General features: G+C 73.9%; 111 protein-coding genes, 1 pseudogene and 1 riboswitch (2 of these 113 running past the window's edge). Of the genes and pseudogenes, 51 read left to right on the top strand and 61 right to left on the bottom strand.

The features are described 5' to 3' along the window. Both AC1C2W_RS08065 and AC1C2W_RS08060 read right to left on the bottom strand, forming a co-directional pair. On the bottom strand, window positions 1–552 hold the 5' portion of the coding sequence (locus AC1C2W_RS08065; RefSeq protein ID WP_495412834.1) for a sugar phosphate isomerase/epimerase family protein. The gene continues 450 nt to the left of window position 1, outside the view; the window shows 552 of its 1,002 coding nt (coding positions 1–552); it begins with the start codon at window positions 550–552; its stop codon lies off the left edge, out of view. 75 nt (window positions 553–627) lie between these two features. Next, window positions 628–2,763, bottom strand: a complete 2,136-nt coding sequence (locus AC1C2W_RS08060; RefSeq protein ID WP_495412833.1) for a PQQ-dependent sugar dehydrogenase — start codon at window positions 2,761–2,763, stop codon at window positions 628–630. Between the two features lie 553 nt (window positions 2,764–3,316). Here AC1C2W_RS08060 and arfB point away from each other — a divergent pair. Further along, on the top strand, window positions 3,317–3,754 hold the full coding sequence (gene arfB / locus AC1C2W_RS08055) for an alternative ribosome rescue aminoacyl-tRNA hydrolase ArfB (RefSeq protein WP_495412832.1): 438 nt from the start codon (window positions 3,317–3,319) through the stop codon (window positions 3,752–3,754). A 53-nt stretch (window positions 3,755–3,807) separates the two neighbouring features. Here arfB and AC1C2W_RS08050 read toward each other — a convergent pair whose 3' ends face one another. Then, a complete protein-coding gene (locus AC1C2W_RS08050; RefSeq protein WP_495412831.1) occupies window positions 3,808–4,419 on the bottom strand; it encodes a dihydrofolate reductase family protein in 612 nt (203 codons plus the stop codon). A 403-nt stretch (window positions 4,420–4,822) separates the two neighbouring features. Between AC1C2W_RS08050 and AC1C2W_RS08045 the strand changes: the two genes are divergently transcribed. Together AC1C2W_RS08045 and AC1C2W_RS08040 are read left to right on the top strand one after the other, a co-directional pair. After that, complete coding sequence (locus AC1C2W_RS08045; RefSeq protein WP_495389248.1) at window positions 4,823–5,623, top strand: sugar phosphate isomerase/epimerase family protein; 801 nt, start codon at window positions 4,823–4,825, stop codon at window positions 5,621–5,623. Beyond that, entirely contained in the window at window positions 5,620–6,717 is a 1,098-nt protein-coding gene (locus AC1C2W_RS08040) for a Gfo/Idh/MocA family protein (protein WP_495412830.1), read from the top strand. The genes AC1C2W_RS08045 and AC1C2W_RS08040 overlap by 4 nt, the downstream gene beginning before the upstream one ends. A gap of 104 nt (window positions 6,718–6,821) precedes the next feature. Here the strand turns inward: AC1C2W_RS08040 and AC1C2W_RS08035 are convergent, their stop codons facing one another. From AC1C2W_RS08035 to AC1C2W_RS08010, 6 genes are all read right to left on the bottom strand, one after another. Beyond that, entirely contained in the window at window positions 6,822–7,448 is a 627-nt protein-coding gene (locus AC1C2W_RS08035; protein ID WP_495412829.1) for a TetR/AcrR family transcriptional regulator, read from the bottom strand. A gap of 21 nt (window positions 7,449–7,469) precedes the next feature. After that, complete coding sequence (rhaS, locus tag AC1C2W_RS08030; protein WP_495412828.1) at window positions 7,470–8,510, bottom strand: rhamnose ABC transporter substrate-binding protein; 1,041 nt, start codon at window positions 8,508–8,510, stop codon at window positions 7,470–7,472. A 2-nt stretch (window positions 8,511–8,512) separates the two neighbouring features. Beyond that, complete coding sequence (locus AC1C2W_RS08025; protein ID WP_495412827.1) at window positions 8,513–9,553, bottom strand: ABC transporter permease; 1,041 nt, start codon at window positions 9,551–9,553, stop codon at window positions 8,513–8,515. Further along, a complete protein-coding gene (locus tag AC1C2W_RS08020; protein WP_495389253.1) occupies window positions 9,550–10,581 on the bottom strand; it encodes an ABC transporter permease in 1,032 nt (343 codons plus the stop codon). Before AC1C2W_RS08020 ends, AC1C2W_RS08025 begins: the two co-directional genes overlap by 4 nt. Then, window positions 10,578–12,092: a sugar ABC transporter ATP-binding protein gene (locus AC1C2W_RS08015; RefSeq protein ID WP_495412826.1), complete on the bottom strand. Its 1,515-nt coding sequence runs from the start codon at window positions 12,090–12,092 to the stop codon at window positions 10,578–10,580. The genes AC1C2W_RS08020 and AC1C2W_RS08015 overlap by 4 nt, the downstream gene beginning before the upstream one ends. 209 nt (window positions 12,093–12,301) lie before the next feature. Next, on the bottom strand, window positions 12,302–14,185 hold the full coding sequence (locus tag AC1C2W_RS08010; RefSeq protein ID WP_495412825.1) for a hypothetical protein: 1,884 nt from the start codon (window positions 14,183–14,185) through the stop codon (window positions 12,302–12,304). A gap of 75 nt (window positions 14,186–14,260) precedes the next feature. Here AC1C2W_RS08010 and AC1C2W_RS08005 point away from each other — a divergent pair, with 75 nt between their 5' ends. Further along, window positions 14,261–15,757: an MFS transporter gene (locus tag AC1C2W_RS08005; RefSeq protein ID WP_495412824.1), complete on the top strand. Its 1,497-nt coding sequence runs from the start codon at window positions 14,261–14,263 to the stop codon at window positions 15,755–15,757. On the opposite strand, the gene AC1C2W_RS08000 is transcribed toward AC1C2W_RS08005, so the two are convergent. After that, window positions 15,736–16,083: a hypothetical protein gene (locus AC1C2W_RS08000; protein ID WP_495412823.1), complete on the bottom strand. Its 348-nt coding sequence runs from the start codon at window positions 16,081–16,083 to the stop codon at window positions 15,736–15,738. The two genes, AC1C2W_RS08005 and AC1C2W_RS08000, sit on opposite strands and share 22 nt — an antisense overlap. A gap of 58 nt (window positions 16,084–16,141) precedes the next feature. Continuing rightward, the gene (locus AC1C2W_RS07995) at window positions 16,142–17,398 is read right to left on the bottom strand and encodes an amidohydrolase (RefSeq protein ID WP_495389258.1); all 1,257 of its coding nucleotides are present in this window, start codon (window positions 17,396–17,398) and stop codon (window positions 16,142–16,144) included. Between the two features lie 202 nt (window positions 17,399–17,600). Between AC1C2W_RS07995 and AC1C2W_RS07990 the strand changes: the two genes are divergently transcribed. Both AC1C2W_RS07990 and AC1C2W_RS07985 read left to right on the top strand, forming a co-directional pair. After that, a complete protein-coding gene (locus AC1C2W_RS07990; RefSeq protein WP_495389259.1) occupies window positions 17,601–18,014 on the top strand; it encodes a YciI family protein in 414 nt (137 codons plus the stop codon). 65 nt (window positions 18,015–18,079) lie between these two features. Next, window positions 18,080–19,333, top strand: a complete 1,254-nt coding sequence (locus tag AC1C2W_RS07985; protein ID WP_495412822.1) for an RNA polymerase sigma factor — start codon at window positions 18,080–18,082, stop codon at window positions 19,331–19,333. Window positions 19,334–19,343: 10 nt separating this feature from the next. On the opposite strand, the gene AC1C2W_RS07980 is transcribed toward AC1C2W_RS07985, so the two are convergent. The 4 genes from AC1C2W_RS07980 to AC1C2W_RS07965 all read right to left on the bottom strand — a co-directional run bounded on the left by AC1C2W_RS07980 (window position 19,344) and on the right by AC1C2W_RS07965 (window position 21,683). Beyond that, complete coding sequence (locus tag AC1C2W_RS07980) at window positions 19,344–19,766, bottom strand: ScoMcrA-related endonuclease (protein WP_495412821.1); 423 nt, start codon at window positions 19,764–19,766, stop codon at window positions 19,344–19,346. Between the two features lie 101 nt (window positions 19,767–19,867). Next, complete coding sequence (locus AC1C2W_RS07975; protein ID WP_495389262.1) at window positions 19,868–20,788, bottom strand: D-isomer specific 2-hydroxyacid dehydrogenase family protein; 921 nt, start codon at window positions 20,786–20,788, stop codon at window positions 19,868–19,870. Beyond that, on the bottom strand, window positions 20,785–21,387 hold the full coding sequence (locus tag AC1C2W_RS07970; RefSeq protein WP_495389263.1) for a class I SAM-dependent methyltransferase: 603 nt from the start codon (window positions 21,385–21,387) through the stop codon (window positions 20,785–20,787). Before AC1C2W_RS07970 ends, AC1C2W_RS07975 begins: the two co-directional genes overlap by 4 nt. After that, window positions 21,384–21,683 (bottom strand): TetR-like C-terminal domain-containing protein, encoded by a 300-nt coding sequence (locus AC1C2W_RS07965; protein WP_495412820.1) that lies wholly within the window; start codon window positions 21,681–21,683, stop codon window positions 21,384–21,386. Before AC1C2W_RS07965 ends, AC1C2W_RS07970 begins: the two co-directional genes overlap by 4 nt. Window positions 21,684–21,768: 85 nt before the next feature. Between AC1C2W_RS07965 and AC1C2W_RS07960 the strand changes: the two are divergent. Together AC1C2W_RS07960 and AC1C2W_RS07955 are read left to right on the top strand one after the other, a co-directional pair. Beyond that, window positions 21,769–22,508 (top strand): annotated as a pseudogene (locus AC1C2W_RS07960) (ATP-binding cassette domain-containing protein); the annotation flags it as partial. Between the two features lie 111 nt (window positions 22,509–22,619). Further along, window positions 22,620–22,817 carry a hypothetical protein gene (locus tag AC1C2W_RS07955; protein WP_495412881.1) on the top strand — a complete coding sequence of 66 codons (198 nt, stop codon included), beginning with the start codon at window positions 22,620–22,622 and terminating at the stop codon, window positions 22,815–22,817. A 32-nt stretch (window positions 22,818–22,849) separates the two neighbouring features. Here AC1C2W_RS07955 and AC1C2W_RS07950 read toward each other — a convergent pair whose 3' ends face one another. Then, window positions 22,850–23,758: an LLM class F420-dependent oxidoreductase gene (locus AC1C2W_RS07950; RefSeq protein ID WP_495412819.1), complete on the bottom strand. Its 909-nt coding sequence runs from the start codon at window positions 23,756–23,758 to the stop codon at window positions 22,850–22,852. 62 nt (window positions 23,759–23,820) lie between these two features. On the opposite strand from AC1C2W_RS07950, the gene AC1C2W_RS07945 reads away from it, so the two are divergent. Continuing rightward, a complete protein-coding gene (locus AC1C2W_RS07945; protein ID WP_495389266.1) occupies window positions 23,821–24,813 on the top strand; it encodes a LacI family DNA-binding transcriptional regulator in 993 nt (330 codons plus the stop codon). Between the two features lie 75 nt (window positions 24,814–24,888). On the opposite strand, the gene AC1C2W_RS07940 is transcribed toward AC1C2W_RS07945, so the two are convergent. Continuing rightward, window positions 24,889–25,050: a hypothetical protein gene (locus AC1C2W_RS07940; RefSeq protein WP_495389267.1), complete on the bottom strand. Its 162-nt coding sequence runs from the start codon at window positions 25,048–25,050 to the stop codon at window positions 24,889–24,891. Beyond that, window positions 25,050–25,802 carry a class E sortase gene (locus tag AC1C2W_RS07935; RefSeq protein ID WP_495389268.1) on the bottom strand — a complete coding sequence of 251 codons (753 nt, stop codon included), beginning with the start codon at window positions 25,800–25,802 and terminating at the stop codon, window positions 25,050–25,052. The genes AC1C2W_RS07940 and AC1C2W_RS07935 overlap by 1 nt, the downstream gene beginning before the upstream one ends. A 98-nt stretch (window positions 25,803–25,900) precedes the next feature. Here AC1C2W_RS07935 and AC1C2W_RS07930 point away from each other — a divergent pair, with 98 nt between their 5' ends. Continuing rightward, the gene (locus tag AC1C2W_RS07930) at window positions 25,901–26,560 is read left to right on the top strand and encodes a class I SAM-dependent methyltransferase (protein WP_495389269.1); all 660 of its coding nucleotides are present in this window, start codon (window positions 25,901–25,903) and stop codon (window positions 26,558–26,560) included. Between the two features lie 71 nt (window positions 26,561–26,631). Here AC1C2W_RS07930 and AC1C2W_RS07925 read toward each other — a convergent pair whose 3' ends face one another. From AC1C2W_RS07925 to AC1C2W_RS07905, 5 genes are all read right to left on the bottom strand, one after another. After that, complete coding sequence (locus AC1C2W_RS07925; RefSeq protein ID WP_495389270.1) at window positions 26,632–26,910, bottom strand: acylphosphatase; 279 nt, start codon at window positions 26,908–26,910, stop codon at window positions 26,632–26,634. Between the two features lie 32 nt (window positions 26,911–26,942). Next, window positions 26,943–28,409: a hypothetical protein gene (locus AC1C2W_RS07920; protein WP_495412818.1), complete on the bottom strand. Its 1,467-nt coding sequence runs from the start codon at window positions 28,407–28,409 to the stop codon at window positions 26,943–26,945. A 125-nt stretch (window positions 28,410–28,534) separates the two neighbouring features. Further along, on the bottom strand, window positions 28,535–29,233 hold the full coding sequence (locus AC1C2W_RS07915) for a copper resistance CopC family protein (RefSeq protein ID WP_495412817.1): 699 nt from the start codon (window positions 29,231–29,233) through the stop codon (window positions 28,535–28,537). After that, a complete protein-coding gene (locus AC1C2W_RS07910) occupies window positions 29,230–30,093 on the bottom strand; it encodes a YcnI family copper-binding membrane protein (protein ID WP_495412816.1) in 864 nt (287 codons plus the stop codon). The genes AC1C2W_RS07915 and AC1C2W_RS07910 overlap by 4 nt, the downstream gene beginning before the upstream one ends. A gap of 88 nt (window positions 30,094–30,181) precedes the next feature. Beyond that, window positions 30,182–30,868 carry a hypothetical protein gene (locus AC1C2W_RS07905; protein WP_495412815.1) on the bottom strand — a complete coding sequence of 229 codons (687 nt, stop codon included), beginning with the start codon at window positions 30,866–30,868 and terminating at the stop codon, window positions 30,182–30,184. 83 nt (window positions 30,869–30,951) lie between these two features. Further along, a riboswitch (TPP riboswitch) is annotated at window positions 30,952–31,066 on the top strand. A gap of 234 nt (window positions 31,067–31,300) precedes the next feature. Here AC1C2W_RS07905 and AC1C2W_RS07900 point away from each other — a divergent pair. From AC1C2W_RS07900 to AC1C2W_RS07890, 3 genes are all read left to right on the top strand, one after another. Beyond that, the gene (locus AC1C2W_RS07900; RefSeq protein ID WP_495412814.1) at window positions 31,301–31,528 is read left to right on the top strand and encodes a thiaminase II/PqqC family protein; all 228 of its coding nucleotides are present in this window, start codon (window positions 31,301–31,303) and stop codon (window positions 31,526–31,528) included. Window positions 31,529–31,673: 145 nt separating this feature from the next. Then, window positions 31,674–33,659, top strand: coding sequence for an ABC transporter ATP-binding protein (locus AC1C2W_RS07895; RefSeq protein WP_495412813.1), 1,986 nt, complete (start codon window positions 31,674–31,676; stop codon window positions 33,657–33,659). Further along, window positions 33,656–35,536, top strand: a complete 1,881-nt coding sequence (locus AC1C2W_RS07890) for an ABC transporter ATP-binding protein (RefSeq protein ID WP_495412812.1) — start codon at window positions 33,656–33,658, stop codon at window positions 35,534–35,536. The genes AC1C2W_RS07895 and AC1C2W_RS07890 overlap by 4 nt, the downstream gene beginning before the upstream one ends. 31 nt (window positions 35,537–35,567) lie before the next feature. Here AC1C2W_RS07890 and AC1C2W_RS07885 read toward each other — a convergent pair whose 3' ends face one another. Then, the gene (locus AC1C2W_RS07885) at window positions 35,568–36,149 is read right to left on the bottom strand and encodes a TetR/AcrR family transcriptional regulator (RefSeq protein ID WP_495412811.1); all 582 of its coding nucleotides are present in this window, start codon (window positions 36,147–36,149) and stop codon (window positions 35,568–35,570) included. Between the two features lie 125 nt (window positions 36,150–36,274). Between AC1C2W_RS07885 and AC1C2W_RS07880 the strand changes: the two genes are divergently transcribed. Together AC1C2W_RS07880 and AC1C2W_RS07875 are read left to right on the top strand one after the other, a co-directional pair. Next, a complete protein-coding gene (locus AC1C2W_RS07880) occupies window positions 36,275–37,045 on the top strand; it encodes an ABC transporter ATP-binding protein (RefSeq protein WP_495412810.1) in 771 nt (256 codons plus the stop codon). Further along, window positions 37,042–38,976, top strand: coding sequence for a hypothetical protein (locus tag AC1C2W_RS07875; protein WP_495412809.1), 1,935 nt, complete (start codon window positions 37,042–37,044; stop codon window positions 38,974–38,976). The genes AC1C2W_RS07880 and AC1C2W_RS07875 overlap by 4 nt, the downstream gene beginning before the upstream one ends. Window positions 38,977–38,995: 19 nt before the next feature. Here AC1C2W_RS07875 and AC1C2W_RS07870 read toward each other — a convergent pair whose 3' ends face one another. Both AC1C2W_RS07870 and AC1C2W_RS07865 read right to left on the bottom strand, forming a co-directional pair. Beyond that, entirely contained in the window at window positions 38,996–40,534 is a 1,539-nt protein-coding gene (locus AC1C2W_RS07870) for a lipase maturation factor family protein (RefSeq protein ID WP_495412808.1), read from the bottom strand. Window positions 40,535–40,543: 9 nt separating this feature from the next. Next, a complete protein-coding gene (locus AC1C2W_RS07865) occupies window positions 40,544–41,566 on the bottom strand; it encodes a LysR family transcriptional regulator (protein WP_495389281.1) in 1,023 nt (340 codons plus the stop codon). Window positions 41,567–41,660: 94 nt separating this feature from the next. On the opposite strand from AC1C2W_RS07865, the gene AC1C2W_RS07860 reads away from it, so the two are divergent. The 3 genes from AC1C2W_RS07860 (at window position 41,661) to AC1C2W_RS07850 (ending at window position 44,841) form a co-directional block, all read left to right on the top strand. Further along, window positions 41,661–42,665, top strand: coding sequence for a threonine ammonia-lyase (locus tag AC1C2W_RS07860; RefSeq protein ID WP_495412807.1), 1,005 nt, complete (start codon window positions 41,661–41,663; stop codon window positions 42,663–42,665). A 58-nt stretch (window positions 42,666–42,723) separates the two neighbouring features. Further along, window positions 42,724–43,344, top strand: coding sequence for an L-threonylcarbamoyladenylate synthase (locus tag AC1C2W_RS07855; protein ID WP_495389283.1), 621 nt, complete (start codon window positions 42,724–42,726; stop codon window positions 43,342–43,344). A 63-nt stretch (window positions 43,345–43,407) separates the two neighbouring features. Further along, window positions 43,408–44,841 carry a UTP--glucose-1-phosphate uridylyltransferase gene (locus tag AC1C2W_RS07850; protein WP_495412806.1) on the top strand — a complete coding sequence of 478 codons (1,434 nt, stop codon included), beginning with the start codon at window positions 43,408–43,410 and terminating at the stop codon, window positions 44,839–44,841. Between the two features lie 123 nt (window positions 44,842–44,964). On the opposite strand, the gene AC1C2W_RS07845 is transcribed toward AC1C2W_RS07850, so the two are convergent. After that, window positions 44,965–45,660 (bottom strand): IMPACT family protein, encoded by a 696-nt coding sequence (locus tag AC1C2W_RS07845; RefSeq protein ID WP_495412805.1) that lies wholly within the window; start codon window positions 45,658–45,660, stop codon window positions 44,965–44,967. Window positions 45,661–45,735: 75 nt separating this feature from the next. Between AC1C2W_RS07845 and AC1C2W_RS07840 the strand changes: the two genes are divergently transcribed. Then, window positions 45,736–46,479: a site-specific integrase gene (locus AC1C2W_RS07840; RefSeq protein ID WP_495412804.1), complete on the top strand. Its 744-nt coding sequence runs from the start codon at window positions 45,736–45,738 to the stop codon at window positions 46,477–46,479. Window positions 46,480–46,698: 219 nt separating this feature from the next. Here the strand turns inward: AC1C2W_RS07840 and AC1C2W_RS07835 are convergent, their stop codons facing one another. From AC1C2W_RS07835 to AC1C2W_RS07805, 7 genes are read right to left on the bottom strand one after another with little or no spacing between them, the layout of a single operon-like run. Further along, the gene (locus tag AC1C2W_RS07835) at window positions 46,699–47,304 is read right to left on the bottom strand and encodes a Dps family protein (RefSeq protein ID WP_495389287.1); all 606 of its coding nucleotides are present in this window, start codon (window positions 47,302–47,304) and stop codon (window positions 46,699–46,701) included. A gap of 46 nt (window positions 47,305–47,350) precedes the next feature. Further along, a complete protein-coding gene (locus AC1C2W_RS07830; protein ID WP_495389288.1) occupies window positions 47,351–47,938 on the bottom strand; it encodes a hypothetical protein in 588 nt (195 codons plus the stop codon). Beyond that, window positions 47,935–49,251, bottom strand: coding sequence for a DUF58 domain-containing protein (locus AC1C2W_RS07825; protein WP_495412803.1), 1,317 nt, complete (start codon window positions 49,249–49,251; stop codon window positions 47,935–47,937). Before AC1C2W_RS07825 ends, AC1C2W_RS07830 begins: the two co-directional genes overlap by 4 nt. Beyond that, window positions 49,248–50,261 (bottom strand): AAA family ATPase, encoded by a 1,014-nt coding sequence (locus tag AC1C2W_RS07820; RefSeq protein ID WP_495412802.1) that lies wholly within the window; start codon window positions 50,259–50,261, stop codon window positions 49,248–49,250. The genes AC1C2W_RS07825 and AC1C2W_RS07820 overlap by 4 nt, the downstream gene beginning before the upstream one ends. Continuing rightward, window positions 50,258–50,872: a hypothetical protein gene (locus AC1C2W_RS07815; RefSeq protein ID WP_495389291.1), complete on the bottom strand. Its 615-nt coding sequence runs from the start codon at window positions 50,870–50,872 to the stop codon at window positions 50,258–50,260. Before AC1C2W_RS07815 ends, AC1C2W_RS07820 begins: the two co-directional genes overlap by 4 nt. Next, window positions 50,869–51,648, bottom strand: a complete 780-nt coding sequence (locus tag AC1C2W_RS07810; protein ID WP_495412801.1) for a DUF4129 domain-containing protein — start codon at window positions 51,646–51,648, stop codon at window positions 50,869–50,871. The genes AC1C2W_RS07815 and AC1C2W_RS07810 overlap by 4 nt, the downstream gene beginning before the upstream one ends. A 9-nt stretch (window positions 51,649–51,657) precedes the next feature. Continuing rightward, entirely contained in the window at window positions 51,658–52,761 is a 1,104-nt protein-coding gene (locus AC1C2W_RS07805) for a DUF3866 family protein (RefSeq protein WP_495412877.1), read from the bottom strand. 196 nt (window positions 52,762–52,957) lie between these two features. Here AC1C2W_RS07805 and AC1C2W_RS07800 point away from each other — a divergent pair, with 196 nt between their 5' ends. The 9 genes from AC1C2W_RS07800 (at window position 52,958) to lnt (ending at window position 64,544) form a co-directional block, all read left to right on the top strand. After that, a complete protein-coding gene (locus AC1C2W_RS07800) occupies window positions 52,958–54,064 on the top strand; it encodes a helix-turn-helix transcriptional regulator (RefSeq protein ID WP_495412800.1) in 1,107 nt (368 codons plus the stop codon). Continuing rightward, complete coding sequence (locus AC1C2W_RS07795; RefSeq protein ID WP_495389294.1) at window positions 54,057–55,097, top strand: helix-turn-helix transcriptional regulator; 1,041 nt, start codon at window positions 54,057–54,059, stop codon at window positions 55,095–55,097. The genes AC1C2W_RS07800 and AC1C2W_RS07795 overlap by 8 nt, the downstream gene beginning before the upstream one ends. 5 nt (window positions 55,098–55,102) lie before the next feature. Next, window positions 55,103–55,483, top strand: coding sequence for a hypothetical protein (locus AC1C2W_RS07790; RefSeq protein ID WP_495412799.1), 381 nt, complete (start codon window positions 55,103–55,105; stop codon window positions 55,481–55,483). Between the two features lie 145 nt (window positions 55,484–55,628). Next, a complete protein-coding gene (gene tatA, locus AC1C2W_RS07785) occupies window positions 55,629–55,979 on the top strand; it encodes a Sec-independent protein translocase subunit TatA (RefSeq protein ID WP_495389296.1) in 351 nt (116 codons plus the stop codon). A gap of 36 nt (window positions 55,980–56,015) precedes the next feature. Next, window positions 56,016–56,756 carry a twin-arginine translocase subunit TatC gene (gene tatC / locus AC1C2W_RS07780; RefSeq protein ID WP_495389297.1) on the top strand — a complete coding sequence of 247 codons (741 nt, stop codon included), beginning with the start codon at window positions 56,016–56,018 and terminating at the stop codon, window positions 56,754–56,756. After that, a complete protein-coding gene (locus AC1C2W_RS07775) occupies window positions 56,749–57,912 on the top strand; it encodes a diacylglycerol/lipid kinase family protein (RefSeq protein ID WP_495412876.1) in 1,164 nt (387 codons plus the stop codon). Before tatC ends, AC1C2W_RS07775 begins: the two co-directional genes overlap by 8 nt. A gap of 9 nt (window positions 57,913–57,921) precedes the next feature. Further along, on the top strand, window positions 57,922–60,939 hold the full coding sequence (locus AC1C2W_RS07770) for a DEAD/DEAH box helicase (protein WP_495412798.1): 3,018 nt from the start codon (window positions 57,922–57,924) through the stop codon (window positions 60,937–60,939). A gap of 81 nt (window positions 60,940–61,020) precedes the next feature. Further along, the gene (locus AC1C2W_RS07765) at window positions 61,021–62,685 is read left to right on the top strand and encodes an amidohydrolase (RefSeq protein WP_495389299.1); all 1,665 of its coding nucleotides are present in this window, start codon (window positions 61,021–61,023) and stop codon (window positions 62,683–62,685) included. Window positions 62,686–62,747: 62 nt separating this feature from the next. Next, entirely contained in the window at window positions 62,748–64,544 is a 1,797-nt protein-coding gene (gene lnt / locus AC1C2W_RS07760) for an apolipoprotein N-acyltransferase (RefSeq protein ID WP_495412797.1), read from the top strand. A gap of 103 nt (window positions 64,545–64,647) precedes the next feature. Here the strand turns inward: lnt and AC1C2W_RS07755 are convergent, their stop codons facing one another. Continuing rightward, a complete protein-coding gene (locus AC1C2W_RS07755) occupies window positions 64,648–64,992 on the bottom strand; it encodes an RNA polymerase-binding protein RbpA (protein ID WP_225566476.1) in 345 nt (114 codons plus the stop codon). A 354-nt stretch (window positions 64,993–65,346) separates the two neighbouring features. Here AC1C2W_RS07755 and AC1C2W_RS07750 point away from each other — a divergent pair, with 354 nt between their 5' ends. From AC1C2W_RS07750 to AC1C2W_RS07730, 5 genes are all read left to right on the top strand, one after another. Beyond that, a complete protein-coding gene (locus tag AC1C2W_RS07750) occupies window positions 65,347–66,552 on the top strand; it encodes an LLM class flavin-dependent oxidoreductase (protein WP_495389301.1) in 1,206 nt (401 codons plus the stop codon). Further along, a complete protein-coding gene (locus AC1C2W_RS07745; RefSeq protein ID WP_495389302.1) occupies window positions 66,549–67,220 on the top strand; it encodes an FMN reductase in 672 nt (223 codons plus the stop codon). The genes AC1C2W_RS07750 and AC1C2W_RS07745 overlap by 4 nt, the downstream gene beginning before the upstream one ends. Before the next feature lie 93 nt (window positions 67,221–67,313). Beyond that, window positions 67,314–68,336: a UDP-glucose 4-epimerase GalE gene (galE, locus tag AC1C2W_RS07740; RefSeq protein WP_495412796.1), complete on the top strand. Its 1,023-nt coding sequence runs from the start codon at window positions 67,314–67,316 to the stop codon at window positions 68,334–68,336. A 44-nt stretch (window positions 68,337–68,380) separates the two neighbouring features. Continuing rightward, window positions 68,381–68,641, top strand: coding sequence for a hypothetical protein (locus AC1C2W_RS07735; RefSeq protein WP_495389304.1), 261 nt, complete (start codon window positions 68,381–68,383; stop codon window positions 68,639–68,641). 13 nt (window positions 68,642–68,654) lie between these two features. Continuing rightward, the gene (locus AC1C2W_RS07730) at window positions 68,655–69,647 is read left to right on the top strand and encodes a ribonuclease Z (protein WP_495412795.1); all 993 of its coding nucleotides are present in this window, start codon (window positions 68,655–68,657) and stop codon (window positions 69,645–69,647) included. 52 nt (window positions 69,648–69,699) lie between these two features. Here the strand turns inward: AC1C2W_RS07730 and ald are convergent, their stop codons facing one another. Beyond that, entirely contained in the window at window positions 69,700–70,812 is a 1,113-nt protein-coding gene (gene ald, locus AC1C2W_RS07725; protein WP_495389306.1) for an alanine dehydrogenase, read from the bottom strand. 179 nt (window positions 70,813–70,991) lie between these two features. Here ald and AC1C2W_RS07720 point away from each other — a divergent pair, with 179 nt between their 5' ends. Then, the gene (locus tag AC1C2W_RS07720) at window positions 70,992–71,543 is read left to right on the top strand and encodes an Lrp/AsnC family transcriptional regulator (protein WP_495389307.1); all 552 of its coding nucleotides are present in this window, start codon (window positions 70,992–70,994) and stop codon (window positions 71,541–71,543) included. Between the two features lie 45 nt (window positions 71,544–71,588). Here the strand turns inward: AC1C2W_RS07720 and AC1C2W_RS07715 are convergent, their stop codons facing one another. Continuing rightward, window positions 71,589–72,500 carry an alpha/beta fold hydrolase gene (locus AC1C2W_RS07715; RefSeq protein WP_495412794.1) on the bottom strand — a complete coding sequence of 304 codons (912 nt, stop codon included), beginning with the start codon at window positions 72,498–72,500 and terminating at the stop codon, window positions 71,589–71,591. Window positions 72,501–72,557: 57 nt separating this feature from the next. Next, window positions 72,558–73,583, bottom strand: a complete 1,026-nt coding sequence (locus AC1C2W_RS07710; RefSeq protein ID WP_495389309.1) for an ArsR/SmtB family transcription factor — start codon at window positions 73,581–73,583, stop codon at window positions 72,558–72,560. Window positions 73,584–73,757: 174 nt separating this feature from the next. On the opposite strand from AC1C2W_RS07710, the gene AC1C2W_RS07705 reads away from it, so the two are divergent. Then, window positions 73,758–74,579 (top strand): TSUP family transporter, encoded by an 822-nt coding sequence (locus AC1C2W_RS07705; RefSeq protein WP_495389310.1) that lies wholly within the window; start codon window positions 73,758–73,760, stop codon window positions 74,577–74,579. A 27-nt stretch (window positions 74,580–74,606) separates the two neighbouring features. Here the strand turns inward: AC1C2W_RS07705 and AC1C2W_RS07700 are convergent, their stop codons facing one another. Continuing rightward, the gene (locus AC1C2W_RS07700; RefSeq protein ID WP_495389311.1) at window positions 74,607–75,431 is read right to left on the bottom strand and encodes an alpha/beta fold hydrolase; all 825 of its coding nucleotides are present in this window, start codon (window positions 75,429–75,431) and stop codon (window positions 74,607–74,609) included. A 119-nt stretch (window positions 75,432–75,550) separates the two neighbouring features. On the opposite strand from AC1C2W_RS07700, the gene AC1C2W_RS07695 reads away from it, so the two are divergent. The 5 genes from AC1C2W_RS07695 (at window position 75,551) to AC1C2W_RS07675 (ending at window position 80,464) form a co-directional block, all read left to right on the top strand. Beyond that, on the top strand, window positions 75,551–76,297 hold the full coding sequence (locus AC1C2W_RS07695; RefSeq protein ID WP_495412793.1) for an AraC family transcriptional regulator: 747 nt from the start codon (window positions 75,551–75,553) through the stop codon (window positions 76,295–76,297). Between the two features lie 224 nt (window positions 76,298–76,521). Then, a complete protein-coding gene (locus AC1C2W_RS07690; RefSeq protein WP_495412792.1) occupies window positions 76,522–77,214 on the top strand; it encodes an alpha/beta fold hydrolase in 693 nt (230 codons plus the stop codon). A gap of 1 nt (window position 77,215) precedes the next feature. Continuing rightward, complete coding sequence (locus AC1C2W_RS07685; protein WP_495412791.1) at window positions 77,216–77,779, top strand: dihydrofolate reductase family protein; 564 nt, start codon at window positions 77,216–77,218, stop codon at window positions 77,777–77,779. After that, window positions 77,779–79,440: a carboxylesterase/lipase family protein gene (locus AC1C2W_RS07680; RefSeq protein WP_495412790.1), complete on the top strand. Its 1,662-nt coding sequence runs from the start codon at window positions 77,779–77,781 to the stop codon at window positions 79,438–79,440. Before AC1C2W_RS07685 ends, AC1C2W_RS07680 begins: the two co-directional genes overlap by 1 nt. A gap of 4 nt (window positions 79,441–79,444) precedes the next feature. After that, on the top strand, window positions 79,445–80,464 hold the full coding sequence (locus AC1C2W_RS07675) for an LLM class flavin-dependent oxidoreductase (protein WP_495412789.1): 1,020 nt from the start codon (window positions 79,445–79,447) through the stop codon (window positions 80,462–80,464). A gap of 6 nt (window positions 80,465–80,470) precedes the next feature. Here the strand turns inward: AC1C2W_RS07675 and AC1C2W_RS07670 are convergent, their stop codons facing one another. From AC1C2W_RS07670 to AC1C2W_RS07660, 3 genes are all read right to left on the bottom strand, one after another. Further along, a complete protein-coding gene (locus AC1C2W_RS07670; protein WP_495389317.1) occupies window positions 80,471–80,947 on the bottom strand; it encodes a pyridoxamine 5'-phosphate oxidase family protein in 477 nt (158 codons plus the stop codon). A gap of 9 nt (window positions 80,948–80,956) precedes the next feature. Next, on the bottom strand, window positions 80,957–81,139 hold the full coding sequence (locus AC1C2W_RS07665; RefSeq protein WP_495412788.1) for a hypothetical protein: 183 nt from the start codon (window positions 81,137–81,139) through the stop codon (window positions 80,957–80,959). 71 nt (window positions 81,140–81,210) lie between these two features. Continuing rightward, window positions 81,211–81,576, bottom strand: a complete 366-nt coding sequence (locus tag AC1C2W_RS07660) for a P-loop nucleotide/nucleoside kinase family protein (RefSeq protein WP_495412787.1) — start codon at window positions 81,574–81,576, stop codon at window positions 81,211–81,213. Between the two features lie 112 nt (window positions 81,577–81,688). Here AC1C2W_RS07660 and AC1C2W_RS07655 point away from each other — a divergent pair, with 112 nt between their 5' ends. From AC1C2W_RS07655 to AC1C2W_RS07640, 4 genes are all read left to right on the top strand, one after another. Continuing rightward, on the top strand, window positions 81,689–82,723 hold the full coding sequence (locus AC1C2W_RS07655; protein WP_495412786.1) for a nitronate monooxygenase: 1,035 nt from the start codon (window positions 81,689–81,691) through the stop codon (window positions 82,721–82,723). A 112-nt stretch (window positions 82,724–82,835) separates the two neighbouring features. After that, window positions 82,836–83,663: an SDR family NAD(P)-dependent oxidoreductase gene (locus tag AC1C2W_RS07650; protein WP_495412785.1), complete on the top strand. Its 828-nt coding sequence runs from the start codon at window positions 82,836–82,838 to the stop codon at window positions 83,661–83,663. A 112-nt stretch (window positions 83,664–83,775) separates the two neighbouring features. Continuing rightward, window positions 83,776–84,030, top strand: a complete 255-nt coding sequence (locus tag AC1C2W_RS07645) for a helix-turn-helix transcriptional regulator (protein WP_495412784.1) — start codon at window positions 83,776–83,778, stop codon at window positions 84,028–84,030. Beyond that, entirely contained in the window at window positions 84,023–85,444 is a 1,422-nt protein-coding gene (locus AC1C2W_RS07640; RefSeq protein WP_495412783.1) for a type II toxin-antitoxin system HipA family toxin, read from the top strand. The genes AC1C2W_RS07645 and AC1C2W_RS07640 overlap by 8 nt, the downstream gene beginning before the upstream one ends. An 11-nt stretch (window positions 85,445–85,455) precedes the next feature. On the opposite strand, the gene AC1C2W_RS07635 is transcribed toward AC1C2W_RS07640, so the two are convergent. Then, window positions 85,456–85,884: an SRPBCC family protein gene (locus AC1C2W_RS07635; RefSeq protein ID WP_495412782.1), complete on the bottom strand. Its 429-nt coding sequence runs from the start codon at window positions 85,882–85,884 to the stop codon at window positions 85,456–85,458. A gap of 53 nt (window positions 85,885–85,937) precedes the next feature. Then, window positions 85,938–86,579, bottom strand: coding sequence for an HAD family hydrolase (locus AC1C2W_RS07630; protein ID WP_495412781.1), 642 nt, complete (start codon window positions 86,577–86,579; stop codon window positions 85,938–85,940). Window positions 86,580–86,991: 412 nt separating this feature from the next. On the opposite strand from AC1C2W_RS07630, the gene AC1C2W_RS07625 reads away from it, so the two are divergent. Continuing rightward, window positions 86,992–88,190 (top strand): IS3 family transposase gene (locus AC1C2W_RS07625; protein ID WP_495412780.1). Its coding sequence is split into 2 segments (ribosomal slippage): window positions 86,992–87,270 and window positions 87,273–88,190, totalling 1,197 coding nucleotides; the frame shifts between segments, so codons are not numbered across the junction. Window positions 88,191–88,209: 19 nt separating this feature from the next. Here AC1C2W_RS07625 and AC1C2W_RS07620 read toward each other — a convergent pair. Continuing rightward, the gene (locus AC1C2W_RS07620; RefSeq protein WP_495412779.1) at window positions 88,210–89,454 is read right to left on the bottom strand and encodes a hypothetical protein; all 1,245 of its coding nucleotides are present in this window, start codon (window positions 89,452–89,454) and stop codon (window positions 88,210–88,212) included. Window positions 89,455–89,521: 67 nt separating this feature from the next. After that, complete coding sequence (locus tag AC1C2W_RS07615; protein ID WP_495412778.1) at window positions 89,522–91,960, bottom strand: site-specific integrase; 2,439 nt, start codon at window positions 91,958–91,960, stop codon at window positions 89,522–89,524. Window positions 91,961–92,643: 683 nt separating this feature from the next. On the opposite strand from AC1C2W_RS07615, the gene AC1C2W_RS07610 reads away from it, so the two are divergent. Then, on the top strand, window positions 92,644–93,201 hold the full coding sequence (locus tag AC1C2W_RS07610; RefSeq protein WP_495412777.1) for a methylated-DNA--[protein]-cysteine S-methyltransferase: 558 nt from the start codon (window positions 92,644–92,646) through the stop codon (window positions 93,199–93,201). Window positions 93,202–93,327: 126 nt separating this feature from the next. Further along, window positions 93,328–94,425, top strand: coding sequence for a tyrosine-type recombinase/integrase (locus AC1C2W_RS07605; protein ID WP_495412776.1), 1,098 nt, complete (start codon window positions 93,328–93,330; stop codon window positions 94,423–94,425). Window positions 94,426–94,428: 3 nt separating this feature from the next. On the opposite strand, the gene AC1C2W_RS07600 is transcribed toward AC1C2W_RS07605, so the two are convergent. Then, window positions 94,429–95,559, bottom strand: a complete 1,131-nt coding sequence (locus AC1C2W_RS07600; RefSeq protein WP_495412775.1) for a methyltransferase — start codon at window positions 95,557–95,559, stop codon at window positions 94,429–94,431. A 137-nt stretch (window positions 95,560–95,696) separates the two neighbouring features. Between AC1C2W_RS07600 and AC1C2W_RS07595 the strand changes: the two genes are divergently transcribed. After that, window positions 95,697–96,977: a phospholipase D-like domain-containing protein gene (locus AC1C2W_RS07595; RefSeq protein ID WP_495389330.1), complete on the top strand. Its 1,281-nt coding sequence runs from the start codon at window positions 95,697–95,699 to the stop codon at window positions 96,975–96,977. A gap of 18 nt (window positions 96,978–96,995) precedes the next feature. Here AC1C2W_RS07595 and AC1C2W_RS07590 read toward each other — a convergent pair whose 3' ends face one another. From AC1C2W_RS07590 to clsA, 8 genes are all read right to left on the bottom strand, one after another. Beyond that, window positions 96,996–97,583 (bottom strand): MerR family transcriptional regulator, encoded by a 588-nt coding sequence (locus AC1C2W_RS07590; protein ID WP_495389331.1) that lies wholly within the window; start codon window positions 97,581–97,583, stop codon window positions 96,996–96,998. 239 nt (window positions 97,584–97,822) lie between these two features. Next, window positions 97,823–98,353 carry a bifunctional nuclease family protein gene (locus AC1C2W_RS07585; protein ID WP_495389502.1) on the bottom strand — a complete coding sequence of 177 codons (531 nt, stop codon included), beginning with the start codon at window positions 98,351–98,353 and terminating at the stop codon, window positions 97,823–97,825. 84 nt (window positions 98,354–98,437) lie between these two features. Then, on the bottom strand, window positions 98,438–99,187 hold the full coding sequence (ftsR, locus tag AC1C2W_RS07580; protein ID WP_495389332.1) for a transcriptional regulator FtsR: 750 nt from the start codon (window positions 99,185–99,187) through the stop codon (window positions 98,438–98,440). Next, window positions 99,184–99,660, bottom strand: coding sequence for an FHA domain-containing protein (locus tag AC1C2W_RS07575; protein WP_495389333.1), 477 nt, complete (start codon window positions 99,658–99,660; stop codon window positions 99,184–99,186). The genes ftsR and AC1C2W_RS07575 overlap by 4 nt, the downstream gene beginning before the upstream one ends. Window positions 99,661–99,841: 181 nt before the next feature. Next, window positions 99,842–101,080, bottom strand: coding sequence for a DUF881 domain-containing protein (locus tag AC1C2W_RS07570; protein WP_495412774.1), 1,239 nt, complete (start codon window positions 101,078–101,080; stop codon window positions 99,842–99,844). 7 nt (window positions 101,081–101,087) lie between these two features. Next, window positions 101,088–101,420 (bottom strand): small basic family protein, encoded by a 333-nt coding sequence (locus AC1C2W_RS07565; RefSeq protein ID WP_495389335.1) that lies wholly within the window; start codon window positions 101,418–101,420, stop codon window positions 101,088–101,090. Continuing rightward, window positions 101,417–102,355, bottom strand: coding sequence for a DUF881 domain-containing protein (locus tag AC1C2W_RS07560; protein WP_495412773.1), 939 nt, complete (start codon window positions 102,353–102,355; stop codon window positions 101,417–101,419). Before AC1C2W_RS07560 ends, AC1C2W_RS07565 begins: the two co-directional genes overlap by 4 nt. Then, complete coding sequence (gene clsA, locus AC1C2W_RS07555) at window positions 102,352–102,966, bottom strand: cardiolipin synthase ClsA (protein WP_495389337.1); 615 nt, start codon at window positions 102,964–102,966, stop codon at window positions 102,352–102,354. The genes AC1C2W_RS07560 and clsA overlap by 4 nt, the downstream gene beginning before the upstream one ends. Before the next feature lie 219 nt (window positions 102,967–103,185). Between clsA and AC1C2W_RS07550 the strand changes: the two genes are divergently transcribed. Beyond that, the gene (locus AC1C2W_RS07550; protein ID WP_495412772.1) at window positions 103,186–105,126 is read left to right on the top strand and encodes a DEAD/DEAH box helicase; all 1,941 of its coding nucleotides are present in this window, start codon (window positions 103,186–103,188) and stop codon (window positions 105,124–105,126) included. Between the two features lie 67 nt (window positions 105,127–105,193). Here the strand turns inward: AC1C2W_RS07550 and AC1C2W_RS07545 are convergent, their stop codons facing one another. The 4 genes from AC1C2W_RS07545 to rpe form a co-directional block, all read right to left on the bottom strand. Continuing rightward, window positions 105,194–105,667, bottom strand: a complete 474-nt coding sequence (locus AC1C2W_RS07545) for a PH domain-containing protein (RefSeq protein WP_495389339.1) — start codon at window positions 105,665–105,667, stop codon at window positions 105,194–105,196. Between the two features lie 69 nt (window positions 105,668–105,736). Next, window positions 105,737–106,585 carry an ATP phosphoribosyltransferase gene (hisG, locus tag AC1C2W_RS07540; RefSeq protein ID WP_495389340.1) on the bottom strand — a complete coding sequence of 283 codons (849 nt, stop codon included), beginning with the start codon at window positions 106,583–106,585 and terminating at the stop codon, window positions 105,737–105,739. A 104-nt stretch (window positions 106,586–106,689) separates the two neighbouring features. Then, window positions 106,690–106,953, bottom strand: coding sequence for a phosphoribosyl-ATP diphosphatase (locus AC1C2W_RS07535; protein ID WP_495389341.1), 264 nt, complete (start codon window positions 106,951–106,953; stop codon window positions 106,690–106,692). A 169-nt stretch (window positions 106,954–107,122) separates the two neighbouring features. After that, window positions 107,123–107,785, bottom strand: coding sequence for a ribulose-phosphate 3-epimerase (gene rpe, locus AC1C2W_RS07530; RefSeq protein WP_495389342.1), 663 nt, complete (start codon window positions 107,783–107,785; stop codon window positions 107,123–107,125). 39 nt (window positions 107,786–107,824) lie between these two features. On the opposite strand from rpe, the gene AC1C2W_RS07525 reads away from it, so the two are divergent. Continuing rightward, on the top strand, window positions 107,825–108,376 hold the full coding sequence (locus AC1C2W_RS07525; RefSeq protein ID WP_495412771.1) for a GNAT family N-acetyltransferase: 552 nt from the start codon (window positions 107,825–107,827) through the stop codon (window positions 108,374–108,376). A gap of 7 nt (window positions 108,377–108,383) precedes the next feature. On the opposite strand, the gene AC1C2W_RS07520 is transcribed toward AC1C2W_RS07525, so the two are convergent. Beyond that, the gene (locus AC1C2W_RS07520; RefSeq protein ID WP_495412770.1) at window positions 108,384–109,928 is read right to left on the bottom strand and encodes an RsmB/NOP family class I SAM-dependent RNA methyltransferase; all 1,545 of its coding nucleotides are present in this window, start codon (window positions 109,926–109,928) and stop codon (window positions 108,384–108,386) included. Continuing rightward, window positions 109,925–110,899, bottom strand: a complete 975-nt coding sequence (gene fmt / locus AC1C2W_RS07515; RefSeq protein ID WP_495412769.1) for a methionyl-tRNA formyltransferase — start codon at window positions 110,897–110,899, stop codon at window positions 109,925–109,927. The genes AC1C2W_RS07520 and fmt overlap by 4 nt, the downstream gene beginning before the upstream one ends. A 65-nt stretch (window positions 110,900–110,964) precedes the next feature. Between fmt and AC1C2W_RS07510 the strand changes: the two genes are divergently transcribed. After that, window positions 110,965–111,045 carry the start of a GNAT family N-acetyltransferase gene (locus AC1C2W_RS07510; RefSeq protein WP_495389346.1) on the top strand. It continues 534 nt past the right edge of the window, so 81 of the gene's 615 nt are visible here — the first part of the coding sequence; its start codon is at window positions 110,965–110,967; the stop codon falls past the right edge of the window.

The following is a 111,045-nucleotide window of genomic DNA, read 5'->3' as shown; positions in this document are numbered from 1 at the left end:
CCGGTTCATCTGGTCGGCCCACTGCGTCCAGTCCGACAGGGACGCCGAGTCCAGGAACGGCACCACGACGTAGCGCTGGCCGAGGGTGACGGCGTTCTGGAACTTCTCATGCATGGCCGCCCGGGATTCGGAGATGCCGTCGTGCGACGACGTCGCTCGCAGACCGATGTCGTCGTAGAAGGCGCGGAGCTCTCTCGCCGTCCTGCCGAAGTAGCCGAGCGCCTGCTCCACCCGTGGATAGCCGGTCCGGGCGGCGGCGGTGAGGGTTTCGTCGTAGACGCCGGGTCCCCACGGCTCGCCGAGGCCCTCGCGCACCGTCCACAGCTGGAGGCTGATGCGCCCGGGCGGAACCCGGCGGCCCCTGGAGGGCCACCGGTGCTGGTGCGGGTGTGCGGCCGCGGTCCCCGCGGCGGCGCCCGTCAGGGCGAGCCCGGCGGCTCCGGTGGCGGCGACCCGCAGCAACGCGCGACGGGAAGGGCCAGCGGGCGCGGGCGCGCCCGGGGTGTCGAGCGAACGGCGCAACGCTTCGTCGCCGTCGTAGCCGTAACACATGATTCGACTCCTCTTCGTTGAGGCATCAGGAAAGGGGGGTGCCCGGCCATCGCCGGCCGGGCACCCGTCGTGCCGTCACTCGGTGGGCACGAGCACCACCTCGTCGCTGCCGGTGAGGCCGGGGAGGCCATCGGTCCCGGGATCGGTGTATTCGGCGACGAAGACGCCGCGGAGGGTGTCGTTCCCGGGGTCGTGGCCCGACGGCACCGTGGTGACGATCGAACCCGTGCAACCGGACGCGGTGGTCTGCGGGTGGCCGTGGTCGTCGTGCCCGACGACGAAGGTCACCTCGACCAGGGCGCAGTCCACCGGCTGGTCGTCCGTGACCGCGACCTCGTAGGTCACCGTGTCCCCGAAGGAGAACTCCTGGCCCTCGACCGGGGTCACGAAGCTCACCTGCGGGGTCTCGTTGCCCACGACGATGTCGACGTCGGCCGAGGCGTGCCGTCCGCGGTCCCGCCCGCCGACGTCGGTGACGGTCAGGGTGGCGCGGAACACGCCGGGCTCGTCGTAGGTGTGGGTCGCGTCGGGTCCACGCGCGTCGACGTCGCCGTCACCGTCGAAGTCCCACGCGTAACGGAGCCGGTCGCCGTCCGGGTCGGTCGTCCCCGCGCTGGAGAAGGTCACCGTCAGCGGGTCGAGGCCGGAGGTGACGTCGGCACCGATGACCGGGACCGGGCTGTGGTTCCCGCCGCGGCCGATGTGGTCGTACCGCGCGAGCTGTGCGTCGGGGTTCTCTGCGAAGTACCCGTCGCCGTACTCGAGGACGTAGAGCGCGCCGTCCGGCCCGAACTCCATGTCCATCGGGTTGTCGAACACGAACGAGGGCAGCACCGGCTCGATCTCTGCCAGCCCGCCGCGCCTGTCGAGGTGCATGGCCTTGACGTAGTCGCGCGTCCACTCGTAGAACAGCGGGACGCCGTCGTAGTAGGACGGCCATGCGACCGCCCGCGGCCGCTGGGCGTCCTTCCGGTCGAACTGGTACACCGGGCCGGCCATCGGTCCGATGCCGTCGTCCTCGCCGACGCTGAGCTCGGGGAACTCGGCGGACACGCCGTAGGAGTACCAGACATCCGGTTGCAGGACCGGTGGGAGCACTGTCCTCCCGGTGTTGTGCGAGGAGTCGTTGACCGGGCGGGTGCAGTCGAACGGCTCGCCGGACTGCCCCGTCGCGAAGTCGTAGTCGACATAGGGCAGCTCCGCCGTCGCGCAGAGCGGCCAGCCGTAGTTGGCCGGCCTGTCGACGATCGTCCACTTGCCGTGCCCTGCCGGACCGCGCGCGGGGTCGGCCTCGCCGGCGTCGGGGGAGTAGTCCCCCACGTAGACGGCGTCCGTGTCCGGGTCGATCTCGATGCGGAACGGGTTGCGCAGCCCCATCGCGTAGATCTCCGGACGGGTGTCCGGAGCGCCGGGCCTGAACAGGTTGCCCTTCGGGATCGTGTAGCCCCCGCCGCGCTTCGGCGTGATCCGCAGGAGCTTGCCGCGCAGGTCGTCGGTGTTGCCCGCCGTGCGGCGCGCGTCGAACGCGGGGTTGGTGCCGGGGGAGTCGTCGATCGGGGTGTACCCGTCCGAGGAGAACGGGTTGGTGTCGTCCCCGGTCGAGAGGATCAGGTTGCCGTCGGAGTCGAACACGATGTCGCCGCCGACGTGGCAGCACATGCCGCGGTCGACCGGGACGTCGATGATCTGCTGCTCCGAGCCGAGGTCGATCTCGCCGCGGTGGTACTGGAACCGCGACAACCGGATGAGTCCCTCGAACGGCGCGAAGTCCTCCGGCGTCCCCGTCGCGGGCGCGTCGCCCTCGTTGACGTCGGGGGTCGAGGGGTCGTCGACCGGGGTGTCCAACGGCGGCGAGTAGTACATGTAGATCCAGCGGTTGGTCTTGCCGTCGAAGTTCGGGTCGAGGGCGATGCTCTGCAGTCCCTCCTCGTCGTGCTGGTAGACGTCGAGCTCGGCGATCATGCGGTTGACCCCGGTGGCCGCTTCGTTGAGCCAGACCTCGCCGGCCCGAGTGACGTGCAGGACGTCGTTGTTGGGGAGCACGGCGAGGTCCATCGGCTCGCCGGGCCGGTCGTTGAGCGTGACCTTCTGAAATCTGTCGTCCGGAGGTGGGCCGTCCGTGGTGGACGCCTGTCCGGTGGTGACGAACGCGACTGTCAACAGCGCGGCCGCTGCGCCGGTCGCGACGTTGCGACGAGCATTTGTGCGCACAGTGCCTTCTCCCGTCTGGCGACGACTCACCTGTGGTGCGGGTGGTTGTCACCGTGGTCGAGTCAGCAAGACGAAACGATCATGCCGCGCGCAGGAGCCGGTCGCGACCCCTCGGACGAATCGCTCCAGGTGGTTGCCCGGAGCTCCGCGAGCGGGTCCGGGCCTTCGTCGTGCTCGAGGATGGAACGGGTGGGTGGCGTCAGGCACGCGTCAGCACGGTCGCGGCGATGACGACGTTGCTGACGATCGTGGCGGTGACGGTCCGCGCCACGGCCTCGGCCGCGGCGCGGGGCTCCCCAGTGGACTCGCTCGAGCTCCTGGGCCCGCGCGATGACGGGGCTGCTCCAGGGAATCTCGCGGTGGAACTGCGGGAGCGTCCCGCTGCCCGAGATCACCGCGGTCGACGAGCCGGTCCAGCAGTGGGGACGCCGAAGCGGAGATGCCGTTGTGGGCGTAGATCGTGTTGTCCTGCGAGAGGCTGGGGAGGCGGCCTCTGAGCCGTGCTGCCGGGTGCGGCGCGCGATCGTTGCCGCGCGCCGGGCATGATGGTCGCGTGCCTGACGACGCCCGCCCCGGTCTGTGTGTGACGCCCACGCTGGCCATCCCGGAGTCGGAGCTCTCCTGGCGGTTCTCCCGCTCGTCGGGTCCCGGCGGCCAGGGGGTCAACACGGCCGACTCGCGCGTCGAGCTGTCGTGGGACGTCGCGGCCTCGAGGGTCCTGAGCGACGCACAGCGCGCCCGGATCCTCGAGCGACTCGAGCGCCGCCTGGTCGGGGGAGTGCTGACCGTCGTGGCGTCGGAGCATCGCGCGCAGCTGCGGAACCGGGAGGCCGCGCGGGATCGGCTGACCGCCCTCGTCGGCGACGCGCTCGCCCCGCCCGGTCCGCGCCGCCGTGCGACGCGGCCGAGCCGCGGGTCCGTCCAGCGGCGGATCGAGGGGAAGAAGCGCCGTGCGGGGGTCAAGCGGATGCGGCGTCCGCCGCAGGACTGACCCGCCGCCGGGCGCACGGCGGCGGTGACGGCCCTCGTCGTGGGGCCCGGGCCTCAGCCTTGGGCCATGTCGCCCGTGGCGGGAACGCCGTCGGCGAGGCCGTAGTGCAGGAACACGACGCCCAGGGGGCTGGCGGCCGGTGGCTCCAGGAGCGTGAGGTTCGTGGGCACGCCGCCGCCGTCGAAGAGTTTCTTGCCCTCGCCGAGCACGATCGGGTGCACCCAGAGGTTGAGGCGGTCGAAGAGCTTCTCCCGCAGGAGGGTCTGCACCAGGTCGAGGCTGCCGACGACGCGTACGTGCTCGTGCCGGTCGCGGATCTCGCGCACGGCGGCGGGCAGGTCGGGCCCCAGCCGGGAGGACCCGGCCCAGGTGAGGTCGGGGGTGCCGCGGGAGGCGACGTACTTCGGGATGCGGTTGAAGAGGGTGCCGAAGTCGTCCTCCTGGTGCGGCCAGTAGGCGGCGAAGATGTCGTAGGTCCGCCGTCCGAGCAGAAGGGCGTCCGTCCCCTCCGCGTACGCGGCGGCGATCTGCGCCCCCGCGACCTCGTCGAGCAGCGGTGCCTGCCAGCCGCCGAAGGCGAACCCTTGCGGGTCCTCCTCGGGGCCGCCGGGCGCCTGCGCGACGAGATCGAGGGTGGCGAACACCTCGAGATGGATGAGGCCCATGATTCCTCCTGACGGGTGGCTCCGGTCACGAGGGGAGACCCGTGACCGGAGCCGAACTCATCGGGAGGGCTCAGACCTTGGGCGCGAACGGGTTGTCCAGCCGCGGGCCCGTCGATCACTGACCAGGTCGGGCGCCACGGCCAGCGCGGCCGCGGCGCTCATACAGCCGACGGCCGCCAGCACGGCGCGGCGGGGTGAACGTGTCGGTGCTCGAGGAGTGATGCAACGTGGCGTCTTCAGTCCGGTCATGGACGGGCGTCGACGTCGGGGGCGGGCTCCCAGAGAAACCTTCCACTGTGAGGTTTTGGGAGTAGGCTCTGCGAAGGCTTCCGGCGCACCGCGGCGTACTTCTGCATGCGGGGCGACGGAAGTCGCCCCAACGACCACGCCAAAGGAGCTCCAGATGTCCACCACGTCCGTGCAGCTGTACTCGCTGCGCGATGCCATTGCCGCCGACCTCGACGGCGCCGTGGCCCGTGTCCGCGAGATCGGGTACGAGCAGGTCGAGCCGTACGCGTTCGTCGAGCGCGTCGCCGACTTCGAGCGCGCGTTCGCTGCGAACGGCCTGACCGCGCCGTCCGGTCACGCCGCCGTCATCGACGCCGTCGACCCGGACGTCGTGTTCGACGCCGCCGCCCGGCTCGGGATCGGGATCGTCATCGACCCGTTCGTCCCGACCGACCGCTGGCAGACCGCCGACGACGCGAAGAAGATCGCGGACCGCGTCAACGAGCTGACCGCCCGTGCCGCCACCCACGGCCTGCGCTTCGGTTACCACAACCACCAGTGGGAGTTCGCCAACAAGGTCGACGGCCGGCCCGTCTACGAGCTCTTCGTCGCGCAGCTCGCCCCCGAGGCGGTACTCGAGGTCGACACGTTCTGGGCGACCGTCGGCGGCGCCGACGCCGCGGCCGTGCTGAAGACCCTGGGGGACCGGGTCGTCGCGATCCACGTCAAGGACGGCACCGTGTCCGGCGACATCGCCACGGTGCTGCCGTCCAGCGAGAGCGCCCTGGTGGTGCCGGAGGCCCTCAAGGCCGCCTTCGACAACCAGGTGCCGGCCGGTCAGGGCGACGTCGACGTGCCGGCGATCCTCGCCGCCGCGCCGCAGGCGATCCGCGTGGTCGAGTTCGACTCCTACGCGGGCGACATCTTCGAGGGCATCGCCTCTTCCTTCGTCTGGCTGCGGGAGAACGACAAGTGAGCGGGGTGGGCGTCGGCATCATCGGTGCCGGGAACATCTCGACGCAGTACCTCGGCAACCTCACGAAGTTCGCCGACGTCGAGGTCCGCATGGTCGCCGACCTGCGGCTCGACCGGGCCCAGGCGCAGGCGGAGGCGTACGGGGTACCGTCCGCCGGCACCGTCGACGAGCTGCTCGCCCGCGACGACATCGAGATCGTGCTGAACCTGACGGTCCCGGCCGTGCACGCCGAGGTCGGGCAGCAGATCGTCGCGGCCGGCAAGCACGTGTGGAGCGAGAAGCCGATCGCGACCGACCACGCGTCGGCCGCCGAGCTGCTCGCCGCCGCCGAGACCAAGGGCCTCCGCGTCGCGTGCGCGCCGGACACCGTGCTCGGCGCGGGCATCCAGACGGCTCTGCGGGCCATCGCCCGCGGGGACATCGGCGAGCCGCTCACCGCAACGACGATGTTCCACGTGCCCGGGCCCGAGGCTTGGCACCCGGACCCCGACTTCCTGTACGCCACGGGCGCCGGCCCGCTGTTCGACATGGGGCCGTACTACGTCACGACCCTGGTGCACGCGCTCGGCGGCGCGTCCCGGGTGCAGGCCGTGTCGTCCAAGTCCGTCGAGCAGCGGACGATCGCGTCGGGCCCGCGCGCCGGGGCCACGTTCCCGGTCGAGGTGCCGACCCACCACGCCGCGCTCATCACGTTCCGCGGCGGCCAGTCGGCGCAGTCCACGTTCTCGTTCCAGCACGCCCTGCCGCGGGCCGGCTTCGTCGAGATCAACGGCACGCTGGGCACCATCGTGCTGCCGGACCCGAACAACTTCGACGGCGACTCGACCCTCTGGCGCTACGGGAGCGACGAGCCCACGACGCTCGAGGCCACCGGCTCCACCTCGGGCCGCGGTACCGGCGTCGTCGAGCTGGCCCGCGCGATCCGCGACGGCCGCCCCGAGCGCGCCTCCGGCGCCGTCGCGCTGCACGTCCTCGACGTGCTCCTCGGGATCCGCGACGCGGCCGAGTCCGGGACGGCCGTCGAGATCGCCTCGAGGGTCGACCCGATCCCGCCGCTGCCGGAGGACTTCGACCCGGCGTCGGCGTCCGTCTGAGCGCCCGCCGGTTGAGCCTGTCGAAACCACGAACCGGGTTTCGACGGGCTCAACCGGCGGGCGGGTTTCGACGGGCTCAACCGGCGGGGCGGGTTTCGAGAGGCTCAATCAGCGGGCGTGGCCGGGGGCGGCACCAGCCGCTCGAGCAGCTGCAGCACCCGCGCGCCGTCGACGGCCTCCGGGTCGAGCAGCCACTGCACCTGGATGCCGTCCGACGCGGCGATGGCGAGCGCGGCGAGCTCGCCGGCGTCGACGTCGGGGTCGATCCGCCCGGCCTCCTGGTCGGCCCGGACGCGCTCCGCGAGGTCCGCGCGCAGGCGCGCGAAACGGGCCCGGAAGAACTCCCGCGTGACCGGGTGGCTCTCCTGCACCGCGTTCCCGGCGAGGGTCGTGTAGAGCTGCACCAGCCCGGGGACCTCCCGGTTCAGCACCGCGCTCTCGCGCATGCCCCCGACCGCCGACGCGGGCGACGTGCCGGAGCCACCGCGCTGCGCCTCGTGCTCGTGGTAGACGGCGACGAGGAGGTCGTCGCGGGTGGGGAAGTAGTGCCGCAGCGCGGCGTGCGAGATCCCCAGCGCCTCGGCGATCGACCGGAGCGAGGACGCGTCGACGCCCTGTTCTGCGACCATCCGGATCACCTGGTCGAGGATCTGCGCTCGGCGGGCGGCCCCCTTGGCGTAGCCGCGCCGGGGAGCCGCCTCGTCGTGCCGTGCGTCTTCCGGTGCGCTCACCCCGCCAACCTACCGACCTCCTCAGAAGTCGAAGTCGCCGATGTTGTCCTTGGTGAACCGGAACGGGTCGCCGAGCAGGACGGTCGTGTCGGCGTCGACGGTGAAGTCGCCGAGGTCGCCGGCGGTGAACGTGTCGCCCTCCTCTCCGGTGATGGTGCCCTCGACCAGGGCGTCGGCCGCGAACGCTGCGAGGTAGCCGAGGTCCTCCGGGTTCCACAGCGCGAACTCGGTGACGGTGCCGTCGTCGATGTACTCCCGCATCTGGTTCGGCGTCCCGAGGCCGGTGATGGCGACCTCGCCCTTGGCGTCGGAGGTCGAGACGTAGCGGGCCGCCGCGGCGATGCCCACGGTGGTCGGCGAGACGATGCCCTTGAGGTCCGGGTGGGACTGCAGGAGGGCGGCGGTCTTGTCGAACGACGTCTGGTCGTCGTCGTTGCCGTAGACCGTGTCCACCAGGGTGATGTCCGGGTGGTTGTCGGCCAGGTCCTGCTCCATGAGCTCGATCCAGGCGTTCTGGTTGGTGGCGTTGGCGCTCGCGGACAGGATCGCGATCTCGCCGGCGTCGCCGATCTGCTCGGCGATCATGTCGACCTGGACCTTGGCGATGCCCTCGGGGGACGCCTGGTTGATGAACAGGTCGCGGCACGCCGGGTCGGTGTCGGAGTCGAAGGTGACGACCTTCGTCCCGGCCTGCCGGGCCTCGTCGAGCGCGTCGCAGATCGCCTGCGGGTCGTTCGCCGAGACGATGAGCGCCTTGGTGCCCTGCTGCGCCGCGGTGTTGATGAACGACACCTGGGCGTCGGGCGACGCGGTGTCGGGGCCGACCTCGGAGAAGGTGCCCCCGAACTCCTCGGTGGCGGACTTCGCGCCCTTGGTGCTGGTGTCGAAGTAGGGGTTGCCGAGGTTCTTCGGCAGCATGACCACCGAGACGTCGCCGCCCCCGCCCCCGGTCTCGTCGCCTCCGGATCCGCCGTCGTCTTCCGAGGAGCATCCTGCGAGTGCCAGTGCTGCGGTCATCGCGAGGGCTGCCAGGGCAGCCGACCGCCGGGTCGTGAACTTCATCTTCATCGTTCTTCCTTTCGGACGCGCGCGGGTGGGTCGGGCACGGTGGTGCGCCGGCGTCGGACGAACCAGCCGAAAACGCTCGGGGAGATCACCGACAGCACGAGGAGCGCGCCGATGATGATGTTGATGACGTTGACCGTGACGCTCTCCAGGCGCAGCGCGCTGGAGACGACGCCGATGAGCAGGACGCCGGCCAGCACCCCGGGCAGGGCGCCGCGGCCGCCGAAGATCGACACCCCGCCGAGGAGCACGGCGGCGACGACCTGGAGCTCCAACCCGCTGGCGTTGTCGCCGCGCGCGCTGCCGTACCGGAGCGTGAAGTAGACCCCGGCGAACGCGGACACGGTGCCCGTGAGGACGAAGAGGAGCAGCTTGGTGCGTGCGACGCCCACCCCGCTGAAGTGCGCGGTGTCCTTGCTGAGGCCGATGTCGTAGACGCCGCGGCCGAACGGCGTGAAGTGCAGCAGCACGACGAACGCGGCGGCGAGCACGACGATGGGGACCAGGACCAGGGGGAGCTGGGTCTCCCCGAGGCGTGCGGTGGCGAGGTCGGTCCAGCGGTCGGGGAAGTCGGTCACGGCCTTCGTGCCGAGCAATCCCACCGCGACGCCGCGGAACAGGGCGAGCGTGCCGATGGTGACGGCGAGCGACGGCAGCCCGACCCGGGCGACGAGGAAGCCGTTGAGCAGCCCGCACACCACGCCGACGAGCAGCGCGACCCCCGCGGCGGCCGGCACCGACCAGCCCCCCTCCACGAGCACGCCGAGGGTGACGCTGCTGAGTCCGACGACGCTGGCGACCGACAGGTCGATCTCCCCGGTGATGATCACGAGCGTCATCGGCAGCGCGATGAGCAGGATCGGCGTGGTGTCGAGCACCAGGTAGGGCAGCGTGAGCGGGCTGCGGAAGTTGTCGACGTACTGCAGCGACGCCACGACCACCACGACGAGGAGGGCGATGATGCCCGCCTCGCGGGTGAGCAGGACGCGCCGCCACCACGGCCGGGCGTGGGCGGCGTACGTGCGGGCGGAGCTCGTCATCGGGCATCCCTCGCTTCGACGAGCCTGCGGGCGTTGCGTGCGGCGAGCACGCGGTCGAGGACGATCGCGCCGATGATGAGGACGCCGACCACGGCCTGCTGCCAGAAGTCGGGGATGCCGAGGATCGGCAGGGCGCGGTTGATGGTGATCAGCAGGACGGCGCCGAGGGCGGCGCCCCACACGGTGCCGCTGCCGCCGAAGATGGCGACCCCGCCGATGACGGCGGCCGCGACCGCCTGCAGCTCTACGCCGAGCCCGGCGCCGGAGCTGATGGTGCCGTAGCGCGCGGCGAACATGATGCCGGCCATCCCCGCCAGGGCGCCCGAGAGGGCGAAGGCGCCGAGCACGCGGCGGCGCACGGGCAGGCCGAAGAGGACCGCGGCGTCGGGGTCGGAGCCGATCGCGTACAGCTCGCGACCCCCTCGGGCGGTGTGGAGGTAGTAGCCGACGACGGCGAGCACGGCGACGGCGAGGATCGTCAGCACCGGGATCGTGAGCACGGTCCTCGTGCCGAGCGCCAGGAACTCGCCCGGCAGGTCGGAGGCGTTCACGCGGTTGCTGCCGGCCCACGACAGGACGACGCCGCGGTAGATGTACAGGGTGCCGAGGGTGATGACGAGGGCGGGCACCCTGCCGAACCCGACGAGGACGCCGTTGAGCAGGCCGAGCGCGGCGCCCGCGGCGACGGCGACGAGGAACACGACCGGGATCGGGAGGCCGGGGTTCGCGATGAACAGCCGCCCGCTGAGGTACGCGGTCAGGGCGAGGATCGAGCCGACGGACAGGTCGACGTTCCGCGTGACGATCACGACGGCCTGGCCGACGGCCAGCACGACGAGCACCGACGGCGTCAGGAGCAGGTCGCGCCAGCTGTTCGGGCTGAACAGGAAGCTCTCGGTCGCGACGGTGGCGGCGGCAATGACGACGAGCAGCACCAGCGCGACGGCGAGCTCGCGCGAGCGCAGCACCGTGCGCCAGGCGCGCCGCGCGGGGGAGAGCCGGCTGGGCTCGACGAGCTGTTCGGTCACGGGTGGTGCTCCAGGGACGCGGTCGCGGCGTGCATGACGGCCTCGGCGGTGGCCTCGTCGCGCGGCAGGTCGGCGGTGATGCGGCCCTCCGCGACGACGAGGACGCGGTCGGCCATCCCGAGCACCTCGGGCAGCTCGGAGGAGATCATGAGGATCGCCATGCCCTGGCCGGCGAGCTCCGACAGCAGGCGGTGCACCTCGGCCTTCGTGCCGACGTCGATGCCGCGCGTGGGCTCGTCGATGATCAGCAGTGTCGGGGTCGTGGCGAGCCACTTGGCGATGACCACCTTCTGCTGGTTGCCGCCGCTCATCGTGGCGCCGGTCATGTCGAGGGCGTTGGTCTTCACCTCGAGGCGCGAGGCCCAGGGCGCGGCGACGTCGCTCTCGCGCCGCGTGGTGAGCAGGCCGAGCCGGGAGATCCGGGACCGGATGACGGCGGTGACGTTGCGGGCGACCGAGGCGTCGGTGACCAGGCCCTGCTGGCGCCGGTCCTCGGGGATCAGGGCCATCCCCGCTCGGACCGCAGCCCGCGGGCTGTGCGGCGGCACCGGCCGCCCGTCGAGGTGCACGCCGCCGGCGTCGTACGGGTCGACGCCGAAGACGGCTCGGGCGATCTCGCTGCGGCCGGCCCCGACGAGCCCGGCGAGCGCGACGATCTCCCCGGACCGCACGCGGAACGACACGTCGTGGAACACCCCGGCACGCTGCAGGCCCCGGACCTCGAGCCGGACGTCGCCGACGGCGGCCGGCGTCTTGGGGAACAGGTCGTCGACGGCCCGCCCGACCATGTCGGTGACGATCTGTGAGATCGAGGTGTGGGAGACGGCGGCGGTGGACACGTACTCGCCGTCGCGCAGGACGGTGACGTTGTCGCACAGCTCGACGACCTCGTCGAGCCGGTGCGAGATGAACACCAGGGCCTTGCCCTCGTCGCGCAGGCTCCGCGCGACCTGGAACAGCCGGCGCACCTCGTGCCCGGACAGCGCCGCGGTGGGCTCGTCCATGACGAGCACGCTCGCGTCCAGCGAGATGGCCTTGGCGATCTCGATGATCTGCTGGTCGGCGATCGACAGGCCCTCCGCGGGCCGCAGCGGGTCGATCCCCACGCCCAGCCGGGCGAACAGCCGTGCCGACTCCTCGCGCATCACCCGGCGGTCGACGCGGCGCCCGGGCTTCAGCGGGTGGCGGCCCATGAAGATGTTCTCCATGACGCTGAGGTCCGGGAACAGGGTGGGTTCCTGATAGATGACCGCGACGCCCGCAGCCTTCGCCTCGGACGTCGTCGTGAAGTCGACGTCCTGGCCGTGCAGCCGGAACGTCCCGCCGTCGCGGCGATACAGGCCCGAGAGGATCTTCACCAGGGTCGACTTTCCGGCCCCGTTCTCGCCGACGAGCGCGTGGATCGACCCGGCGTCGACGCGTAGCGCGCCGGAGCGCAGCGCGACCACGGGGCCGAACGCCTTGCGGACGTCCAGCAGCTCGAGAACGGGGGCCAGGGGCGGGCTCGCCACAGGCTCTCTCCCTCCGACGTCGTTGTCGTGAGCGATTCCTAAAACGATTCAAGATCGATGCCACTGCACGCTATTCGCCCCGTCGGCGCAGCGTCAACGGACCACACGGATCGTGTCGATGTCGTGACCATGCGGGTTCGGTGCAGGCACGAGGACGGCGGGACCCCGCACGGGCTCCGCCGTCCTGCGCCGTCACCTCAGCCTTCAACTCATCGGAGCGCGACGGCCGTGCGGCTGATCGTGTCCTCGATGCCGGCGAGGCCCTGCATCCGGTCGTACAACGCTGGCCGCATCGCGATGTGGTCGTCGTCGGCGGTGCCGGCGACCTGGTCCGGGCCGATCGCGTAGGTGTGCAGCCGGTTGCCGGTGTTCATCACGCTTGTGGGGTCGTCGAGGTCGTCGGTGTGGAAGCTGCCCAGGAAGTGCCCGATCTCGTGGGCGGTGGTGTTGCCCAGCGCCTGCCCGACCGCCTGCAACCGGTCGCTGTCGTCGGTGAGGAACCGGCTGAGCGAAATCGGGTTGTCGTCGCCGATCATGAGCTCCGGCATGACGACTGCCGTCTCCTCGCGGGCGAAGTTCCCCGGGTCGACGGACTCCGACAGCCCGAACGCGGGCAGGAGGCCGGTCTCTGCGATCGTGCCGCCCACGATCACGCGGCTGACCCCCGGCTCACCGAAGAGGTCGGGGTCCTCGAGGTCGTTCGTCACGCGCACCTCGGACCCGGGGATCTCGTCGTGCAACGTCTCGCGGACGCGCTCGGTCGTGGCCTCGATGACGGCGCGCTCGTCGGACGCCGTGAGTCCCCAGTGCGGCAGGAAGTCGCGCAGGGGGCTGATCTCCCGCACCCCGGGCTCGAGGGCCAAGGACTTGAAGATCCGGTTGTCGAACGACGGGCCGCTGAAGTCGAGCAGTACCGTGTGCGTGGTCTCGCCCTGGGTCGACGGCGCGCGGTGCGACCCCACGGTGAGCTCGTAGTCGCCGGCGCCGTCGGCGACCGAGACGAGGTACAGCCCGGTCTTGTCGACGACATGGTTGGCGGTGGCGTTGCCGCCACGGGGCAGCGGCGAGTCGTCGGGGTAGACGACGCCGGAGTCGAAGGCGGAGGCCTGCACCAGGTCGCCGTCCAGCTCGTGGATCGCGACCTGCCGGGCGGCGCCGGACACCGAGGCGCCCAGCACGTCGCCCTGGCGCAGCGGGACGGCGTACACGTCCGTGTCGGCGGTGCCCCGCGCGTGCAGCGTGACGTCGAGCTCGTACGGGCCCTCGGTGAAGACGGCCAGGCCGGACGCCGGGTCGAAGGGGTCCTCGGGGAAGAGGTTGCCGACCGCCACGTAGTAGGTGCCGCGCTGCTCGATCCGCTGGGAGAGATGCACGGCGCCGTCGCCGGTCATGTCCTGGGTGCCGACCAGGAGGTTCCCGTCGGCGTCGTACAGGAGCGCGTTCGGCGTCAGCTCGCCCTCCGGGGCGAGGTCCACGGTGAGGGTCTCGCCCTTCGCGGCGTCGACGCGGTAGAAGTCGTAGTCGCCGGTCTGGCCGCCGTCCGACCCGTGCGGCCCGTCGCCGATGACGCCGGTGGTCGTGACCCCGCGGCGCTCCGCGCCGAGGTCCAGGTCGCGAGCCAGCGGGATGGCACCGTCGTCCTCCTCGTTCGGCGCGACCTTCTCCCCGGTGATGGTCGTCGTGCTCAGACTGCCCTCGACGCGCAGGTCCCAGCCGCTCGCCGCCCGAGGTGCGGGGAGGCGCTGGGCTCCCTCGCCGCCGTCGTCGACACTGTCGCCGGAGCCCTTCTCCTGCACGCGCGGGGTGTCGTCTGCGGCGCGGAGCCTCGGTGCGTCCGGGTCCGGCCCCTCGTGCACCAGCCGGTGCCGCATGGCCTCGCCGTCGATGCCACCCGTGGCGTCGGGGCCATGGATGTGCGACGCCGTGGCGGGGGAGGCGCGCGGCGCGAGGCCGGAGGGGGTGCTGGCCTCCGCGGCGGACGCCGCGGCACCCGCCAGGGCGAGCGGGGCGGCGAGCGCCGCGGCGCTGACCAGGTATGCCGCCCGGTGCGGGGTCCGGGCGCGGTCGTCCGGACTGTTCCTGTGATCAACCATGTGACCGAATGTACAAGCCCCCGAGCGGAGCGCCGTCAGGCTGCGCTCCGGGCGCGCCGGGCGTACAACCGGAAGATGTCCTCGACGGGGAGCGAAGCGGCGACGCTGCGGACCATCACCACCGACATCCCGGCCCGGCTGGACCGGCTGCCGTGGGCGCGCTGGCACTGGCTGATCGTGATCGGCCTTGGCACGGTGTGGATCCTCGACGGCCTCGAGGTGACGATCGTCGGCAACCTGTCCGACGCGCTGAAGGGGGAGACGGGTCTCGGCCTCACCAGCGCGGACATCGGCCTCGCGGGTGCGGTATACGTGACGGGCTCGTGCCTCGGGGCGCTCGTGTTCGGGCAGCTCACCGACAGGTTCGGGCGCAGGAAGCTGTTCATCCTCACGCTGCTCGTGTACCTCACGGGCACCGTGCTGACGGCCTTCTCGATGAACCCGCTGTACTACTTCGCGATGCGGTTCGTCACCGGCCTCGGGATCGGCGGCGAGTACGCGGCCGTGAACTCCGCGATCGACGAGCTGATCCCGGCGAAGTTCCGCGGCCGCATCGACATCGCGATCAACGGCTCGTACTGGATCGGCGCCGCGGGCGGCGCGCTGCTGACCATCCCGCTGCTGAACCCGGAGCTCGTCCCCGCGTGGCTGGGCTGGCGGCTGTGCTTCGCGCTCGGCGCGGTGCTCGGGCTCGCCGTGCTGTTCGTACGCCGGAACGTGCCGGAGAGCCCGCGCTGGCTCTTCATCCACGGCAGGGAGAAGGAAAGCGAGCGGATCGTCTCCGGCATCGAGCAGCGCGTGACGCAGGAGGACGGCGTCGAGCTCCCCGAGCCCGAGGGCACCCTCACCGTGAAGCAGCGCCACACCGTGAGCCTCGCCCGGGTGGCGCGCACCGTCTTCGCGGACTACCCACGCCGCACCGTGCTGTGCCTCTCGCTGTTCGTGGGCCAGGCGTTCCTCTACAACGCGTTTTTCTTCACGTTCGGCGACACGCTGCAGACGTTCCTCGGCGTCGGCCAGACCGGTGCATACATCGCCCTGTTCGCGGTGAGCAACTTCCTCGGGGCGCTCGCGCTGGGGCCGCTGTTCGACAAGGTCGGCCGCGTGCGCATGATCTCCAGCACGTACATCGTCTCGGGCGTCCTGCTCGCCGTCGCGGGTCTCCTGCTCGGCGGGCTCACCGCGTGGACGCTGACGTTCCTCGGGATGGCGATCTTCTTCATCGCGTCGGCCGGAGCGAGCTCGGCGTACCTCACCGCGAGCGAGGTGTTCCCGATGGAGACCCGGGCGCTGTGCATCGCGTTCTTCTACGCGATCGGCACGGCGGTGGGCGGCATCACCGGTCCGCTGCTCTTCGGGCGCCTCATCGAGTCCGCGGGCCAGGCCGGCGACATCACGGGCATCGCGGTGGGCTACTACCTCGGCGCGGCGCTGATGATCGGCGGGGGAGTGGTGGCGATGTTCCTCGGCGTCGGGGCCGAGCAGAAGTCGCTGGAGGACATCGCGACGCCGCTGTCGGCCACGGACGCTGCCACCGACGCCGAGGATGCTCAGGGCCCCGACGGCGGCTGACGGGCGGCCGCCGTGAACCGCACGCCGAGGCGGCCTAAGGCCGCGGCGAGCTCGGGCGGCCCGATCACCTCGACGTCGGCGTCGAACCGGCCGATCGCCGCGGCCAGGCAGTCACCCGCTACTGGGCTCCTCGAAGGGCCACCTCCTGGACCGGCCAGTCGAAATCCTCGGCCCAGCTCACGGAGATAGCCCGCGTCGGCCCCCAGCGACCAGCCGGCGCCCGCCGGGGCGTCCGGCCAGCGCGTCGCCCGCAGCCGGGCACGCAGGTCGTCGACCACCGCCGGGTCGGTGCGCGGGGTGAAGGGCTCGTACGAGTCGGTCGTCACGTCTGCACGCTACGACCGATCTGCCGCCGCCCTCCGCCCGGCGTCGGTTCGGCGTCCGTCACGCGGGCGGCAGCCAGGTGCGGGCCGCCGTGACGAGGGCCGTGACGCCGTTCGTGAGGGTCGGCTCGATGATCGGGGCGTAGTGGGGCGAGTGGTTGGACGGCACCTTCAGCAGCGCGGGGTCGGTCATGTCGCCGGTGGTGAACAGCGACGGGTCGGTGCCGCCGAGCAGCCAGTAGGACAGGGGCGCCCCGGCCGCGGTGGCGAGGATCCCCACGTCTTCGCTGCCGGCGCCGGCGCCCGGGTCCATGATCTTGTCGGGCCCCAGCCAGGCGGCGAAGGCGTCGAGCGTGCGCGAGAGCGCGGCCTGGTCGTTGACGACGACGGGGAACCGCTCGATCGGCGTGACGGTGGGCTCCTCGGGGGCGCCCGCCGTCGCCGCCTCGCCCTTGACGATGCGGTCGACCGCGGCGAGGATCTGCTGCCGGGTCGCCTCGTCGTAGCTGCGGATGTTGAGCTGCACCTCGGCCTCGCCGGGGATGACGTTCGCGGCGTCGCCGGCGTGGATCGAGCCCACGGTGAGGACGGCCGTCGCGGTGCTCGGGATCTCCCGGGAGATGACGGTCTGCAGGCGCAGTACGGTCGCCGCCGACATGACGATCGGGTCGATCGACGCCTGCGGCGTGGAGCCGTGGGCCCCGCGACCGACGAGCCGGACACGGAGCGAGTCCGAGCCTGCGTAGGACGCACCGGCATGCCCGGCGATCTTCCCGGCGGGCAGGGGCGCCACGTGCTGGCCGAGGACGACGTCGGGCCTCGGGAAGCGCTCGTAGAGGCCGTCGTCGACCATCGCCTGCGCGCCCGCCCCGAGCTCCTCGGCGGGCTGGAAGACCGCCAGCAGCGTGCCGGACCAGCTGGCCGTGTCCTTCGCCAGCACGTCGGCGGCGCCCAGGAGGCACGTCGTGTGTAGGTCGTGGCCGCACGCGTGGTCGACGGGGACGGTCTTGCCGGCGGCGTCGGTGGTCGTCTCCGTGCTGGCGTAGTCCAGCCCGGTGTCCTCCTTGACGGGCAGGGCGTCCATGTCGGCGCGCAGCAGGGCGACCGGGCCGGGCCCGTTCTTCAGCACGCCGACCACGCCGGTAGTCCCGATCCCGGTCGTCACGTCGAAGCCCGACGCGCGGAGCCGGTCCGCGACGATCCCCGCGGTGCGGTGCTCGGCGAACCCGAGCTCTGGATGGCGGTGCAGGTCCTTGTACAGGTCGGCGAGCGTGGGATCGACGTGGACGTCCGCGTGTGCGGGCTGGTGCGTGGGCATGTCGCCCCTTTCGCAGGTGGGTTTCAGCGTAGGTCGGCATGCCGGATCCGGCAGGGCGGGCGGTCGAGGGCGAGGTCTTCGGAGTTCGACGTCGAGATTCGTGTCGAGATTCATGTCGAGAACGTGTCGAGAACCGCGGGTCGGCTCCGTCCCCGGGGCGAGAGGCGGTGACACGCATCGCCCCGCATTGGAGGATGGACCCATGGCCAAGTACCTGCTGCTCAAGCACTACCGCGGGATCCCGGAGCCGGTGCCGGGCACCGACGTGCCGATGGACCGGTGGACGCCCGCCGAGGTGAGCGACCACATCGCCTTCATGGACTCGGTGATCGACGACCTGCGCGAGCGGGGCGAGTTCGTCGATGCCCAGGCGCTCTCCCCGCGCGGCGAGTTCGTGCGGTACGGGGGCGAAGGGAAGCCCCCGGTCACGGACGGCCCGTTCGCGGAGACGAAGGACCTCATCGCCGGGTGGATGGTGATCGACGTGGACTCGCAGGAGCGGGCGCACGAGGCTGCCGCGTACCTGTCCTCGGCGCCCGGCCCGGGCGGACGCCCGCTCCACGAGTGGATCGAGGTGCGCCCGTTCCTCACCGACGCGGCCGAGGTCACGGGGTGAACGACCCCCGGCGGGACGAGGCGTCGAGAGGCCCGGTACTGAGAGGCCCGGTACTGAGAGACCAGGTGCTCAGAGACCAGGTGCTGCGGGACGTGGCACCCCAGGTCCTCGGCGTCCTCGTCCGCCGCGGGGCGGCCTTCGGCGACGCCGAGGACGCCGTCCAGGAGGCGCTCCTGGAGGCGGTGCGCCGGTGGCAGGGGTCAGACGGCCCGAGCGACGCGGTGAACGGCGGGATGCCGGACGACCCAAAGGGTTGGCTCGTCACGGTGGCGTGGCGCAAGTTCCTGGACGCCCGGCGCTCCGCGTCCTCCCGCGCCCTGCGCGAGGTCAAGGTGAGCCTCGAACCGGCGTCCGGACCTACGGAACAGGCCGACGACACCCTGCTGCTCCTGAGCCGCTGCTGCCACCCGGCCCTCACGCCGGCGTCGTCCGTGGCGCTCACGCTGCGCGCCGTGGGCGGCCTGACGACGGCGCAGATCGCCCGGGCGTTCCTCGTGCCGGAGGCGACGATGGCCCAGCGCATCTCGCGGGCCAAGCGCACGGTGACGGGGGAGCGCTTCCGGGAGCCGGGCGACGTGTACGCGGTGCTGCGCGTGCTGTACCTGATGTTCAACGAGGGCTTCACCGACCACGCGACCGACCGCGCGAACGACCGCGCGAACGCCCGCGCGACCGACGGCGCGACCGACGGCGCGACCGACGGCGTGGACCTCGTGGACGAGGCGATCCGCCTCGCCCGGCAGCTGGTCGCCGCCGTGCCCGACGACGCCGAGGCCGCGGGCCTGCTGGCCCTCATGCTGCTGCACGACGCCCGCCGTCCCGCCCGCACGTCGCCGTCGGGGGAGCTCGTGCCGCTCGCGGAGCAGGACCGTGCGCTGTGGGACACCGCGACGATCGCCGAGGGCGTCGCCCTGCTACAGGGCGCGCTCGCCCGCGACCGGCTCGGCGCCTACCAGGCGCAGGCCGCGATCGCCGCACTGCACGACGACGCCGCGTCGGCCGAGGAGACGGACTGGCCGCAGATCCTCGGGTGGTACGACGAGCTCGCGACGCTCGACCCACGCAACCCCGTGGTGGCGCTCAACCGCGCGGTCGCCGTGGGGCACGTGGACGGTCCGCTCGCCGGCCTGCGTGTGGTGGAGGGCCTGGCTCCCGACCTTCCGCGGCGCGACGCTGCGGCCGCCTACCTGCACGAGCGCGCCGGCGACCTCGCGGAGGCGGCCCGGCTCTACGCCGCCGCGGCCGAGGCGTCGCTCAGCTCCCCGGAGCGGACGCACCTGGTGAAGCAGGCGGCGCGGCTGCACCACGCGGGAGGGTGACGCGGGACACTCAGCCGCACTCGTCGCAGACGCCGGTGGCGGGGAGCGCGGTGTTGCACGTCGGGCAGATGGCGAGGACGGGCTCGGGTGCGACGGGCTTGCGGACGGGGGCGGCGCTCGCGGCCTTGCGGCGTGCGGCGGGCTTCTTCGTGGCCGCCGGGGCGGCGGCGGAGGCCGGCGCGGTGGCCTCGAAGCCGTGCTTGGTCAGGATGGCGGCGTCGTCGCACTTGGCATCGACAAGGTCATCCGTCGTGGCGAGCTGGCCGGTCGCGTACTTGTGCGCGACCCCCAGCACGGCCTTGGAGTCGTAGGTCTGGCCGGAGTGCACGAACGTGTGCCCGGGGTTGGGGGTGAAGCCGTACACGCCGACGAAGGCGTCGACCCCTCGGTCGTCGGCCTCCTCGATCGCCTTAAGGATGTGCTGACGGGTCACGCTCGAGAAGGTAGCCACGGTCTCAGGTTAGTCGCGTCCGGAGGGCCTCCCCGACGCCCGGGCCCCGACTGCGGCGAGGACCACACGACGGGGGCCGGGTCTCAGTACCCCGCGTGCCGGTCCACGACCCCCGTGAGCTCCCGTCCCGAGGCGAACCGGGAGAGGTTCTCCTCGATCCGCGCGCGCAGCAGCGGCGCCACCATCTCGGCCGTGTCGGCGGTGTGGGGGGTGATCAGAGCCCGCGGGGCGTCCCACAGCGGGTGGCCGTCGGGCAGGGGTTCCGGGTCGGTGACGTCGAGCGCGGCGGCGCCCAGGTGCCCCGAGGACAGGGCGTCCACGAGGGCGTCCGTGTCGACGAGCCCGCCGCGCGCGATGTTCACCAGCACGGCGCCGGGCTTTACCGCGGCGAGCTCGGCCGTGCCGATCAGGGCCCGCGTCCGCGAGGTGAGCGCGGCGGCGATCATGACGACGTCCGCCTCGGCCAGCTCCGCGGTCAGGTCGTCCGCGGTGACGGTCCGGTCGGCGCCCGGCACCGGCTCGGGGCGCCGGCGCACCACGACGTTGCGCGTGCCGAACGGAGCGAGCAGGTCGAGGTACGTCCGGGCGATGCCGCCGGCGCCGAGGACGAGCACGTTCGCTCCGAACAGTGTGGTGCCGGCCGGCTCGCCCCACGACCGGGCGCGGGCCCGCTCGGGCAGGTGGCGCAGCGACGCCAGCGTGAGGGCGAGCGCGTGCTCGGCCACGGGGCGGGAGAACGACCCCTTGGCCGACGTCCAGGTGATGCCGTCGCCGGCGAACAGACCGGCGTCCGCGTACGCGTCGACCCCCGCCGAGGGGAGCTGCACCCACCGGGTGCGCGGGGCGGCCGCGAGGGCCTCCCGGAGGTCGGTCACGGCGCCGCCGAACCACAGCAGGCCCTCGGTCTCCGGCCCGGGTGGCACCTGTCGGGCGCCGGCGTCCGCGGCCGCGTCGCGCACCCAGGCCGGAGCCTGCGGCGCGGCGGTGATCCCCGGGGCGCTCATGCGTCCACCCGCAGCCGGTACCACTGCGGGCGGGTGCGGTTCATCGGCCAGCCCAGTCCGGCGGTCTCGGCGGCCCGGACGTCGAGCAGCTCCCAGCCCTCGAAGGCCGCCACGACCTCCTCGGGCGCGACGCCCTCCACGAGCCGGCGCAGCCGCGTGGGCTGGAACGCCAGCACGAGCAGCGTGGCGCCGGGGTTGGCGAGGGCGGTGACCCCGCGGCCCTCGGCGCGGCGTTGCTCGGTGTCGAGACCCTGGAGGCAGCCGACGTCGAGGAAGAGGTCGAAGGCGCCGAGCTCGTCGGATCCGGCCTCCAGGTCGGTGACGTCGCCGACCACATAGGTGACCCCGTCCCGGTCGCGCCGGCGCGCCTCTTCGATCGCCTGCGGTACGACGTCGACGCCCACGGCGTCCCAGCCTCGCCGCGCGAGGGTCGGGGTGAATTGGCCGCGGCCGCAGCCGAGGTCGAGCACCCGCCCGGGGGGATGCGGCCGGTCGGCCTCCTCGCGATCGAGCAGGGCGGCGATGCTCGGTGCCGCGGCCTCCGCGTACCCCTCCCAGGGACGGACGCCGAGCCGATACAGGCGGGCATAGTTGGTCATGGCCCGAGCCTGCACCAAAATCCGTGCAAGGACGCCCAGAACACCGCGGTGAACGTCTCCGGGTCGATGCCGTCGCCGGCGACCTCGCCGAGACGCTCCAGCAGCGCGGCGAAGGCATCCTTGAGGGGTTCCGGCGTGCCCTCCTGTGCGTACGCGAGGCCGCCGTCGAGCTGGAACATGGCGTCGAACACCGCCGTGCTGCGTTCGGCGAAGTCGAGGGAGGCGCGCGCGAGAGCCGCGACCCCCTCGTGCGGGCCATCCACGGCGGCGGTCGCGGCCCGCGCCGCCGAGGCCATCTCGGTGGCGCCCTGGAGTGCGACGGCGCCGATGATCTCGCGCTTACCGCGGAAATGGCTGTAGAAGACGGGCTGGCTGTACTCGATGCGCCGGCACGGTGACCTCCGTGCTGATGTGGTTCGCCCTCGCCGTGGTGCTCCTGGCGCCGCACTACCCGAACCACATCGTGTACACCCGCAACTTCATGACCGTGGTGCGCGGCGCGGCGCCACGCTGCGCAACGCGCTGGTGGAGCGGCTGCAGGCGCTGTCCATCGGGTACTACTCGCGCGCCAGCTCGGGGGTGGTGCAGAGCAAGGTGGTGCGCGACGTCGAGAACGTCGAGCTGATGCTGCAGCAGGTCACCCATCCGCTGCTCAACCTCGTGCCCGTCACCGCGCGCGGGATCGAATCGGTGCGCTCGATCGCGGAGGTGCTCGCCGAGCTCGACCTCGAGCAGAACGAGGGACGCCGCCACGTGGACCACGTACAGGGCAGCCTGCGCCTCGCGCATGTCTCGCACCGCTACGCCGACGCGTCCGAGGACTCGCTGCACGACGTCGACCTCGAGGTGCGCGAGGGCGAGACCGTCGCCTTCGTGGGGCCGTCCGGCTCCGGCAAGTCCACCCTGCTCAACCTCGTGCTCGGCTTCGTGCGGCCCACGGCGGGCCGGATCCTGCTCGACGGCGCGGACATGGCCGAGCTCGACCTCCGTACGGTGCGGCGCTCGGTCTCGGTGGTGCCGCAGGAGTCGGTGCTCTTCGAGGGCTCGATCAGGGAGAACGTGGCCTACGGGCTCGACGACGCGTCCGACGAGCAGGTGCGGGCGGCCAGCGGCAGCGCCTGGCGATCGCCCGGGCGCTGGTGTGCGACCCGCGCATCCTCTTCCTCGACGAGGCCACCAGCGCGCTCGACCCCGAGGCTGAGGCGACCGTACGCGAGGCGCTCGACCGGCTCATGGCGTCGCGGACCACCCTGATGGTCGCCCACCGGCTGTCCACCGTCCGCGCGGCCGACCGCATCGTCGCGCTCGAGCACGGGCGCGTCATCGAGGTCGGCAGCCACGACGAGCTGCTCGCGCGCGGCGCCCGGTACGCGGCGCTGCACGCCGCGCAGGCGGGGGCGGCGTGGTGCCCGGAGCAGTGCCCGGAGTAGTGCCCGGATCAGCCGCCGTGTCAGCGCCCGGGTCAGGCTGCGGCGCGCAACCGGGGGAGGGCGCGCACGACCTCGTCGAGCTCGGGCAGCGCGGCGTCCCCGGAGCTCAGCACCACCACGAACTCCGTGACGCCCACGGCCGCGTAGCGCCCGACCAGCCCCGGCAGGTCCGCGACGTCGTGCTCGCGCAGGCGCAGCTGCACGGTGCGGCGGATCTCGGCCGGGTCCCGGCCGACGTCCGCGCAGTGCCGCTCGAGCACCTCGCTGAGGGCGGCGACCCGCTCCGGGGTGCTCGAGGTGTCGTTCCACGCGTCGGCGTACTGCGCCACGAGGCGCAGGGTGCGCCGCGGCCCGGAGCCGCCCACCCAGATCGGCGGGTGCGGGCGCTGCACCGGCGCGGGCTCGGCCACGGCGTCCGTGAGCCGGTAGTGCTCCCCGGCGAACGTGGTGCGGGGCCGCGTCCAGAGCGACGTGAGCACCTGCAGCGACTCCTCGAGCCGGTCCATGCGGGACCGGACCGTGCCGAGGTCCAACCCGTACATCGCGTGCTCGTGCTCGTTCCACCCGGCGCCGATGCCGAGCTCGAGGCGGCCGCCCGAGAGGTGGTCGACCGTGGTGGCGAGCTTCGCGAGCATCACCGGGTGGCGGTAGGTGTTGCCGGTGACCATGCAGCCGATCCGCACGCGCGACGTGGCCACCGCCATCGCCGCCTGCATGGCCCACGCGTCGAAGATCGGACGCGAGTCGTCCGCTCCGAGGGAGGCGAGATGATCCATCACCCAGACGTGGTCGAACCCCGACTCGTCGGCGGCCTGCCACACCTGGCGGAACGTCCCGATCGGCGCGTCCTGCGTGAGCTTGATCCCGAAGCGGAGCGTCGGTCCAGATGTCGGTCCAGATGTCGGTCCAGATGTCGGTCCAGATGTCGGTCCAGATGTCATGGGACCATCCTGGCGGCAGGCGGCCACGCCGACGAGACCGGGGCCGACACGGGGGAGCGCACATGGTGACCATCCACGACGTCGCACGGCACGTCGGGGTGTCCGCGGCCACGGTGTCGAACTACCTCAACCGCCCCGAGAAGGTGGCGCCCGCGACGACGGCGCGCATCCGGGACGCCGTCGAGCAGCTCGGCTTCGTCCCGAGCCTGTCCGCCCGCCAGCTGCGATGGCGCAGGTCGGGGATCGTCGGCGTCTCGGTGATCAACGCATCCAACCCGTTCTTCGCCGACGTGGTCAACGCCGTCGAGCAGGTGCTGGCCGCGGCGGACCTGACGCTCGTGACGGGCAGCACCCACGAGTCGGGCGACCAGCAGGAGCGGCTCGTCGCGCTGTTCGAGCAGCTGCGCTTCGACGGCATGGTGGTCGCGCCGTCCGACGCGCAGATGGCGGCGCTCGCGGCCCGCAAGGAGCGCGGCACCCCCGTGGTCGTGGTGGACCAGCAGGACCCCACCCGCCGCCTGTCGACCGTGTCGTTGCGGCACCACGAGGGCGGGCGCGTCGCCGCGCAGCACCTGGTGGACCGCGGCCGGCGCCGCCTGCTCGTGGCCACGGGTGCGCCCCGGGTGCAGCAGATCAGGCGCCGCCTCGACGGAGTCCGGGAGGTGGTCGGCCGGACGCCGGGCGCGACGCTGCGGGTGGCGCACGCGGACGACCTCGGGCTCGCCGAGGGCGCGGAGGTCGGGCGGCGGATCGCCGCCGCCGCGCCCGACGAGCGGCCGGACGCCGTGCTGGCGGGCAACGACATGCACGCGCTCGGCCTCGTGCGTGCCCTGCTCGACGGCGGGGTGCGGGTGCCCGAGGACGTCGCGCTCGTGGGGTACGACGACATCCCGTTCGCGACCACGGGCGCCGTGCCGCTCACCACCGTGCGCCAGCCCAGCCGGGCGATCGGCACCGCGGCGGCCGAGATCCTGCTGCGCGAGATCGCCCAGCCGGACGCGCCGAGCGAGGAGGTCCTCTTCGACCCGGAGCTGGTGGTGCGGTCCAGCAGCTGAACCGGTGCTCGGGAGTGTCAGCGCGGGGGCAGCGCGACGGGTGGGGGCAGTGAGGGTGGGTGCAGTGAGGCGGCGTCATCCGACGGCCGGGTCGCCCTCGAGCAGCGTCAGGTACGGCGCGATCGCGGGGAACACCCACAGGAACAGCACCGCCACGACGGCCGTGACGAGCACGAGCGACACCAGGATGCGCCAGAACAGGTTGCCGGGCAGGTGCCGGAAGATCCACGCGTACATCAGTCGCCCTCCTCGCGGACCTGGTCGGGGGTGCCGTCCGCGCGGTCCATCCACCCGACGAACTTCGCGTAGGTGATCCAGCGGTGGTCGTTGCCGTACTCGCCCAGGGTCAGCGAGTGGCAGGTCGTGAGCGTCAGCAGCCGCTCGGTGGGCTCCTGGTCCGGATGGTGCGGCACAGGGGCCACCACGTCCACCTGGTCGGGCGTCACGAGCTCGTCGCTCGTGACCTCGTAGACGTACCAGGTCTTCGCCGTCTCGACGATGATCTGGTCGCCCTTCTCCAGGACGTCGACGTGGCGGAAGGAGTTGCCGTGCGTGCGCCGGTGCCCGGCGAGGGCGAAGTTCCCCACCTCGCCCACCTGCTGCGACGTCTCGTAGCGCCCGGCCATCGCCTGGTCGAGCACGTCCATGCCGGTGCCCTCCGCGATGGGCATCGCGTTGGTCGTCAGGCCGTACCAGGCCGGCACGATGAGCGTGCCGATCGTCTCGCCGTAGGGCGTCTGATCCGGCACCGGGGGTTCGTCGGTGCGCAGCTCGGCGGGCGCAGGGTTGGGAGCCGGGAGTGTGTCGTAGAACTCCGACATGACCTTGTCCGCCTGGGCGGTTGCCTCCACCGACGTCCAGAACAGCTGCCAGACGACGAACAGGCCGAGCACCACCCCGAGCGTGATGAGCACCTCGCCGACGCCGCCCACGACGCCGCTGCCGGTGCCTCGGCGTCGGACGGGGCGAGCGTGGGCAGGACTGGTCACGTGCGCGATGCTACGTGGTCTCCGCAGGCCCCGCGGCACGCGGGCGCGGTCGCGTCCGGCGCGGGCGCCCCACGGCCGGGACGTGGGACGCTGGAGCGGTGACCAGCGACGACGGAGTGGGATCGGGGCGCGCCGCGCGGCTGCGCCGGCGGTGGGACCGCGAGGCGTCGGGGTACGACCGTGCGTTCGCGGCGGCCGAACGGCGGATGTTCCCCGACGTGCGGCAGCGGCTGTGCGCCCGCGCCGAGGGCCGCACGCTCGAGGTCGCCGTCGGGACCGGGCTCAACCTCGAGCACTACCCGCGCGAGGTGGTGAGCGGCGGCTTCACGGGCGTCGAGTGGAGCCCGGGCATGCTCGACGTGGCACGGCGGAGGGCCGCCCGCCTGGGGCTAGGCCTGGACCCGGACACGGACCTACGGCTCGGCGACGCGCAGGCCCTGGACCTGCCGGACGACGCCTTCGACACCGTGGTGTGCACCTTCTCCCTGTGCGCCATCCCCGACGACCGCGCGGCGCTCGCCGAGATGGTGCGGGTGCTGCGCCCCGGCGGGCGCCTGCTGCTGGCCGACCACGTGGTGTCGAGCTCGTGGCCGCTGCGGGTGCTGCAGGCGGTCGCGGACCTGGTGAGCGTGCCGCTGGCGGGCGAGCACTTCCGCCGCCGCCCGCTGGTGTGGGTGCGCGAGCACGGCCTCGTCGTCGAGGAGCACGAGCGCACCCGGGCGGGCGTCGTCGAGCGGGTGGTGGCGCGGGCGGGCTGACCGCTCGGTCCGACGTCGGGGGTCGGGCGGTCAAGGGGCCCGGCGCTTCAGGGGTCGGACGGTTCAGGGGGTCAGCGGGTCACGAAGCTGTCGGTGTCCCCGCGCGGGGACACCTCCTCGACGTCGATCCCGCTGACCACCGCCGCCGCGGGCCCTTCGCGCAGGAACGCGAGCATCGCGTCCACCGCGGCCGGGGTGCCTTCGACCTCGGCCTCCACGGTGCCGTCCGCCAGGTTCCGCACCTGGCCCCCGACGCCGAGCCGCGCGGCCGCGTCGGCGGCCGCCCAGCGGAACCCCACGCCCTGGACGCGGCCGTGCACCACGACCCGCCGCCGCACCGTCCCGCTCATCCGCCCTCCCACACAGCCGTGAACCCGTCGCGTCAGTCGAACAGGTCGCCGATGTCACCCATGTCGTCGAGGAGCCCGCCCAGCACCATGCCGCCGAGCACGGCGCCGAAGACGTCCGAGCCGGAACCACCACCGCGACCGGGCCGACGCCCGCGGCCGCCCTGCCAGCCGCCGTCGTAGCCACCGTCGTTGTAGCCACCGTCGTTGTAGCCACCGTCCCAGCGCTGGCCGTGGCCCCCGCGGGCGAGGTCGCGGTGGGCGAGCGTCGCGGCTTCGGCGGCGAGGGCGGCGCCCCGTCGCGCGGCGGCGACCCCGCGCTCGGGGTCCTCGGCGGCCCGCGCCAGCGCCACCTCGCGCTCCGCCTCGGCCAGCCGCGTGCGGGCGTCCGGGCCCACGGGGGCGCGGTAGTCGTCCACCACCGACCGGGCGGCCGCGAGCTGACGCTCGGCGTCGTCGAGGGCCGGGCCGAGGCGAGAGGTGGCCCTGCGGGTGCGCTCGTCCTGCTCCGCGCGCTCCGCGACCGCGTCGTCCAGCGCCGTGTTCGCCTCCCGCACCCGGGTCAGGGCGTTCACCGGGTCGCCCGGCTCGCCCGCGGCGGGCAGGGCGGCGAGGGCCTCCTCGAGCGAGGTGACCGCGCCGTCCACGGCACCCGAGCGCTGGGCGGCGGGCAGGGCCCGCGCCGCGGCCAGCTCGGTGCGCGACTCCGCGACGATCGCGCCGAGGGCGGCCTCGGCGCGCAGCGCCTCCGCCTCGTAGTCGTCGACGGCGCGCAGCAGCCCCTCGGCGCGGCGCACCGCCTCCTCCGCGGCCCGTGCGGCGGCGCCGGCCTCGGCGACCTGCTGCGTCGTGAGCCGCTTGCGCGCGGCGGCGGCGCTGCGCCCCGCGAACTCGAGCAGCCGCTCCGCCTGGTCGGGGTTGTCTGCCACCGAGAGCAGCGCCCGCTCGGCGTACTGGCTGCGCAGGCGGTCCAGGTCGGCGCGCGCCCCGGGAATGGCGGCGCGCACCCGCCCGAGCTCGTCGTCGACCCGGGCGACGGCGTCCGGCGTGGCGCGCACGGTCCGGCGCAGGGCGGCGAGGCCGCTGTCGAGCTCGTCGAGGGATCCGCCGGCCGAGCGGCACAGGTCGACGATGCGGGCCGACCACTCGCGCCGCTGCTGGTCCGTGTCCGGCACGTGATCGTAGAGGAGCTGGTTGAGGTGGAAGGCCTCGGCGAGACGCTCGCGCGCCCGGCGCAGCGTCGGCGCGAGGTCCTGCGTCTCGCGGTCGCCCAGCTCCGCCACGGCGAATGCGAGCTCGTCCTCGGCGAGCCGTGCGCGCTCGTCGGCGCGCACCAACGCCGAGCCGGCCTCGATCCCGAGCCGCTCCAGCTCCGCCGCGTGCGTCCGCGTGTGCTCCCGGGCGGCGCGACGGCGGCGCGTCACCCAGACGGCGACCGCCGCCACCAGCACCAGCACGACGACCAGGCCCGTCACGATCCCGACGATCTGCCCCGCATCCATGGTGGGCATCGTAGGCGGCGCCGGCGCTGTTCCGGGCATCTGCCGGTGACGCACCGGCCGGCGCGGCGATGCTGCGGGGCGGTGTCGCCGGGCCCGCGGCCCGACGACACCGCCCGTGCACCCGCTCAGCCCCGGCGGCGCGCCACGCGCAGGGCGATCAGCACGGACGCCCCGGCGAGGACGACCACGCCGCCGGCGATGCCGAGCACGACGAGCAGGTCGTCACCCCCGGCTTCGGTGCCGGACGCCGCACCGGCGTGAGATTCCGACCCAGCTTCCGACCCAGCCTCCGACCCCGCGTACCCGTCGGACGTGCTCGAGGCCGCCTCGCAGCCGGCGGCCTCCGCGGGCGGTGCCGACTCGCTCGGCGCGCCTGCCGCGGGGGAGTACGTGAACGAGTACCGGCCGCTGGTGGGGTGCCCGTCGGCGGAGACGATCCGCCAGTCGACGGTGTATACGCCGGCCGCGCCCAGCGCCACCGGCACGGACGCGGTGCGGTCCTGCGTGGTGGCGCAGCCGGTGGCGTGCTCCGCCCCGTCCGCGTCCGTCACCGTGACCACGGTGCTCGTGCCGTCGGCCGACAGGTTCAGCACCACGTCGTCGAACGTGATGTCGACGGTCTCGGGCGCCTCGGACACGGACGAGTCTGCCGCCGGGGAGGTGTCCACGACGACGTTGTGCGCGCTCGCGGGGGCAGCGGCGACCATGGTGCCGGCCGTCCCCGCGAGGCCGGCCAGGCCGGCCATCCCGGCGATCCCGGCGACGAGCACGCCCGCCCCCGCGCGCCGCGTCCTCGCGCGGCGGCGGCCCGGCCGGCGCGTCACGCCTGCCCCGAACGGGCGCGGACGAGCGCGACGACGCCCGTCACGGCCCCGACCAGCCCGAGGCCCAGGCCGGCGGCGCCGAGCGCGAGCGGCAGGGTGTCGCTGCCGTCGGAACCGGTGGCCTCGGTCGTGCCGCCGGCCGGCCCGTCGCCGGAGCCGCCGAAGCCGCCGGACGCGGCCGCGTCGTGCCCGTCCGCGTCGTGCCCGTCCGTCTCGGCGGGGGTCACCTGCAGCACGGGGGCCGGGTGCTCCGGCTCCGCGCCGTCGGTGGCCTCCTCGTCCCACGCGACGACCTCGCCGTCGGAGTAGGTCTGGGTGGCGGGCAGGGCGAGCTGCTCGGCACCCTCGGGCACGGCGCCTGCGGAGACGGTGAAGCGGAGGAACTCGCCGGGGGCGATCGCGGCGTCGGGGTCGTCGGCCGTCCACTCGACGGTGGCCGGAGCCTCGGTCACCTGGGTGCCGTGCACGTCGACCGGCTCGGGCAGGGGCGCGTCGGTGACCTCGGCCGTCCACCCGGGCACCGGCTCGACGGACACGCTGGTGAACGGCGTGTCCGCGGGCAGGGTGACCTTGACGCCGGTCGTGGACGCCGTGTCCGACTCGTTGGGAACCTTGACGATCAGGGTGGCGTAGCTGCCGGCCGCGGCGGACTCCGGCGTCACGGTGACGTGTGCCGATGCGGCGCCCGCGCCGAGCACGAGGGCGGGGATGGCGAGCGCCGCGGCGCCGGCGAGGGCGCGCGCCCGGCGGGAGCCGCGGGCGGGGCGGTTCGTCGGAGTCGGGTCGTGGTCGGTCGGGTCGTGGTGGGTCGGGTCGTGGTGGGTCGGGTCGTGGTGGGTCGGGTCGTGGGTCGTAGGCATGGCTGTCTGCTCCTGCTGGTTCGCGTCGTGGTTCGACTGTCGTGGACGTCGAGGGACCCGCCCTCGTCCGACGTCGGACCGGGCAGGCTCAGGCGGGGCGCACGATGGCGCCCGGGAGCAGCGGCGGGCCGCGCGGCCGGGGGCGACCCAGCCCGTGCCAGGGGTGTGGCCGCCAGGCGCGGCCGGTGACGACGTGCCCGCGCCGCCGGACCACGGGCAGCGGGGGCGGGCCCTGGACCAGCACCCCCACGCCTCGCAGGTGCTCCACGACGTCGGTCGCCGCCCGGTCGCCCGCCGCGAGCAGGAGCGCCGTGGCGAGGACGGCGGCGGCGTGCGCGGCGAGCATCCATGCCGAGGTGCCCGCCCCGTCGCCGTGCAGGTGCGTCAGGCCCGCCTGGGCCGGGGGCAGAGCACCGGGGCCCAGCTCGTGCAGCGTGTGCCCGACCTGGCCAGCCTGGCCGACCTGGCCGACCTGGCCGACCTGGCCGACCTGGCCGGCAGCGGAGAGCGAGCGGCCGGAGTCCGCGGCGGCCATGAACGACAGGGTGGAGTGCTGCACCACCTGCATCGCGACCATGGCGGGCAGGAGGCGGCGGAGGGTCAGCCGGCGGCGTGACGTCCACACGGCGAACGGCGCCGTGAGCGCCGCGACGACCAGCCAGCCGAGGGGTGCCCCGGGAAGCGCGCCGCCGGCCAGGAGGTGCGCGGCGGCCGCGATGCTGAGCGTCGTGCCGGCGACGAGGAGCTCGCGCACACGACGGACGACCACGGGCACCCGGCCACCTTATCGCCCGGGTTCAGCAGTCGGGTCACGGCCCGGATCGTCGCTCCGCCGCGGCGGGGCCTGATCTACGGTGGCGCCGAGACACGGGGTGCGTCCCGGCCCGGCTACCGCCGGTACCGGGACGCTGAGATCACACCCGTCGAACCTGATCTAGCTCGCACTAGCGAAGGGATGTCGACATGAGCGTGCGCGCACGGCTCGACGACGACGCGAACCACACCGCCGTCCACACCGCCGACGTCGCCCCGGGCGCTGGCCCGCGCGAGCCAGCTCGCACCCACGCGGGCGGAGCAGGCGTTCTGGGCCGGCGGCGCGCACGGCGCCCTGGTCACCGAGCTCGACCTGCACGCGCGGTGGCTCGGGGGCGGTTGCCCGGAGGCGGGCGGCCCGGCGACGAGCCGCCCGGCGACGAGCCGCCCGGACGTGGCGGCGAGCCCGGCCACGACGGCCTACCTCGACCACCTGCGCGCGGCCGGGGGCGACTACGCGACCCTCGTGGCCGCCGTCCTGCCCTGCTACTGGATCTACCAGGACGTGGGGGAGCCGCTCGCGGCCCGCGACCGGCCGGGACACCCGTACTCCGCATGGCTGGGCACCACGCCGACGACGCGTTCGCCGGTTGAGCCGGTCGAAACCAGTTCCGCCGGTTGAGCCGGTCGAAACCAGTTCCGCCGGTTGAGCCGGTCGAAACCAGTTCCGTCGGTTGAGCCGGTCGAAACCCGGGTCTCGGTGAGCGCTTGCCCACATGTCGATGACCAAGGCAAGTGTGTCGGTGGTCGGTGACAGAATGGGTGTGATGCCCGACACGACCAGCGCCACGCGCAGCAGCAAAGGCGCCAACAGCGCCGAACCCTCCGACAGCCCCCGGAGGAGCTCCGGCTCCTCCGAGTCCCCACCGACACACGCCCCCGGCACGCCCCCGGGCGACGCCGCCGGGCACCCACCCCCGGCGGGCTCGGAGCTCTCGACGATCGCGTCCGTGCGCAGGCTGTACCCGTACGTTCGTCCCGCGGTGCCCCGCCTGATCGGTGGCCTGCTGTCCGCGCTGGGCGCGAGCCTCGCGGCGCTGGCGATCCCGCGCGTTCTCCAGGCACTGGTGGAGGGCCCGCTCGCGGACGGCGCGGCGGCCCACGACATGGGCTCCCTCGTCGTCCCGCTGGTCGCCGTCCTGCTGCTGGGCGTCGCGGAGGCCGGCTTCGTCCTGCTGCGCCGCAACCTCGTGATGTACCCGGGCACGAGGATCGAGGCGGAGATGCGGATGGCGCTGTTCCGTCACCTGCAGGACCTGCCCGTCGCGTTCCACGACCGGTGGCCGGGCGGCCAGCTCCTCAGCCGCATCATGGGCGACCTCGGGCTGCTGCGGCGCTGGCTGATCTTCGGCCTGCTGCAGCTCGTCGTGAGCGCAGTGACGATCGTGGTCGGCGTCGGGATACTGCTCAGCACGGCGGGCTGGCTCGGCCTCGTCTACCTCGCGGGCGCGATCCCCGTCACGGTGATCGCCTTCCGCTTCTCGCGCCGCTACCGCGTGATCGCGCGGCTCTCGCAGGACCAGTCGGGCGACCTCGCCACCACCGTCGAGGAGTCCGTGCACGGGATCCGCGTCCTCAAGGCGTTCGGCCGGGGGCGCGACGCCCTCGCCTCGTTCACCGGGCAGGCCGAGGAGCTGCGCCAGACCGAGATCCGCAAGGCGGGCAACCAGGCGACCGTCACGACGTCGCTGCAGCTCATCCCCGAGGTCACGCTGGCAGTGTGCCTCGTGCTCGGCTCCGTCCTGGCCGCCCGCGGCGACATCTCCCTCGGCGACCTCGTCGCCTTCTTCCTCACGGCCGCGGTGATCAACGGCCCGGTGGTCGACCTCGGCATGACCCTGTCGATGACGCTCAACGCCCGCACCGCCGTCGACCGCTTCTGCGAGGTCATGGAGACGCCCAACCCGCTCGCCGACCCCGCGGATCCCGTCGAGGTGGGCGAGCCCCGCGGCGAGGTCGAGCTGCGCGACGTGAGCTTCCGGTACGAGGATTCCGCGAACCCGGTGCTGGAGCACGTGAACCTCGAGCTGCCGGTCGGCACCACGACGGCGCTGGTCGGCCTGACCGGCTCCGGCAAGTCCACCCTGGCGATGATCGTGCCGAGGATCTTCGACGTCACGGGCGGCGAGATGCTCCTGGACGGCGTGGACGTGCGCCGCATGCGCCGCCACGACGTGCGGCGCGCCGTCGCGGTCGCGTTCGAGGACCCGACCCTCTTCTCGGCCTCGGTGCGCGACAACGTCCTGCTCGGGGTCCCCGAGTCCGGGCCCGACGCCGTGCCGGAGGCCGAGCGGGAGCGCCGGCTGCACGAGGCGATCGAGGTCGCGCAGGCCGGGTTCGTCGCCGACCTGCCCGACGGCATCGAGACCCGGATCGGCGAGGAAGGCCTGTCCCTGTCCGGCGGGCAGCGCCAGCGCCTCGCCCTCGCCCGGGCGATCGCCGCCCGGCCCGCGGTGCTCGTGCTCGACGACCCGCTCTCCGCGCTCGACGTCACCACCGAGGAGGCCGTGACCACGCGCCTGCGCTCCGTGCTCTCCGGCACCACCAGCCTCGTCATCGCGCACCGCCCCTCCACGGTGGCCCTCGCGGACCGGGTCGCCGTGCTGCAGGACGGGCGGATCACCGCCATCGGCACGCACCGCGACCTGCTCGCGACCGATGCGCACTACCGGCACGTCATCTCCAGCCTCGAGCAGGACTGGGAGAACGCCGACCGTCCCGAGCAGGTCGAGACCGAGGAGGTCGAGCGGTGAGCCGCCCGAACACGTCCACCCCGTCCACCCCGTCCACCCCGTCACCTGCGTCGTCGGCCGACGGCGAGCGCCGGCGCCCCACCGACGCGAACTCCGACGACGCCACCCGCCTCGACAAGGCGACGTCGCGCGCCGTCCGGTCGCGGTCGATGCGTCTGCTCGGCGAGATGCTGCGGCCACGCCGGCGCGCGCTCGCCGTCGCGGGCGTGCTGGTCGTCCTCTCCACGCTCGGCCAGGTCGCCGGCCCGTGGCTGGTGTCCGTCGCCATCGACTCCGCGGTGCCCGACCTCATGGACGGGGACGTCACGACACTCGTGGTCGTCGGCTCCGCATACCTGGTCGCCGCCATCATCGGCGGCGTGTGCGCCGGGGCCTACGTGCGCCAGGCCGCGCGCATCGCGCAGGGGGTGCTGCTCGACCTGCGCAGGCGCGTCTTCCGGCACACCCAGCTGCTCTCGCTCGAGTTCCACGAGTCGTACACGTCCGGACGCATCATCAGCCGCCAGACGTCGGACCTCGAGGCGCTGCGCGAGCTGCTCGACGGCGGTCTCACCGGCGTCGTCTCGTCCCTGATGCTCATGATCTTCACCGGGCTGGTCCTGTTCCTGCTCGACTGGCAGTCGGGTCTGGTGCTCACCGCCGCCCTGATCCCGGCCTGGCTCCTCACGCGCTGGTTCCAGAAGCACTCGCAGCTGTTCTACCGCCAGCAGCGCACCACCTCCGCGCGGCTGATCGTGAAGTTCGTCGAGACGATGACGGGCATGCGCGCGGTGCAGGCGTTCCGCCGCGAGTCCACGACCGAGGCGGAGTACGAGAAGCTCGGCGAGGAGTACCGGGACGCGAACCTGAGCATCTTCAGCGTCAACGGCAAGTACCAGCCTGGCCTGGTGCTGATCGGCAACGTCGCGGTCGCGGTGGCGCTCGCGGTCGGCGGGTGGCGCGTGGTGCAGGGGTCGCTCGACGTCGGCGTGCTCGTGGCCGCGCTGCTGTACGTGAAGCGGTTCTTCCAGCCGATCCAGCAGCTGGGCATGTTCTACAACTCGCTCCAGTCCGCCACGGCGGCGCTGGAGAAGGTGTCCGGGCTGCTGTCCGAGGAACCCACCGTCACCGAGCCGCGGCGGCCGGTCGAGCTGCCGCACGCGCGCGGCGCCCTGCGGCTGCAGGACGTGACGTTCCGCTACGGGGACGGCCCCGTGGTGCTGCCCGACCTGGACCTGTCGGTCCCGGCGGGGCAGACGATCGCGCTGGTCGGCACCACGGGCGCGGGCAAGTCCACCCTGGCCAAGCTCGTCACCCGCTTCTACGACGCGAGCGAGGGGAGGGTCCTGCTCGACGGCGTCGACGTGCGCGACCTGTCGACGACCGACCTGCGCCGGGCCGTGGTGATGGTGACGCAGGAGGCGTACCTGTTCAGCGGGTCGGTGCGGGAGAACATCGCCCTCGGGCGGCCCGGGGCCCCGCAGGAGGACATCGAAGCCGCGGCCCGCGCTGTCGGTGCCCACGAGTTCATCATGGACATGCCCGAGGGGTATGGCACCGAAGTCAACAAGCGCGGAGGGCGGGTGTCGTCCGGCCAGCGGCAGCTGCTGTCGTTCGCACGGGCGTTCCTCGCGAACCCGGCGGTGCTGGTGCTCGACGAGGCCACGTCGTCCCTCGACATCCCGGGGGAGCGGCTCGTGCAGCACGGGCTCCAGACGCTGCTGGCCGACCGGACGGCGATCATCATCGCGCACCGCCTGTCGACCGTCGCGATCGCGGACCGGGTGCTCGTCATGGAGCACGGCCGGGTGATCGAGGACGGGACGCCCGCGGACCTGGCCGCTGGGGACGGGCACTACGCCGCCCTCAACGACGCCTGGCAGAAGTCGCTCGTCTGACGTCCGCGGTCGCTCGTCCGTCCCGTGCGTGTCACGACCGCGGACGCAGGCCCTCGAACAAGGCGTCGACGATGCGATCGACGACGTCGTGAGTCACCGACTCCTGCGTCACGAGGAAGCGGTAGTAGAGCGGTCCGGAGAGGGTGGCCATCGCGAGCTCGAGGTCCGCGCCGCCGGCGACCTGCCCGGCGTCCCGGGCCGTCGCGAGCCGGTCCATCGTCTTGCGCTTCTGCGGTTCGACGAAGCGCGTGTGCAGCGCCGCGGCGACGTCCTGGTCGCGCTGGGCCTCGGCGACCAGGCCGCGGAACAGGGGCGCGACCGCGGGGTCGCCGAGCAGGTCGACGGCGTCGTGGATCTGCCGCTTGAGGTCGGCGACGACGTCTCCCGTGTCGGGGTAGTCGAGGTCGCCGGTGTGCAGCGTCAGCACTGAGTCCAGGAAGAGTGCCCCCTTGGACGACCACCGGCGGTACACGGTGTGCTTGCCGACGCCCGCGCGTGCGGCGACGGCCTCCATGCTGAGGCTGGCGTAGCCGACCTCCTGAGCGAGCTCCAGGGTCGCGCGCATGATGCGCTCGGTGCGGTCGTCGGACGCCGGCGTACGGGGGATGGCCATGACGACGACGGTAGCGGAACGGCACGTGCCGTACTTGACCTGCATGTACGCACCCGCAAGACTTCGTCCAGCGGCACGGAACGTGCCGTTCTATATGCGTGCGGGGCCGGTATGGAGGAGCAGAGATGAACAGAGGGAGCGGAGCCCCGGCGCTCCGGCTGACGGGCCTCTCGAGGTCCTTCGGCCGGAAGGTCGCGGTCGAGAGCGTCGACCTCGACGTGCCGCAGGGGTCCTGGTTCGGCCTGGTCGGCCCCAACGGCGCAGGGAAGTCGACCACCCTCGCGATGGCGACCGGGCTGCTGCGGCCCGACGCCGGGCGGGCCGAGGTGTTCGGCGTCGACGTCTGGTCCCGACGGTCGTCCGCCCTGGGTCTGCTCGGAGTCCTCCCGGACGGGCTCGCGCTGCCCGAGAGGCTCACCGGCCGTGAGATGCTGCGGTTCACCGGGCTGCTGCGCGGCATGGCGCCCGCCGAGGTGGAGCGGCGCGCCGGCGACCTGCTCGGCGTGCTCGGCCTGGACGACGCGCCCCGCACCCTCGTCGCCGAGTACTCCACCGGCATGCGCAAGAAGATCGGCCTCGCCGCGGCACTGCTGCACGCGCCGCGACTGCTCGTGCTCGACGAGCCGCTGGAGGCCGTGGACCCGGTCTCGGCCACGACCGTCAAGCAGATCCTTCGCCGGTACGTCGACGACGGTGGCACGGTCGTGTTCTCCAGCCACGTCATGGCCGTCGTCGAGCAGGTCTGCGACCGGGTCGCGGCGATCGCGGGCGGGCGGGTCGTGGCCGCCGGTCCGACGGCGGAGGTCGCGGCCGGGGCGAGCCTCGAGGAACGGTTCGTCAGCCTCGTCGGCGGCCCTGGGCTGCAGGAGGAGGGGCTGGCGTGGTTGGCACGGTGATCCGCACGAAGCTGGCAGTGCTGCGGCACTCCGCCACTGGTGGCGGCGCGGCCCGCACGATGACCGGCGGCCTGGTCGGGCTCGCCCTCGCCGCGGGGGTGCTCGCCCTCGCCGCGGGCGGCCCACCCCTGGTGCCGGCGCTGCCGGCCCGCGCCGCGTCCGACCTCCTGGCCGGTGCGCTGGCACTGTGGACCCTCGGCTGGTTCGTCGGGCCCGTCCTGTTCGGCGGCGGGGACGAGTCCCTGCGCCCCGAGCACTTCGCGCTGCTGCCGCTCGGGCGCCGCACGATCACCACGGCGCTCGCCGGGGCGGCGCTCGTGGGGGTCGCTCCGGCCGTCACGCTCGTCGCCCTCGCGGGGCTCGTCGTCGTGGCCGTGCGCACGGGCGCGGGCGCACCCGGCGTGGGCGTCGCCGTGCTCGCGGCGGGCGCGCAGCTCGTCGCCACGGTCGTCACCGCACGCCTGGTGACCGCAGCGGCCAACCACGCGATGGGCTCGCGCGCGGGGGCCGGGCTCGCCGGCGTGGTCAGCGCCGTCCTGCTGGCCGGTTCGCACAGCGCGTGGGTGCTCGCGCCGGCATTAGGCGCCGTCACCCGCGACGGGCTCCCGGAGGCCGTGGCCGCCGGCCTGCGCGCGGCGCCGTCCGGCTGGGGGCTCGCCGCGGTCGAGGCGGCGGGTCGCGGCGACCTGCTCGGCGCCGCTGCGGCGGTCGGCGGGCTCGGGGCACTCGCGGTCGGGTCCTGGTGGGGATGGTCGTTCCTGGTGGGACGGCGGCTGACCGCGCCGCCGGCCCGTCGCGCGTCGGGGCGGGTCGGGGGCGCGGGGCGGCGCGCACGCGGCCCCGTGACTGCGGTCGTGGCGCGCGAGCTGCGCACCTGGTCGCGCGACCTGCTGCGCGTGCACCTCGCCTGCTTCGCCGTGTGCTACGCCCTGGTGCTGTGCCTCCTGCCGGTAACGGTGGGAGCGTGGGTGTTCGTCCCGTGGGCGGGGCTGGTGCTGGCGACCTGGCTCGCCGCCGTGTCGGCCAACCTGTACGGGGACGACGGCACGGAGCTGTGGCTCAAGCTGGTCGTGCCAGGTGGGCTCGCGCACGACGTGCGGGGTCGCCAGCTCGCGTGGCTGGTGGTCGCCGCGCCGCCGACCCTGGTGCTGAGCGTCGCCGGGGCGGCGGCGTCCGGCCAGGCCGGGGTGTGGCCGTGGCTGGCCGCGCTCATGCCCGCGGTGCTGGGCGGCGGAGCCGGCGTCGTCGTGCTGGTCTCGGTGCTGCGGCCCGTGCGCCTGCCGGACCCGCACCGCCGCGGCGGCAACCTGCTTCAGAACGGGGTCGACTTCACGCAGGTGCTCGCCGTCCTCGTCCTGACGGCCGCGACGGCGGTCCCCGCGGCGCTGGTCGTGGCGTACGGCCCTTCGTGGGCCGGGGCCGTGGCGGGCGTCGCGAGCGGGACGTTCCTCGCGTGGGCGCTCGGCGGCCTCGCTGCGACACGTCTCGAGGCCACCGGGAGCCGCATCCTGCTCGCGCTGCGCACCGGGGCACGCGAGCCCCGGCCGCGACCCGGGATGGCGCCGCCGTCTCGTCCCGCGGGGAGCGCCCTGCTCTCCCCGCGGGCGGCGCCGCGGCATCCGGCGCAGGCCGCCGCGGACCAGCTCGTCCGCCTCGGGCTCGACCGTGCGCCGGCGCGGTGGCGCGCCTACGTGCTCGTGAGCCTCACGGTGTGCTGGGTACCTCTGGCCGCCCAGGGCGTCGTCCCGGCGATCCTGCTCACGGCCGGCGTGGGGCCGCACGAGGTCTCGCCGTCGTGGTTCCTCGCCCTGCACGTGCCACCCGGCCTCGGGTGGCCGACCGTCGCCGTGATGGTCGCGATCGGCGGCACCCTGCTCGTCAGCGGCCTCGCCGTCGGCCTGCGATACCTGCGGCTGGCACGCCGGGCCTGATCGGCGCCGGGCCCCGGCCCTACCGCGGGAGGACCGGGCCGGCGGGAAGGTCGGTGAGCCGGACGGGGTCCACGATCGTCTCGAGCTCGCGGCGCACCCACCAGTCGCCGGAGCGTCGCCGCTCGTCGCGCGTGGTGAACCGGTAGCGGAACAGCCGCACGCGCACCCAGCGGGGCCGTGCGCCGTCGAACGGGTCGAGCCGTAGCAGCCGCAGGGTGGCGGGGTCGGCCTCCAGCAGCCGCAGGCAGAGCCGCGGGATCCACGGGCCCGAGGCGCCGAGCGGGATGAACCACAGCACCCAGTCGAGCCGCAGGTGGTACGGCGCCACCTGCGGCGGGCGGCGACGCACGTCGCCCGGCTTGCCGCGGAACCCGTACTCGCGCCAGTCACCGGGGCCGGGGCGGGTGGCGGCGGTGCCCTCGACGATCACCTCGTCCCGGCGCCGTGTGACGCTGCCGAAGGCCCCGTAGGCGTTGACCAGCCGCAGCGGCTCGAAGCTCGCGTTCATCCGCTGGTGGCGCGACGCCAGGTTGAGCGCCGGGCGCACGGACAGCACGGCCAGGACCAGCGCGACGGCGGACGCGGCCACGAGATAGCCCGTCGGCACGGCGCCGGGCGCCGCTGCGGCACCGGCGTCGGCGCCGGACGGGACGCCGGGGACCCACCCCAGGAGGGCGCGCCACACGCCGTCGGAGACCATCGCCGCGCCGAGCACGATCGTGGCCCAGTTGAGCCAGGCGAAGTTGCCGGTGAGCACGAGCCAGCCCTGCGTGAGCACGACGACGCCCCCCGCGACGCTGGGCAACGGCTGCGGGAGCCACAGCAGCCACGGCACCAGGAGCTGTGTGACGTGGTTGCCCACCACCTCGGTGCGGTGCCACCACCGCGGCAGGTGGTGGGCGTGCCAGCTGAACGGCCCGGGCATCGGCTGCGTCTCGTGGTGGTAGTCGAGGGCGGTGAGGTGGCGCCACGCCGGGTCGCCGCGCCACTTGATGAGCCCCGCGCCCAGCTCCAGCCGGAACAGCAGCCACCGCGCGGCGAGGACGAGCAGGAACGGCACGGGCACGGCGGGGGAGCCGAACCAGGCGGCGAGGAACGCCAGCTCGCACAGCAGCGTCTCCCAGCCGAAGGCGTAGAACCGCTGGCCCACGGTCACGATCGACAGGTACGCGGCCCACAGCACCAGCAGGACGAGCGTCGTGACCCACCAGGGGCCCGCCTGCGGGAGCCCCGCGACCACCGCGGCGGCGCCGACGGCCCCGGTGCCCGCGACGGCCGCGAGGAATCGGTCGGAGTAGTGCACGTGGAAGACCGACGGCGCGTCGCGGAAGGCCACACGTGCGATGTAGCGCGGCACGGGCAGCAGCCCGCGCTCCCCGAGGAGCGGGCGGAACTGGCCCAGCGCCTGGACGAACGCGAGGCAGAGCAGTGCACCGACGCCGCGCTGCAGCACCTCGCGCGCGACGTCGTAGTCGCCTGTGGCCCACCACCCGTCGAGCCATCCGTCGAGCCACCCGTCGAGCCATGGTGGCAGCCAGGCCCGCAGCTGGAGAGGCACGACCTCACGCTAGCCGCGGGGCGAACCGCCCGCCGCGCCGTCGGGCGTGCCCTCGGGACCCGCGTCGGGCCCTTCGTCCGCGGTGCCCGTCAGCGTGTGGTGCCCGCCGGCCTCGACGAGCCGCTCGACGAGCGCGCGCGCCGGCGGGGTGGGGGCGCCCACCGTGAGGGCCAGCACCTGGCGGGTGGCGCCCGGCAGGTCCTGGACGACGACGTCGGGGTGCCGGTGGGCGCGCAGCGCGAGGGAGGGCAGCAGGCTGACGCCCGCGCCGGAGGCGACCAGGGCCTGCACGGCCACGTAGTCGTCGGTCTCGAACGCGATGCGGGGCGCGAAGCCCGCGGCCGCGCACCGTGCGACGAGGTCGGCCCGGCACCGCTCGCACCCCGCGATCCACGCGGCGTCCCGGAGCTCGGCCAGGTCCGGAGGCCCGTCGCCCGGCGCGTCGCCCTCGAGAGCCTGCTCCGCCCGGCGTACCAGTGCGATCGGCTCCTCGTGCACGAGGGTGACCTCGAAGCGCGACAGGTCCGTGCCGGGGCGGGCATGGCGGGAGTCGGCGTGCTGGAAGACCAGCGCCACGTCCACGTCCCCGGCCCGCAGGGCCGTGATCGCCTCGGGCGGCTCGGCCTCGACGAGGCCGACGCGGACGCCGGGGTGGTCGGTGCGGAGGCTGGCCACCGCAGCGGGCACGAGGGTCGCCAGCGCGGAGGGGAACGCGGCCAGCCGGGCACGCCCGGCCCGCAGGCCCGCCAGGGCGTCCAGCTCGCGCTGCGCGCCCTCGACGCGCCCGAGGATCTCCTCCGCCCGGGCGGCCAGCAGGCGGCCGGCCTCCGTGAGGCGCACCCCGCGGCCCGCGCGCTGCAGCAGCGCGATGCCGGCCTCGGCCTCCAGTCGGGCGAGGTGATGGCTCACGGACGGCTGTGCGTAGTGCAGCTCGCGGGCGGCCGCCGTCACCGATCCGGTGCGGGCGACGGCGGCGAGCACGCGCAGCCGGGTGAGGTCCAGGTGGGGCGGGGGAGCGGGCTCGACGGACATGCCGCCAGCCTACGGCCACTCATCGACGCGATCGATGCTCGGCGGCGGGAACTGGCATTGGACCTATCGATCCTGCGGCGGTCATCCTGCTGAGATGACGAACTCCCCCCGTGCGAGCGACGTGGCGGCGGCCCCGACCATGCGCGACGTGCTCGCCGCGGCGCGCCGGATCGACGGCCTGGTGGTGCGCACTCCCGCCGAGCGCCATCCCGAGCTCGACCGCGCCGTCGCGGACGCCGGGGCGCGGGGGACGACCCTCGTCGTCAAGCACGAGAACCTCCAGCACACGGGGGCCTTCAAGGTGCGCGGCGCCCTCAACCTGCTCCTCGGGTTCGACGACGACGAACGGCGCCGCGGCATCGTCGCGTACTCGACGGGGAACCACGCGCAGGCCCTCGCCCACGCGGCCCGGCGCACGGGCACCGGCTGCACCATCGTCATGCCCTACCACCCGAACCCCCTCAAGGAGCGCGCGGTGCGCGAGCTCGGGGCCGACGTCGTGCTGCGGGGCGAGACCTTCGACGACGCCCGCACGCACGCCGCACAGGTCGCCGAGGACACCGGTGCCCGGCTCGTGGGCGCCGCCAACGAGCCCCTGCTCGTCGCGGGCGTCGCGACGGCCACCCTCGAGCTGCTGCAGCAGGCTCCGGACCTCGACGTCCTCGTCGTGCCCGTGGGCGGCGGCTCCGGCGCCGCCGCCGCCTGTCTGGTCGCCTCGGCGCTCGCCCCCGGCCTGCGGGTGGTCGCCGTGCAGGCCGGCGCCTCCCCGGCGGCCCACGACTCCTGGCGTGCGGGCGACCTGCGCACCGCGGCCAACACCACCCGCGCGGAGGGGCTTGCCGTCGGGTGCGGCTTCGCGCTCACCCAGGCCGTGCTGCGCGAGCACCTCGCCGACTTCCTCCTCGTGGACGACGACGCCATCGCGGCCGCGCAGCGCGCCTATCTCACCGGCGCCCGCACCGTGGCCGAGGGCGCCGGCGCCGCGGCCCTCGCGGCGGTGCTCACCTGTCCCGAGGCGTTCGCCGGCGCACGCGTCGGAGTCGTGTGCTCGGGGGGCAACGCGAGCGAGGCCGAGCTGCGCAGGGCGCTCGCCGGCTGAGGCGTCGGCGGGCCCGTCGGCGGGTGCGGGGGTGGCGCCCGGGGATACGCTGCCGGGCATGGCCCGCTACTTCGACGTGCACCCGGTCGACCCCCAGCCCCGGCTGATCGGGCAGATCGTCGGGATGCTCACCGACGGCGCTCTCATCGCCTACCCGACGGACTCCGGCTACGCGCTCGGGTGTCGGGCCGGGCAGCACGACGGCACCGAGCGGATCCGCCAGATCCGCCACCTCGACGCGCACCACCACTTCACGCTCGTGTGCGCGGACTTCGCTCAGCTCGGCCAGCTGGTGCGGCTCGACAACAGCGCGTTTCGGGCCATCAAGGCGTCCACGCCCGGCCCGTACACCTTCATCTTGCCCGCCACCGCCGAGGTGCCGCGTCGCCTGGCCCACCCGAAGAAGAAGACGATCGGGGTGCGCATCCCCGACTCGCGGGTGGTGCAGGCGATCCTGCGCGAGCTCGGCGAGCCGCTGCTGTCCTCCACGCTGATCCTGCCCGGGTCGGAGCAGCCGCTCACGGACGGCTGGCAGGTCAAGGAGGAGCTCGACCACGCGGTCGACGCCGTCGTCGACGGCGGCGAGGTCCTGGCGTCGCCCACCACCGTCGTCGACTGGTCCGAGGGCTACCCCGACGTCGTCCGCGTCGGGGCGGGCGACCCGTCCCGCTTCGAGTGAGCCACACGCCTGCTCGGGCCGCGGGCGGGCCACCGCGAGTCCGGCGCGGTTAGGGTGCTGGTCATGAGCGACCGCGGACTGGCCCTGGCCCGAGAGAAGATGTCGGCGGAGGGCGTAGCCCCCGCCGCGATCGAGACCTTCACCCGCTTCTACCACCTGCTGGAGTCCGGCGAGTCGGGCTTCGTGCGCGAGGCCGACGTCGAGCCCCTCACCGACCTCCTGCGGCATGCCGACCTCGACGTCTCCGCCGAGGACGCGCAGACCGCCCTCGCGCAGACCGCGATCATCAAGCTCAACGGCGGCCTCGGCACGTCGATGGGCATGGACAAGGCCAAGTCCCTGCTCACGGTGCGCGACGACGCCCCCGAGGGCGGTGCCGGCCCCGACGGTGCCGGCACCGCGCTGACGTTCCTCGACGTCATCGTCCGCCAGGTTCGGGCGGCCCGCGCCGCCACGGGTGCGCGCCTGCCGCTGGTGCTGATGGACTCGTTCCGCACCCGCGCCGACACCCTCGAGGCCCTCGCGCCCTACGACGACCTGGCCGTGGACGACCTTCCGGTCGACTTCCTGCAGAACCGCGAGCCCAAGCTGCGCGCCGACGACCTCGAACCCGTCGAGTGGCCCGCGGACCCGTCCCTCGAGTGGTGCCCGCCCGGCCACGGCGACCTCTACCCCGCGCTGCACGCCTCCGGGGTCGTGCGCGCCCTGCTCGATGCCGGCTTCCGCTACGCCAGCGTCTCCAACTCCGACAACCTCGGCGCCGCGCCCGACGGCGCCATCGCCGCCTGGTTCGCCGCGTCCGGCGCCCCGTACGCCGCGGAGATGTGCCGCAAGACCCCCGCCGACGTCAAGGGCGGACAGCTCGTGGTCCGTCAGAGCGACGGACGCATCGTGCAGCGTGAGACGGCCCAGACGCACCCGGACGACGTGGACGTGTCCCTCGACCCGTCGGTGCACCCGTACTTCCACACCAACAACCTCTGGTTCGACCTCGAGGCGCTGGCGGCCGAGCTCGACCGCACCGGGGGAGTGCTGGAGCTGCCCCTGATCCGCAACGAGAAGACGGTGGACCCGACGGACCCGTCGTCGACGCCGGTCGTGCAGATCGAGTCGGCGATGGGCGCGGCGGTGGCGGTCTTCGAGGGCGCCACGGCGATCGAGGTGGGGCGCGAGCGCTTCCTCCCGGTGAAGACCACCGGCGACCTGCTGCTCATGCGCTCCGACGTCTACGAGCTCACGGCGGACTACCGGCTCGTCGCGCAGGTCGAGGCCCCGTTGGTGAAGCTCTCGAAGACCTATAAGGCGATCTCGGCGTTCGACGAGCGCTTCGCCGCCGGCGCCCCGTCCCTGCGTGGCGCGTCGTCGCTGACCGTCGAGGGCGACTGGGCCTTCGGCGCTGGCGTCCGTGCCCAGGGCGAGGCCGCGCTGCCCGACGCCGGCGAGCCCGCGACCGTGCCCGACGGCGCCACGATCACCGCGGCCGGCGTCCAGCCCTGATCCGCTGGTTGAGCTCGTCGAAACCCGGCAACCCGCTGGTTGAGCTCGTCGAAACCCGGCAACCCGCTGGTTGAGCTCGTCGAAACCCGGCAGCGGCTTCGACCAGCTCAACCAGCGAATGTGTCAACCGGGGAGGTCGACGACGCGGTCGGCGCCCAGCACGGGCGTGAGGGTGCCCGCCGACGCGGCGGCCAGGTCGGCGCGGAGCCGGGGGAGCTCGGCGGGAGGCACCAGCAGGGCCAGCCGCGCGGCGGCGGCGTACGACGGCTCCTCGAGCACCGCGCCGTAGGTGGCGGACCAGTCGCGCAGCAGGTGGTCGACGCGGCCCGCGTCGGCGTGCGGGACGTCGACGGTGACCTCCGTGAGCGTCTCGCGGCGGCGCAGGAGCCCCGCGTCGGCCGCCACGTCGAGGGCCTGGGCGATGGCGCCGGAGTAGGCGCGCACCAGGCCGCCCGCGCCGAGCAGCACCCCGCCGAAGTACCGGCTCACCACCGCCACGACGTCCGTCAGCCCGCGCCGGCGCAGCACCTCCAGCATGGGCACGCCCGCCGTGCCGGAGGGCTCGCCGTCGTCGGAGGAGCGCTGTTGGTCGGCGTGCGTGCCGACCACGAGGGCGACGCAGTGGTGACGGGCGTCCCAGAGCTCTTTGCGCACCCGGGCGACGACGGCCTCGGCCTCCGCGACGCTGCGGGCCGGCGCGACGTGCGCCAGGAAGCGCGACTTCCTGATCACCAGCTCGTGGTCGACCCGGGAGGCGAGCGTCCCCGGCAGCAGGGGCGGCCCGGGGCGACCGGCGGCGGGTCTGTCTGAGCGGCTCACCGGACGAGGCTACGTCGTCGGGCGACACGCCGATCTCCTCCCCGAAAAAAGTGTGCCAAGCACCAGGATGGACCCATGGCAGCCGACGTCGAGGGCATCCCAGCACCCGAAACCCGCAACGATCCCTCCGGCGAGGGGAGCCCGCCGGGCGGGACGCCGGGCCGCTACCCACGCCCGCCGGTGACGCTGGAGGAGGCCGAGTGGGTCTGGCGGGAGCTATCGGTGGAGGCCCTGCGGCCGGGCGGCAAGCCGGAGGTGGTGCGCCTCGCGGTGATCGCGGGGCTCACCCGGGCTACCGGGGCGCGCTACGGGGACCTGCTGCGCGCGCGGGCCGAGGACCTGGACCTGGGGCCGGAGCCCGACGCGGCCAGCCGGCGGGGCCGGGTCGGGGGAGCGCGGGAACCGGGGGAGGGGAGGGTCGTGCTGCGGCACGGCAAGCACCGCGCCGTCCGGGAGCACCGGCTGCCGCCCGAGGTGGTGCTGCTCCTGCGGCACTGGATGGTGGTGCGGACCGAGCTCGCCGCGGAGCTCGAGGGCTCGGTGCCCCGCGCCCTGCTGCTCACGGTGCACCACACGCACGACCACGGCACCACCGTGGCGAGCGGCCTCCCGATCACGCGGCAGGGGCTGGTGCTGTCGTGGCGACGCTTCACCCATCGGACGAATGCGCGGTACGGGGCCGTGCGTTCGCCGCTGCCGACCCGGTTCGAGCAGGTGCGCCGGGCCTGGATCGACGCGGGGACACCGGACCTCGGGAGGGACGTGCCGACGGCGGAGGCCTTGGCTCCTTCGTCAGATGCTCCTTCCGGAGCAAAATAGTGTGCCAAGCGTCCAAAGACACGAGATGCCGCCGCTCGCACCTCACGGACCAGCACGGAACGAGGGGGGCCACGCGACGTCGCGTGGGCCCGCCGACCGGACCTCGGTGTACCACGGCCCGATCGGACGGACGGGCGGATCACGGGCCCAACACGCCGAAGGGGCGCAGCACGCCGGTCGCGTGCTGCGCCCCTCGCGAGCGGGCCGGATGCCGGCCGGTCAGCTGGCCTTCTTCCTGGTCGTCGCCCGCGTCGTCGTCGATCGCTTGGTGCCCGCGGCCTTGCGCGCGGCGCCCTTCTCGGTCGTGGCGCCGGCCGTCGACAGCTCGCCGCCGACGCTCTCGAGGTGGGCACGGACGAACCAGTGGAACAGCTCCAGGTCGTGGAGGTGGCCGATGAGGAGGTCGTTGGTGACGTCGTCGAGCGCCTCGGTGTCCTTCGCCGCCTTCCGATGGGCGAGGATCACTCCCTGGTAGACCTCGTCCAGCGCGCCGAGGTGCTCGATGGCCAAGGCGCGGCCCAGCGCGTAGTCGTTCCACGTGCGCGCCTTGACGAGTGCGCCCGGGGTGCCGACGGGTGCGACCCCGAGCGTCGCGATGCGCTCGGCGATGGCGTCCGTCATGTCCCGCACGACGTCGACCTGCGGATCGATCATCTCGTGCACGGAGATGAAGTGGGGGCCGACGACGTTCCAGTGCACATGCTTGAGGGTGAGATGGAGGTCGGTCAGGGCGTTGAGACGCTCCTGCAGGATGACGGACACCTTGCCGCCCTGGGTAGGCGTCAACGAGGGAACGGTGTAGCGGGGCGTCTTGCGATCGGCCATCGGGTTTCTCCGTCTCGTCGGATCGGCGCGCGGTCCACGAGCGATATCAGCGCGCCCCGCCATCGTCACGCCGCACGACCGTCCACGCGAGCGCAGCCAGCGCCGCGACCCCGATTCCGACCAGCCACTCGAGCGGCCGGCCGGCGATCGCCCAGGCTGCCGCACCGACCGCCACCGCCGCGGCCACGAGGAGGGCGTCGCGCCCACCCGCCCGTGCCAGGGCCGCGAGCTCGACCCGGTCGCGCGCGCTCACGTGCGCGGCCCACCAGCCCAGACGGGTCGTGACGTGCGCCAGCGGGGCGAGCCACAGCGCCGCCGGGTCGAAGGGAGCCGCGGTCGACCCGAGCAGCAGCACGGCGGCGGTCACGAGCGCGACGTGGGCCGGGGCGGCACCCGGCCGCAGCGCCGCCCAGACGGCGATGACGACGGCGAGGGTCACGCTGAGCTCGGGCGCCAGGGTCGTGCGGGAGGCGGCGGCGAGCAGAAGGGCGGGTACGGCCACGACGAACGCGGCGCGGAGCAGCCAGCCGGGCACGGTCCGGCCGAGGCCGACGCGGACGGCCGGCAGTGGGCGGCCCGTGGCGTGCCGGCGTCGCCACCACGACCGGACGGCCGCGACCGGGGTGGCGATCATCGCGGCCCCGCCGCACCGTGGTGGCCCTCGGCGGCCCGCACCAGTGCCTCGAGCTCCAGCGGCGCCTCCTGCCGGGCGCCGCCCGCCCACCGCACGACGGGCACGCCCTCCGCGGTCATGTGGCGCAACCGGTCCTCGCGCTCGAGCCGGCCGACCCGCCAGGCGAGGCGCATGTGCTCCTCCCGCACGGGGCGCACGTCGGGCAGGGTGTCCACGACCACCACCGCGTGCCCCGCCGCGCGCCAGGCGCGCACGAGGTCCAGCGGCTCGTCGTCGAGCACCGTGCTGAACAGGTAGACGATCGCGTCGGCGGGGACCTGCGGTGCCCGCAGCCGGCGCTCGGGCGCCCCGACGGGCCGGCTCAGGGCGAGGGCGTGGAGCACGCGCCGCAGGTGCCGTCGGCCCGCGGCCGGCGGCAGGGGTCGGCGGCGCCGCCCGAGGTCCTCGACGCCCACCCGGTCCCCGCCTGCGATCAGGGCGCCCGCCACGGACGCGGCGGCGTGCCGGGCGAGGTCCAGGGACGTGGGCTCGTCGACGCGCTGCGGGCCGGTGCCGCGCCACGTGCGCAGGTCCGACCCGACGTCGTCGCGCGAGTCGACCACGAGCACCGCGGTCGCCTCCGCCACGGCATAGGTGCGCCGCACGTAGAGCGTGCTGAGGTCGGGCGACCGGCGGGCGGTGGTGCGCCAGTCGATGCGGCGCAGCCGGTCGCCCGGGGTGAACGGGTGCACGTCGCGCAGCTCGCTCCCGTCGCCGAGTCGTCGCGACGTGTGCGGCCCGGTGAGGCCCCGCAGGCGGCGCGGCACCGGCACCCGGCCCAGCGGCATGGCCGTCGGCAGGATCAGACGGTCGGGCGCGGTGACCGGGACCGGGTCCTCGGCGGCGGTGCCCCCGGCCCAGAATCCGCGCACGTCCGCGTGGAAGGTTCGCTGCGGCCCGGTGCGCACCGTGCGGAGCGTCAGCGGGAGCTCCCGGGCGGTCGCGGCGACCACGACGGCGGTGGGGCGGTGCCCCGGCGCGGCGATACGCGTCCGGACCAGCTCGGCGCCGCGCGGCGGGTCCAGGCCGAGGGTGGCCGAGACCTCGCCCGGCGCGGTGCCCACGGTCGGCTCGATCACGGCGGACGTCGGCCGCGAGGGCGTGCCGGCACCCCACGCGCCCGGGCGTCCCGACCATGCGGCGCCAAGCAGGGGGGCCAGGCCCAGCAGCGCGACGTCGGCCCGCCCGACGAGCAGCCCGAGCCCGAGGACGAGCACCCCCGCCCCGACGCCCGCGGCCGCCTGCGGGGTCCGCCGCCACACGGGGGGCCTCACCCCTCGCGACCCACCGTGGCAGGGCCGGGCACCGAGGCGAGCAGCTCCGCCACCACGTCCTCCGCCCGCACGGCCGACGCCCACGCGGTGGGCGTGAGGGTGAGGCGGTGGGCCAGCACCGGGACGGCGACCCGCTTGACGTCCTCGGGCAGCACGAAGTCGCGCCCGTCGAGCACGGCAACCGCACGGGCGAGCAGCAGCAGGTTCTGCGATCCGCGCGGGGAGGCGCCCACCTCCAGCGCCGCGTGGGCGCGCGTCGCGGCGGCGAGGTCGACGCAGTAGCCCGCGACGTCCGGGTCCACCTCCGTGGTCTCGACGCCCGCCTGCATCGCGAGCACCGTCGCGGCGTCGACCACGGCCGACACCGGCGCGGCCTCCCGGCGCCGTGCCACGCGCCGCAGCAGCACCTCCTGCTCCTGCGACCGGTCCGGGTAGCCCACCGCGAGCCGCACCATGAACCGGTCGAGCTGGGCCTCCGGCAGCGGGTACGTGCCCTCGTACTCCACGGGGTTGGACGTGGCCATGACGTGGAACGGGGTGGGCAGCGGCCGGCTGGCGCCGTCGACCGACACCTGCCGCTCGGCCATCGCCTCCAGCAGCGCGGACTGTGTCTTGGGCGGGGTGCGGTTGATCTCGTCCGCGAGGAACAGGCCCGTGAACACGGGTCCGGGGCGGAACACGAACTCGCGCGAGGCCGGGTCGAAGACCGAGGACCCGGTGATGTCGCTGGGCAGCAGGTCGGGGGTGCACTGGAGCCGGACGAAGTCGAGGCCCAGCGCAGTGGCCAGCGAGCGGGCCGCGAGGGTCTTGCCCAGCCCGGGGACGTCCTCGAACAGCACGTGCCCGCCCGCGAGCACCGTGGCCAGCGCGAGCTCGAGCGCGTCGCGCATCCCCACGACGGCCGTGCCGACCTCCTCGAGCACGCGCCGGCCGAGCGCGGCCACCTCGGGGACGGGGAGGGGGTGGGCCGGCAGTGCGGTGGTCGGGACGGTGGGCGGATCGGTCGTCATGGGCGGTGCCTCCCGGCGGTGTGCGGTACGGGCGGGGTCGGGTTCGTCGTGGTCGCATGCACGGGCGCCGTCGGCGGCGGTGGCCCGGCCGCCGCGGGCCGCCCGGTCGTGGGCGGGGCCAGCGCCTCGATCGCGTCCAACCAGCGGTGCACCTCGGCCCGCCCGACGGGACGGCGGGCGGTGAGCCCGGCGACGACGTCGGCGCCGAGCAGCCTCGCGGCGTCCGCGTCGCCCCTGTCGGCACCTCCGTCAGCTTCGCCGTTCCCCATGGCAGCGAGGTCGATACCGTGCTCGGCGAGACGCGCCGCGGCCAGCTCGCGCACGCGCCGCAGCATGCGGTCGCCGACCTGCCCGCTGCGGGTGAACGTGGCCCAGCCGAGCTCGCTGACGTCGCTGCGGGCGCCGTCCCGGCGGTCCTCCGGCGGGTCCGGCCACAGGGACTCGGCGCCGTCGTCGAGCGTCCGCCACAGGTGCGTCGTCGTGGCGACGACTACCACGAGCAGCCCCGCGTGCACCGGGTCGAGCACGCCCGTCGCCACGAGGACCACCCCGGCCGCGAGCGCCGGGAGGGCGGTGGTGAGCGCTGCTCGTAGCAGCGGGCGGCGGGTCATGCGTCGCGGTCCGCGACCACGGGGCCGAGCGCGGGGCCGTCCATGGGGCCGAGCGCACGGGCGATGTGCTCGAGCGCGGCGCGGGAGCGTGCGACGGCGTCGGGGCCGACGGGCCGGTCGGTGAAGCGTGCGCGCTGGTACAGGCGGCGCAGGGTGTCGACGTCGTCCGCGGGGACGGCGTTCCCCTCGGCGCGGTGCCCGGTGAGGAGCGCCGCGGTGAACTCGGTAGAGGTCTGGGCCGGGTCGCGCACGGTGCCGTGGCGGGCGGCGGCGTCCTCGAGCGCGACCCACGCGGCGACGACGGCGTCGTGCGGGGTGGTGGCGTGGTCGATGCGGGCCAGGGCGGTGGCGACGGCGTCCTGCATCTCGGGCAGGGAGATGGTGGTGGGGGCGTTCCCGGTGGCGGTACCGCCAGGGAGATCGTCGGCGTCGTCCTCGTCGTCGAGGGGGGCGAGGGCGCGCATGATGCGGCGCCCGAGGAGGACGAGCAGGACCACGACGAGGAGGGCGCCGGCGATGCTGAGGGCGACGACGACCCAGGTGACGGCGTCGTACGAGGGTCCCGGCCGGTCTCCCGGGACGACGGGGTCCGGCGGCTGCAGCTGGACGGGGTCGCCGGCGGCGGGTTCGGGGAGGTTGACGCCCGGTACGCGCAGCCGCCAGGGGGTGGCAGTGGCGGCGCCGAGGACGACGAGGACCGCGAGCGCCGCGACGGCGAGCAGCGCGGCGCCCGTGCCGCGTGCCGTCGCTCGACGTGCTGTCCGACCTGCTGCCATGCGCTGACGCTATCGGGTCGCGGCGTGCACTCCTGCGACGGCGGCGGCGGCGAACGACGCGGGGTCGGCGTCGAGGCCGCGCCCCATGGTCGACAGGCGGGCGGGGGAGCCGCGCAGGGCGTCGAGCAGGGGCGTGTCGGCGACGACGTCGACGAGCCGGTGCCCTGCGGGGGTGCCTGCGAGAGCGGCGGCCTGGTCGTGCACCTGCCGGGTGAGGTCGGGGCCCCAACCGCGCAGGGCCTCGACGTCGGGGGTGGGTCGGGGGACGACGACGTCGGCGCCCGCGAGCGCCACGCGGCCGTAGGCGGTGAGGCTGTGGTGGGAGACGCCGCGGTGGCGGTCGCGGGGGTCGGCGCCGGAGACCCGCAGGGAGGCGACGGGCCGGCCCCGCAGGACGGCGGCGGCGTTGAGGGCCTCGCCGGCGGCGACGCCGGAGAACCCCCAGCGGGTGCCGGTGCCGAGGTTGCCGGGCCCCTGGGCGACGACGACGAGGTCGGCGCCTGTGACGTGACGGGCGGCGAGCAGGCCGGTGTGCACGGTGACGGCCTCGAGGTCGCCGCCGAACGCCTGGCCGACGGTGATGGTGGCGGCCAGCCACCCGGCCTCGCGCAGGGTGGCGACGGTGCGGGAGAACGCGACGGGCAGGGCGCCGCCGTCGGTCATCACGTAGGCCACGCGGGGGGCGGTGCGGCCCGCGAGCGCCGCGGCGTGCCGGGCGCCGGCGACGACGGCGGGCAGCGCGGAGTGCAGGTCTGCGACGACGACGGGCAGGCCGTCGAGGTCGTCGGCCTCGCGGAGGGTGTCGTGGTGGACGGACTCCTGCTCGTCGACGCCGAGGACCATGGCCTGCAGGGGGGTGTAGCGGGCCTTGACGAGGTGGCCGGGCCCGGGGGGCGGGTCGGCGGGCAGGGTGGCGCCGGCCTCACCGGCGGGACCGACGACGAGGGCGTAGCCGCCGGTGCCGAGCCCGCGGGCGAGGGCGGAGACGTTGAGCAACAGGCGGTCCCCGGCGTCGGGGTCGCCGACGAGGGCGGTGTACGCGAGGCCGCGGGCCTCCCAGGGGGCGGTCGTGAGGTCGCGGGCGGGCAGGGGGGTGTCGAGCCGCACGGTGATCTCGCGCGCGCCGGTCCAGGTCCGGCCGCGGGTGAGGACCGTGCCGGTGCGCCAGGTGACATGACCGGCGTCGTTCCTGGCCGAGCTCCTGGCCCGGTTCCCGCCTGGGTTCCCGCCTTCGTTCCTGCCGGTGTGCTGGGGGTCGTTCGGCGCTGTCGTCACCCGCCCGAGGCTACCGGCGACTACCGTGGACCTGATGCCTGCGAACCCTCTGGACCTCGTGCCGTCCGCGCGGGGTACCGCTCCCGCCGAGCGCCTCCTGAACCTCGTCATCGCCCTCGTGAACACGAGCGCTTCCATGACGAAGCAGCAGGTGCGCGCCGGGGTGGCCGGGTACGGCGACGCACCGTCCACGGAAGCCTTCGAGCGGATGTTCGAGCGCGACAAGGACACGCTGCGGGCGCTGGGCATCCCGATCGTCACGGTGGACGCGGGCGGGCACAGCGACGAGGTCGGGTACCGGATCGACAACGACGCGTACGCGCTGGGCGCGGTGAACCTGACCCCGGCGGAGCTGGGCGTGGTCGCTCTGGCGGCGCAGCTGTGGTCGGACAAGACGCTGCGCACGGACATGTCGCGGGCGATGACGAAGCTGCGCGCGGCGGGGGCGGGGGAGATCGCGTGGGACGCGGTGGCCGGCCTCGCGCCGCGCGTGCGGGCGGCCGGCGACGCGTACGTGCCGCTGCTGGAGGCGGTCTCGGAGCGGCGCGACGTGTCGTTCCGGTACCGGGCGGCGAGCACGGGGCAGGAGCTGACGCGGCACGTGGAGCCGTGGCGGATCGCGGCACGAGGCAGCGGTTGGTACCTCGTGGGCTTCGACCGGGCGCGGGGCGCGGCGCGGGTGTTCCGCCTCTCGCGCATCACCGGGAAGGTGCGTGTCGGGCCGCAAGCGAGGGCGTTCGACGTGCCGGACACCGTGGACGTGGACGCGATGCTGGGGGAGCGGGTCGGGGCGCTGCAGCGAGCGCGGCTGGCCGTCGTGCCCGAGCGGGCGCAGGCGCTGCGGGCGCGCGCGGTGGTCGAACCACCGGCGGTTGATCCTGTCGAAACCCGGGTCTCGACCGGCTCGACCGGCGACGACGGGCGGGACCTGGTCGAGGTGGAGTTCCGCAGCCTCTCCGCGTTCGCGGACGAGGTGTCGGGCTACGGGGCGGCGGTCGTGGTGCTGGCGCCACCGGAGCTGCGAGCCGACGTCCTGCGGCGGCTGACGGCGGCGGCCGGGCTGGACGCGCGGGTACGCACGGCACACCAGTCCGACGAGCAGGTCGAGGAGCAGAGCGACGAGGGGGGCACGGATGGCTGAGCGGGCCGACGACCGGCTGGTGCGGCTGCTGGGACTCGTCGCGTTCCTCGACGGCGCGGGGCCCGTGCGCGTGGAGGAGCTCGCGGAGCGGTTCGGCGTCACGCCGGGCCAGGTGCGCGAGGACGTGGACGCACTGTGGGTGTCCGGCACCCCCGGCTACATGCCGGACGACCTCATCGACTTCGACGCGTTCTCCCTGGAGGACGGCGTCGTGTCCCTCATCCAGGCGCGCGGCATGACCCGACCGCTGCGGCTCGGCACCCGGGAGGCCGTGGCGCTGGTCGCGGCGCTGCGCGCGATGCACGCGTCGCCGGCCGTGCAGGCGGACCGGCGCCGCGCGGCCGTCGTGGCGTCGGCGCTGGACAAGCTCACCGCGGCGACGGGCGAGGCCGCGGGCGCCGTGGACGTGCAACTCGCGGGCGACGGCGACCCGCAGGTCGTGGCGGCGGTCACGTCGGCACTGACCGAGGGGCGGCGGCTGCACCTGCGGTACGTCAACGCCGCGGACGTCACGACCGAGCGCGACGTCGACCCGCTGCGTCTGCTCACGCAGGACGGAGCCATGTACCTCGTGGGTTGGTGCCTGCGCGTGGACGGCCGGCGCACCTTCCGGGTCGACCGGATCCTGGATGCCCACGTGCTGGACGCGCCGGTGGCGGACCATGCCGTCGACGCCGACGGGGACCTGGGAGCGGACGTGTGGGCGTCGGTCGCGCACCGCAGCGCCCCCGCGGCCACGCTGGTGCTCGCCTCCGCCGCCCGGTGGGTCGCGGAGGAGGTGCCGGCCGAGTCCGTGCGGGACCTGCCGGACGGGACGGTCGAGGTGCGGCTGCGCGTGACGAACCCGGCGTGGCTGCGGCGCCTCCTGCTTGCGAACGCCCCCGACGTGGTGTCGGCGGACCCGCCGGACGTGGCGCACGACGTGGCACAGGCCGCCCGCGCGGCGCTGGACGCCTATGCGGGCACGGCCGGCACGTCCCCGGCCGGCAGCACTGTCCCGGGCGAGGGCCCGAGCGACGGCCCCGTAGGCTGACCGTCATGTGGGCCTGGGTGTGGACTCTTCTCGTCGTCGGCATGCTCGTCGGCGCGTTCTTCCTGGGCCGCCACCTGTGGCGGGCCGGAATGCGGCTGCTGCGCGAGGCCTCCCGCGCCGGCGAGACCCTCGGGTCGGCGGGCGACCGTATCTCGGAAGCGGTGGCCGAGGCCGAAACGCACCGGGCCGACACGTCCCCGACGCTCTTCGACGATCCGACCGTGCTGCGCGAGCGCGCGGCCGAGCAGCGTCGTCGCAGGTCCGAGCGCGCGGCCGCGCGCCGCGAGCGCCGGGCGTCGACGTGGCGCCGGTGGGACGAGGAGAGCTGGCTCGTGCGCCGCACGGCCGAGAAGGCGGCCCGCGCGGGCACGAGGCGCGCGGTCTAGTCTCGGGGCTGCGGTACTCCGACTGACCAGTCGTCACCGGAACGTCACCTCCCTGGTTCGCGGACCCCTTAGGGTTGACCACGACGAGAGTCGACGACGACGAGACCCCGCCCCGCGAGGCGGTCGAGACCGAGGAGCCATTCTCATGGGCATGCTCAAGCCCTGGCACGTCATCGTGCTGGTGGTCGTGATCCTGCTGCTGTTCGGGGCGCGCCGGCTCCCCGACCTGGCCCGCAGCGTCGGCCAGTCGCTGAAGATCTTCAAGAAGGAGGTCAAGGACCTCACCGACGACGGCAAGTTCAACGACTCGAACGAGCCGCCGGAGGACACGACGACGACGTCGACCGGCACGTCGTACGGCTCCGCCCCGACGAGTGCCGCACCGGGCCCCGTACCGACAACACCCCCACCGGCGTCCCCACCGGCACAGGCAGGGACGAGTACCGGCACGGAGCAGACCCCGGGTCTTACCGATCCGAAGCAGCCCCGGGCGTAGGCGGTGCCCGGAATCTCCCGGGACTCTGAGGGGCGCATGCCCCTCCGCGAGCACCTGCTGGAGCTGCGCAAGCGGCTCTTCCTCGCCGCGTGCGGGCTCGTCGTGGGTGCGATCGCGGGCTGGGTCCTCTACGAACCGCTGCTGGCCGCGCTGCAGGCGCCGCTCGAGGTCGCCGCGCAGGAGCAGGGCAAGACGATCGCCCTGAACTTCACCGGCATGGCGTCGGCGCTCGACATGAAGATCAAGGTCGCGCTCTTCCTCGGTGTCATCGTGTCCTGCCCCTGGTGGCTGTACCAGCTGTGGGCATTCATCACTCCCGGCCTCACGAGGCGCGAGAAGGGGTACGCCTACGGCTTCCTGGCCGCGGCCGTGCCCCTGTTCCTGGGCGGCGCGGCCCTGGCCTGGTGGGTGCTGCCGCACGCCGTCGACATCCTCGCCGGCTTCGTGCCAGATGGCGCGGTGAACTTCACGGACGCCCAGGGCTACCTGAGCTTCGTCATGCGGCTGGTGCTGGCGTTCGGCATCGCCTTCGTGTCGCCCGTGTTCCTCGTCGGCCTGAACATGGCCGGCCTGCTGCGGCACGAGGCCCTCGCCAAGGGGTGGCGCTGGGCGGTGCTGGTCGCGTTCGTGTTCGCCGCGGTGATGACGCCGACGCCGGACGCGCTGACGATGATCTTCGTGGCGCTGCCCATCTGCGTGCTGTACTTCGGCGCCCTGGGGCTGTGCATCCTGCACGACCGCCGCGTCGACAAGCGCAGGGTCGCGCCCACTGTCTGAGTCGACAGGGCCGACCGGGCCGCGGCGCCTGGGCGTCGTCGTCAACCCCACGGCGGGCAAGGGGCGGGCCGCGTACGCCGGGACGGGCGTCCTCGCCGGCCTGCGGCGTGCCGGGCACCACGTCGTCGACCTCTCTGGCCCGGACGCCGCGACCGCGCTGGGGCACGCCCGCGCGGCCGTCGACGCCGCGACGTCGGGCACCGGTGGCACCGATCACCTCGACGGCATCGACGCGCTCGTCGTCGTGGGCGGCGACGGCATGGTGCACCTGGGCCTGCAGGCGGTGGCGGCCACCGCCGTGCCGCTCGGCATCATCCCCGTCGGCACCGGCAACGACTTCGCCGCCACGCTCGGCCTTCCCGTGCGGGACCCCGCCGCGGCGGGGTCCGCGCTGTGCCAGGCCCTGGACGCCGGGTCCGCGGGGCGGCGCGCCCTCGACGCCGCCCACGTCACCGGTCCCGGGCTGGCCGCCGGTTCCGACGGTGCCTCGGGCCCGGCCCAGGGCGGCCGATGGGTCGCGGGCGCGGTGTCGGCGGGGCTCGACGCCGCGGTGAACGCGCGCGCCAACCTGCTGCGCCACCCGCGGGGCAGCGCCCGGTACACGGTGGCCGCCGCCCTCGAGCTCGTGGGCTACCGACCCTGGTCGTACCGGCTCACGTTCGACGGGGTCGTCGAGGCCGCGGACCCGTCGGGCGACCCGTCGCGGGGCCGCAGCGCCGAGCTGCGCCTGCGCCCGGGCCCGGCGGGCACGTCGACCTGGTCGGGCCGGGGCGCGCTCGTCACGGCGGCGAACGGCCCGCAGATCGGCGGCGGCGTCCGGGTGGCACCGTCCGCCTCGCTGGAGGACGGCCTGCTCGACGTGCTCGTCGCCACCGACCTGTCGCGGGCGGGCGCCCTCGCCGTCTACCCCGCCATGTTCACCGGCCGGCACGTGCGCCGGCGCAAGGTGCACATGGTGCGGGCCCGCGCCGTGACGATCGAGCCCGGACCGGAGGCCTGGATCGCCGGCGAGCGCCCCCTGCCGGTCGCGTACGGCGACGGTGAGCGCCTCGGGCCGCTCCCGCTGCGGGTCGAGGTCCGCGCCCGCGCGGTGCAGGTCCTGGTCCCGCCGGACCAGCACGGCGGCGCGGCGCGGCAGGTGGAACCGGGAGCCTAGGCTGGCCGCATGACCGCCGACGCACGCTCCGACGCGAACCATGATGCCGGATCGGAGGCACTGAGCCCGGCCGAGCGGTACGCCGCCTCGCGGGCGCGCAGCACGCGTGACCGCGCCGACGCCCAGGGCGAGCTGCGCCGGTTCCGCGAGGTCGTCGGCTTCGAGCTCGACCCGTTCCAGGTGGACTCCTGCGTGGCGCTGGAGGAGGGCCGCGGCGTGCTCGTCGCCGCGCCCACCGGCGCGGGCAAGACGGTGGTGGGGGAGTTCGCCGTCCACCTCGCCCTCGCCCAGGGCGGCAAGGCCTTCTACACGACCCCGATCAAGGCGCTGAGCAACCAGAAGTACACCGACCTCGTCGCCCGGCACGGCGTGGCGAACGTCGGGCTCCTCACCGGGGACACGTCGATCAACGCGGGCGCCCCGGTGGTGGTGATGACCACCGAGGTGCTGCGCAACATGCTGTACGCCGGGTCGTCCGCGCTCGACGGCCTCGCGTACGTCGTCATGGACGAGGTGCACTACCTCGCCGACCGGTTCCGCGGCCCGGTGTGGGAGGAGGTGATCATCCACCTGCCCGACCACGTGCAGCTCGTCTCCCTCTCGGCGACGGTGTCCAACGCCGAGGAGTTCGGCGACTGGCTCGCCACCGTGCGCGGCGACACGGCGGTGGTGGTCAGCGAGCGCCGGCCCGTGCCGCTGTGGCAGCACGTCGTGGTCTCGGCGCCGGAGCCGCGCGGGGCGCCGCGCCTCGTGGACCTGTACCCCGGGCACGTCGACCCCACGGACCCGGGGACGAACCCGCCGATCAACCCGGACCTGCAGGCGATGTTCCGCGCCTCGGCGCGCTCCGGCGGCGGCGACCAGCACCGCGGGCACCGCGGGCGGGGCGACCGCGGGTACCGGGGCCGGGGCGGGCACCGCCCCGGCGGCGGCGACCTGGTGCCGCACCGCCGGACGCCGCCGCGATTCGCCGTCGTGGACTCCCTCGACGCCGACGCGCTGCTGCCCGCGATCTACTTCATCTTCTCCCGCGCCGGGTGCGACGGGGCCGTGGAGCAGTGCCTGCGCGCCGGCCTCCGGCTCACGGACGCCGCCGAGGAGGCCGAGATCCGACGGATCGTGGAGGAGCGCACGGCCACCATCCCGACCGAGGACCTGGAGGTGCTGAAGTACTGGGAGTGGTCGCAGGCCCTGGCCCGCGGCGTGGCCGCGCACCACGCGGGCATGCTGCCGGTGTTCAAGGAGACCGTGGAGGAGCTGTTCTCCCGGGGCCTGGTGAAGGTGGTCTTCGCGACCGAGACGCTGGCGCTGGGGATCAACATGCCCGCGCGGTCGGTGGTGCTGGAGAAGCTGGTCAAGTGGGACGGCACGGCGCACCAGCCGGTGACGCCGGGGGAGTACACGCAGCTCACCGGTCGTGCCGGACGCCGCGGCATCGACGTCGAGGGGCACGCGGTCGTCGTCGACCACACCGGCCTCGACCCGGTGGCGCTGGCGGGCCTGGCGTCCAAGCGCCTGTACCCGCTGCGTTCCAGCTTCCGCCCCACGTACAACATGGCGGTCAACCTCGTGGGTCAGGTGGGCCGGGAGCGGGCCCGCGACGTGCTGGAGACGAGCTTCGCCCAGTTCCAGGCCGACCGGGGCGTGGTGGGCCTGGCCAAGCAGGCACAGGGCCACGTCGAGGCGATGGCCGGGTACGCGAAGGCGATGGCCTGCGACCGGGGCGACTTCGCCGAGTACATGGGGCTGCGTCAGCAGATCAAGGAACGGGAGAAGGAGCTGTCCCGCGCGTCGTCCGGGGCGCGCCGGGCCGACGCAGTCGCGTCGTTCGAGCGGCTGCGGCGTGGGGACGTCGTCGAGGTCCCCAGCGGGCGCCGGCGCGGCTACGTCGTGGTGCTGGACCCGGGCCTCGACGACCGCGGCTTCGACGGGCCGCGCCCGACGATCCTCACCCAGGAGAAGCAGGTCAAGAAGCTGACCCTCGCTGACGCGCCCGATGGCGTGCAGGTGGTCACGACGGTCCGCATCCCGAAGGGTTTCAACCCGCGGCGGCCGGACCAGCGGCGCGACCTGGCGTCGAGCCTGCGCAACGCGCTCGGCGTGTTTCGCGACGACCCCTCGACAGGCTCAGGACGGCCCACCGGCACGGGGCGCGGTCCGGGCCGCCAGCGGGGCGGGGCAGGTGCAGGGTCTGGCGGCGGCCGGGCGGGGCAACGGTCCGACGCCGCGTCGGACGCCGAGCTGCAGCGGCTGCGGTCCGCGCTGCGGGCGCACCCGTGCCACGGCTGCCCGGAGCGCGACGACCACGCGCGGTGGGCCGAGCGGTGGGAGCGGGTGCGGGCGGAGCACGAGCGGCTGGTGCTCCGGGTGGAGGGGCGCACGGGCTCGATCGCCCGCACGTTCGACCGCACGTGCGACCTGCTGACCCGGCTGGGCTACCTGAGCGACCAGCCGGCGGTCGAGGAGGCGGCGGAGGAGGCATCAGAAGGGTCGGACGGGCTGCCCGGGGGGCTGCGCGTCACGCCCGACGGGCGGTGGCTGCGCCGCCTGTACGCCGAGGACGACCTGCTGCTGGCGGAGTGCCTCCGCCGCGGCACGTGGGACGAGCTGGACGCGCCAGGCCTGGCCGCGGCGGTGTCGACCGTCGTGTACTCGGGGCGCCGCGAGGAGGCCGCGGAGCCGCTGGTGCCCGGCGGCCCGCACGGACGCCTCGCCCAGGCCCTGGCCGCCACGACGCGGGTCTGGTCGCAGGTGACGAACCTCGAGGCGGAGCACCAGCTGAACGTGACGGGCCCGCTCGACCTGGGTCTGGTGGCACCGGTGCACCGGTGGGCGTCGGGCAAGGGCCTGGACGCGGTGCTGCGCGGCACCGACGTCGCGGCAGGCGACTTCGTGCGCTGGTGCAAGCAGGTGCTCGACGTGCTGGACCAGCTGGCCAAGGCCGCCCCGCGCCCGGCCCTGCGTGCCACGGCCCGCAAGGCGCAGGCGGCGGTGCTGCGCGGCGTCGTCGCCTACTCGAGCGTCTGAGCCGTCTGCGCGGAAGGTGTGACGAAGACGTGACGGTCCCGTGGCGGCCCGGGGCACACGCGGTGCCATAGAGTGCAGGCCGTGACGTCCACCCTGTATCGCAACGGAGTCGTCCACTCGCCCGCCGACCCGTTTGCCGAGGCCCTGCTGATCGACGACGGGGTCGTGACCTGGCTCGGCGCGGAGGACACGGCCGCGGGGCTCGCCGCGCGTGCCGACCGCGTGATCGACCTCGACGGCGCCCTGGTAGCCCCCGGTTTCGTCGACGCGCACGTCCACCTGCTCGAGACCGGGCTTGCGGCCGAGTCCGTGGACCTCACGGCTGCAGCGGGCGTGACGTCCCTGGCCGCCGCGCTCGGCGCCCTGGCCCGCGGGGCACGGGAGCTGGCCGCCGCGGACCCCGGCGGCGAGGAGGTGCTGCTGGCGTTCGGGTGGGACGAGCAGTCCTGGCCGGAGCGCCGCGCCCCCACGGCTGACGAGCTCGACGCCGCCTGCGGCGGGCGCCCGGTCTACGCCGCGCGGGTGGACGGCCACTCGGCCGTCGTGTCCGGATCCTTTGCCCGCTCCGCCGGCATCGACCGTGCGCCCGGCTGGGACCCCTCGGGCACGGTCATGGCCGACGCACACCACACGGCTACGGCCGTCGTGCGGCAGGTCTCGCCGGCCCGCCGCACCCGCGCCTACCGGCGCGCCCTGGCGGACGCCGCCGCGCGCGGGATCGTCGGCGTGCACGAGATGAGCGAGCCCAACATGGACACCCGCGAGGGCCTGCGCGAGCTCGTGGAGCTCACCGCACAGGCTTCCGGGGGCCTGCCGCACGTGGTCGCGTACCGCGGCGAGCTGTGCGCCACCGCGGACGACGCCCGCCAGATGCTGGCCGAGCTGCCCTTCCTCACCGGCATCGGGGGCGACCTGTGCGCCGACGGGTCGATCGGCTCGCGGACGGCCGCCCTGCGCCACCCGTACGCGGACGTCCTCGCCGGCCCCACCGGGGCCGACCCCGCCGGCCGGCTGTTCCTGGGCGGCGAGGAGATCGCCGACCACCTCGCCGCGTGCTCCGCGGCCGGCACCCAGGGCGGGTTCCACGTCATCGGGGACCGCGCGATGGACGAGGTGGTGCGCGGCCTCGAGCTGGCCGCCGAGGCGCACGGGCCGAGCCTGCTGCGCTCGGGTCACCACCGCATCGAGCACGCCCTGTTCGTCGACGCCTCGGCCCTGGCCGCGCTGCTGCTGTACGGGGTGGCGCTGTCGGTGCAGCCGGCGTTCGACTCCGCGTTCGGCGGCAGCCACGGCATGTACGCGGCCCGCCTCGGCCCGGGCCGCGCCTCGACGCTGTCGCCGTTCGCGGACCTGGCCGGCGCCGGGGTCCCGCTGGCGTTCGGCTCGGACACGCCCGTCACCCCGTTCGACCCGTGGCAGGCCGTGCGCGCCACCCTCACGCACGAGGACGCCACGCAGCGCATCGGCGCCCGCGCCGCCTTCCGCGCGCACACCCGCGGCGGCTGGCGGCTGGCCGGCCTCGACCACACGGGCGCGGGGGAGCTGCGGATCGGGGCCCCGGCGCACCTCGCCGTGTGGCGCGCGGACCGGCTCGCCGTCCAGGCCGCCGCAGGGCGCCTGTCCCAGTGGAACCCCGAGGCGCGCGCCGGGCAGCCCCTGCTGCCCGACCTGTCGCCCGGCGAGGCCGAGCCGGAGTGCCTGCAGACCGTGCGTGACGGCGTCGTGCTGCACGACGCGCTCGCCTGATCGCGACCGTACCCCCGATGCTGTAGGGGCCGGGGGTCACGTACCCTGCGGGGGTGTTGCACGTGAGCTCGACTCCCCTCGAGGGATCTTCCGACCAGGGCCCCGATGCCTCCGTACGGGTGGCGAGCCCGGGTGTCGGCCGCTGGGCGAGCCGACCCGCGACCCTGCTCCTCGCCGTCGCCGCGGGCGTCGCGCTGTGGGCGTCGTTCCCCGACGTCGGCGCCTGGCCGCTCGCGTTCGTGGGCGTCGGCCTGCTGTTCGCGGCGCTGCGCCGCGACGGCCGTCGTGCGGCCGGATGGAACGCGCTCGTGGGCCTGGTCGCCGGGCTGACGTTCTGGCTGCCGCACATCTGGTGGGCCAACTTCGCCACGGACACGCTCCCGTGGATCGTGCTCGCAGCGCTCGAGGCCGCGTTCCTCGCCGGCTTCGGCGCCCTGTGGACGTGGGCGCGGCGCTGGCGCTGGGTGCGGCGGAACGCGGCGACGCAGGCGGTCGTGTTCGGCGTCCTGTTCGCCGCCGTCGAGCAGTGGCGCTCGGAGTTCCCGTTCGGCGGCTTCCCGTGGGGGCGGCTCGCCTGGACGGTGGCCGGCGCCCCGACCGGGCGCGCGGCCTGGCTGGGCGGCACCACGCTCGTCTCGCTGCTCATCGCGGTGACCGGCGTGCTGCTCGCCCTGGCCCTGGGCAGGCTGCTCGGCGCGCGCCGGCCCGACGGCGCCCGGGCGCGCAGGGCCGCGAGCGCCGTGGCGCTCGTCGCGGCCGCGTACGTGCTCGCGGCCGGGCCGGGGATACTGCCGTTGGCGCACGACCCGGCGGCGCGCGAGGTGACCGACGCGCAGGACCCGGGGCACGTAGGCACCGTCGTGGACGCGGGGACGGCCACCGCGGAGGCAGGGGTGCTGCGTGCCGGGGCCGTGCAGGGCAACGTGTCGGAGCCGGGCGACGGCGCGTTCGCGAACCGTGCCGAGGTGCTGAACAACCACCTGCAGGGCACCTTCGCGATCGCGGACGAGCAGGCCGCCGGCACGTACGGGGACGGCGAGGACGACGCCGTCGACGTCGTGCTGTGGCCGGAGAACGGCTCCGACCTGGACCCCCAGACCAACCCCGAGGTGGGGGCGGCGATCGACGAGGCCGCCGGCTCGGTGGGCGCGCCCGTCCTGGTGGGGGCGCAGGAGTTCCCCGACACGGGTGGCCGGTACAACGTGGCGCTGCTGTGGGAGCCGGGGCTTGGCGTGACCGAACGCTACGCCAAGCAGCACCCGGCGCCGTTCGGCGAGTACATCCCGATCCGCGGCTTCGTGCGGCTGTTCAGCGCCCAGGTGGACCGGGTCTCGACGGACATGATCGCCGGCACCGAGCCGGCGCTGATCGACCTGCCCGTGGACGGCGCGGACATCGGCCGCGAGCCGGGCGCCACCACCGTGCCGATGGGCACGGTGATCTGCTTCGAGGTGGCGTACGACGAGATCATGCGGGACGCGGTGCAGCGGGGTGCGCAGGTGCTGGTGGTGCCGACCAACAACGCCTCGTTCGGGTACACGGCGGAGTCGACGCAGCAGCTCGCGATGACGCGGCTGCAGGCGATCACGACCGGGCGTGCGGCGGTGCAGGTCTCCACGGTGGGGGTGAGCGGCGTGGTGGCGCCGGACGGCACGCTGGTGGCCCGCACCCAGCTGTTCACGCCGGACCGCCTGGTCGCGGACCTGCCGCTGCGCACGGAGCTCACGCCGGCGGTGCGGGCCGGGTACTGGCCGGGCTGGGCGGTGGGCGCGGCGGCCGTGGTCCTCGTCGTGGGCGGCGTGGCGGGCGGCGTCGTCGCGAGCGTGCGGGAGCGCCGCTCCCGTCGCTCGGCCGCCTGACCGACGCGGGCACTCAGGACGCATGACGGCAGCACGACGGCAGGACGCACGAAGGGCGGGCACCCGGTGGGGTACCCGCCCTTCGTCGTGCTGGGGGAGTGCGTCAGGCGCTGCGGCGCAGCTTTCCGGCGCGCAGCAGCTCGAGACGCTCGTCGAGGAGCTCCTCGAGCTCGGAGACGGTGCGCCGCTCGAGCAGCATGTCCCAGTGGGTGCGCTGCGGCTTGGTGGCCTTCGGCTCGGGCTTCTCCGCGTCGCGCAGGAGCGCCTCCTCGCCGCACCGGCACTCCCACACCGGGGGCACCTCGGCCTCGGTGGAGAAGGGCAGGATGATGGTGTGACCGTTGGGGCAGTCGTAGTGAGCCTGGAAGCGCGGGGCGAAGTCCACGCCCTCGTCAGACTCCATGCTCTTGCTGCCGATGCTCATGCCGCGCAGGGACCGGTCGGGCATGTCGTCCTCCTGGGGGTCGGTGGGAAGGGGCCTGAGGGTCCAACGCGGACCCGTCGGTCGTTGTTCCGGCGGACCGTGAAGGTCCCGTGAAGCACGATCACACCGGCGCCGGGCGAGGCGGCGCGGTAGCGGTGGACGTGTCAGTTGCCCCTCAGGCTGGCCAGTCGGCGCGCCGCGCGCAACTTGAGACCCCGTGCGGGCGCCCTTTGTGCGCGACGTCACGCCCGCCGCCGGGTCGCCGGGGAGCAAGCGGGAACAACATAGAGGGTAGCGCCGTTCACCCGCATGTACATGCATGCGCATGGACCGCGCGTCCCAGGTCGACGCGAGCCTCAGCGAGCAGGGAGCGCAGCCGTGCAGTTCGGAATCTTCTCCGTCAGCGACGTCACCACCGACCCGACCACGGGCCACACGCCGGACGACACCGAGCGGGTGCGCAACATGCTCACCATCGCCCGGCACGCCGACGAGGCCGGTCTCGACGTGTTCGCCACGGGGGAGCACCACAACCCGCCGTTCGTCGCCTCGAGCCCCACCACGATGCTCGGCTACCTCGCCGGCGTCACGAAGCACATCACCCTGTCGACGGCGACCACGCTCATCACCACCAACGACCCGGTGCGCCTGGCCGAGGAGTACGCGATGCTCCAGGTGATCTCGGACGGCCGCATGGACCTCATGATGGGCCGCGGCAACACCGGCCCCGTCTACCCCTGGTTCGGCAAGGACATCCGCCAGGGCATCCCGCTCGCGGTCGAGAACTACGCGCTGCTACGCCGCCTGTGGACCGAGGAGGTCGTGGACTGGGAGGGCAAGTTCCGCACGCCGCTCCAGGGCTTCACCTCCACCCCGCGCCCGCTCGACGGCGTGCCCCCGTTCGTGTGGCACGGCTCGATCCGCAGCCCCGAGATCGCCGACCAGGCCGCCTACTACGGCGACGGGTTCCTGCACAACAACATCTTCTGGCCCATGCACCACACCCGGCAGATGGTGCGCTACTACCGCCAGCGCTTCGAGCACTACGGCCACGGGCGGGCCGACCAGGCGATCGTGGGCCTCGGCGGCCAGGTGTTCATGCGCAAGCGGTCCCAGGACGCCTGGAACGAGTTCCGGCCGTACTTCGACGAGGCCCCGGTGTACGGGCACGGCCCGTCGATGGAGGACTTCACGCGCGAGACCCCGCTCACGGTGGGCTCCCCGCAGCAGGTCATCGACCGGTACGCGTCGTTCGTCGACGAGGTGGGCTACTACCAGCGCCAGCTGTTCCTCCTGGACCACGCCGGCCTGCCGCTCAAGACGGTGCTCGAGCAGATCGACCTCCTCGGCGAGGAGGTCGTGCCCGAGCTGCGCAAGATCGTCGAGGCCAAGCGGCCCTCCGACGACGTCCCGCTGAACCCGCCGACGCACGCCGAGCGGGTCGCCGCGGCGCGGACCGCCGGCGAGGCCGGGGCGACGCACGTCGGCGACACCGCCGACCCCTATACCGGTACCGTTGCCGAGGGCACCCGACCCTCCACTACAAGCACGGCACGCACCACCCAGCAGGAGGCACGCGCATGACCACCCCGTTCACCCCCGCAGGGACCGGCGGCGAGCGCACCCTCGCCGTCGTCTCGGCCGGGCTGTCGCAGCCGTCCTCGACGCGGTTGCTCGCCGACCGGCTGGCGGACGCCACGGTCCGGGAGCTCGAGGACGCCGGGCACACGGTGCGGGTCGAGACCGTCGAGCTGCGCGAGGTCGCCCACGCGATCGTCGACGCGATGCTCACCCGGTTCCCGACCGGCGACCTCGCGCGCGCCCTCGAAGCCGTGACCGGGGCGGACGGCCTCATCGCCGTCTCCCCGGTGTTCACCACCGCGTACTCGGGGCTGTTCAAGTCGTTCGTCGACGTGCTCGAGCCCGACTCCCTGACAGGTATGCCCGTACTGCTGGGCGCCACCGGCGGCACCGCCCGCCACTCGCTGGCCCTCGAGTACGCGATGCGGCCCCTGTTCACCTACCTGCGCACCGACGTCGTGCCCACCAGCGTGTTCGCCGCCACCGACGACTGGGCCGCGAGCGCCGACCCTTCGGCAGGCTCAGGACGGGGCGCCGACGGCGGGCTGCCGCGCCGCATCGCGCGCGCCGGGCGCGAGCTGGCGCAGCGCGTGGCACGCCGGGAGAACGACGGCCCGGCGGACCCGTTCGCTGCCACGCCCAGCTTCACCGAGCTGCTCGGCGGCAGCTGACCGTTCCGCCGTTCCTCCGGAGTGCCCGACGGGGGCTCGGTCAGAGCTCGGGACGCCGCCGGGGCACGGCGGCCGACGCCCTAGGCTGGGCCCATGCGCGTTCTCGTCTCCGGTGGGGCCGGCTACATCGGCTCGCACACGGTCCTCGCCCTGGTCGCCGCCGGTCACGACGTCGTCGTGGTGGACGACTTCTCCAACAGCAAGCCCACCGTGATCGGGCGCCTGGAGTCGCTGTCCGGCGCGCACATCCCGGTGCACTCGTTCGACCTCACCGACGTCGACAAGACCGAGCGCCTGTTCGCGCACGAGCAGATCGACGCCGTGATCCACTTCGCCGGCTTCAAGGCGGTGGGGGAGTCCGTCGCCAAGCCGCTGGAGTACTACCGCAACAACCTGGACACGACGTTCGCCCTGGTCGACGCCATGAACAGGTACGGGGTGACGAAGTTCGTGTTCTCCTCCTCCGCCACGGTGTACGGCGAGAAGGCGCCGGTGCCGTACCGGGAGGACTACGAGTTCCTCTCCTCGTCCTCCCCGTACGGGCAGACCAAGGTCATGGTGGAGCGCGTCCTGTCCGACGTCGCGCACATCAGCGAGGGCTGGAAGGTCGCGCTGCTGCGGTACTTCAACCCCGTGGGCGCGCACCCGTCGGGGCAGATCGGCGAGGACCCGCAGGGCATCCCGAACAACCTCATGCCGTTCCTCGCCCAGGTCGCCGTCGGCAAGCGCGAGAAGCTCACGGTGTTCGGCGACGACTACCCGACGGCGGACGGCACCTGCGAGCGCGACTACCTGCACGTCGAAGACCTCGCCGCCGGCCACGTCGCCGCCCTGGAGCACCTGGACGCGATGACCGAGCCGGTGCGCGCCTTCAATCTCGGCACGGGCACCGGTACGTCCGTGCTTCAGATGCTGCACGCCTTCGAGCGCGCCGTCGGCCGCGAGCTGCCCTACGAGATCGGCCCCCGGCGCGCCGGCGACCTCGCCGCCTTCTGGGCCGACCCGACCCGCGCGCAGACCGAGCTCGGGTGGCGCGCCACCAAGACCATCGACGACATGTGCGCCGACACCTGGCGCTGGCAGACCGCCAACCCGCACGGCTTCCCCGGGGCCTGACGCACCCTCTTGCGCCCGCCCACTGTCGGCGTCACGATGTCGTCATGCCAGACGACCCGCGCGTGCGACCTGACCAGCGCTGGAACCCCGGCGCCCGGTACCGCCCGTCCGCGCTCGCGGGCATGCCGGGCCCGCACGGCGGGGGCCTGCGCGGCGCGGACGTCGTGGCCGCCCCTCGCCTGTCCGGTCGCCTGCGCCGGGGGCCCGCCCGCCGCATCGCCGTCTTCGAGCGCGACCTGTGGCGCCCCGCGCAGCACGTCACCACGGGGCTGGTGCGGGCGGTCGGCCGCGCCCTGGGCCGCTGATCCGGGCGCCCGGGTGTCCCGCCGCGAGCTCGTCGTGCTCGGCACGGCGAGCATGGTTCCCACCCGCACGCGCAACCACAACGGGTACGTGCTGTTCTTCGGCGAGACGGCGATCCTGTTCGACCCGGGCGAGGGCACGCAGCGGCAGATGACCCTGGCGGGCGTGTCCGCCACCGACCTCACCCGCATCGCGATCACGCACCTGCACGGCGACCACTCCCTCGGGCTCGCGGGGGTGGCGCAGCGGCTGTCCGGCGACCAGGTGCGCCACACCGTGCCGATCTCGTTCCCGGCCTCGGGCGAGCCGTGGGTGCGCCACCTGCTGGACGCCAGCGCCTACGACCACCGCGAGCGCGTGACGCTCCAACCGGTCGCCTTCCCCGGCGACTCGCGAGGCACCGAGGCCGCCGTCCTGCCCCGGGTGGACGGCGAGCGCGGCGCGGGACCCGGCGCGCCCGTGCTCACGGCCCGCCCGCTGGAGCACCGCATCGACGCGGTCGGCTACCGGCTCGACGAGCCCGACGGCGTCTCCCTGGACCCCGGGGCGCTCGCGGCCGCGGGCGTGCCGACCGGGCCGGCGGTGGGCCGCCTGCAGCGCGAGGGATCGCTCGTGCTCGACGACGGTCGCACGGTACGCGTCGAGGACGTATCCGTGCCCCGTGCCGGCCAGTCGGTCGCCTTCGTCATGGACACCCGCCTGTGCGATGCCGTGGAGGCCCTGGCCGACGGCGTCGACCTGCTCGTGATCGAGTCCACCTTCTTGCACCGGGACGCCGACCTCGCGACCCGCTGGGCGCACCTCACCTGCCGGCAGGCCGCGATCGTGGCCGCACGGGCGGGCGTGCGGCACCTGGTGCTGACGCACTTCTCCCAGCGCTACCGCGTACCCGAGGAGCTGCCGGAGGCCTTCGAGCGCGAGGCCCGCGAGGTGTTCGGCGGCGACGTCACGGTCGCCGCCGACCTCGACCGGATCCCGTTGCCGCCCCGCCGCCGTCCCGTCGGTTGAGCCTGTCGAAACCCACTGGACGCGGTCTCGACGAGCTCGACCGACGGCGTCGTCACAGCAGCGCGGCCGCGTCCGCGGGCTCGAGAGAGTGCGCCTCGGCGACGGCTGAGTTGGTCACGTGCCCCGCGTGGACGTTGAGCCCGCGCGCCAGCGCGGGGTCGCGGCGCAGGGCCTCGTGCCAGCCGAGGTCCGCGAGCGCCACGACGTAGGGGAGCGTGGCGTTGGTCAGGGCGTAGGTGGAGGTGCGGGGCACGGCCCCGGGCATGTTCGCCACGCAGTAGAACACCGTGTCGTGCACGCGGAACGTGGGTTCGGCGTGCGTGGTGGGGCGCGAGTCCTCGAAGCAGCCGCCCTGGTCGATCGCGATGTCCACGAGGACGGCGCCCCGGCGCATGCGGGCCACGACGTCGTTGGGCACGAGCACGGGTGCCTTGGCGCCGGGCACGAGCACGGCGCCGATCACCAGGTCGGCCTCCAGCACGGCCTCGGTGAGCGTGAGCGTGTTCGACGCGAGGGTCTGCACGCGTCCGCCGAGCTCGCGGTCGGCGGCCTTGAGGGCGTCCGCGCTGGTGTCCAGGAGGGTGACGCGGGCGCCCAGCCCGACGGCGATCCGGGCTGCGTTCATCCCGGACACGCCGGCACCGACGATCACGACGTGCCCCGCCGGGACACCCGGAACCCCGCCGAGCAGCACGCCGCGGCCCCCGGCCGCCCGCAGCAGGGTGGCGGCGCCCACCTGCGGGGCGAGCCGGCCCGCGACCTCCGACATGGGGGCGAGGAGCGGCAGGTGTCCGTCGGCGGTCTGCACGGTCTCGTAGGCGACGGCGGTGACGTCACGGGCGAGCAGCTCCTCCGTGAGCGCCTTGTCGGCCGCGAGGTGCAGGTACGTGAAGAGCACCAGCCCGGCGCGCAGCCGGTGGTACTCCCCGGCGACGGGCTCCTTCACCTTGAGGACGGTGTCCGCGCCCGCCCATACCGCGTCGGGGTCCGCCACGATGCTCGCGCCCGCGGCGCGGTACTCGTCGTCGGTCACCGCGGACCCGAGGCCGGCGCCCGCCTGCACGGTGACCTCGTGCCCGCGCACGGCGAGCTCGTGCACCCCGGCAGGCGTGATCGCCACCCGGTACTCGTGGTTCTTGACTTCCGTCGGGACGCCGATGCGCATGGGAAAAGTCCGCCTTCGTAGCTCATGACCGTAGGTCGTGACCGTGGCTCGCGGCTCGTGGGCCGGGAGCCGGATGCGTGACGACGGGATCGTGGGTGTGATCCCGCTCACCCCATCAGTTTGAGGCAGCGATTCGGCACCACGCCACAATCTCGAAGATCCTTCGGTAGATTGAACGAATGTCGACACGAGGCTCAGCAAACCCCGGTGCGGGCCAGCCGCGGCCGAAGGATGTTCGCCCTGCCGGGTCGTGGGGGCTGGACCGGCGGAGCGAGCTGGCCGATCGGCTCGACGACGTCGACCAACGACTCCTGGCGGCGCTCGCCGAGGACGCGCGCATCCCGAACAACGCCCTGGCCGCGAAGGCAGGCATCGCCCCGTCCACCTGCCTGACCCGGGTACGCCAACTGCGCGAGCGGGGCGTGATCCGGGGGTTCCACGCCGACGTCGACCCGGCGCGCGCCGGCCACCCGCTGCAGGCCATGATCGCGGTGCAGATGCGCGGGGCCGCGCGCACCCGGCTGAGCACCTACCTGCAGCGCCTCACGGAGCTGCCCGGGGTGCTGAACGTCTTCCTGCTGGGCGGGGCGCACGATTTCTTCGTGCACGTGGCCGCCGCCGACTCCGACGCCCTCAACGAGTTCGTCATCGAGCACCTGTCCACCGACCCGGACGTGGCGCTGACCGAGACCAACCTGATCTTCCAGCACGCCCGCGCCAGCTGGTACTGACGCGCTCAGACCGTCCTCCGACCGTCCTCCGATCTGCCGGCGGGTTCAGCCGTGTCGGGCATCCCGGCGCTCGCGGACCTCGCCCAGCCAGCGCTGCAGCTCGACGGCGAGGGCGACCGGTGCGTCGAGCTGCACCAGGTGTCCGGCGCCGGGCAGCAGGCGCGCTTCCGCGTGCGGCAGGGCGTCGGCCAGCCGCTGCGCCCGGTCCGCGGGGATCCAGGTGTCCTGCTCGCCCCACAGGATGCGGGTGGGCACGTCCAGGCCACCGAGCAGGGGCTCGACCTGGGCCGTGTACCGCTCGTCGGCCTGCGCGATCTGCCGGTAGAAGGCCGTCTGCCCCTCCTCGCCGGTCCAGGGCGTGACGAGGGCGTCGAGGTGCTCCGGTCGCAGGTCGCGGTACGCCGCGGAGCGTACGTACGCCTCCAGGGCGCCGCGGTGCACCGCGGCCGGCAGCCGCGCGAGGACGTCGGGGTGCTCGCGCACCAGCGTGAAGAAAGGCGATCCCCACGGGCGCAGCGCCACCACGTCCACCAGGCACAGCGACGCGTACCGCGCGCCGTGCAGCAGCGCCGCGCGCAGGCTCACCGCCCCGCCGTAGTCGTGCGCGACGACGTGCGGGCGGGACGGCTCCTCGGTCGGGTCCGAGGCACCGGACGGAATCGACCACGACCGGCCCCAGTGCTCCAGCAGCGCCGCGAAAAGCTCGCCCTGCACCCCCAGGTCGACGGCGTGCTCCGGGCGCTTGGACGACGCCCCGTAGCCGGGCATGTCCCACAGGTGCACGGTGTGCTCGGCGGCGAGGGCGCGCGCGTAGGGCTCCCAGAGCCACGACGACCAGGGGGTGCCGTGGCAGAAGACCAGGGGCGGGCCCGAGCCGAACGAGGTCCAGGCCACGTCGCGCCCCCGCCACGTGAAGCGCTGGTCGAGGAGCGTCCCGGGGGCTGCGGCGTCGATCATGTCGGCGATGCTAGGCGGCGGACCGCGCGTACGGGCGCCGGGCATGCGACGGCCGGGTCAGCCCAGCTGGCCGGTGAGCAGGGCGTCCCCGAGCCGGGTGCGGGCGTGCAGCATCCGGTTGCCCTCTCGCCGGGAGGAGACCAGGCCCGACTCGCGCAGCACGGTGGCGTGCCGGCTCGCCGTGGCCGGGGTGACTCCCAGCGCGGTCGCGAGCTCGGTCGTGGTACGGCGGCGGTCCAGCACCTCCAGCACCCGGGCGCGCGTCGGGCCGATGAGCTGCGCCACGGGCGGCCGTTCGTGCGGGTCGACCGGGTCGACCGGGTCGAGCCGGTCGAGCCTGGCCGAAGCCAGCCACCCCGGCGCCGGGTCGATCGGGTACACCAGGACGGGGTCCAGGGCGTCGTCGGCCAGCACCACCGGCGCCAGCACGCAGAAGAACGACGGCAGCACCGTGAGCGGCCGGTCGTCCAGGCAGATGGATCGCGTCACCGGGTACCAGCCCACCCACGCCTCGTCGTCGCGGCGCAGCATCGGGTCGAAGGTGCCCATGAGGCCATGCATGCCACCCCGGCGTAGCGCGGCATCGCGCGCCTGCTGGTCCGCCGCCACCGCGGCGCCCGTCACCCGTGCATACGGGGCCACCGCCACCTCGTGGTAGCGGCGCAGCGCGCCCGCGAGCCACCGCATCGCCTCCACCTCGCCGCTCGCGATGCGGCGCACCCACGGCGGAGCACCCGCCGGGAACGTGAGCGCCAGCTCCCGCGTCAGGCGCCGCCTCGGCGTGCTCGCCACCCGTTCGACGGCCCCCTCGAGGCCGTCGTCGTCCCCGTCCATCGGGAGCGGGGTGAGGAAGTCCGGGAAGTACGACGCCCAGGGCGCGAGCCGCGCCAGGGCCGCCACCGTCCTCGTCAGGCCCGACGCCGCGAGCTGCGCCCGCACCCGACGCCGCCACGGGTCGAACGCCAGCGCGCTCTGCCGGTTCTGTAGCAGGTGGAGGCTCAGCACCGTGTCCCACATCGGGTCCGGGTGCGCGGGCGCACGCAACCGGGTCAGGTCCTCGGCCGTGAGGTCGATCGTGAGCATGGCGCCACCACCCCCGTCTCGACCGCCCACGCTAGTCGCCCGCGGCATCACTCACCCGTGTTTGCGCCCTCGTCGAATCTCGCGGCCGCCGGTGTCGTCGCCGTCCTTCTCACCCTCTCGTTCGGTGTACGGCGGCCGGAGCCTCCTGATGCCGCCCCCGGACGAGGAGCTTCCATGGGCCTGCACGTCGACCCGGCCTCCGTGTGCCTGCTGATCGCCGTCGCCTTCGGGGCCGGGTGGCTCGACGCCGTCGTCGGGGGAGGTGGTCTCGTGCAGGTGCCCGCGCTCCTGCTGGCGCTGCCTACCGCCCCGGTCGCCACGGTGCTCGGCACCAACAAGCTCGTCGCGATCACCGGCACCTCGGGCGCCGCCCTCACGTACGTCTCCCGCGTCGGCCTGGACCGGCGCCGGGCGTTGGCCGCGGCCGCCCTGGGGCTGCCGACCGCCCTGGTCGGTGCCGCCACCGCGTCCCACCTGCCCCGCGACGTCATCGTGCTGGTCGTCGCCGTCACCCTCGTCGCCGTGGGGGTGTGGGCCGTCGTGACCCGGGCGGGCGACCAGAGCCCGCGCGGTTCAGGGCGCAGGTCGGGGCACCGGGCCCGGCACGGCGCGCCCGCCCCCGCGTGGCGGGCGACGCTCGTGCTCGCCGTCGGCGCGTCGGCCGTCGGCTTCTACAGCGGGGTGGTGGGCTCCGGCACCGGGGTGCTGCTGGTGGCCCTGTTCGTCACGGCGCTCGGCACCGACTTCCTGCGCGGCTCGGCGATGGCGAAGGTCGTGAGCCTGGGCAGCGACCTCGGGGCCCTCGCGCTGTTCGGCGCCCTCGGGCACGTGCTGTGGCTGCTCGGTGCGGGGATGGCGGTGGCGAACGTGGCCGGCGGCATCGTGGGCGCGCGCACCGCCCTGGCCCGCGGCGCCGGGTTCGTGCGCGTCGTGCTGCTCCTCGTGGTCCTGACGCTCGTCGTCAAGCTCGTGTACGACCAGTGGCTGGCGGGCTGACTGGCGAACTGACCGGGCAGCGGCAGGTCAGGGGGAGTGCACGGTCGGGTCGTCGCGCAGGACGTCGAGCAGCAGCGCCAGGATGGCGTCGGGGCGCTCGAGCACCGGCAGGTGCCCCGCCCAGTCCAGCAGGGTGAGCTCCGCCCCCGGCACGGCCTCGGCGACGTGCCGGGCGCACGCGCGCAGGAAGTCCATGTCGTGCGCGCCCTCGACGACGAGCGTCGGCACGTGGATCGCGACGAGCTCGGCGTCGCCGACCTCGACCGGATCCGGTCCTGGCTCCGGCAGGCCGTCGGCGCTCGCGGCCGCGTCGGCCGCCAGCTGCACCTCGAACGCGCGGCGCTGCATGGCCGCGAGCGCCTCCCGTGCCGCGTCGTCGGCGTCCGGCCCGAGCCACGTGTCCACGTTGAGCCGCACCGCCCCCTCCACGTCGCCGACCGTCAGGAGCCGGTCCTCCTCGGCGTCGAAGGCGTCGGAGTCCGCCGTGTCCGGCACGCCCGGGGCGGCAGGGCACAGCAGCACCAGCTCGCGCACCCGCTCCGGGTGCGCGGTGGCGAGCTCGAGCGCGACCTTGCCGCCGAACGACGCGCCCACGACGACGGCATCGGGCACGTCGAGCGCGTCCAGCAGGGCCGCCAGGTCGCCGGCGTTCGTGTACGTGCCGGGGGCGAGCGGCGAGTCGCCGTAGCCGCGCAGGTCGGGGCGGATCACGTGGAACGCGTGGGCGAGGGACGGCGCGACGGCGTCCCACATGCGACGGTCGGCGACGCCGGCGTGCACCAGCAGGACGGCGGGGGCGCCGGCGTCGCCGGCGACGTCGTGGGCCAGGCTCGGCAGCGGGGTGATGTCCACCGGGCGATTCTTGCAGGTCGCCGCCCCGGAGCACCGCCGGTGCCAGAATGACGCACGCCGCGAGCGGCAGGTGCTCGCGGGCGTCGCTACATTGGGGTCGGGCTCGCCGAAGGAGCGACATGCCGGTCGAGAGCGTTCACCGCGGTTCGGACTCGCGCTACGTCGCGCGGGTCTGGCGCGGGCGCACGTCGGGCGCCGGGACCATGGCGTCGGTCGCGACGTCGCAGTGGGAGCTGGTCTTCTGGCGGGACGGCCCGGCGATGCACGCCGCGGTCCGTGGCCCCGAGACCGTGGCGACGACGGCGCGGATCTCGGGCGAGTCGGACTCGTTCGGCATCACGTTCGCGCACGGCACGACGATGCCGCACCTGCCGGCCGCCGGCCTCGTCGACGGCGAGCTGGAGAGCCCGCACGTCACGGCCGGCAGCTTCGTCCTGCGGGGCGAGGAATGGCCGATCCCACGGGCCGACGACGCCGAGCTGTTCGTCGACCGGCTGGTGCGGGCCGGCGTGCTCGTGCGGGACCCGCTGGTCGACGAGGTCGTGTGGGGCGGGGTCGCAAGGGTGGGCTCGCGGTCCGTCCAGCGCCGCGTCGCCGCGACGACCGGGCTCACGCAGGGCATGATCCGGCAGATCGACCGGGCCCGCGCCGCCGCGGTGCTGCTCCGGGAGGGAGCCGAGCCGCTGGACGTCGTGCATCGGCTCGGGTATTTCGACCAACCGCACCTCGCGCGGTCCCTGCGGCGCTTCATCGGCCGCACCGCGACGCAGCTCGTGCGGCCTCGCGCCACGGCGGTGGACCTCGCCCGCGGCGTGCCCCACGCCATGTCGCTCCTGTACAAGCCGGAGCGGCCGACGTCTTCCTAGCGTGGACGCGTCGCGGTTCCCGCCGCGAGCGCCCTACCCGGGAGGCACTGTCGTGACCACCAGCATGACCACCAGCACCGTCACGTCGCCCGACGGCACCCCGATCGCCTGTTCGACCTGGGGCTCCGGCGACCCGATCGTCATCGTCGACGGCGCGACCGCCCATCGCGCCACCACCCCCCGAGAACGCCGCGACGGCCGAGCTGCTGGCCGACGAGTTCCTCGTGATCAACTACGACCGCCGCGGTCGCGGGCAGAGCGGTGACACGCGGCCCTACGCCGTCGAGCGGGAGCTCGAGGACCTCGCGGCGGTCATCGACCAGGCCGCCGGTGGCAGCCCGGCGACCACGGTGTTCGGCTGGTCCTCCGGCGGCAACCTCGCGCTCAACGCCGCCCAGGCGGGCGTCCCCGTGGCGCGCCTCGCGCTGTTCGAGCCGAACGCCGTGGTCGACGCCGACCGGCCGCCGCTGCCCGCGGACTACGTCGAGCGACTGGACGACGCCGTCGCCGCCGGACGGCCCGGGGACGCAGTCGCGCTGTTCCTGACCGCGGCCGTGGGCCTGCCGCCGGAGGCCGTCGCCGAGGTGCGGCAGGACGCCGGGACGTGGTCCGGGCTGGAAGCGGTCGCACCCACCATCGCCTACGACGGCCGCCACGTCGCCGATGTGATGTCGGGCCGGCCGCTGCGCCCGGACCTGTGGGACCGGGTCGAGGTGCCCGTGCTGGTCATGCACGGCACCGGCACCTGGCCGTTCCTCGCGTCCGCCGCCCGCGCCATCAGCGCGCACCTGCCCACCGCGACCCTGCGCCCCGTGCCGGGCGAGGACCACACCACGACGCCCGAGGTGCTCGCCGCCGCGCTGCGCGCCTTCGCCACCCAGCACCGGTACGACCAGCACCGACACGAGGAGGCCTGACATGGGCAGCGTCGTGGTCACCGAGTTCATCTCGCTGGACGGCGTGGTCGAGGCGCCGGGCGGCGAGGACTTCCGGTACCCGGACTGGAGCTTCGAGGTCGACCGCGGGCCCGACGGCGAACGCTTCAAGGAGACCGAGGCGCTGGGGGCCGCCGCCCTCCTGCTGGGGCGCCGCACCTACGAAGGGTTCGCCGAGGCCTGGCCGCAGTACGAGGGCGAGCTCGCCGACAAGTACAACGGCATGCCGAAGTACGTCGTCTCGAGCACCCTCACCGATCCCCGCTGGTCCGGGACGTCCGTGCTGTCGGGCGGCCTCGTCGACGCCGTCACCCACCTGCGGCAGGACGTCGACGGCGAGATCTCCGTGCCCGGCAGCATCCGGCTCGTGCAGGGCCTGCTGGCGCACGACCTCGTCGACGAGATCCACCTGATGACGTTCCCCGTCGTCCTGGGGCACGGGCGCACCCTGTGGCCGCCGACCCCGGACAAGACCGCGTGGCGCCTCGTCGAGGCCACCACGTACGGGGACGGGGTGCTGGTCACCATCCACCGGCGGGCGCGCTGATGAGCCGCACCGTGAGCGCGCAGGCGGTGACCTCGCACGCCCTGGCCGCGGCCCTCGCCCTGATCGTCACCGCGGCGTCCCAGCCCGCGTCCCCGTCCACCTCCGAGACCGTGCCCGCACCGCCCTCGAGCCCCGCCGTCGTGCGGGTCGACTCCGGGTGGCTGCGCGGGCACGCGGACGGCGACCACGTCACCTACTCGGGCGTCCCGTACGCCGCCCCGCCCGTCGGCGAGCGCCGCTGGCGGCCGCCGGCACCACCGCGGGACTGGGCGGGCGTGCGGGACGCGACCGCCCCGAGCCCGCTGTGCCCCCAGCGTGGTGAGGGCGGTCCGGGCGACGTCCTCGGGCAGGAGGACTGCCTGGTGCTCGACGTCACCGCGCCCGCCCACGCCCGCCACGGCGAGCGCCTGCCCGTGCTCGTGTGGCTGCACGGCGGCGGCCTGGACTCCGGCGGAGCGGCCCGCTTCGACGGGGCACGGCTCGCGACCGAGGGTGGCCTGGTCGTGGTGACCGTGAACTACCGCCTCGGCGCGCTCGGGTTCCTGTCGACGAAGGCGCTGGGCCCGCTCCGCGGCAACTACGGCCTCATGGACCAGGCCGCCGCGCTGCGATGGGTACGGCACAACGCCGCGAGCTTCGGCGGCGACCCCCGCAACGTCACCCTCGCGGGGCAGTCGGGCGGCGCACGGTCCGTCTGCGCGCAGCTCGCCGCCCCGACGTCGAAGTCGCTCTTCGACCGGGCGATCGTGCAGAGCGGCGCCTGCGCCAACCCGGTCCCGGACCGCGCCCGCGCCCGCGAGTTCGGCGACCGCGCCGTCGCGCACCTCGGGTGCGCCGCCGCGGACGACGTCGCCGCGTGCCTGCGCCGCACCAGCCTGCCCGGCCTCGTCACGGCGCTCGCGGGCGTCGGGTACGGGCTCACCGAGGCCTCCGGCGACCGCCCGTGGAACCCCGTCGCGGGCACGCCGTTCCTCCCGCAGCAACCCCTCGACGCGCTCCGCCGGGGCGCCGCCGCCCGGGTCCCGCTCCTCGTGGGCGGCACGCGCGACGAGATGCGCGTCTTCGTCCACGGCCGGGAGCCCGGCCTCACCGCCGAGCGCTACCGAGCCCTCCTGGCGGACGCCTTCGGCACCGACGCCCGGGCCGTCCTGGACGGCTACCCGCTCACCGACCACGACAGCCCCACGTTGGCGCTCGCGGCCGTGCTCGGCGACTGGGGCGCGCAGATCGGGGCGTGCCCGGTGCTGCGCACGGCCCAGGCCGCCGCACCCCACCAGCCCGTCCACGTGTACGAGTTCGCCGAGGACGCCGGCCCGGCGCCCGAGGACGGGTTCCCCCGGGGGGCCTTTCACGGCCTCGAGCTGCCGTACCTGTGGGCCCTCATCGGGGAACACCAATACCCGCCGCTCGGCCCCGCGCAACAGAGGCTGTCCGCGACGATGATCGACTACTGGGCGGCGTTCGCGCGCACCGGCGACGTCAACGGGCCCGACCGTCCGCGCTGGCCCCGCTTCGGCCCCGAGCAGACGGTGATCGGGCTCTCGACGACGGGGATCGGCCCGACGTCGTTCGCGGCCGACCACCAGTGCGATCTCTGGGCCGACCTCGGCGGCCCGGAGCCTCGACCGCCGCGCGTGCCCGTGCCCCGTGGGCTTGACTGAGGGCGTGAAGCACCTCGGATTCCTGTCCTTCGGCCACTGGACGCCGCACCCGCAGTCGGCCACCCGCTCCGCGTCGGACGCGCTGCTGCAGTCGATCGACCTCGCTGTCGCGGCCGAGGAGCTCGGCGCCGACGGCGCGTACTTCCGGGTGCACCACTTCGCCCGCCAGCTCGCGTCCCCGTTCCCGCTGCTCGCCGCCGTCGGCGCGCGCACTCACCGCATCGAGATCGGCACGGCCGTGATCGACATGCGCTACGAGAACCCGCTGTACATGGCGGAGGACGCCGGCGCCGCCGACCTCATCGCCGGCGGGCGTCTGCAGCTCGGCATCAGCCGCGGGTCGCCCGAGCAGGTGGTCGACGGCTTCCGTCACTTCGGCCACGAGCCGGCGCCGGGGGAGACCGACGCCGACATGGCGCGCCGGCACACCGCCCGGTTCCTCGAGCTGCTCGACGGCGAGAGGTTCGCCGAACCCAGCCCCCGGCCCATGTTTCCCAACCCGCCCGGGCTGCTGCGGGTCGAGCCGCACTCCGAGGGGCTGCGCGAGCGGATCTGGTGGGGCGCCGGCAGCCGCGCCACCGCGGAGTGGACGGCCGCCCAGGGCATGAACCTCATGAGCTCCACCCTGCTCACCGAGGACACCGGCGTGCCGTTCCACCAGCTCCAGGCTGAGCAGATCCAACGCTTCCGGGACGCCTGGGCGGCCGCGGGCCACGGGTGGGAACCGCGCGTGTCCGTGTCGCGGAGCATCTTCCCCATCACCGACGACCGCGACCGCGCCTACTTCGGCATGGAGGCCGCCAGCACCGACCAGGTCGGCGTGCTCGAGGGGGTGCGCGCCCGGTTCGGCAAGACCTACGCCGGCGAGGTGGACGACGTCGTGGCCGACCTCGCCGGCGACGAGGCCGTCGCCGCCGCCGACACCCTGCTGCTCACCGTGCCCAACCAGCTGGGCGTCGAGTACAACGCGCACGTGATGGAGAACGTCGTGCAGCACGTGGCGCCCGCCCTCGGCTGGCGCTGAACCGCCTCAGGACAGCGCGGCACCGGACGTCTCGAGCAGCACCGGGGGAGAGGCCCGGAAGTCGCCCCACCGCGCCCACGACGGCACTACCCGCACCACGACGATCCCCGGGTCTGCCAGCGAGGCTGCGAACTGCGGGAAGGCCGCCCGGTAGGCGTCGGCGCAGCGGGCACGCTCCGCGCCGTCCGGCACGTCCGCCACCCCCTCGGCCTGCAGCGTCGTGCCGTCCGCGCCGCCGACCACCACCGCGACGCGCGCGTCCCGCGCCAGGTTCGCCACCTTCCGCGACGACGCCCGCGCGTCGAACACGAGCTCGCCCCGCTCCGTGACCGCCAGGGCGAGGTACGCCGCCTGCGGCGCGCCCGCGGGCCCCAGCGTGCAGACCACGCCGTCCCCCCGCTCACGCACGTGCGCGACCACCCGCGCCAGGTCCAGGCCCCGCTCCGGTCCCTGCTGCCCGCCAGGACGATCCGAGGACGTCATGGTCGGACCCTAGCGGGGCACGTCGCCCGCCCCGCCGCCGTGCCACCGGTCCAGCAGGACCCGCACCGCCGACCCCCGGTCCACCACGTGCACCCCGTCCCACCCCTCCGCGGGTCCGCCCGACGCCGCGACGAACCGGCCGCGCTGCGACTCCCAGCGGCCCCAGTGCCGGGCGAACGACCGGGCCCGCACCACCCTGCCCCGCGCCGACTGCCCGACAGCGCCTCGGACCGGCCCGCGTCGACCATCACCAGCACCGACCATCACCAGCACCGCCGCGCCAGACGCGCCCACAGCCACCGCCGCAGCGGCGACGTCGCCGGGTCGTGCACCACCACGACGCCGCGAGCGCCGCCGTCGCGCGGGGGACCCGCCGCCACCTCCCGCACCACCCGCACCAGGTGACGCCCGTGCACCAGCGGCCGGTAGAGGGCGTACGGCACCCCCCGCGGCAGCCGACAGGCCAGGTCGTGCCGCACCGTCTCGCTGTCCAGCAACCGGACCTGCGGCCGTCGTGCGGCCACCCGGACCAGGGCCGTGCTCTTGCCCGCGCCGGGGACGCCGCCCACCAGCACGAACTTGGCACGCCCCGTCCGCGGTGGCACCCGGGTCGTGACCGTCGTCGTCATCCGCTTCGCTCATCCCTCCGTGTCCGTGTACCAGTCACCGCGCCCAGGCTGCCAGGCACACATGAGGGCCCGATGAGACGCCCCGCCCAGCCCGGGTGGCACCATGCCGTGCATGGCCCCCACCACCCCCGTCCGGCTGCTCGACGCCGACCTGCCCCTCGTCGCCGCACCCATGGCCGGCGGCGCCACCACCGACGACCTCGTGGACGCCGTCACCGACGCCGGGGCCTTCGCCTTCCTCGCCGGCGGCTACCAGGCCCCCGAGGCGCTCGCCGCACACATCGAGCACGCGCGGGCCACCGGGCGCCCGTTCGGCGTCAACCTCTTCGTCCCCGACCGCGCCACCCCCGACCCCGCGGCGCTCGCGGCCTACGCCCGGCGGATCGCGCCCGAGGCCGCGGCGCACGGCGTCACGCTCGACCCGACCCCGATCCACGACGACGACGCGTGGGCGGCCAAGCTCGACCTGCTGCGCGCCGACCCCGTGCCGGTGGTCTCGTTCACGTTCGGGCTCCCGCCGGCGGCCGAGGTCGCCGCGCTGCGGGCCGCGGGCTCCGTCGTCCTGGTCACGGTGACGACGCCGGCGGAGGTGGCCGCCGCGCAGGAGGCCGGCGCCGACGGCCTCGTGGTCCAGGGCCCCCGCGCGGGCGGGCACAGCGGCACCTGGGACCCGGCTCGGGTGGTGCGCGACGACGCGACGCAGGACGTCGTGTCCGCCGTCCTCGCGCGCACGACGCTGCCGGTGGTCGCCGCCGGAGGAGTCGACGGGTCCGGGGCGGTCGCCCGCCTGCTCCAGGCCGGCGCGCAGGCCGTCGCCGTCGGGACGCTGCTGCTGCGCACCGACGAGTCGGGCGCCTCGGCCACGCACCGCGCCGCCCTCGCCGACCCCCGGTACGACCGCACCGTCGTCACCCGCGCCTTCACCGGCCGCCCGGCACGGTCGCTGCGCAACGGCTTCGCCGCCCGGCACGGCGACGCCGCGCCCGTCGGGTACCCCCAGGTGCACCACCTGACGCGCGAGCTGCGCCGTCGCGCCGCCGCCGCGGGGGACGCGGACCGGCTGCACCTGTGGGCGGGCGCGGGGTTCCGCCACGCCCCCGACGGCCCGGCCGCCGTCGTGGTGCGGGCCCTCGCGTCCGGTCTGTGAGCGCGGCGCGCGACGCCGCCGTCCGGGCCTTCGGTAGGTTGCCGCCATCGCACGCTCTGACGCGTCGCCGGCACCGGCCGGGGCAGCCTGGGCCCACTCAAGGAGGAGAACGATGACGGGACGGTTCGAGGGGCGCGTCGCGCTGATCACCGGCGGCGGGCACGGGATCGGGGCAGCCGCCGCGCGCCGGCTGCACGCCGAGGGGGCCACGGTGGTCCTGGCCGACGTCGACATCGAGGCGGCGCAGCACGTCGCGGCCGGGCTGTCGACCGACGCCGGCGGGCCCGACGACCGCGTCTCGGTCGCCGCCTGCGACATCACGGACACCGCGTCGGTGGAGGCTGCCGTCGAGACGACGGTGCGCCGGCACGGCCGGCTGGACGTGCTGGTCGGCGTCGCCGGCGGGACCAGGCCCCACCCCAGCCTCCTCGAGGGGATGAGCGACGAGGACTGGGCGGCCGGGGTGGACCTCAACCTCGCCGGCCCGGCCCGCTGCGTCCGGGCCGCGGCCCCGCACCTTCCGCGGGGCGGATCCATCGTGCTGGTCGGCTCGGTGAACGGGCTGCAGGCCTTCGGCGACGAGGACTACTCCGCCGCGAAGGCGGGCCTGGTATCGCTGGCGCAGAACCTCGCGGTGCGCCTGGGGCCGCGCGGGGTGCGGATCAACGTGGTTGCGCCGGGCACCATCCGCACCCGGGTCTGGGAGCCGCAGGGCGGCCCGGACCGGCTCGCGGTGCTGTACCCGCTCGGCCGGGTGGGGGAGCCCGAGGACGTCGCGGCCGCGATCGCCTTCCTCGCCTCCGACGACGCGTCCTGGATCACCGGCGCCACCCTGCCGGTGGACGGCGGGGTGCTGGCCGGCCCGCTCGCAAGCTTCGAAGGGCTGGGAGGAAGCAGGCGCGATCCGCCGGCCGCCGACGAGGATGTCACTGATCGTTGACATCCCACCTGATGTTACTTAGCGTTGACATCGCACGGAATGTCGTCTGGCGTTGACATCCGCCGCACACGCCACACCAGAAGCACTAGGAACCCGGGGGGAGGGGAGAGCCGTGATCGTCACGAACGCCGAGCAGCTCGGCGCGCTGCTGCGCCGCGCCCGCAGGGACAAGGGGATGACGCAGGCGGCGCTCGCGGCCGCCGTCGACGTCTCGCGCCAGTGGGTCATCGCCGCGGAGGCGGGCGCGCCGACCGCCCGGCTCGACCTGATGCTCGACGCGCTGCGGGCCGTCGACCTCGCCGTCGACGTCGTCCCGGACGAGCCCGACGACGCGCTCGAGACCGTGCTGGGGCGTGCGCGTGGCTGATCGCACCGCTGACCGCCTCGACGTCTGGCTTGACGGACAGCGCGCCGGGACGCTCGAGCGCGGGCGGGGCGGCGACGTCGCCCTCGAGTACGCGGCCGCGTACCAGGGCCTGCGCGCCGCGGCGTCGCTGTCAGTCAGCATGCCGCGGCACGTGACCCATCACGGGCCCGACGTCGTCATGCCCTGGATCGACAACCTCCTGCCGGACAACGACGGCGTGCGGGCTCGGTGGGCCGCGCAGTTCGACGAGCGCCGCCCGACCGCGTTCAACCTGCTCCGGCACATGGGCGCCGACTGCGCGGGCGCCGTGCAGGTGCTGCCCGAGGGCGACGCGCCCGCCGACGGCGCGGGCAGCCGGCGGCTGGGGGAGGCGGAGGTCGCGGCACACCTGCGCGAGCTGCGCGCGGACGACAGCTCGTGGGCGTTTGAGCAGCACGGCGGCCGATTCTCGCTCGGTGGGCAGCAGGGCAAGTTCGCCCTCACCCGCGGCCCCGACGGCGCGTGGCACCAGCCCACCGGCCGCGCCGCGAGCACGCACATCTTCAAGATCGGGATCGACGGCGTCGCGCACTCGGACGCCGCGGAGCTCGTCACGATGCGCGCCGCGCGGGCCCTCGGCCTCCCGGTCGCGCACGTGGAGTCGGCCTGGTTCGAGGACCAGGCCGCGGTCGTCGTGGAGCGGTTCGACCGGCTGCCGACGGCGGACGGCCAGGTGCGGCGGCTGCACCAGGAGGACCTGTGCCAGGCCCTCGGCCTGTGGCGCTCCGCCAAGTATGAGGCGGACGGCGGCCCCGGCGTCCGCGAGATCGCGGCCCTGCTCGCGCGGACGGTCGACCGCCGCGACCTCATCCGCTCGCGCGACGACTTCGCCCGGGCCGTCGTCTTCAACTGGGTGGCGGCCGGCACCGACGCGCACGCGAAGAACGTGGCGCTCCTGCACGTCGGGGCACGCACCGTCCTGGCACCCCTGTACGACCTGGTCGGCGCGAGCCTCCTGTGGCCGCCCGACGAGATCAGGTACAAGGGTCGCCTCGCGATGAAGCTCGGCGGCGAGTACCGCCTGCGGGCCCTCGGCGCCCGGAACGTCGTGCGCGCCGCCGGCGACCTCGGCGTCGACCCCGGCTGGCTCCTGGACGTCGCCGCCGACTACGCGGCGCGGCTCCCGGACGTGGTGTGCGACGCCGTCGCGGGGGAGCGGGACCTCATCGACGACGCCGTCGCGGCCGAGTTCGTCGACCGCACGGCACGCCGGGCCGAGGACGTCGCGCGCACCCTGCGCGCCCCGGGGCCCGAGGGGGCACCTGCTGATCGAACCGACGGGGCGGCGGCCTCAGGCGGGGGCACCTGGGTCCCCGCGCACACCCGTGACGGCCGGCCGGTCGCCGGTCACTGGCGCGCCAGGCCCGGGCGATGACGTGACGATCGCTAGGCGCTCGGGGCCTCGGCAGCCCGCCTGATCGAGGCCGCCTCCGTCCCGACGTACCGGTGCATCATCGCCCGCGTGAGCAGCCACGTGATGCCGGACAGCGGGCCGGACATGGTCAGGGTGAGGGTGAGCCGGCTCCCGTCGGGACGGGGCTCGACGAGGTGCGCGGCGGTGTTCGTGACGCCGGGCGAGCTCGACCACCACACGAACGACGACCCGTCGGTCAGCTCGGTGACCGTCCACACCGCGACGGGCAACCGGGGCTGGCGCATGCGCGTCCGGGAGCCGACGGCCAGCGGGCCGTCGTCCAGGCGCTCCACGGCGTGAACCGTCGGGATCCGCTCCGGCCAGCGCTCGACGTCGACCACCACCGCCCAGACCCGCTCGGGCGGGGCTGCGATGGCGACGGTGTGCCGTAGTCCGGCCATGCGCCCGAGTCTAGGACGAGGGCCTGTCGGTGCGAGCGGCGGGGGAGTGCGCGTCATGCCACGTCGAGGACGAGGTCCTTCAGCTCGGCGAGCGTGTCGATGCGATGGCTGGCCCGGGAGAAGTCCTGCGAGATCGTGAAGTCGTGGCGCACCACGGCGCAGTCGATGCCCGCCGCCACCGCCGAGCGGAGGCCCCTGGACGAGTCCTCGACGACCAGCGCCTCGTCCCGGGTGGCCCCGAAGGCCCTCAGGCCCGTCAGGTACGGCTCCGGGTGCGGCTTGGCGTGCGTGTAGTCCTCGCGCACCAGCACGAAGTCCATGAACGGCAGGATCTGACGCCTCTCGTGGATGAGGTCGAAGTCGGCGCGCTTCGACGTGGTGACCACGGCCATGCGGACGTGCTGCGACAGCTCGGCGAGAACGTCGACGACGCCGTCGATCTCGATCGCTTCCGTCCGCAGGTACTCCTGGTAGTACCGGTCACGGGCCCCACGCTGCCTGCTGATGGTCTGCTCGTCGATGCCGGCCGCCCGTGCCTGGGCCCAGGTGCCCTGGCCCTGGCTCATGGCCCGGAGGTACCGGTCCTTGTCCAGGGCGAAACCGACCTCCGCCAGGGCGCGCTCTCCGGCCCTGTAGTACCAGGCCTCGGTATCCACCAGGACGCCGTCATGATCGAGGAGGATGTACTTCTTCACTCACCCGATCCTTCCGGCTGACGCGCGCCACTCGCGCATCGAGAGCGGTCGCGGGTGTCACGCTACGCAGGACCACTCGGCGATGCAGTAAGACTTCGAGCCTTGGGGGCGCGCGCGCTGGAGACGAGCGCTCTGATCCAACCCCCGCGCGCCGTGGACGAACTGGTAGAGATGCGTGCTCGTGAGGTGCGAGTTCCAGGGCGCGGTGCGCCCGTAGCTGGGTAGCCGATCAAGCCACTAGCGCGGACGATCGCAGCCATGGTGGAGCAGCGGGCGCAGGGCATGACGTGTCCCTTTTGCGAGATTGCGGCTGGACGTGCACCAGCGCTTGTCCTGACAGAGACGGGGTCTGCCCCGAGTTTGGTTGACACCTGAACTGTGAGGATCTTGTCCTCGCTGGAAGGATGTCCCCGTGGCAAAGCCCTATCCCAAGGAGTTCCGCGACGACGTCGTGGCCGTGGCCCGCAAGGGCCAGGCGTCGCTGTCGCAGATCGCGAAGGACTTCGGCATCTCCGAAGGCTCGCTGGCGAACTGGATGAAGCAGGCCGAGGTCGAGGACGGTCGCCGGCCTGGTCTGAGCGAGGCCGACAAGGCCGAGCTGCGAGAGCTGAAGAAGCGCAACCGTCTGCTGGAGCAGGAGAACGAGGTCCTGCGCCGGGCGGCGGCGTACCTGTCGCAAGCGAACCTGCCGGGAAAATAGTCTTCCCGCTCGTCCGTGAGATGGCCGCGGCCGGCGCCCGGATCAGGGTGCCGGTCGCGGTGGCGTGCAGGGTCCTGGGTCTGACGACCCAGGGGTACTACAAGTGGCTCAAGGCCCCCGTCTGCCAGCGTGACTGGGACGACGCCCACGTCATCGACGTGCTCTACGACCTGCACAATGACGACGAGACGTTGGGCTACCGGTTCCTGACCGACGAGCTGGCCGACGACCACCAGATCACCGTCGGGGAGAACCGCGTGCACCGGCTGTGCCGCATCGCCGGGATCACCGCCTCGCATCACAAGAAGCGCAGCAAGGCCGGATCCGCCGGGCCTGCCCCGCACGACGACCTCCTGGCCGTGGTCGACGAACACGGCGTCGTCCGCCACGAGTTCGTTGCCGACCTGCCGAACAAGGTCTGGCTGTGGGACATCTCCGAGCACCCCACGCGAGAAGGGAAGCTCTACATCTGCGCGATCAAGGACGTCTACTCCGGGCGGATCGTGGGCTACTCCATCGGCTCGCGGATGAAGTCGTCCCTGGCGATGGCCGCGATGCGCAACGCGATCGCGCTGCGCTCACCGGCAGGGACCATCTGCCACACCGACCGAGGCGGGCAGTTCCGGGCGAAGAAGGTGCAGCGTCTGCTGAAGAACCACCATCTGGTCGGGTCGATGGGACGCTCCTACGGCGCCGGGGACAACGCCAGCATGGAGAGCTTCTTCTCCCTGCTGCAGAAGAACGTCCTGGACACCCGACGCTGGGACAGCCGTGAGGACCTACGCCTGGCGATCGTGACCTGGATCGAGACGAAGTACAACCGTCGCCGCCGTCAGCGCCGTCAGCGCCGTCTTGGCAGACTCACCCCGGTCGAGTTTGAGACCATCTACACGGCCGCCGAAGCGGCCTGACTACCGCACACCCCGATCGTCAACCAAACCGGGGGCAGACCCCCCGGACCGAACTCGTTCCTGAACCCGTGCGCTTCGCCGGCGGCAATTGGGCCTGAGCTGACCGCAGTCGTGGGGGGATCGTCGTCGCAGGCACTAGCGGGACCGGCTGCTGCTTTCGGGGGTTGGGCCCCAGTGTTGAGAACAGGTCTTGGGGCAGCCACCTGCTCAGAGGCACGAGGCCCGCTGGCCCAATCGGTTCGTCGGACGCCGTGTAGAGGATCCCGCGCTCTGTCGGCATCGTCTGCTCGACGGGCAAGCACCCGTAGTACTCGGTGAAAGTTTGACCGAGCCACGCCCACCACGTCGGCCTCGGCGGCAGACCGGTCCAACCTTCGCGGTATCGCAAGGGGCTGATCCTCCACTCGGTGTCCATGTCCGACCACAACGATCGGCCGGACCAGATGTGGCCAGTCGTGAGCTCCGCGGACGCGTAGAAGGCTGGTAGGTCGTCAGCGAGCCTCGTAAACAGAGCGCGTAGTGCTTTACGCCAAGCCGGGTCGCGCATGGGGACGCCCAGGAACTGGAGCGACATAGACCAGAACTCGTCCCGGTGTGCGGCACCGGGGCCAGCGGTGAGGTGTCCACCGATGCACGGGCCAGACCCGGCAGTGAACAACAGCGACGTGGCGTCTCTCCACGCGCTGATGAAGCCATCTGGCCCGGCCTCGCCGAGCTTCCCTTGCAGCGGTTCGTACTCCCCGAACCGGCGCGGCAATGCCTCCGGGAGAACATCCTGTGCCGCTCTGATGAAGCGAGCCGCAGCGTCCGGCGCCAGTTCGTCTCGCAGGCAGTACCAAGCAACGTCAACGGTGGCGACACGTTCCTCACGAGCTGGCCTCCGGACCTTGCGGGACTGCGATCGTGTCCACACATCGTCGGCCTGCTGGTCGACGACTGCTCCGTCAGTCACCCCAGCGAGTCGTCGGGCAAAGCGCACGGCATGGGGAACCTCAGATTCTGTGGTGCCTCCAACGACGATCGTGTAGAGGTATCGCGCGCCGAGGAGCACAACGGCGACTTCGCGCGGGATGTCCTCGAGCTCGAGAGTGTCAGGACAGTCGACCGTGAACGAGTACCGTCGCCGCGCGCCGCGCGTCACGGTGAGCGACCCGCCCCGACTCCGAGCGGCGTCGATCGCGAGCCCGGCACTCTGTGCGATCAGTTCTCTGAGCCGTTCGGGAGACGCCAATCGGCTGGTGTAGACGGCCAGGTCGTACGACATGGCAACATGCTTCCACGACAGCCCGTCCCGAAGACGCCTTGCCGTTCGACGGCGCGCCAGAGACGCGCTATGCCCGAGCGAGGTCGGAGACGTACTTGCCGTAGTCGGCTCCCGAGACGGCGGCATGCTTCTCCAGCGTCGCGGCCGTGTAGCCGAGGGCTTCGGCGAGGATCGCGACGGGGGTCTGTCTGGCGAGCTCGGTGAGTGTGCCGAGGCGCGCGGCGAGCGAGGAGAACAGTGGGCGCAGCTGCTGCCGCATATGCATCGCGGTGATGTGGTTACCAGGCATGGCTCCGCGGAAGATCCACGGCGAGTCGCTGTGTGCCGCCGTGTTCGCCTGTTCAGGGTTGGCTGCAAGGTCGCGCACCGGGCCGTCGAGCGGGTGGTCGAACCGGATCGGTGTGCCGGCGAGGTTCACGATGACGCTGTCGGGAGCGATCGTGACATCGTCCCAGCGCAGCCGCACGATGCGCGCAATGGGCCGCGCGAAGACGAGGACGAGGAGCGCCACGAACTGGTTGCGGGAGGACCACTCCGAAGAGGTCAGGACGTGGTCGAGCGCTCCGGCTTGGTCGTCGTGGGGGAGACGGGCGGCGGTTCCGCGACGATGCCGCGGAACGGTCAGGGCGGGGTCGGTGACCTGCGCCGTGCGCGTCCAGGTGAGGAACCAGGCGACCATGAGTCGCGTCGTGGCGCCTTCTGCGAGCCAGGTGTCGAGATCGCCCTGCGTGGCAGATGCCAACGACTTTCCGTTGGCAGTGAGCCAGTTGCAGAAGTCGATCGCGACCGTCGTCACCTGCTTGGCGCGTAGGAACGTGCCGTTGCTGATGGGGGAGTCTGCACGCATGTGCCGGAGGTGCTTCCAGCGAATGTAGCGGTGGACGATCGCGCGATGGTCGGCGTCGGTGATCCGGTCCTCGGCGTCGTCGGCCCACTCGGTGAAGCGAGCGATGAGCTCGTCGCGCGGCTCGAGGACTCCGTGCTCAACGAGCAGGCCTCGGATGTAGTCGCGAGTGCGACCGCGGTCGAGGCGGTCCATCGACGCGTGCGTCACGGGGCTGGTCGCGGCGACCTCGCGAAGCATGGAGTGAACGTGCTTCTGGCGAATCCAGGTGAGCCCTGAGTTCGCCCGTTCCATCGACGTGATCGCGTCGGCCACGGGCCGGAGCTGGGCCGATACCCTGCCTGTTCGGGGGTCGGCGAACGCCGCATCGACGAGGTCGGCCAGGACGCACCGCTGGCACATCTGGTTGCGGTAGAGCTCGGTCTCGGCGCCGCAGCGTCGGCAGTCGATGTTGACGCGCACTCCGGAGCATGCGCGGCAAGCGGGGAGCCCGTCGATGCGGCCCGGCAGGACGCCCTCGTGCCCGCAGGCGCAGGTCCCGGTCGTGCGCATGGCCTTCATCCGGCACGAGGTGCAGAGGCGCCCGTCGGGCCAGGTGACGCTGAGCGGGTAGTGGCCGCCGCACCGGGCGCAGGGAGTGGGGTACGTTTCTGGGTCCTCAGGCTTGCTGGACGACAGCGGGTCATAGCCGGCCTCGATCAGGTGAGTCACGTAGGAGTGTCGCAGCGCGTGCAGGCTGAGTTCCTCCGGAAGGCCCGCGAGGTCGCGGAACCGTGCGAACGAGCGAGGCAGGCCGCTCATCGTGATGCGGTCGCCGCGTTCGGACGGCCAAAGCGCGTTGGAGCGGGCGGCGGTGGCGAACTGGCCGCGGCCGCCGGGGGAGTGCCACCTCTCGAGCACGCTGGTGACCCAGTCGAACTGCGGAGTGGTCAGCACTGTGCGCCTGCGGGGCCCAGTTCCGGCCATTCCTTTGGCCCAGCGCACGGTCAGCGCTCCGAAGCGTCCGTAGTCCGGCACGTGAGGGTTCGGGCCGAAGTCGTGCACGTCGAGCATGACCAGCTCGCGGCGGCGCAGCCCGTAGGCGTAACAGACCTTGAATGCCATGGAGTCACGCATCGCCGTCAGCCACGTCTTGGACCGGGCGTGGTGACGGGCGTCGACAAAGTCGTCGACGGTGTCGAAGAAGCGCTGCAGCTCGTCGATCACGAAGGCGCGTCGTCCCGGTGCGACGGTGTCGTCGGTCTTGTGCGGCGGGGTGTTCCACTCGAAGACGATCTGAGACGGCAGGTCGTCGAAACGCTGCTCGCACAACGTCGCCCAGCCGTAGCGGCCGTCGCAGATGAACGAGCAGAACATCGCGATCGCGTTCGACTCCGCACGCAACGTGGTCAGCGCCAGCGTCCGTCCGCCGGAGCGGCGCTCGGCGAAGTACTCGTCCAGGTCTGATGCCTGCCAGGACCACGGAAAGTCGTTCGTGAACTCCTGGAAGCGTTCCACGACCCGGTTGCGGCTCTTGATCGTCGCGACAGTCAGGCCTCGCGCCAGCATCTGGTTGCGCCACCCGGCCAGCATCGCCTCGAACACCTGCAGCTCAGCGCGCAGGAGAGGGACGTTCGTCGCGCCGGTGAACCGCATCGGAACCGACCCGGGAGTCTCGAGCACGCGACCAGCCTTCCGAGGAATCGTGCATCAGATGCAACTCGCACGCTTCGTCGGCCGATAATGCACATTATGTCATTACGGCGAAAGGATCGGCCGTGTAGCCCTCCTCCGGGCGGCCCCTCGTGATCGCCCATCGTGCACCTCGCCGACGCACGACCACACCGTCGCGACGCCCTCGCACATAGTTCGCGGCTCGCGCGTTTGGCCTTGGGACGACGCCTTGCGCAGCCCGGCGTGCGTCACCCGATGTCACGGACGGCGACGCATCGGCTGACGACGCCGGCTCGCACGTCGGCTCACACCTCAGCACGCGCTGCCGCCGACAGCTGTCGTCACGTCCTGCTCACGCCGCTCCGGCGCCCGGCGCGCTGGATGGCGCTCGACGTCGCCCGCGCGTCCCCCGCCGGATGGATATACATCGACGTGACGGTCGACGTCACGCCGCCGATAGCTCGGGAACCGATGGCTCCGCGAACCGAGGGCTCTTAGACCGGTGTGGCACCCGGTTGCGCTACGCTGAATCGGACATTGCTCACAAACCATTGTGTATGGCACAACACAGTGGTCTCACGACAGTGCTCCGAGGTCACGCGAACGGCCCCGCGAACGTCGCGGCCTACCACGACTGCGAGGCACCCCTGCTGCCGGCACCGCGTGTCGGTCCCCCACCATAGCGTGACGACATGTCCACCACCCGCGCCGGGCTCACGTTCAGCGTGTTCCCCACCTCGATCGGCCACTGCGCCCTCGTCTGGCGCGAGCCGTCCGTCGTCGTCGGGTCGGCACTCCCCCAGGGCTCGCCCGCCGACGCGCGACGCGCCGTCGCCCGGTGGCATCCCGAGGCCCAGGAGATCGCCCCCGCAGGCCCGGGCGCGCAGGACGTCGCCGCCGTGGTCGAGCTGCTCGACGGCGGCACCCGCGATCTGGCGGAGCTCGAGGTGGACATGAGCGGCGTGCCCGAGTTCGACCGGCACGTCTACGAGGTGGTCCGCACCATCCCGCCCGGATCGACCCTCACCTACGGCGAGGTCGCGGCGCGCCTCGGCTCGCCCGGAGCGGCGCAGGCGGTGGGTCAGGCGATGGGGCGCAACCCGTTCCCGCCGGTCGTGCCGTGCCACCGGGTGCTCGCGGCGGGCCGGCAGGTGGGCGGGTTCTCCGCCCGCGGCGGCCGCCGCACCAAGCTGCGGATGCTCGAGATCGAGGGCGTCCATCTCGAGCAGCCCACGCTGTTCGACCTCTGACGGGCACAGGGCGTGTCGGTACCCGCGCCTACCCTGGTCCCGGGCCGTGCGGCGAGCGTCGCCGCAGGTCACCGGCGCGCGCGGACATGGCGGAGCGGCGGAGGATCATGCGCGCAGGAGGACGAGATGGTTGCCCCGCCCCGGCTGGATCGCATCGGCGTCGACATGGCGGTCGATCGCTACCTCGCCACGGTCCGCGTGGAGAGCATCCGGGGGGTCCTCTCCCCCGCCACCGCCCGCAGCTACGAGCGCGACATCGCCGAGCTCGCCCGCCTCGTCGGGGGCGGTCGCGTCCTCGACGACATCACGGGCGACGACGTGGATGACGCCCTCGTGCGATACCAGTCCAGTCCTGACCTGCGCTTCGCCGACCCCGCTCGGAAGGGCGCGCCGGGCCGGTCGGTCGCTACGGTCAACCGCTTCCGGCAGTCGGTCAGCCGGTTCTTCGCGCACGCCGCCTGTCAGTGCTGGGTGCAGGCCGACCCGATGCAGTGGGCGGCGCCGCCGGCCCGGTCGCGGGACCGCCTGCGCGTCGAGCGCACGGCGCTGTCGGCGTCCGCGGCCGGCGCTCTGCTGCAGGCGACCGCGACGGCGCCGTCCACCGGGGCCGGCGGAGCGCCGTCCGGTGTGCCGCGTCGCGGACAGCGGGCCGACCAGGCGCTGGCCCAGCGCGACCGGCTCGTGATCGCTCTCCTCCTCGTCCTCGGGCCCAGGGTCTCCGAGCTCGCCCGCGCCGACGTCGCGGACTTCACCCGCGAGCCCGAGGAGACGCGGTGGCGCATCGTCGGCAAGGGCGGCGCTACCCGCACGGTGGCGCTCTCACCGCCCCTGGCGGCGTCCCTGGAGGACTACCTCCGCGACCTCAGGCCCCGCCTCGCGGCACGCCGGCCCGACGACCCCGACGCGCAGCGCGCCCTCCTGCTCACCTGGCGGGGCCGCCGTGTCGACACCCAGACGATCCGTGCCCTCCTGGCGCGCGCCGTCGACCGGATGCCCGTCACATACCGCCGCCCGGCCACGCCGCACGCCCTGCGCCACACGACCGCCACCCTGCTCGTGGCCGAGGGCTGGGACGTCAAGGTGGTCGCCGAGCTGCTCGGCCACCGCTCCATCGCCACCACCGGGGTCTACCTGGACCGCATCGAGGGCGAGCTCGCCGCCGCGATCCGGTCCCACCCGCTCTCGGCCGGGCTCGCCGCGGGCACGAGCGTCGAGGACCGCTGAATCCTATGATCTGGCGAGACGCCAGAGCGAGGTGACCTCCGCGGCGCGGGCAGCGTGAAGGGGGTCGGTGGTGTCGCTCGCTCGCGGATGCCGCGGCCGGGTGTCGGACTTGTCCACCACCCGCAGGCCCGCTGCCTCGATGCCGTCCAGCAGCTCGCCGCGCGTCCTGAGTCCGAGGTGCTCGGCCAGGTCCGACAGGACGAGCCATCCTTCACCTCCCGGTTCGAGGTGCGCGGTGAGCCCGTCCAGGAAGTTGCGGAGCATGCTGCTGCCCGGGTCGTAGACACCTTGCTCGACAGCCGAGGTGGGCCGGGCAGGAAGCCAGGGCGGGTTGCAGACGATGAGGTCCGCGCGCCCTTCGGGAAAGAGGTCGGGGCCCACGACATCGATGCGCCCGGTGTACTGCAGTCGGCGGACATTCTCTCGTGCGCAGACCAGGGCACGCGGGCTGATGTCGGTGGCAACGACGGGGTCGAAGCCCCGCCGGGCCAGAACGGCGGCGAGCACTCCTGTCCCCGTCCCGAGGTCGAACGCGGCACGGCGACCCCCACGGGCCGCCGGCGCCGGGAGCGCTGCCCGGGCGACGAGGTCGATGTACTCGCCCCTGACCGGGGAGAACACGCCGTAGTGCGGGTAGATGCGAGCGTCGAGGAAGGGAACCTCCACGCCCTTCGTGCGCCACTGATGGGCTCCGATCACGCCCAACAGCTCTGTGAGCGAGATCGCCATCGGCTCGGACGAAGCTCCGTACGCCTCGGTGCACGCCTGGCGCACATCCGGGGCTCTGCGCAGGTTCAGGCTGTAGTCGTCTTCCAACCGGACGAGGAGCATCCCGAGCACGCGGGCACGGTGGCTGCGTGCCCTGCGGTGCAGATGGAAGGACTCTGCCGGGTTGTCGCCTGGCCGGGACGCCTTCCGGTCGATGCGGCGGCCCAGCGCTTGCAGCAGCTGACGTGCGTTGTGGAAGTCGCCCCGCCACAGCAGGGCGGTTCCTTCGCAGGCCAGACGGTAGGCAGCATCGGCTCTCATCTCGTCGTCCGCGTCGACGACCTGGCGAGGTGGCGGCATCTCGCTCTCGGAGTGCCAGCGGGCGGAACGGGGGGTGTTCGTCTCGGTCCAGTGGATCGTGGACACCACGTGCTCCTCGTGATCGTATGGGCTGCACGGAGAGGCTATCCCCGCCCAGCGCGGTTCATCGGCGCGGGTGACATCAGTGACGAGCCCGACAGTTCGGCGCGCGCTGCCCCAGGCCGCTGGATACCGTGAGCCTCGTGCCGTCACGCCTCACCCGTCTCCGCAACCCTGTCCGACTCCAGATCGACTGGCCGGCCCTGCGCCGCTACGCCACCCGCGGAGCGGTGCTCGCGGCCGCCGTGCCGGTGGCCGCGGCCGCGACCGTGATGGCGCTCGAGCGGTTCCGCCGCCACCAGTACCCCCTGGACGCGGCGTTCCCCACGGCTCCTCCGGCGTCCACCCAGATCGGGGACACGACTGCGACGGTCTACACCTACGGCGCCGATCTGTACGCCGCGATGCTCGATGCCATCCGCGGGGCGGAGCGCGAGATCTTCCTCGAGACGTACATCTGGAAGAACGACGAGGTCGGCCAGGAGTTCAAGCAGGCGCTCGCCGAGGCGTCGGCACGCGGCGTCTCCGTGTACGTCGTCTTCGACGGCTTCGCGAACCTGGTGATCCCCCGGCGCTTCTACGACATGCCCGCCGGGGTGCACGTGCTGCGCTTCCCCGCGATGCGACCCGGGCTCCTCATGCTCGACGTGCGCCGCTCGGGCCGGGACCACCGCAAGATCCTCGTGGTCGACGACGAGGTCGCGTTCGTGGGCGGGTACAACATCGGCTCCCTGTACGCCACGCAGTGGCGCGACACGCACCTGCGCCTCTCCGGCCCGTCCGCCTGGGAGCTGCGCAACGCGTTCGTCGACTTCTGGAACCGCTGGCGCGGCCCGCGCCTGCCCGTGCTCCAGGACGTCGGCTCGGTGCTGTGGCTCCCCGGTCTGCGGGCGGCCCGCAACGCGCCCTCGGAGCTGGTCTTCCCCATCCGCGGCATCTATCTCGACGCGATCGACCGAGCGTGCTCGCACGCCTACATCACGCAGGCCTACTTCATCCCCGACGAGGACATCCAGGCGGCCCTCCTGGCCGCCGCGACCCGTGGCGTCGACGTGCGCGTGCTGGTGCCGGAGCGGTCCAACCACGTGGTCGCGGACTGGCTCGCGCGCGGGCACTACTCCACGCTGCTGCGCGGCGGGGTGCGGATCTTCCTCTACCAGGGCGCGATGATCCACGCGAAGACGGCCACGATCGACGGCCGGTGGAGCACGGTCGGCACGGCCAACATCGACCGGCTGAGCCTCACCGGGAACTATGAGATCAACCTCGAGGTGGTCGACGAGGGGCTCGCTGCCCAGCTCGAGGCCGCATTCCGGATGGACGAGTCCAACTCCCGTGAGCTCACGCTCTCCGAGTGGCGGCGCCGCCACCCGCTGTCCAAGGTGGCCGAGCGGCTGATGTCCCCGCTGCGCCCACTCCTCTGACCTGGCGGCTCCGGTCGGTCAGCCGGCGTTGCGCGCGGCGCGTCGAGCGGCGAGCTCGTCACCCTCCGTCGAGGCCGGCTCCTCGTCCTCCAGCGACTCCGTGGGCATCGACGACAGCGTGCCCTCGATGTCGCGCCACACGCGGCCGACGGCGATGCCGAACACGCCCTGCCCGCCCTGCACGAGGTCGACGACCTCGTCCGGAGACGTGCACTCGTACACCGACGCTCCGTCGCTCATGAGCGTGATCTGCGCGAGGTCGTCCACGCCCCGCTCGCGGAGGTGCGTGACGGCGCTGCGGATCTGGTGCAGCGAGACGCCCGTGTCGAGGAGTCGCTTGACGACCTTGAGCACGAGGATGTCGCGGAAGCTGTAGAGGCGGTGCGTCCCGGAACCGGTCGCAGGGCGGATGGAAGGCTCAACCAGCCCCGTACGCGCCCAGTAGTCGAGCTGCCGGTACGTGATGCCGGCGACCCGGCACGCGGTGGTGCCACGGTATCCGGTCGCAGCGTCCTGTTCCGTGAGGTCCTCGCCGAAGAGGAGCCCTTGAGCGCCGTGCGGCACGACGGCACCTGTGGGGACGCTGGCCTCACCACTGCTGTTCACTGTGCCTCCTGGTATGTCGAGTCCACGCTAGGTCGCCCTCAGGGGGTCGTCAACGACGTCGGCTCCGAACGGGACCGCGTGTCGCGCCGTCCGAGGCCGCTCCAGTCCACCCTCGCGCTCAACTCAACTGTCGACCTTGACTTGAAGGTTCTCCGCACACGGTCACCGAGTCGGACCTCGACCTGAGGTCGAGGGTTGTCGTCGGCGTGGCGCGGACGCGGGAGCGACGCCCCCGGGAGTCAAGGGGGTGCATCGTCCGGCCGCCCCCCGTTCGGCGGCGTCCCGGGCTCGTGCGGACCGCCAGGCGCGGTGAAGTCGTTGGCGGTGACGTGGTCGAGGAAGTCCCGGAACCGTTCGACCTCCTGCTGCTGCTCGACGTCGACGACCTCCACGCCGGCGACGGCCACCACCTCCGCCGAGCACAGCACAGGGCTGTCGGTCCGGACGGCCAGGGCGATCGCGTCGGACGCCCTCGAGTCGAGCCGTGTGCCGTTGGACAGGATCAGCTCGGCGAAGAACACCCCACCGTCCAGAGCGACGATCTCGACCTGCTCGAGCTCCACCCCGACGGCGCGCAGCAGGTCGCGCAGCAGGTCGTGCGTCATCGGGCGCGGGGTCACCAGGCCGGCCTGAGCCATCGCGATGGCCGACGCCTCCCGTGCCCCGATCACGATCGGGACGGCGAGGTTGGCGGCGGCATCGAGAAGCAGCACGACGATCTCTTGATCGTGCTGCTGCTGGCGCACACCGAGGACCTCGACCGGGACCATCGGTGCGTCGCTCGCCTCGTTGGGGTCCACCGATCCACGGTACGACGGTGGTGCTCCGCACGTCGCCCGGGAGGCCGGCCGATCTCAGACCAGGTCGCCGGAGCCCTGTCGGACCCAGGTCGTGTGCAGCCGGGCGAGCAGCTCGCCGACCTCCACGGCCAGCTCGGCGCCCTGTGCGCGCGCCGAAGGAGTCTGCTGGCTGCGGTACGGCGCCACGAGCTGGTCCACGAGCCCGACGTGCCGATCGGCCGACGCCCGCAACGACCGCAGGTGCCGCGGCTCGATGCCGTGCTCGGCGAGGCGCGCCGCGATGCGCACGACGTCGGGTGCCCCGGCGTCCAGCTGGTTCCCCGCCCGAGCCTGCAGCACGCCCGACGACACGAGCTGCCGCACGAACTCCACCGTGGTGTCCGTCGCCTCGGCGACCGTCTCTGCGGTCCAACGACGCCGCGCGACCTCCGGGGCAGCTCCCTCCTCGGCGAGGCGGGGCACCGGGCCGGGCGCGGGCTCCCCCGCGTCCATCTCGGCGAGGCGCTCCTTGATGACCTTCAGCGGCAGGTATGAGTCCCGCTGCTCCGTCAGGACGAAGCGGAGCCGCTCGACGTCCGCCGGGCTGTACTGGCGGTAACCGGACGGGGTGCGCACCGGGTCGATGAGCCCCTGGTCCTCGAGGAAGCGCAGCTTGGAGTGCGACACCGACGGGAACTGCGGGCCGAGCTGTGCCAGGACGTCGGAGATCCGCATCGTCGCCCTGCGGGAGATCCCCTGCGGCCAGGGCTCGGGCGCCTGCTGGCCCGCCGGCTCCTCGCCGTGCGCGGCCTGCGCCGCCGTCACGAAGCGGGCGCCTGCGGGTCCCGCGGCGCCTGCGGGCTGGCGTGGAACGACATGCGGAACTTGCCGATCTGGACCTCGTCGCCCGTGGCCAACGGGACCGAGTCGATGCGCTCGCGGTTGACGTACGTCCCGTTGAGGGAGCCGATGTCCCGCACCACGAACCGGTCGCCCTCGCGCGCGAACTCGACGTGCTTGCGCGACACCGTCACGTCGTCGAGGAAGATGTCCGCGTGCTCGCTGCGACCGGCCACGGCACGGTCGGAGTCGAGGAGGAACCGCTCGCCCACCGCTCCCGACCCGTACTGCACCACGAGGAGCGCCGAGTGACGCGGGAGCGCCGCCACGGCGGCCGCTTCCTCCGCCGTCAGCGGGATCCGGAACGACTGCTCCTCCGCGGGCGCGCCCACGCGCCCCAGGTGCGCGGTGGTGTCCACACCCGCCTGGTGCGGCGGAAGAGCGCGGGGGTCCGTCATCAGTCCTCCTGTGAGGTCGGGCCGGGTGAGTCGAGCGACGCTGTCACCGACGCGGACCCGATGTTCGGTGCCCACGGATGGCCGGCAGTGCGTCCGACGTGCGCCGTGGTCCGACAAACCTACCCCGTGCATGGCAGGACCGGGAAGCCCGGTCACGGCACGGCGGGCATGCCCGGACACGTCATTCCTGCGACCGTTCCGGCTTCGCGTACTCCGGCTCCTGCGGATCGGTCACCGCGGTGATGGTCACCTCGTCGCGCCGCTCCGTCGTCGCGTCCGCCCCCGCCGTCCGCACGGTGGCGAGCGCGCCGCCGGGGATCTCCAGGGCGCGGTCCACCGTCTCCGGGTCGCCGATCACCGTCCACTCGTACGGGGACTCCAGCGGCGTCCCGTCCACGACGATGCCCGAGTCCTCGTCCCGGAACCAGGTGGACGTCACGAGGCGAACCTCGTTGACCTGGACGACCTCCGCCCCGGCGTTGCGCAGCTCCTCGAGCACGTTGAACAGCTGCGACGCCTTGAGCCCGCCGGACGCGTCCTCGATGGTGACGACCACACCGGGCCCCTGCGCCGGGAGCCGTCCCGAGAGGATGCCCTCGGACTCCGCCCGCTGCTGCGCCAGCTCGAGCGCCGACTGCGCCTGGCCCGAGCCGGACAGCAGCTCGTCGCGGGTGGACTCCAGGCCCGCCACCTCGTCGCCGAGCTGCTCCGCGCGGTCCGTCACCTCGTCCAGCAGCCGTACCAGGTCCTCCTGGCGCGCCGAGGAGAGCTGGTCCGACGCGGACTGCTGCACCTGCACCACGAGCGCGAAGCCCAGCGCGGCGCACAGCACCCCTGCCAGCACCTGCGAGCGGGTCATCCGGGGCCGCAGCGCCGCCCCCAGGCGTCGCCATCCGCTCGGCGCGTCGGCGGGCAGCGGCTCCGGGTCTGCGGGACCGGCAGGGGCGGCCGCCCGGTCGTCTGGGACCTCCTCAGGGGCGGCAACCTTTTCGGGGGCGGGCACCTCCCCCGTCTCGGCGAGCTCCTCCGCGTCGGTGGTGGTCTCGGTACTGGTGGTCTCCGTGCCGGGGACCTCGTCGAGATCAGCCGTGGTCTCCGTGGCCTCGTCGGCGCGCTCGTCACCGCAGACGCCGTCCGGCAGGTCGGCGGGCGCCTCCTGGGCGGGGGCTTCAGGCTCTTCGGTGTCGGTGTCCGCTGCCGGGGCGTCCTCGTCGTCGGGGGCGTCCGACTCGGGCTCCTCCCCCGGGTCCTCGTCGTCGGGCGTGACGTCGTCAGGCTTGGCGTCGGGGGCGGGATCTTCGTCGTCCGCCTCGGCATCCAGCCCGACGTCGACGTCGGGCTCCGCGTGGCCGGTGTCGTCAGGGACGTCCCGACCGTCGTCGTCCGACGCACCCGGACCGGCTCCCGGCTGTGTGCTCATCGGGTGCTCACGCCTTGAAGAGGTGCCGGCGGATCGCGGCCGCGTTGGAGAAGATGCGGATGCCCAGCACCACGACCACGGCCGTCGACAGCTGCGCGCCCACGCCCAGCTGGTCGCCGAGGAAGACGATGAATGCCGCGACCACCACGTTCGACAGGAACGACACCAGGAACACCTTGTCGTCGAACAACCCGTCGAGCCTGGCGCGCAGGCCGCCGAACAACGCGTCCAGTGCGGCGACCACCGCGATCGGCAGGTAGGGCTGCAGCGCCACCGGCACCGTCGGCTGCAGCACCAGGCCTACTATCACGCCGATCACGAGCCCGATCGCAGCGATCATGAGCGTTCCTCCTCGTTGTCCGACGACGAAGTGTCCGGCGATGGGGAGCCCTGCTGCGGGGAGTCCTGGGACCCCGTACCGGACGGTGCTGCGTACCTCAAGGTCTGGTTCCCCACGCCCGGGAGCGAGAGGTCGCTCTGCGGGACCAGGCTCGACTGGATCCCGTAGCGCGACCCCAGCAGCTGCAGGTAGGCAGGAGCGCCGGACCGAGCGTACGCGGTCTGCATGTCGTCGCTGTCACCGATCGCACGGATCACGTACGAGGGCCCGGGCAGGGGCACCAGGTCGACCAGGATCGCGTCGCCGGCGTTGCGGATCGCGGAGAGCGACGTGAGGCGCTGGTCGTCGACCGAGATCGCCTCCGCACCCGACGCCCACAGGGCGTTGACCACCGTCTGCACGTCGGCGTCGCGCACGCGCGCGCTCGGGTCGGGGTCGGACTCCGACTGCGCGCCGTCCCCGTCCGACAGGGTCACGACGATCCCCGGGCCCGTCACCGCGGACGATCCGCTGAGCAGACCGTCCAGCTGCAGGGTCTGCAGCAGCTCCGGGTCCTCGCTCGCCAGCGCGGCGTGCTGCAGGGACTCGACCTGCGCGCTGAGGTCCACCGACTCGCGCTGCAACGACTCGACCGTCCCGCGGCGGTCCACGATCTGGTTCTCCAGCACCTCCCGCGCCGCCGCGACCTCCGACTGCGGGGCGCGGAGCTGACGTGCCGCGGACACCGTCAGCAGGCCGAGCGCGACGGCGAGCAGCACCAGGAGCACCACGCCCGTCGTGCCGCGACGGGACGGCACCCCGGCCTGCTCGGCCGCCGCACGCCGCTCCGCGGCCTCGGCGTACCCGGGGTCGAGCGGCTTCTCCATCACCTCGACCAGCAGCGTCATGGACGCGTCCGGCCGCCGCCCGCCCGGCGGTCGCTCCGGCGCCGTCATGCCTGACCCTCCTGAGAGTCGTCCGCCGCCCTGTCGGCGCTCGCGGCCCCCACGAGGGCGCGCGTCTGGCGGACGTACTGGACGCCCGCGACCCAGTAGAGCCCCACGCCCCACCAGGTGAACGCCCACCCCACGACGTGCGCGACCGCCCCGATCCCGCCCGGCACCATCGCGAGGAGGAGCAGCGGGAACGCGTACAGCAGGGCGAACGTGCCGGCCTTGCCCACGAACGTCACGGGCAGGGTGCCGTACCGGTGCCGAGCGAGCACCGGCATCAGGCTCACCAGCATGAGGTCCCGCGCCACGATCACCACGAGGAGCCAGAGCGGGACGATCTCGCGCCAGGCCAGGCAGATCAGGGTGACGAAGATGAAGAGCCGGTCCGCCGCCGGGTCGAGCATCTGCCCGAGGCGGGTCACCTGGCGCAGGCGGCGCGCCAGCACGCCGTCGAGCCAGTCCGTGAAACCGGAGAACGCCAGCACGGCCAGGGCCCACACGTCCTCGCCCACCACGATCAGCACCGCGAAGACCGGCACCAGGGCCAGGCGCAGCAGACTCACCAGGTTCGGGATCGTGAAGACCCGGCTGCTGATCTCCTGGCCCTCGTGCACGCGCACATCTTACGCAGTGGCCGAACTCACCGGCTCCGGGCCACGCGGCCCGCGCCCCACCCCGTAGGATGGGAAAACCTTCGGAGTTCGTCGTGCCTCCCGCGTTTTCGTGCGACCCCGGTCAGAGAGCCGGGGCAGGTGTGTGTCCGGGACCGAGCGACCGCCTCGCCCTCGTCGGCGACGCAGGACTCCTCCCCCACCGACGAAACGGTTATTGCCTTGAGCAACCCTGACTCCACCCTGCCCATCGAGCAGCCCACCGAGCAGCCCACCGAGGCGCCTGCCCCGACCGGGCCCACGTTCAGCGACCTCGCCCTGCCGCCCGCGCTGCAGGCCGCCGTCGACGACCTCGGCTTCACCACGCCGTCGCCGATCCAGTCCCGCGCCATCCCCGAGCTGCTCGCCGGCCGCGACATCACCGGCGTCGCCCAGACGGGTACCGGCAAGACCGCGGCCTTCGGGATCCCCCTGCTCGCCGCGCTCGACCCGAACTCCTCCGTCGCCGGCGGGCACATCCAGGCCCTCGTGCTCGCCCCCACCCGCGAGCTCGCGATGCAGGTGGCCGAGGCCGTCGAGTCCTTCGCCACCCACCTCCCCGGGGTGCGGGTCACCTCCGTGTACGGCGGCTCCCCCTACCAGCCGCAGCAGCGCGCCCTCCGCGAGGGCGTGCACGTGGTCGTCGGCACCCCCGGCCGCATCATGGACCACCTCGAGCGTGGCTCGATGTCCCTCGACGGCGTCCGCTTCCTCGTGCTCGACGAGGCCGACGAGATGCTGCGCATGGGCTTCGCCGAGGACGTCGAGACGATCTTCGGCCAGGCACCCGCCAAGCGCCAGGTCGCGCTGTTCTCCGCGACCATGCCGCCCGCGATCCGCTCCGTCGCCGAGAAGCACCTGACGAACCCCGTCGCGATCGCCGTCTCTCGCCAGTCCTCCACCGTGTCGACCGTCGAGCAGACCTTCGCCGTCGTGCCGTTCCGGCACAAGATCGGCTCCCTCGTCCGGGTCCTCGCGACCTCCGAGGCCGACGCGACCATCGTCTTCACCCGCACCCGCAAGGACGCCGAGGAGGTGGGCGCCGCCCTGGTGGAGCGCGGCACCTCGGCAGCCACCATCTCCGGCGACGTCGCCCAGAAGGAGCGCGAGAAGATCGTGGAGCGCCTCCGCTCCGGCGCCCTCGACGTCCTCGTCGCCACCGACGTCGCCGCCCGCGGGCTCGACGTCGAGCGCGTCGGCCTCGTCGTCAACTACGACATCCCCCGCGAGGCCGAGGCCTACGTGCACCGCGTCGGCCGCACCGGCCGCGCCGGCCGCACCGGCCGCGCGCTCTCTTTCGTCACCCCGCACGAGCGCGGCAAGCTCAAGCACATCGAGCGCACCATCCGGGCCACCCTCACCGAGGTGGAGATCCCCTCGCCGCGCGACGTCTCCGAGCACCGGGCGCGCCGCCTCCTCGACGCCGTTGCCGCCCGCATCGAGGGCGGCCGCCTCGACCTGTACAGCGGGCTCCTGCGCGAGCACGCCAAGTCCCAGGTCGCGGACACCGACACGGACACCGACACGGACACGGACGGGGACGCCGAGACGACCCCCGCCCCGGCGACCGACCCTGCGATCGGCCAGAACGACGTCCTCCAGGTCGCGGCCGCCCTCCTGGCGCTCGCGGTCGGGGACGACGGCCCCCAGCAGCGCGCCGCGCAGGAGGAGCACGAGCGTGAGCGCGCCGAGGCGAAGGGTGGCCGCACCCGCGAGACCCACCGGGCCGAGCGCACGGAGCGGGACGGCGACCGGACCGGGCGTCACCCCCGGTCCGACCGCGACGACCGTGGCCGCGGCATCCGCCGTCCGGCCGCCGGCACGCGCTACCGGATCTCCGTCGGGCACACGCACGGCGCCCAGCCGCGCGGCATCGTCGGGGCGCTCACGAACGAGGGCGGCCTGTCCGGCGGTGACATCGGCAAGATCGACATCTTCGGCAACTTCTCGCTGGTCGACATCACCCGTCCGCTCGACGACGCGACCATGAACCGGATCGGTCGCGCGCACGTCGCGGGCAAGCCGCTGCGGATCTCGCTGGACCAGGGCGCTCCCGAGCGTCATGCCCCGCGCACCGAGCGGCCCCGCACGGACCGCGACCGTCGGCCGGCCCACTCGATCTGATCGACACGCCTGACACACGACGCCCCGCGGCCATCCGGCCGTGGGGCGTCGTCGTGTGCGGGTCGGGTCAGGAGCCCGCCGGGTCGGGCGTCTCCCCGAAGCTGGTCACCAGGGCGCGCAGGCGTCGCGCCTCGGCCATCCCTCGCTCGCCGTCGGCCCGCTGGATCCCCATCACGGCCAGCGTGCCGCCGTCGGCCAGGTCCAGGCGGACCCATGGGTCGTTCGGCCCGAGCCGCACCTCGACGATCTCGGGCCACGCCAGGCGCCGCGAGTAGATGAGGTTGCGCACCCGCAGACCCTCGCGGGTCGGGACGGCGTGCACGCCGCCGAGGCGCCACAGCAGCCACGTCACGGCCAGTGCGAAGACGACGAACGACGCCTTGTTGACCGCGGGCGCACCGAGAGGTCCGCTCGCGGCCAGGCCCACGACGACGCTGCCGACGGCGGTGAAGACCCACACGACCCAGGCCGACACCCTGCCCCACAGCGGCCGGAACGTCCGGAACCGCGCCGCGTCGTGCGGCGCGTCGGTGGGGGTCATGCGCACCACGCTGCCACCGTCAGCACCCGTACGACACCGCAGCAGCACCCGCCGCGGTGCCCCCAGGTGTCACAGCCGGCTGGCGTGGATCGACGTCACGATGATCCCGCGCGCCCCGACCTCGTAGAGCGCGTCCATCACCCGGTTGGTCTCGGCCCGCTTCACCATCGACCGCACCGCCGCCGACTCGCCGTTGTGCAGCGGCGACACCGTGGGCGACTCGAAGCCGGGCGTGACCGCCACGGCGGCGTCGACCAGCTCGATCGGCACGTCGTAGTCCATGAGCACGTACTCGTGGGCGGTGATCACGCCCTGCAGGCGGCGGGTCAGCACCTCGAGACCCGCCGGCTCGGCGACCTCGGTACGGCGGATCAGCACCGCCTCGGAGCGCAGGATCGGCTCGCCGAAGACCTCGAGGCCGGCGGCGCGCAGCGTGGTGCCGGTCTCCACGACGTCGGCGATGAGGTCTGCCACCCCGAGGCGCACCGAGCTCTCCACCGCGCCGTCGAGGTGCACGACCGCCGCGGGCTCGATCCCCCGCTCCTCGAGGTACGAGCGCACCAGCGTGGTGTACGACGACGCCACCCGCTGTCCCGCGATCTGCTCCACCTCGGTCATCGCCCCGGCGGGGGCGGCGAAGCGGAACGTCGAGCCGGCGAACCCGAGCGGCAGCTGCTCGACGGCGTCCGCGCCGGAGTCGAGCAGGAGATCACGCCCCGTGATGCCGACGTCGACGGTGCCGGAGCCCACGTACACCGCGACGTCACGAGGGCGGAGGAAGAAGAACTCCACGTCGTTGTCGGGGTCGGCGAGCACGAGCTCGCGGGAGTCGCGGCGCTGGCGGTAGCCGGCCTCCCGCAGCATGTCGGAGGCCGGGACGGACAAGGAGCCCTTGTTGGGGACGGCGATGCGGAGCACAGCAGGTACCTCGTTCTGATCAGGTCGGGACGCGACGGACGGCAGGGCGCGCGCGGAAGGCCGCGGGACCGCACCAGGTGGTGCGGTTCCCCGGGGCCGGGCGCTCACAGATGCGTGTACACGTCCTCGAGCGTCAGCCCCTTGGCCAGCATGAGCACCTGCAGGTGGTAGAGCAGCTGCGAGATCTCCTCCGCCGCGGCCTCGTGCGTCTCGTGCTCGGCAGCCATCCACACCTCGGCCGCCTCCTCCACGATCTTCTTGCCGATCGCATGCACGCCGGCGTCCAGCTCGGCGACCGTCCCCGACCCTGCGGGACGGGTCGCGGCCTTCTCGGACAGCTCGGCGAACAGGGACTCGAAGGTCTTCACCCGCTCAGCCTAGAGGCCGGACCCCGGCCCCTGGGCTGGGTTGCGGTTTCCGGGACGGTGAGTCGGTGCTTTCTCTACGCTTGGCACACTATTTTCTCCTGGAGAGTCCGATGGGGCGATCGAGTCGATCGACTCCGTGGGGTGTCCGACGCCGCCTTCCGGCAGCGCGTCAGTGCGCGTGCCGCCCGGCGAGAGAGCGCAGGGTCGCGATCTCCTCAGCCACGTCCTCCGCCCCGTACACGGCGGAGCCCGCGACGAAGACGTTCGCCCCGGCGTCCGCGGCCCGCTCGATCGTCGAGCGCGACACTCCCCCGTCGACCTGGATCCACACGTCCAGGCCGGACTCCCCGACCGCCTGGCGCGCGCGGCGGATCTTCGGGAGCGTGCCCTCGATGAAGGGCTGCCCGCCGAAGCCCGGCTCCACCGTCATCACGAGGATCATGTCGATCTCGGCCAGCAGGTCGAGGAACGGCTCCACGGGCGTGGCCGGGCGCAGTGCCACACCGGCACGGGCGCCGAGCCGGCGCAGCTCCCGGGCGAGCCGTACCGGCGCCGCGGCCGCCTCCGCGTGGAACGTCACCGACGCCGCGCCCGCCTCCGCGTACGCGGGCGCCCACCGGTCCGGGTCGTCGATCATGAGGTGCGCGTCGAGCGGCACGGGAGAGATCTGCGCGAGCCGCTCGAACACGGGCAGCCCGAGGGTGAGGTTCGGCACGAAGTGGTTGTCCATGACGTCCACGTGGGCGTAGTCCGCGGTGGCGATCGCGCCCAGGTCGCGTTCGAGGTTCGCGAAGTCGGCCGACAGGATGCTTGGGTTGATCAGCGCAGGCATACGGCCCAGCCTAGGCGCGGGAGCCACTACGCTCGCCCCGTGCCACCGCTCCCCTCCCCCGCCGGGTCCGCCGACACGCCGTCCGCGGCGGCCCCCGTCGTGCGCGCCGCCACCGCCGCGGACCTGCCCGCCGTCGCGGGGATCCTCGAGCCCTACGTGACCGGCACCGCCGTCACCTTCGACGAGCTGCCACCGGACACCGTCGTCTGGCGGCAGCACCTCGCCGACCTCGACGCCCGCGGGCTGCCCTTTCTCGTCGCGGAGGTCGAGGGCGAGGTCGTCGGGTACGCCTATGCCTCGCCGTGGCGGCCCAAAGCCGCCTACCGCTACACGGTGGAGAACTCGATCTACCTCGCGCCCGCGGCGCAGGGCCGCGGCCTGGGCACCCGGCTGATGGCGGCCCTCGTCGACGCGTGCGCGCTCGCCGGCGTGCGCCAGGTGGTCGCGGTCGTCGCCGACGACCCGGCTGCGGTGGCTTCGCTCCCCCTGCACCGGCGCTTCGGCTTCGAGGTGGTCGGGGTGCTGCGCGACGTGGGCGTCAAGCACGGCCGCAGCGTGAGCACGACGCTGCTGCAGCTCACGCTCGGCTGAGGGCCGCTCAGCCGGTGCGGCGCAGCAGCGTGAGGTGCATCGCGTCCGTGCCGTGCACGTGCGGCCACAGCTGCACGTCCAGGCCCGCCGCTCCCCCGTCCGCCGCCCCGAGGTCGACGTCGGCCCCCGGCACGAGGACGTCGCGCAGCGCGCTGCGGGCGTCGATCCGCTCGGCGTCGTCCCGGCGGCGCAGGACGTCGTCGACGACGAGCCGCGTCTCCGCGAGGTGCGGCGAGCAGGTCACGTAGGCGACCACTCCCCCGGGGCGGACGGCGTCGAGCGCCGAGGCGAGCAGCTCGCGCTGCAGCACGGTCAGCGTGCCGAGGTCGGCGGGCGTGCGCCGCCAGCGCGACTCCGGCCGGCGCCGCAGGGCGCCCAGTCCGGTGCACGGCGCGTCGACGAGCACGCGGTCGAAACCGGCCGCCTCCTCGGCGCCGATCTCCCGCCCGTCGCCCGTGCGCACCTGCTCGACGACGCCCTCGGGAACCGCCCGCAGCGCCCGCTCCACCAGCCGCGTGCGGTGCGGCTGCACCTCGTTCGCGACCAGGGTCGCGCCGCGCTCGGCCGCCAGCGCCGCGAGGAGCGCGGCCTTGCCGCCCGGGCCGGCGCACAGGTCGAGCCAGCGCTCCCCCGTTGCTTTGCTCCCCGCCGCGGCGTCCCCCTCGACCGGGGCCCCGGCGAGCGCGAGGGTGACGAGCTGGGACCCCTCGTCCTGCACCCCTGCGCGGGCGTCCGCGACGGCCGGGAGGGCGGCAGGGTCGCTGCCGCCGGCGAGGACGAGCGCGGTGGGCGCCCAGCGGCCCGGCTCGAGGCGGACGTCGGCCTCCTGCGCCTCCTGCCGCAGCACGTCGGGGCCCGCGAGCCCCGGGCGGGCGACCAGGGTGACGCGGGGGGCGGCGTTGTCGGCGTCGAGCAGGTCGCCGATCTCGTCGGGGCTGCGGCCGTGGCCGGCGAGGGCCTCGCGCAGCGCCCGGGTGATCCACACCGGGTGCGAGCCCACCGTGGCGAGCGCGGTGACAGCGTCGGGAGCCTCGTGCGTCAGCCGCTCGAGCCACTCGTCGAGCGGGGTGCGGCCGACGGCGCGCAGGACGGCGTTGACCATCTGTGCGGGCCCGGCCCCGACCCGGTCCCGGGCGAGGGCGACCGTCTCCGAGACCGCCGCGTGCGGCGGCACGCGCATGCCGAGGAGCTGGTGGGCGCCCAGCCGCAGCACGTCGAGGACCTCGGCGTCGAGCTGGTCGAGCGGACGGCTGACGCACAGGGCGAGGACCGCGTCGTACCGGCCACGCAGGCGCAGGGTCCCATAGGCGAGCTCGGTGGCGAAGGCCGCGTCCCGGCCGGCGATGCGGCGCTGGCTCAGCAGGGGCGGCAGCACGAGGTTGGCGTACGCGTCGGAGCCGTCCACCTGACGCAGGACGTCGTAGGCCGCGTTGCGGGCGGGGTCGGTGCGGCGCCGGCGCTCGCCGGGCGCCTGGGCGCTGCGCTGCGCCTCGCCGCGGGACCGGGCGGCGCCGCGCTGACGGCCGCGGTCGTCACGTCGCTCGTCGTTCATCGCGCCTCCCCTCCGAGCACGATGTCGCCTGCGGCGGTGAAGAGCCCGCGGGCGCCACGGGCCCAGTCGGCCGCGGCCATGGGCTTCTTGCCCACGGGCTGCACCTGGCCGAGCGCCACGGCGTGGGTGGCGGTGCCGACGAGCACCTCCTTCTTGCCCGCCCGCACCTGGCCTGGCGGGAGGTCGGTGACCTCGGGGCGCGGGGCGACGGGGCCGAGGCCGAGCCGGGCGCCGGGAGCCGCGTCGAAGCCCGGCGTCGGCGGCAGGGCGGTCCACGCCCCGGGGGCGGGGGTCACGGCACGGATGCGGCGGTCGACGGCCAGCGCGGGGTCGTCCCAGCGGACCCGGGCGTCGTCCGTGGTGATCTTGGGGGCGACCGACACGCCGTCCGAGGGCTGCGGCTGAGGGGCGAGCGTGCCGTCCTCGAGCGCGTCGAGGGTCGCGACGAGGAGCTCGGCGCCGCTGGTGGCCAGCCGGCCCAGCAGGTCGCCGGACGTGTCGCGGGGACGGATCGTCTCGGTGGCGGTGCCGAGCACGGGACCCGTATCCATGCCCTCGTCCAGGAGGAACGTCGTCGCGCCGGTGACCGTGTCGCCGGCCAGGACGGCGCGCTGCACGGGCGCGGCCCCCCGCCAGGCGGGCAGCACGGAGAAGTGCAGGTTGATCCAACCGAGTCGGGGCACCGCGAGCACGTCGGGGCGCAGGAGGTGGCCGTAGGCGACGACGGGGGCGGCGTCGACGTCGAGGTCGCGCAGCCGGGCGAGGAACTCCTCCCCCCGGGGGCGGTCGGTGAGGACGGGGATGCCGGCCTCCTCGGCGGCGACCCGCACGGGGCTCGGCACGAGACGGCGCCCTCGGCCCGCGGGCGCGTCGGCCCGGGTGAGGACGGCGACGACCTCGTGCCGGGAGCCGAGCAGGGCGCGCAGGGAGGGGACGGCGGGTTCGGGGGTTCCGGCGAAGAGCAGACGCACCACCCGATCGTAGTCGGGCGAATAAGTGCTGTGGCCGCGAGCGCCGCGGCCCTAGCCTGCGGGGCATGCCCACCGACCAGCCGGACCCCCTGCCCGACGAACCGACGAGCCTCCCGCCCGCGGAGGTGCCGGGCATCGTCGTCCGC

The organism is Isoptericola sp. Y581 (genome assembly GCF_059445475.1).
Note: the sequence above shows the minus strand (reverse complement) of the source record. Positions and strands in the feature narration are given on the sequence as shown.

What these genes read in the sequence shown, in the direction of transcription:
- AC1C2W_RS08050 (WP_495412831.1), bottom strand. Translation starts at nt 4,419, where the DNA reads ATGGGCCTCATCCATCTCGAGGTGTTCGCCACCCTCGATCTCGTCGCG.
- AC1C2W_RS08045 (WP_495389248.1), top strand. Translation starts at nt 4,823, where the DNA reads ATGTCCACCACGTCCGTGCAGCTGTACTCGCTGCGCGATGCCATTGCC.
- rhaS (WP_495412828.1), bottom strand. Translation starts at nt 8,510, where the DNA reads ATGAAGTTCACGACCCGGCGGTCGGCTGCCCTGGCAGCCCTCGCGATG.
- AC1C2W_RS08025 (WP_495412827.1), bottom strand. Translation starts at nt 9,553, where the DNA reads ATGACGAGCTCCGCCCGCACGTACGCCGCCCACGCCCGGCCGTGGTGG.
- AC1C2W_RS08010 (WP_495412825.1), bottom strand. Translation starts at nt 14,185, where the DNA reads ATGGTTGATCACAGGAACAGTCCGGACGACCGCGCCCGGACCCCGCAC.
- AC1C2W_RS08005 (WP_495412824.1), top strand. Translation starts at nt 14,261, where the DNA reads ATGTCCTCGACGGGGAGCGAAGCGGCGACGCTGCGGACCATCACCACC.
- AC1C2W_RS07995 (WP_495389258.1), bottom strand. Translation starts at nt 17,398, where the DNA reads ATGCCCACGCACCAGCCCGCACACGCGGACGTCCACGTCGATCCCACG.
- AC1C2W_RS07990 (WP_495389259.1), top strand. Translation starts at nt 17,601, where the DNA reads ATGGCCAAGTACCTGCTGCTCAAGCACTACCGCGGGATCCCGGAGCCG.
- AC1C2W_RS07975 (WP_495389262.1), bottom strand. Translation starts at nt 20,788, where the DNA reads ATGAGCGCCCCGGGGATCACCGCCGCGCCGCAGGCTCCGGCCTGGGTG.
- AC1C2W_RS07970 (WP_495389263.1), bottom strand. Translation starts at nt 21,387, where the DNA reads ATGACCAACTATGCCCGCCTGTATCGGCTCGGCGTCCGTCCCTGGGAG.
- AC1C2W_RS07965 (WP_495412820.1), bottom strand. Translation starts at nt 21,683, where the DNA reads ATGGCCTCGGCGGCGCGGGCCGCGACCGCCGCCGTGGATGGCCCGCAC.
- AC1C2W_RS07955 (WP_495412881.1), top strand. Translation starts at nt 22,620, where the DNA reads ATGGCGTCGCGGACCACCCTGATGGTCGCCCACCGGCTGTCCACCGTC.
- AC1C2W_RS07950 (WP_495412819.1), bottom strand. Translation starts at nt 23,758, where the DNA reads ATGACATCTGGACCGACATCTGGACCGACATCTGGACCGACATCTGGA.
- AC1C2W_RS07945 (WP_495389266.1), top strand. Translation starts at nt 23,821, where the DNA reads ATGGTGACCATCCACGACGTCGCACGGCACGTCGGGGTGTCCGCGGCC.
- AC1C2W_RS07940 (WP_495389267.1), bottom strand. Translation starts at nt 25,050, where the DNA reads ATGTACGCGTGGATCTTCCGGCACCTGCCCGGCAACCTGTTCTGGCGC.
- AC1C2W_RS07925 (WP_495389270.1), bottom strand. Translation starts at nt 26,910, where the DNA reads ATGAGCGGGACGGTGCGGCGGCGGGTCGTGGTGCACGGCCGCGTCCAG.
- AC1C2W_RS07920 (WP_495412818.1), bottom strand. Translation starts at nt 28,409, where the DNA reads ATGGATGCGGGGCAGATCGTCGGGATCGTGACGGGCCTGGTCGTCGTG.
- AC1C2W_RS07910 (WP_495412816.1), bottom strand. Translation starts at nt 30,093, where the DNA reads ATGCCTACGACCCACGACCCGACCCACCACGACCCGACCCACCACGAC.
- AC1C2W_RS07895 (WP_495412813.1), top strand. Translation starts at nt 31,674, where the DNA reads ATGCCCGACACGACCAGCGCCACGCGCAGCAGCAAAGGCGCCAACAGC.
- AC1C2W_RS07885 (WP_495412811.1), bottom strand. Translation starts at nt 36,149, where the DNA reads ATGGCCATCCCCCGTACGCCGGCGTCCGACGACCGCACCGAGCGCATC.
- AC1C2W_RS07880 (WP_495412810.1), top strand. Translation starts at nt 36,275, where the DNA reads ATGAACAGAGGGAGCGGAGCCCCGGCGCTCCGGCTGACGGGCCTCTCG.
- AC1C2W_RS07865 (WP_495389281.1), bottom strand. Translation starts at nt 41,566, where the DNA reads ATGTCCGTCGAGCCCGCTCCCCCGCCCCACCTGGACCTCACCCGGCTG.
- AC1C2W_RS07860 (WP_495412807.1), top strand. Translation starts at nt 41,661, where the DNA reads ATGACGAACTCCCCCCGTGCGAGCGACGTGGCGGCGGCCCCGACCATG.
- AC1C2W_RS07855 (WP_495389283.1), top strand. Translation starts at nt 42,724, where the DNA reads ATGGCCCGCTACTTCGACGTGCACCCGGTCGACCCCCAGCCCCGGCTG.
- AC1C2W_RS07850 (WP_495412806.1), top strand. Translation starts at nt 43,408, where the DNA reads ATGAGCGACCGCGGACTGGCCCTGGCCCGAGAGAAGATGTCGGCGGAG.
- AC1C2W_RS07840 (WP_495412804.1), top strand. Translation starts at nt 45,736, where the DNA reads ATGGCAGCCGACGTCGAGGGCATCCCAGCACCCGAAACCCGCAACGAT.
- AC1C2W_RS07835 (WP_495389287.1), bottom strand. Translation starts at nt 47,304, where the DNA reads ATGGCCGATCGCAAGACGCCCCGCTACACCGTTCCCTCGTTGACGCCT.
- AC1C2W_RS07830 (WP_495389288.1), bottom strand. Translation starts at nt 47,938, where the DNA reads ATGATCGCCACCCCGGTCGCGGCCGTCCGGTCGTGGTGGCGACGCCGG.
- AC1C2W_RS07820 (WP_495412802.1), bottom strand. Translation starts at nt 50,261, where the DNA reads ATGACGACCGATCCGCCCACCGTCCCGACCACCGCACTGCCGGCCCAC.
- AC1C2W_RS07815 (WP_495389291.1), bottom strand. Translation starts at nt 50,872, where the DNA reads ATGACCCGCCGCCCGCTGCTACGAGCAGCGCTCACCACCGCCCTCCCG.
- AC1C2W_RS07810 (WP_495412801.1), bottom strand. Translation starts at nt 51,648, where the DNA reads ATGGCAGCAGGTCGGACAGCACGTCGAGCGACGGCACGCGGCACGGGC.
- AC1C2W_RS07800 (WP_495412800.1), top strand. Translation starts at nt 52,958, where the DNA reads ATGCCTGCGAACCCTCTGGACCTCGTGCCGTCCGCGCGGGGTACCGCT.
- AC1C2W_RS07795 (WP_495389294.1), top strand. Translation starts at nt 54,057, where the DNA reads ATGGCTGAGCGGGCCGACGACCGGCTGGTGCGGCTGCTGGGACTCGTC.
- AC1C2W_RS07790 (WP_495412799.1), top strand. Translation starts at nt 55,103, where the DNA reads ATGTGGGCCTGGGTGTGGACTCTTCTCGTCGTCGGCATGCTCGTCGGC.
- tatA (WP_495389296.1), top strand. Translation starts at nt 55,629, where the DNA reads ATGGGCATGCTCAAGCCCTGGCACGTCATCGTGCTGGTGGTCGTGATC.
- tatC (WP_495389297.1), top strand. Translation starts at nt 56,016, where the DNA reads ATGCCCCTCCGCGAGCACCTGCTGGAGCTGCGCAAGCGGCTCTTCCTC.
- AC1C2W_RS07770 (WP_495412798.1), top strand. Translation starts at nt 57,922, where the DNA reads ATGACCGCCGACGCACGCTCCGACGCGAACCATGATGCCGGATCGGAG.
- AC1C2W_RS07755 (WP_225566476.1), bottom strand. Translation starts at nt 64,992, where the DNA reads ATGCCCGACCGGTCCCTGCGCGGCATGAGCATCGGCAGCAAGAGCATG.
- AC1C2W_RS07745 (WP_495389302.1), top strand. Translation starts at nt 66,549, where the DNA reads ATGACCACCCCGTTCACCCCCGCAGGGACCGGCGGCGAGCGCACCCTC.
- galE (WP_495412796.1), top strand. Translation starts at nt 67,314, where the DNA reads ATGCGCGTTCTCGTCTCCGGTGGGGCCGGCTACATCGGCTCGCACACG.
- AC1C2W_RS07735 (WP_495389304.1), top strand. Translation starts at nt 68,381, where the DNA reads ATGCCAGACGACCCGCGCGTGCGACCTGACCAGCGCTGGAACCCCGGC.
- ald (WP_495389306.1), bottom strand. Translation starts at nt 70,812, where the DNA reads ATGCGCATCGGCGTCCCGACGGAAGTCAAGAACCACGAGTACCGGGTG.
- AC1C2W_RS07720 (WP_495389307.1), top strand. Translation starts at nt 70,992, where the DNA reads ATGTCGACACGAGGCTCAGCAAACCCCGGTGCGGGCCAGCCGCGGCCG.
- AC1C2W_RS07715 (WP_495412794.1), bottom strand. Translation starts at nt 72,500, where the DNA reads ATGATCGACGCCGCAGCCCCCGGGACGCTCCTCGACCAGCGCTTCACG.
- AC1C2W_RS07710 (WP_495389309.1), bottom strand. Translation starts at nt 73,583, where the DNA reads ATGCTCACGATCGACCTCACGGCCGAGGACCTGACCCGGTTGCGTGCG.
- AC1C2W_RS07705 (WP_495389310.1), top strand. Translation starts at nt 73,758, where the DNA reads ATGGGCCTGCACGTCGACCCGGCCTCCGTGTGCCTGCTGATCGCCGTC.
- AC1C2W_RS07695 (WP_495412793.1), top strand. Translation starts at nt 75,551, where the DNA reads ATGCCGGTCGAGAGCGTTCACCGCGGTTCGGACTCGCGCTACGTCGCG.
- AC1C2W_RS07685 (WP_495412791.1), top strand. Translation starts at nt 77,216, where the DNA reads ATGGGCAGCGTCGTGGTCACCGAGTTCATCTCGCTGGACGGCGTGGTC.
- AC1C2W_RS07680 (WP_495412790.1), top strand. Translation starts at nt 77,779, where the DNA reads ATGAGCCGCACCGTGAGCGCGCAGGCGGTGACCTCGCACGCCCTGGCC.
- AC1C2W_RS07670 (WP_495389317.1), bottom strand. Translation starts at nt 80,947, where the DNA reads ATGACGTCCTCGGATCGTCCTGGCGGGCAGCAGGGACCGGAGCGGGGC.
- AC1C2W_RS07660 (WP_495412787.1), bottom strand. Translation starts at nt 81,576, where the DNA reads ATGACGACGACGGTCACGACCCGGGTGCCACCGCGGACGGGGCGTGCC.
- AC1C2W_RS07655 (WP_495412786.1), top strand. Translation starts at nt 81,689, where the DNA reads ATGGCCCCCACCACCCCCGTCCGGCTGCTCGACGCCGACCTGCCCCTC.
- AC1C2W_RS07650 (WP_495412785.1), top strand. Translation starts at nt 82,836, where the DNA reads ATGACGGGACGGTTCGAGGGGCGCGTCGCGCTGATCACCGGCGGCGGG.
- AC1C2W_RS07635 (WP_495412782.1), bottom strand. Translation starts at nt 85,884, where the DNA reads ATGGCCGGACTACGGCACACCGTCGCCATCGCAGCCCCGCCCGAGCGG.
- AC1C2W_RS07620 (WP_495412779.1), bottom strand. Translation starts at nt 89,454, where the DNA reads ATGTCGTACGACCTGGCCGTCTACACCAGCCGATTGGCGTCTCCCGAA.
- AC1C2W_RS07610 (WP_495412777.1), top strand. Translation starts at nt 92,644, where the DNA reads ATGTCCACCACCCGCGCCGGGCTCACGTTCAGCGTGTTCCCCACCTCG.
- AC1C2W_RS07605 (WP_495412776.1), top strand. Translation starts at nt 93,328, where the DNA reads ATGGTTGCCCCGCCCCGGCTGGATCGCATCGGCGTCGACATGGCGGTC.
- AC1C2W_RS07585 (WP_495389502.1), bottom strand. Translation starts at nt 98,353, where the DNA reads ATGGTCCCGGTCGAGGTCCTCGGTGTGCGCCAGCAGCAGCACGATCAA.
- AC1C2W_RS07575 (WP_495389333.1), bottom strand. Translation starts at nt 99,660, where the DNA reads ATGACGGACCCCCGCGCTCTTCCGCCGCACCAGGCGGGTGTGGACACC.
- AC1C2W_RS07570 (WP_495412774.1), bottom strand. Translation starts at nt 101,080, where the DNA reads ATGAGCACACAGCCGGGAGCCGGTCCGGGTGCGTCGGACGACGACGGT.
- AC1C2W_RS07565 (WP_495389335.1), bottom strand. Translation starts at nt 101,420, where the DNA reads ATGATCGCTGCGATCGGGCTCGTGATCGGCGTGATAGTAGGCCTGGTG.
- AC1C2W_RS07560 (WP_495412773.1), bottom strand. Translation starts at nt 102,355, where the DNA reads ATGACGGCGCCGGAGCGACCGCCGGGCGGGCGGCGGCCGGACGCGTCC.
- AC1C2W_RS07545 (WP_495389339.1), bottom strand. Translation starts at nt 105,667, where the DNA reads ATGACCCCCACCGACGCGCCGCACGACGCGGCGCGGTTCCGGACGTTC.
- rpe (WP_495389342.1), bottom strand. Translation starts at nt 107,785, where the DNA reads ATGCCTGCGCTGATCAACCCAAGCATCCTGTCGGCCGACTTCGCGAAC.
- AC1C2W_RS07520 (WP_495412770.1), bottom strand. Translation starts at nt 109,928, where the DNA reads ATGAACGACGAGCGACGTGACGACCGCGGCCGTCAGCGCGGCGCCGCC.